The organism is Curtobacterium sp. MCPF17_001, assembly GCF_003234615.1.
In the GTDB taxonomy this organism is placed as follows: Bacteria; Actinomycetota; Actinomycetes; order Actinomycetales; family Microbacteriaceae; genus Curtobacterium.
The window spans coordinates 221356-332509 of the sequence record NZ_QKSL01000001.1; the positions used below are offsets into that span (position 1 = coordinate 221356).

117 protein-coding genes and 3 tRNA genes (2 of these 120 running past the window's edge) are annotated in these 111154 nt (G+C 70.1%); 57 read left to right on the forward strand and 63 right to left on the reverse strand.

Annotated features, from left to right (window positions below):
- Positions 1–376, forward strand: partial view of an alpha/beta hydrolase gene (locus DEJ24_RS01140; protein ID WP_111076922.1) — the 3' portion only. The gene continues 572 nt to the left of window position 1, outside the view; only the last 376 of its 948 coding nucleotides appear in the window; the start codon falls outside the window, past its left edge; it ends in the stop codon at positions 374–376.
- 64 nt (positions 377–440) lie between these two features.
- Here the strand turns inward: DEJ24_RS01140 and DEJ24_RS01145 are convergent, their stop codons facing one another.
- The 3 genes from DEJ24_RS01145 to DEJ24_RS01155 form a co-directional block, all read right to left on the reverse strand.
- Positions 441–1055 carry a lytic transglycosylase domain-containing protein gene (locus DEJ24_RS01145; RefSeq protein WP_258374608.1) on the reverse strand — a complete coding sequence of 205 codons (615 nt, stop codon included), beginning with the start codon at positions 1053–1055 and terminating at the stop codon, positions 441–443.
- 328 nt (positions 1056–1383) lie between these two features.
- Complete coding sequence (locus DEJ24_RS01150; RefSeq protein WP_111076923.1) at positions 1384–1866, reverse strand: hypothetical protein; 483 nt, start codon at positions 1864–1866, stop codon at positions 1384–1386.
- A gap of 367 nt (positions 1867–2233) precedes the next feature.
- Positions 2234–3172, reverse strand: coding sequence for an AraC family transcriptional regulator (locus DEJ24_RS01155; protein ID WP_181432758.1), 939 nt, complete (start codon positions 3170–3172; stop codon positions 2234–2236).
- A gap of 204 nt (positions 3173–3376) precedes the next feature.
- On the opposite strand from DEJ24_RS01155, the gene DEJ24_RS01160 reads away from it, so the two are divergent.
- The 7 genes from DEJ24_RS01160 to DEJ24_RS16710 all read left to right on the forward strand — a co-directional run bounded on the left by DEJ24_RS01160 (position 3377) and on the right by DEJ24_RS16710 (position 10883).
- A complete protein-coding gene (locus DEJ24_RS01160; RefSeq protein WP_146242485.1) occupies positions 3377–5251 on the forward strand; it encodes an adenylyl cyclase in 1875 nt (624 codons plus the stop codon).
- Between the two features lie 269 nt (positions 5252–5520).
- On the forward strand, positions 5521–6531 hold the full coding sequence (locus DEJ24_RS01165) for a 2-keto-3-deoxygluconate permease (protein ID WP_111076926.1): 1011 nt from the start codon (positions 5521–5523) through the stop codon (positions 6529–6531).
- Positions 6528–7712 carry a four-carbon acid sugar kinase family protein gene (locus DEJ24_RS01170; RefSeq protein ID WP_181432757.1) on the forward strand — a complete coding sequence of 395 codons (1185 nt, stop codon included), beginning with the start codon at positions 6528–6530 and terminating at the stop codon, positions 7710–7712. The genes DEJ24_RS01165 and DEJ24_RS01170 overlap by 4 nt, the downstream gene beginning before the upstream one ends.
- A 9-nt stretch (positions 7713–7721) precedes the next feature.
- Positions 7722–8717, forward strand: a complete 996-nt coding sequence (gene pdxA, locus DEJ24_RS01175; RefSeq protein WP_111076928.1) for a 4-hydroxythreonine-4-phosphate dehydrogenase PdxA — start codon at positions 7722–7724, stop codon at positions 8715–8717.
- Between the two features lies 1 nt (position 8718).
- Positions 8719–9507 carry a DeoR/GlpR family DNA-binding transcription regulator gene (locus tag DEJ24_RS01180; RefSeq protein ID WP_111076929.1) on the forward strand — a complete coding sequence of 263 codons (789 nt, stop codon included), beginning with the start codon at positions 8719–8721 and terminating at the stop codon, positions 9505–9507.
- A 47-nt stretch (positions 9508–9554) separates the two neighbouring features.
- Positions 9555–10559 carry a hypothetical protein gene (locus DEJ24_RS01185; protein ID WP_146242486.1) on the forward strand — a complete coding sequence of 335 codons (1005 nt, stop codon included), beginning with the start codon at positions 9555–9557 and terminating at the stop codon, positions 10557–10559.
- 177 nt (positions 10560–10736) lie between these two features.
- The gene (locus DEJ24_RS16710; RefSeq protein WP_181436490.1) at positions 10737–10883 is read left to right on the forward strand and encodes a hypothetical protein; all 147 of its coding nucleotides are present in this window, start codon (positions 10737–10739) and stop codon (positions 10881–10883) included.
- A 956-nt stretch (positions 10884–11839) separates the two neighbouring features.
- On the opposite strand, the gene DEJ24_RS01195 is transcribed toward DEJ24_RS16710, so the two are convergent.
- The 5 genes from DEJ24_RS01195 to DEJ24_RS01210 form a co-directional block, all read right to left on the reverse strand.
- Positions 11840–12115, reverse strand: a complete 276-nt coding sequence (locus DEJ24_RS01195; protein ID WP_146242487.1) for a hypothetical protein — start codon at positions 12113–12115, stop codon at positions 11840–11842.
- A gap of 173 nt (positions 12116–12288) precedes the next feature.
- Positions 12289–12651, reverse strand: coding sequence for a hypothetical protein (locus tag DEJ24_RS01200; RefSeq protein ID WP_111076933.1), 363 nt, complete (start codon positions 12649–12651; stop codon positions 12289–12291).
- Between the two features lie 160 nt (positions 12652–12811).
- Positions 12812–13216, reverse strand: coding sequence for a hypothetical protein (locus DEJ24_RS01205; RefSeq protein ID WP_111076934.1), 405 nt, complete (start codon positions 13214–13216; stop codon positions 12812–12814).
- A gap of 104 nt (positions 13217–13320) precedes the next feature.
- The gene (locus tag DEJ24_RS16500; protein WP_146242488.1) at positions 13321–13866 is read right to left on the reverse strand and encodes a hypothetical protein; all 546 of its coding nucleotides are present in this window, start codon (positions 13864–13866) and stop codon (positions 13321–13323) included.
- Positions 13859–14311 (reverse strand): hypothetical protein, encoded by a 453-nt coding sequence (locus tag DEJ24_RS01210; RefSeq protein WP_146242489.1) that lies wholly within the window; start codon positions 14309–14311, stop codon positions 13859–13861. Before DEJ24_RS01210 ends, DEJ24_RS16500 begins: the two co-directional genes overlap by 8 nt.
- A gap of 98 nt (positions 14312–14409) precedes the next feature.
- Between DEJ24_RS01210 and DEJ24_RS01215 the strand changes: the two genes are divergently transcribed.
- The 6 genes from DEJ24_RS01215 to DEJ24_RS01245 all read left to right on the forward strand — a co-directional run bounded on the left by DEJ24_RS01215 (position 14410) and on the right by DEJ24_RS01245 (position 18542).
- The gene (locus DEJ24_RS01215) at positions 14410–15051 is read left to right on the forward strand and encodes a hypothetical protein (RefSeq protein WP_111076936.1); all 642 of its coding nucleotides are present in this window, start codon (positions 14410–14412) and stop codon (positions 15049–15051) included.
- Positions 15052–15563: 512 nt separating this feature from the next.
- The gene (locus DEJ24_RS01220; RefSeq protein WP_111076937.1) at positions 15564–16007 is read left to right on the forward strand and encodes a hypothetical protein; all 444 of its coding nucleotides are present in this window, start codon (positions 15564–15566) and stop codon (positions 16005–16007) included.
- Positions 16008–16096: 89 nt separating this feature from the next.
- A complete protein-coding gene (locus DEJ24_RS01225) occupies positions 16097–16309 on the forward strand; it encodes a type II toxin-antitoxin system HicA family toxin (RefSeq protein ID WP_111076938.1) in 213 nt (70 codons plus the stop codon).
- A complete protein-coding gene (locus DEJ24_RS01235) occupies positions 16309–16947 on the forward strand; it encodes a DUF2188 domain-containing protein (RefSeq protein WP_220034423.1) in 639 nt (212 codons plus the stop codon). The genes DEJ24_RS01225 and DEJ24_RS01235 overlap by 1 nt, the downstream gene beginning before the upstream one ends.
- A 42-nt stretch (positions 16948–16989) precedes the next feature.
- Positions 16990–17352 carry a hypothetical protein gene (locus DEJ24_RS01240; protein WP_111076939.1) on the forward strand — a complete coding sequence of 121 codons (363 nt, stop codon included), beginning with the start codon at positions 16990–16992 and terminating at the stop codon, positions 17350–17352.
- Between the two features lie 494 nt (positions 17353–17846).
- Complete coding sequence (locus DEJ24_RS01245; RefSeq protein WP_111076940.1) at positions 17847–18542, forward strand: toll/interleukin-1 receptor domain-containing protein; 696 nt, start codon at positions 17847–17849, stop codon at positions 18540–18542.
- Here DEJ24_RS01245 and DEJ24_RS17350 read toward each other — a convergent pair.
- Together DEJ24_RS17350 and DEJ24_RS01255 are read right to left on the reverse strand one after the other, a co-directional pair.
- Positions 18460–19017: a GAF domain-containing protein gene (locus DEJ24_RS17350; protein ID WP_375334678.1), complete on the reverse strand. Its 558-nt coding sequence runs from the start codon at positions 19015–19017 to the stop codon at positions 18460–18462. The two genes, DEJ24_RS01245 and DEJ24_RS17350, sit on opposite strands and share 83 nt — an antisense overlap.
- Positions 19018–19120: 103 nt before the next feature.
- Positions 19121–19765: a PDDEXK nuclease domain-containing protein gene (locus DEJ24_RS01255; protein WP_258374616.1), complete on the reverse strand. Its 645-nt coding sequence runs from the start codon at positions 19763–19765 to the stop codon at positions 19121–19123.
- 345 nt (positions 19766–20110) lie between these two features.
- Here DEJ24_RS01255 and DEJ24_RS01260 point away from each other — a divergent pair, with 345 nt between their 5' ends.
- Positions 20111–20455: an Lsr2 family protein gene (locus tag DEJ24_RS01260; RefSeq protein ID WP_111076942.1), complete on the forward strand. Its 345-nt coding sequence runs from the start codon at positions 20111–20113 to the stop codon at positions 20453–20455.
- 106 nt (positions 20456–20561) lie between these two features.
- On the opposite strand, the gene DEJ24_RS01265 is transcribed toward DEJ24_RS01260, so the two are convergent.
- Positions 20562–23000: a hypothetical protein gene (locus DEJ24_RS01265; RefSeq protein WP_111076943.1), complete on the reverse strand. Its 2439-nt coding sequence runs from the start codon at positions 22998–23000 to the stop codon at positions 20562–20564.
- Between the two features lie 211 nt (positions 23001–23211).
- Here DEJ24_RS01265 and DEJ24_RS01270 point away from each other — a divergent pair, with 211 nt between their 5' ends.
- Complete coding sequence (locus DEJ24_RS01270; protein ID WP_220034424.1) at positions 23212–23835, forward strand: recombinase family protein; 624 nt, start codon at positions 23212–23214, stop codon at positions 23833–23835.
- A 145-nt stretch (positions 23836–23980) separates the two neighbouring features.
- Here the strand turns inward: DEJ24_RS01270 and DEJ24_RS01275 are convergent, their stop codons facing one another.
- Together DEJ24_RS01275 and DEJ24_RS01280 are read right to left on the reverse strand one after the other, a co-directional pair.
- Entirely contained in the window at positions 23981–24286 is a 306-nt protein-coding gene (locus tag DEJ24_RS01275) for a hypothetical protein (protein WP_146242490.1), read from the reverse strand.
- Between the two features lie 103 nt (positions 24287–24389).
- On the reverse strand, positions 24390–24605 hold the full coding sequence (locus tag DEJ24_RS01280) for a hypothetical protein (RefSeq protein ID WP_146242491.1): 216 nt from the start codon (positions 24603–24605) through the stop codon (positions 24390–24392).
- A 130-nt stretch (positions 24606–24735) separates the two neighbouring features.
- Between DEJ24_RS01280 and DEJ24_RS01285 the strand changes: the two genes are divergently transcribed.
- On the forward strand, positions 24736–25599 hold the full coding sequence (locus DEJ24_RS01285) for an NAD-dependent epimerase/dehydratase family protein (RefSeq protein WP_111076946.1): 864 nt from the start codon (positions 24736–24738) through the stop codon (positions 25597–25599).
- A 123-nt stretch (positions 25600–25722) separates the two neighbouring features.
- Here DEJ24_RS01285 and DEJ24_RS01290 read toward each other — a convergent pair whose 3' ends face one another.
- Positions 25723–26697, reverse strand: coding sequence for a DNA-3-methyladenine glycosylase (locus DEJ24_RS01290; RefSeq protein ID WP_258374618.1), 975 nt, complete (start codon positions 26695–26697; stop codon positions 25723–25725).
- Between the two features lie 72 nt (positions 26698–26769).
- On the opposite strand from DEJ24_RS01290, the gene DEJ24_RS01295 reads away from it, so the two are divergent.
- The 4 genes from DEJ24_RS01295 to DEJ24_RS01310 all read left to right on the forward strand — a co-directional run bounded on the left by DEJ24_RS01295 (position 26770) and on the right by DEJ24_RS01310 (position 30424).
- Positions 26770–27798: a 6-phosphofructokinase gene (locus DEJ24_RS01295; RefSeq protein ID WP_111043672.1), complete on the forward strand. Its 1029-nt coding sequence runs from the start codon at positions 26770–26772 to the stop codon at positions 27796–27798.
- A gap of 69 nt (positions 27799–27867) precedes the next feature.
- Positions 27868–28845, forward strand: coding sequence for an acryloyl-CoA reductase (locus tag DEJ24_RS01300; RefSeq protein ID WP_111076947.1), 978 nt, complete (start codon positions 27868–27870; stop codon positions 28843–28845).
- Positions 28846–28931: 86 nt separating this feature from the next.
- Positions 28932–29600 (forward strand): GntR family transcriptional regulator, encoded by a 669-nt coding sequence (locus DEJ24_RS16505; protein WP_111043670.1) that lies wholly within the window; start codon positions 28932–28934, stop codon positions 29598–29600.
- Between the two features lie 38 nt (positions 29601–29638).
- Positions 29639–30424 (forward strand): ABC transporter ATP-binding protein, encoded by a 786-nt coding sequence (locus DEJ24_RS01310; RefSeq protein ID WP_111076948.1) that lies wholly within the window; start codon positions 29639–29641, stop codon positions 30422–30424.
- 177 nt (positions 30425–30601) lie between these two features.
- Here DEJ24_RS01310 and hemL read toward each other — a convergent pair whose 3' ends face one another.
- The 11 genes from hemL to hemE form a co-directional block, all read right to left on the reverse strand.
- Complete coding sequence (gene hemL, locus DEJ24_RS01315) at positions 30602–31945, reverse strand: glutamate-1-semialdehyde 2,1-aminomutase (protein WP_111076949.1); 1344 nt, start codon at positions 31943–31945, stop codon at positions 30602–30604.
- On the reverse strand, positions 31942–32997 hold the full coding sequence (gene hemB, locus DEJ24_RS01320; RefSeq protein ID WP_111076950.1) for a porphobilinogen synthase: 1056 nt from the start codon (positions 32995–32997) through the stop codon (positions 31942–31944). The genes hemL and hemB overlap by 4 nt, the downstream gene beginning before the upstream one ends.
- Complete coding sequence (locus DEJ24_RS01325) at positions 32994–33773, reverse strand: uroporphyrinogen-III synthase (protein ID WP_111076951.1); 780 nt, start codon at positions 33771–33773, stop codon at positions 32994–32996. The genes hemB and DEJ24_RS01325 overlap by 4 nt, the downstream gene beginning before the upstream one ends.
- Positions 33774–33867: 94 nt before the next feature.
- On the reverse strand, positions 33868–34914 hold the full coding sequence (gene hemC / locus DEJ24_RS01330; RefSeq protein ID WP_111076952.1) for a hydroxymethylbilane synthase: 1047 nt from the start codon (positions 34912–34914) through the stop codon (positions 33868–33870).
- 29 nt (positions 34915–34943) lie between these two features.
- Entirely contained in the window at positions 34944–36179 is a 1236-nt protein-coding gene (locus tag DEJ24_RS01335) for a ferrochelatase (RefSeq protein ID WP_181432755.1), read from the reverse strand.
- Complete coding sequence (hemQ, locus tag DEJ24_RS01340; protein ID WP_111077093.1) at positions 36176–36913, reverse strand: hydrogen peroxide-dependent heme synthase; 738 nt, start codon at positions 36911–36913, stop codon at positions 36176–36178. Before hemQ ends, DEJ24_RS01335 begins: the two co-directional genes overlap by 4 nt.
- 141 nt (positions 36914–37054) lie before the next feature.
- Complete coding sequence (locus DEJ24_RS01345) at positions 37055–37294, reverse strand: DUF3618 domain-containing protein (RefSeq protein WP_258374620.1); 240 nt, start codon at positions 37292–37294, stop codon at positions 37055–37057.
- Positions 37295–37347: 53 nt separating this feature from the next.
- Positions 37348–37806, reverse strand: a complete 459-nt coding sequence (locus DEJ24_RS01350; RefSeq protein ID WP_111076953.1) for a phage holin family protein — start codon at positions 37804–37806, stop codon at positions 37348–37350.
- A complete protein-coding gene (locus DEJ24_RS01355; RefSeq protein WP_110902968.1) occupies positions 37803–38069 on the reverse strand; it encodes a hypothetical protein in 267 nt (88 codons plus the stop codon). The genes DEJ24_RS01350 and DEJ24_RS01355 overlap by 4 nt, the downstream gene beginning before the upstream one ends.
- A 134-nt stretch (positions 38070–38203) precedes the next feature.
- Positions 38204–39556, reverse strand: a complete 1353-nt coding sequence (locus tag DEJ24_RS01360) for an NAD(P)/FAD-dependent oxidoreductase (protein WP_111076954.1) — start codon at positions 39554–39556, stop codon at positions 38204–38206.
- Positions 39553–40683: a uroporphyrinogen decarboxylase gene (hemE, locus tag DEJ24_RS01365; RefSeq protein WP_111076955.1), complete on the reverse strand. Its 1131-nt coding sequence runs from the start codon at positions 40681–40683 to the stop codon at positions 39553–39555. The genes DEJ24_RS01360 and hemE overlap by 4 nt, the downstream gene beginning before the upstream one ends.
- A 74-nt stretch (positions 40684–40757) precedes the next feature.
- Between hemE and DEJ24_RS01370 the strand changes: the two genes are divergently transcribed.
- Together DEJ24_RS01370 and DEJ24_RS01380 are read left to right on the forward strand one after the other, a co-directional pair.
- The gene (locus DEJ24_RS01370; protein ID WP_111076956.1) at positions 40758–42053 is read left to right on the forward strand and encodes a glutamyl-tRNA reductase; all 1296 of its coding nucleotides are present in this window, start codon (positions 40758–40760) and stop codon (positions 42051–42053) included.
- 35 nt (positions 42054–42088) lie between these two features.
- Positions 42089–42496, forward strand: coding sequence for an NUDIX domain-containing protein (locus tag DEJ24_RS01380; RefSeq protein WP_258374625.1), 408 nt, complete (start codon positions 42089–42091; stop codon positions 42494–42496).
- Between the two features lie 19 nt (positions 42497–42515).
- On the opposite strand, the gene DEJ24_RS01385 is transcribed toward DEJ24_RS01380, so the two are convergent.
- Complete coding sequence (locus tag DEJ24_RS01385; RefSeq protein WP_146242492.1) at positions 42516–42791, reverse strand: hypothetical protein; 276 nt, start codon at positions 42789–42791, stop codon at positions 42516–42518.
- A 323-nt stretch (positions 42792–43114) separates the two neighbouring features.
- On the opposite strand from DEJ24_RS01385, the gene DEJ24_RS01390 reads away from it, so the two are divergent.
- Both DEJ24_RS01390 and DEJ24_RS01395 read left to right on the forward strand, forming a co-directional pair.
- Entirely contained in the window at positions 43115–43666 is a 552-nt protein-coding gene (locus DEJ24_RS01390) for a DUF4232 domain-containing protein (protein WP_111076959.1), read from the forward strand.
- A 27-nt stretch (positions 43667–43693) separates the two neighbouring features.
- Positions 43694–44197 carry a hypothetical protein gene (locus DEJ24_RS01395; RefSeq protein WP_111076960.1) on the forward strand — a complete coding sequence of 168 codons (504 nt, stop codon included), beginning with the start codon at positions 43694–43696 and terminating at the stop codon, positions 44195–44197.
- Positions 44198–44265: 68 nt separating this feature from the next.
- Here DEJ24_RS01395 and DEJ24_RS01400 read toward each other — a convergent pair whose 3' ends face one another.
- The 3 genes from DEJ24_RS01400 to DEJ24_RS01410 form a co-directional block, all read right to left on the reverse strand.
- Complete coding sequence (locus DEJ24_RS01400; protein ID WP_111076961.1) at positions 44266–45234, reverse strand: serine hydrolase; 969 nt, start codon at positions 45232–45234, stop codon at positions 44266–44268.
- Positions 45234–47198, reverse strand: coding sequence for a M13 family metallopeptidase (locus DEJ24_RS01405; protein WP_111076962.1), 1965 nt, complete (start codon positions 47196–47198; stop codon positions 45234–45236). The genes DEJ24_RS01400 and DEJ24_RS01405 overlap by 1 nt, the downstream gene beginning before the upstream one ends.
- A gap of 75 nt (positions 47199–47273) precedes the next feature.
- The gene (locus DEJ24_RS01410; protein WP_111076963.1) at positions 47274–48764 is read right to left on the reverse strand and encodes a hypothetical protein; all 1491 of its coding nucleotides are present in this window, start codon (positions 48762–48764) and stop codon (positions 47274–47276) included.
- A gap of 114 nt (positions 48765–48878) precedes the next feature.
- On the opposite strand from DEJ24_RS01410, the gene DEJ24_RS01415 reads away from it, so the two are divergent.
- A complete protein-coding gene (locus DEJ24_RS01415) occupies positions 48879–50231 on the forward strand; it encodes a uracil-xanthine permease family protein (protein WP_111076964.1) in 1353 nt (450 codons plus the stop codon).
- Between the two features lie 112 nt (positions 50232–50343).
- Here the strand turns inward: DEJ24_RS01415 and DEJ24_RS01420 are convergent, their stop codons facing one another.
- Complete coding sequence (locus DEJ24_RS01420) at positions 50344–51009, reverse strand: GAP family protein (RefSeq protein ID WP_181436491.1); 666 nt, start codon at positions 51007–51009, stop codon at positions 50344–50346.
- Between the two features lie 32 nt (positions 51010–51041).
- On the opposite strand from DEJ24_RS01420, the gene DEJ24_RS01425 reads away from it, so the two are divergent.
- Positions 51042–52376, forward strand: a complete 1335-nt coding sequence (locus tag DEJ24_RS01425) for an MATE family efflux transporter (RefSeq protein WP_375334679.1) — start codon at positions 51042–51044, stop codon at positions 52374–52376.
- A gap of 17 nt (positions 52377–52393) precedes the next feature.
- Here the strand turns inward: DEJ24_RS01425 and DEJ24_RS01430 are convergent, their stop codons facing one another.
- Positions 52394–53050: a hypothetical protein gene (locus DEJ24_RS01430; RefSeq protein ID WP_111076965.1), complete on the reverse strand. Its 657-nt coding sequence runs from the start codon at positions 53048–53050 to the stop codon at positions 52394–52396.
- Positions 53051–53306: 256 nt separating this feature from the next.
- A complete protein-coding gene (locus DEJ24_RS01435) occupies positions 53307–54482 on the reverse strand; it encodes a LacI family DNA-binding transcriptional regulator (RefSeq protein ID WP_111076966.1) in 1176 nt (391 codons plus the stop codon).
- A 54-nt stretch (positions 54483–54536) separates the two neighbouring features.
- On the opposite strand from DEJ24_RS01435, the gene DEJ24_RS01440 reads away from it, so the two are divergent.
- From DEJ24_RS01440 to DEJ24_RS01455, 4 genes are all read left to right on the forward strand, one after another.
- On the forward strand, positions 54537–55868 hold the full coding sequence (locus tag DEJ24_RS01440) for an MFS transporter (protein ID WP_111076967.1): 1332 nt from the start codon (positions 54537–54539) through the stop codon (positions 55866–55868).
- A 43-nt stretch (positions 55869–55911) separates the two neighbouring features.
- Entirely contained in the window at positions 55912–56607 is a 696-nt protein-coding gene (gene nucS, locus DEJ24_RS01445; RefSeq protein ID WP_111075370.1) for an endonuclease NucS, read from the forward strand.
- A 62-nt stretch (positions 56608–56669) separates the two neighbouring features.
- Positions 56670–57344: an HAD hydrolase-like protein gene (locus DEJ24_RS01450; protein ID WP_111076968.1), complete on the forward strand. Its 675-nt coding sequence runs from the start codon at positions 56670–56672 to the stop codon at positions 57342–57344.
- The gene (locus tag DEJ24_RS01455) at positions 57341–58639 is read left to right on the forward strand and encodes a CynX/NimT family MFS transporter (protein ID WP_111076969.1); all 1299 of its coding nucleotides are present in this window, start codon (positions 57341–57343) and stop codon (positions 58637–58639) included. Before DEJ24_RS01450 ends, DEJ24_RS01455 begins: the two co-directional genes overlap by 4 nt.
- A gap of 56 nt (positions 58640–58695) precedes the next feature.
- Here the strand turns inward: DEJ24_RS01455 and DEJ24_RS01460 are convergent, their stop codons facing one another.
- Together DEJ24_RS01460 and DEJ24_RS01465 are read right to left on the reverse strand one after the other, a co-directional pair.
- Complete coding sequence (locus DEJ24_RS01460) at positions 58696–59535, reverse strand: NmrA family NAD(P)-binding protein (RefSeq protein WP_111076970.1); 840 nt, start codon at positions 59533–59535, stop codon at positions 58696–58698.
- Positions 59536–59593: 58 nt separating this feature from the next.
- The gene (locus tag DEJ24_RS01465; protein WP_258374631.1) at positions 59594–60259 is read right to left on the reverse strand and encodes a nucleoside/nucleotide kinase family protein; all 666 of its coding nucleotides are present in this window, start codon (positions 60257–60259) and stop codon (positions 59594–59596) included.
- Between the two features lie 118 nt (positions 60260–60377).
- Here DEJ24_RS01465 and DEJ24_RS01475 point away from each other — a divergent pair, with 118 nt between their 5' ends.
- Complete coding sequence (locus DEJ24_RS01475) at positions 60378–61706, forward strand: PP2C family protein-serine/threonine phosphatase (protein WP_146242493.1); 1329 nt, start codon at positions 60378–60380, stop codon at positions 61704–61706.
- Here DEJ24_RS01475 and DEJ24_RS01480 read toward each other — a convergent pair.
- On the reverse strand, positions 61690–62103 hold the full coding sequence (locus tag DEJ24_RS01480; protein ID WP_110902948.1) for a MarR family winged helix-turn-helix transcriptional regulator: 414 nt from the start codon (positions 62101–62103) through the stop codon (positions 61690–61692). The two genes, DEJ24_RS01475 and DEJ24_RS01480, sit on opposite strands and share 17 nt — an antisense overlap.
- A 54-nt stretch (positions 62104–62157) precedes the next feature.
- Between DEJ24_RS01480 and DEJ24_RS01485 the strand changes: the two genes are divergently transcribed.
- Positions 62158–62949: an alpha/beta fold hydrolase gene (locus tag DEJ24_RS01485; protein ID WP_111076974.1), complete on the forward strand. Its 792-nt coding sequence runs from the start codon at positions 62158–62160 to the stop codon at positions 62947–62949.
- A gap of 22 nt (positions 62950–62971) precedes the next feature.
- Here the strand turns inward: DEJ24_RS01485 and DEJ24_RS01490 are convergent, their stop codons facing one another.
- On the reverse strand, positions 62972–63412 hold the full coding sequence (locus tag DEJ24_RS01490; protein ID WP_111076975.1) for an NUDIX hydrolase: 441 nt from the start codon (positions 63410–63412) through the stop codon (positions 62972–62974).
- A 278-nt stretch (positions 63413–63690) separates the two neighbouring features.
- On the opposite strand from DEJ24_RS01490, the gene DEJ24_RS01495 reads away from it, so the two are divergent.
- The 3 genes from DEJ24_RS01495 to DEJ24_RS01505 all read left to right on the forward strand — a co-directional run bounded on the left by DEJ24_RS01495 (position 63691) and on the right by DEJ24_RS01505 (position 67027).
- The gene (locus DEJ24_RS01495; RefSeq protein ID WP_111076976.1) at positions 63691–64461 is read left to right on the forward strand and encodes an ABC transporter ATP-binding protein; all 771 of its coding nucleotides are present in this window, start codon (positions 63691–63693) and stop codon (positions 64459–64461) included.
- Between the two features lie 3 nt (positions 64462–64464).
- Positions 64465–66075 carry an ABC transporter permease gene (locus DEJ24_RS01500; RefSeq protein WP_111076977.1) on the forward strand — a complete coding sequence of 537 codons (1611 nt, stop codon included), beginning with the start codon at positions 64465–64467 and terminating at the stop codon, positions 66073–66075.
- 109 nt (positions 66076–66184) lie between these two features.
- Entirely contained in the window at positions 66185–67027 is an 843-nt protein-coding gene (locus DEJ24_RS01505; RefSeq protein ID WP_111076978.1) for an SDR family NAD(P)-dependent oxidoreductase, read from the forward strand.
- Between the two features lie 10 nt (positions 67028–67037).
- Here DEJ24_RS01505 and DEJ24_RS01510 read toward each other — a convergent pair whose 3' ends face one another.
- The 5 genes from DEJ24_RS01510 to DEJ24_RS01530 form a co-directional block, all read right to left on the reverse strand.
- Positions 67038–67361, reverse strand: a complete 324-nt coding sequence (locus DEJ24_RS01510) for a hypothetical protein (protein WP_111076979.1) — start codon at positions 67359–67361, stop codon at positions 67038–67040.
- 216 nt (positions 67362–67577) lie between these two features.
- Entirely contained in the window at positions 67578–68414 is an 837-nt protein-coding gene (locus DEJ24_RS01515) for an alpha/beta fold hydrolase (protein WP_111076980.1), read from the reverse strand.
- Between the two features lie 145 nt (positions 68415–68559).
- On the reverse strand, positions 68560–68895 hold the full coding sequence (locus DEJ24_RS16715) for a cold shock domain-containing protein (protein WP_181436492.1): 336 nt from the start codon (positions 68893–68895) through the stop codon (positions 68560–68562).
- 54 nt (positions 68896–68949) lie between these two features.
- On the reverse strand, positions 68950–69537 hold the full coding sequence (locus tag DEJ24_RS01525; RefSeq protein WP_146242494.1) for a TetR/AcrR family transcriptional regulator: 588 nt from the start codon (positions 69535–69537) through the stop codon (positions 68950–68952).
- A 68-nt stretch (positions 69538–69605) separates the two neighbouring features.
- Complete coding sequence (locus tag DEJ24_RS01530) at positions 69606–70925, reverse strand: carboxylesterase family protein (protein ID WP_111076982.1); 1320 nt, start codon at positions 70923–70925, stop codon at positions 69606–69608.
- Between the two features lie 155 nt (positions 70926–71080).
- On the opposite strand from DEJ24_RS01530, the gene DEJ24_RS01535 reads away from it, so the two are divergent.
- The 5 genes from DEJ24_RS01535 (at position 71081) to DEJ24_RS01555 (ending at position 75495) form a co-directional block, all read left to right on the forward strand.
- On the forward strand, positions 71081–71881 hold the full coding sequence (locus DEJ24_RS01535) for a sugar phosphate isomerase/epimerase (RefSeq protein WP_181432751.1): 801 nt from the start codon (positions 71081–71083) through the stop codon (positions 71879–71881).
- The gene (locus DEJ24_RS01540; RefSeq protein ID WP_111076983.1) at positions 71878–72987 is read left to right on the forward strand and encodes a Gfo/Idh/MocA family protein; all 1110 of its coding nucleotides are present in this window, start codon (positions 71878–71880) and stop codon (positions 72985–72987) included. Before DEJ24_RS01535 ends, DEJ24_RS01540 begins: the two co-directional genes overlap by 4 nt.
- A gap of 84 nt (positions 72988–73071) precedes the next feature.
- Positions 73072–73761: a hypothetical protein gene (locus tag DEJ24_RS01545; RefSeq protein WP_111076984.1), complete on the forward strand. Its 690-nt coding sequence runs from the start codon at positions 73072–73074 to the stop codon at positions 73759–73761.
- A gap of 110 nt (positions 73762–73871) precedes the next feature.
- A complete protein-coding gene (locus DEJ24_RS01550) occupies positions 73872–74948 on the forward strand; it encodes a phosphotransferase (protein ID WP_111076985.1) in 1077 nt (358 codons plus the stop codon).
- On the forward strand, positions 74914–75495 hold the full coding sequence (locus tag DEJ24_RS01555; protein WP_111076986.1) for a GNAT family N-acetyltransferase: 582 nt from the start codon (positions 74914–74916) through the stop codon (positions 75493–75495). Before DEJ24_RS01550 ends, DEJ24_RS01555 begins: the two co-directional genes overlap by 35 nt.
- Before the next feature lie 73 nt (positions 75496–75568).
- Here the strand turns inward: DEJ24_RS01555 and DEJ24_RS01560 are convergent, their stop codons facing one another.
- On the reverse strand, positions 75569–76099 hold the full coding sequence (locus DEJ24_RS01560; RefSeq protein WP_181432750.1) for a MarR family winged helix-turn-helix transcriptional regulator: 531 nt from the start codon (positions 76097–76099) through the stop codon (positions 75569–75571).
- On the opposite strand from DEJ24_RS01560, the gene DEJ24_RS01565 reads away from it, so the two are divergent.
- The 4 genes from DEJ24_RS01565 to ctaD all read left to right on the forward strand — a co-directional run bounded on the left by DEJ24_RS01565 (position 76098) and on the right by ctaD (position 80785).
- On the forward strand, positions 76098–77000 hold the full coding sequence (locus DEJ24_RS01565) for an alpha/beta hydrolase (RefSeq protein WP_111076988.1): 903 nt from the start codon (positions 76098–76100) through the stop codon (positions 76998–77000). The two genes, DEJ24_RS01560 and DEJ24_RS01565, sit on opposite strands and share 2 nt — an antisense overlap.
- 181 nt (positions 77001–77181) lie before the next feature.
- Positions 77182–77658 (forward strand): hypothetical protein, encoded by a 477-nt coding sequence (locus DEJ24_RS01570; protein ID WP_146242495.1) that lies wholly within the window; start codon positions 77182–77184, stop codon positions 77656–77658.
- A 200-nt stretch (positions 77659–77858) separates the two neighbouring features.
- Positions 77859–79025, forward strand: a complete 1167-nt coding sequence (locus DEJ24_RS01575) for a glutamate--cysteine ligase (RefSeq protein ID WP_111076990.1) — start codon at positions 77859–77861, stop codon at positions 79023–79025.
- The gene (ctaD, locus tag DEJ24_RS01580) at positions 79022–80785 is read left to right on the forward strand and encodes a cytochrome c oxidase subunit I (RefSeq protein WP_110902931.1); all 1764 of its coding nucleotides are present in this window, start codon (positions 79022–79024) and stop codon (positions 80783–80785) included. The genes DEJ24_RS01575 and ctaD overlap by 4 nt, the downstream gene beginning before the upstream one ends.
- Before the next feature lie 13 nt (positions 80786–80798).
- Here ctaD and DEJ24_RS01585 read toward each other — a convergent pair whose 3' ends face one another.
- The 8 genes from DEJ24_RS01585 to DEJ24_RS01620 all read right to left on the reverse strand — a co-directional run bounded on the left by DEJ24_RS01585 (position 80799) and on the right by DEJ24_RS01620 (position 85934).
- Entirely contained in the window at positions 80799–80981 is a 183-nt protein-coding gene (locus DEJ24_RS01585) for a TetR family transcriptional regulator C-terminal domain-containing protein (RefSeq protein ID WP_258374487.1), read from the reverse strand.
- 40 nt (positions 80982–81021) lie between these two features.
- The gene (locus DEJ24_RS01590; RefSeq protein ID WP_146242496.1) at positions 81022–81606 is read right to left on the reverse strand and encodes a hypothetical protein; all 585 of its coding nucleotides are present in this window, start codon (positions 81604–81606) and stop codon (positions 81022–81024) included.
- Positions 81607–81647: 41 nt separating this feature from the next.
- Positions 81648–82301 (reverse strand): TetR/AcrR family transcriptional regulator, encoded by a 654-nt coding sequence (locus tag DEJ24_RS01595; protein WP_258374486.1) that lies wholly within the window; start codon positions 82299–82301, stop codon positions 81648–81650.
- Positions 82302–82392: 91 nt separating this feature from the next.
- Complete coding sequence (locus tag DEJ24_RS01600; RefSeq protein ID WP_111076992.1) at positions 82393–82959, reverse strand: MarR family winged helix-turn-helix transcriptional regulator; 567 nt, start codon at positions 82957–82959, stop codon at positions 82393–82395.
- Positions 82960–82962: 3 nt separating this feature from the next.
- Positions 82963–83145 carry a hypothetical protein gene (locus DEJ24_RS01605; protein ID WP_111075333.1) on the reverse strand — a complete coding sequence of 61 codons (183 nt, stop codon included), beginning with the start codon at positions 83143–83145 and terminating at the stop codon, positions 82963–82965.
- A gap of 186 nt (positions 83146–83331) precedes the next feature.
- A complete protein-coding gene (locus DEJ24_RS01610; protein WP_111076994.1) occupies positions 83332–84213 on the reverse strand; it encodes a manganese catalase family protein in 882 nt (293 codons plus the stop codon).
- Between the two features lie 37 nt (positions 84214–84250).
- The gene (locus tag DEJ24_RS01615) at positions 84251–85087 is read right to left on the reverse strand and encodes an SDR family oxidoreductase (protein ID WP_111043639.1); all 837 of its coding nucleotides are present in this window, start codon (positions 85085–85087) and stop codon (positions 84251–84253) included.
- 109 nt (positions 85088–85196) lie between these two features.
- Complete coding sequence (locus tag DEJ24_RS01620; protein WP_111076995.1) at positions 85197–85934, reverse strand: TetR/AcrR family transcriptional regulator; 738 nt, start codon at positions 85932–85934, stop codon at positions 85197–85199.
- A 99-nt stretch (positions 85935–86033) separates the two neighbouring features.
- Here DEJ24_RS01620 and DEJ24_RS01625 point away from each other — a divergent pair, with 99 nt between their 5' ends.
- The 3 genes from DEJ24_RS01625 (at position 86034) to DEJ24_RS01635 (ending at position 88521) form a co-directional block, all read left to right on the forward strand.
- Positions 86034–86891: an NmrA family NAD(P)-binding protein gene (locus DEJ24_RS01625; protein WP_111076996.1), complete on the forward strand. Its 858-nt coding sequence runs from the start codon at positions 86034–86036 to the stop codon at positions 86889–86891.
- Positions 86892–86994: 103 nt separating this feature from the next.
- The gene (locus DEJ24_RS01630; RefSeq protein ID WP_111076997.1) at positions 86995–87678 is read left to right on the forward strand and encodes an SDR family NAD(P)-dependent oxidoreductase; all 684 of its coding nucleotides are present in this window, start codon (positions 86995–86997) and stop codon (positions 87676–87678) included.
- A 51-nt stretch (positions 87679–87729) separates the two neighbouring features.
- Positions 87730–88521 (forward strand): alpha/beta fold hydrolase, encoded by a 792-nt coding sequence (locus tag DEJ24_RS01635; RefSeq protein ID WP_111076998.1) that lies wholly within the window; start codon positions 87730–87732, stop codon positions 88519–88521.
- Between the two features lie 121 nt (positions 88522–88642).
- On the opposite strand, the gene DEJ24_RS01640 is transcribed toward DEJ24_RS01635, so the two are convergent.
- A tRNA-Leu gene (locus tag DEJ24_RS01640) sits at positions 88643–88729 on the reverse strand.
- A gap of 85 nt (positions 88730–88814) precedes the next feature.
- Here DEJ24_RS01640 and DEJ24_RS01645 point away from each other — a divergent pair.
- The 7 genes from DEJ24_RS01645 to pknB all read left to right on the forward strand — a co-directional run bounded on the left by DEJ24_RS01645 (position 88815) and on the right by pknB (position 98032).
- Positions 88815–89495 (forward strand): DUF3662 and FHA domain-containing protein, encoded by a 681-nt coding sequence (locus DEJ24_RS01645; protein WP_110902921.1) that lies wholly within the window; start codon positions 88815–88817, stop codon positions 89493–89495.
- Positions 89492–90058, forward strand: coding sequence for an FHA domain-containing protein (locus tag DEJ24_RS01650; protein WP_111076999.1), 567 nt, complete (start codon positions 89492–89494; stop codon positions 90056–90058). Before DEJ24_RS01645 ends, DEJ24_RS01650 begins: the two co-directional genes overlap by 4 nt.
- Positions 90059–90065: 7 nt before the next feature.
- Positions 90066–91436 carry a Stp1/IreP family PP2C-type Ser/Thr phosphatase gene (locus DEJ24_RS01655; RefSeq protein WP_110902919.1) on the forward strand — a complete coding sequence of 457 codons (1371 nt, stop codon included), beginning with the start codon at positions 90066–90068 and terminating at the stop codon, positions 91434–91436.
- The gene (locus DEJ24_RS01660; RefSeq protein ID WP_111077000.1) at positions 91433–92872 is read left to right on the forward strand and encodes an FtsW/RodA/SpoVE family cell cycle protein; all 1440 of its coding nucleotides are present in this window, start codon (positions 91433–91435) and stop codon (positions 92870–92872) included. The genes DEJ24_RS01655 and DEJ24_RS01660 overlap by 4 nt, the downstream gene beginning before the upstream one ends.
- Entirely contained in the window at positions 92869–94323 is a 1455-nt protein-coding gene (locus DEJ24_RS01665; RefSeq protein WP_111077001.1) for a penicillin-binding protein 2, read from the forward strand. Before DEJ24_RS01660 ends, DEJ24_RS01665 begins: the two co-directional genes overlap by 4 nt.
- Positions 94320–96050: a protein kinase gene (locus tag DEJ24_RS01670; RefSeq protein WP_111077002.1), complete on the forward strand. Its 1731-nt coding sequence runs from the start codon at positions 94320–94322 to the stop codon at positions 96048–96050. The genes DEJ24_RS01665 and DEJ24_RS01670 overlap by 4 nt, the downstream gene beginning before the upstream one ends.
- 152 nt (positions 96051–96202) lie before the next feature.
- Positions 96203–98032 carry a Stk1 family PASTA domain-containing Ser/Thr kinase gene (gene pknB / locus DEJ24_RS01675; RefSeq protein ID WP_258374639.1) on the forward strand — a complete coding sequence of 610 codons (1830 nt, stop codon included), beginning with the start codon at positions 96203–96205 and terminating at the stop codon, positions 98030–98032.
- A gap of 74 nt (positions 98033–98106) precedes the next feature.
- On the opposite strand, the gene DEJ24_RS01680 is transcribed toward pknB, so the two are convergent.
- Positions 98107–98745, reverse strand: coding sequence for an aminodeoxychorismate/anthranilate synthase component II (locus DEJ24_RS01680; protein ID WP_111077004.1), 639 nt, complete (start codon positions 98743–98745; stop codon positions 98107–98109).
- 83 nt (positions 98746–98828) lie between these two features.
- Here DEJ24_RS01680 and DEJ24_RS01685 point away from each other — a divergent pair, with 83 nt between their 5' ends.
- The gene (locus DEJ24_RS01685) at positions 98829–99083 is read left to right on the forward strand and encodes a cell division protein CrgA (RefSeq protein ID WP_110902913.1); all 255 of its coding nucleotides are present in this window, start codon (positions 98829–98831) and stop codon (positions 99081–99083) included.
- Between the two features lie 383 nt (positions 99084–99466).
- On the opposite strand, the gene DEJ24_RS01690 is transcribed toward DEJ24_RS01685, so the two are convergent.
- Both DEJ24_RS01690 and DEJ24_RS01695 read right to left on the reverse strand, forming a co-directional pair.
- On the reverse strand, positions 99467–100318 hold the full coding sequence (locus DEJ24_RS01690; RefSeq protein WP_111077005.1) for a rhomboid family intramembrane serine protease: 852 nt from the start codon (positions 100316–100318) through the stop codon (positions 99467–99469).
- Between the two features lie 5 nt (positions 100319–100323).
- Positions 100324–100863, reverse strand: a complete 540-nt coding sequence (locus DEJ24_RS01695; RefSeq protein WP_111077006.1) for a peptidylprolyl isomerase — start codon at positions 100861–100863, stop codon at positions 100324–100326.
- Between the two features lie 114 nt (positions 100864–100977).
- Here DEJ24_RS01695 and DEJ24_RS01700 point away from each other — a divergent pair, with 114 nt between their 5' ends.
- A complete protein-coding gene (locus tag DEJ24_RS01700; RefSeq protein ID WP_110902910.1) occupies positions 100978–101538 on the forward strand; it encodes a hypothetical protein in 561 nt (186 codons plus the stop codon).
- Positions 101539–102073: 535 nt separating this feature from the next.
- Here the strand turns inward: DEJ24_RS01700 and DEJ24_RS01705 are convergent.
- The 9 genes from DEJ24_RS01705 to dnaN form a co-directional block, all read right to left on the reverse strand.
- Positions 102074–102146 (reverse strand) — tRNA-Ala (locus tag DEJ24_RS01705).
- Between the two features lie 53 nt (positions 102147–102199).
- A tRNA-Ile gene (locus DEJ24_RS01710) sits at positions 102200–102276 on the reverse strand.
- A gap of 72 nt (positions 102277–102348) precedes the next feature.
- The gene (locus DEJ24_RS01715; RefSeq protein WP_110902908.1) at positions 102349–102756 is read right to left on the reverse strand and encodes a DUF3566 domain-containing protein; all 408 of its coding nucleotides are present in this window, start codon (positions 102754–102756) and stop codon (positions 102349–102351) included.
- Entirely contained in the window at positions 102749–105433 is a 2685-nt protein-coding gene (gyrA, locus tag DEJ24_RS01720; protein ID WP_258374484.1) for a DNA gyrase subunit A, read from the reverse strand. Before gyrA ends, DEJ24_RS01715 begins: the two co-directional genes overlap by 8 nt.
- 112 nt (positions 105434–105545) lie before the next feature.
- Positions 105546–107567 carry a DNA topoisomerase (ATP-hydrolyzing) subunit B gene (gene gyrB, locus DEJ24_RS01725; RefSeq protein WP_111077007.1) on the reverse strand — a complete coding sequence of 674 codons (2022 nt, stop codon included), beginning with the start codon at positions 107565–107567 and terminating at the stop codon, positions 105546–105548.
- Between the two features lie 133 nt (positions 107568–107700).
- Complete coding sequence (locus DEJ24_RS01730) at positions 107701–108201, reverse strand: DUF721 domain-containing protein (RefSeq protein WP_111077008.1); 501 nt, start codon at positions 108199–108201, stop codon at positions 107701–107703.
- Positions 108201–109418 (reverse strand): DNA replication/repair protein RecF, encoded by a 1218-nt coding sequence (gene recF, locus DEJ24_RS01735; RefSeq protein ID WP_111077009.1) that lies wholly within the window; start codon positions 109416–109418, stop codon positions 108201–108203. Before recF ends, DEJ24_RS01730 begins: the two co-directional genes overlap by 1 nt.
- Before the next feature lie 37 nt (positions 109419–109455).
- Entirely contained in the window at positions 109456–110340 is an 885-nt protein-coding gene (gnd, locus tag DEJ24_RS01740) for a phosphogluconate dehydrogenase (NAD(+)-dependent, decarboxylating) (RefSeq protein WP_111077010.1), read from the reverse strand.
- A 70-nt stretch (positions 110341–110410) separates the two neighbouring features.
- Positions 110411–111154, reverse strand: the 3' portion of a protein-coding gene (gene dnaN / locus DEJ24_RS01745; protein WP_111077011.1) for a DNA polymerase III subunit beta. The gene runs 417 nt beyond the window's last position; 744 of the gene's 1161 nt are visible here — the last part of the coding sequence; its start codon lies beyond the right edge, outside the window — the gene reads right to left on this strand; its stop codon occupies positions 110411–110413.

The following is a 111154-nucleotide window of genomic DNA, read 5'->3' on the forward strand; positions in this document are numbered from 1 at the left end:
GGCGACCGACCTGACGATGGCGAGCCCGTCGATCGACGAGAACGCCACCGCCCCGATCCTGACCAAGGCCGACATGCTCGCGTTCCGCCGCCACTACCTCGGCGGCGCGGACCCGCGCGAGCCGTACGCGTCACCGCTGTTCGCGGAACTGGCCGGGCTGCCGCCCGCCCTGGTGCAGGTCGCCGAGCACGACCCGCTCCGGGACGACGGGCTCCGGTTCGCCGCATCCCTGCAGGACGCGGGGGTCGCCGTCCGGACCACGACGTACTTCGGCATGCCGCACGGCTTCATGGCCTTCCCGCGCATCAGTCGTGCTGTGCCGCAGGCGCTCGGCGAACTCTGCCAGGAGCTCCGCCGGGCACTCGCCGTGTCCTGATCCGAGACCGGCTGTCCATCCGGTGACGGGTGCACACCACGAGCGACCGGCAGGCACCGACGACTCAGTACGAGCCGACGGCCTCGCTGTGCGCCCACGCACCACACGGGGTGCCGTACCGACCGGCGATGTAGTCGAGCCCCCACGTGATCTGCGTCGCGGGGTTCGTCTGCCAGTCGGCTCCGGCTGACGCCATCTTCGACCCCGGGTACGCCTGCGGGATGCCGTACGCGCCGTTCGGGTTGGCGGCCGTGGTGCGCCAGCCGGACTCGCGGTCCCAGAGCGACACGAGACAGCCGAAGTCGTCGCTGCTCCAGCCGCGAGCCGCGACCATGTCGGCGGCGATCGCCTGGGCGCTACCGGGGGTCGGTGTCGGGACGACGCGGACGGGGGCCGGTGCGGCGGCGGGCTTCGGGGCGACCGCGCTGGCGGCCACGGACTGCACCGCCGGGGCAGTGGTCGGGGCAGCCGGAGTCTGCGGTTCCGGCTTCGGCTTCGGCTTCGGCGCCTGCACCGTGAAGCCGTCGCGGTCCACGGCGAGCTCGACCGCGCCCTGCGTGGAGAACGTCTGGGCGGCGGGGGCCGTCGCCGCTGCCGGGACGACCGCCGTCGCGGGGTCGGCGAAGGCCGGGAGGGTCAGCTGCGTCGCGAGGAGGGCGACAGGCGTCGCGAACGCCACGGCCGCGGCGACGCGACGGGCCGCCGAACGATGCGCGGCGGCGGGGTGGGCGGCGGGGCGACGGGGCGTGCCGTGATCCGGTGCTGCCGACGAGGGTGTCGATGACCGGGACGGCAGCGGTGGACGGGGCAACGGGCCGGGGCCTCGACGGGCGCGCGCGGTCGACACCGAGACCGACCGTGGTCCTGCGACCGGACGCTCGAGGGGCGCCGGCGCGGCCACGATCGCCGGCTCGGTCGATGGCACTGCGGCGTGTCGGCCCATGCCGGCGAGCGTAGCCCCTCGCCGTGTCGTCGTGGCAGCAGGGCGGTTCCGGCGCGGCGGTGTGTCAGTCCGCCTGGCCGCCGGACCCGCGGACGGTCAGCTGCCAGGCGCTGTCCGCCGTGCTGTCACCGCCACCGAACCCGACGCGGTCGACGTCGTGCCGCCACTTCGCCGGGACCCGGAGGCGCTGCGGCCGTCCGCCGCACTGCATCGGCTCCGCGCCGTACGTCACCGTGGAGCCGTGGGACTCGAGCTCGACCTCGGTTGACATCGTGCCGTCACCGAAGCACGAGAGCTCCAGCGCGTCGATCTCCACCGGCCCCGCGAACGTCGACGCGACGGAACCGTGCGCGTGCTCCTCGGTCTGCCCCGCGCTGATCTCGGCGCTGAGCACGACGAGCACGTCGTCGTCGCCCTGCACGGCAGCCTTGCTCGAGGCACTCCAGCGTCCGACCGCCGCGGGGTCGAACGGCTCCTGCGTGCAGCCGCCGAGCACCAGCACGGCGACGAGGGGTGCGATGGCGGCGATCGCGGTGGTCCAGCGCATGGTGCGTCCCCTCGTCTGCGGCGGCGGGAGACCCGTCCACGCCTGCGCGACGTCCCCCGTCGAGAACGGTAGCGGGCGGCACCGCGGCGCGGAAGTGGGGCGGGACGGGGTGACGGATCAGGAGCCACCCCGTCCCGCGGACGCCCGGCCAGGGACCGGGGCGTGACGCTGACGGTAGCACTCAGACGCCATCGGCACACTGCTCGGAATCAGTGTCGCCGCAGAACGAACGGCCTGCGTCGACGGCGTGCTCCTGGCACAATGGGGGTGCCCCGGGGCCGGATCAGGGTCCTGGGAAGAGAGGGCGGGGGCCTCACCAACCTCCGCCCTCTGCACCCTCCGGGCGGAGGCGGCGGTGGCAGCACGCTCAGCGCATCAGCGTCCGGCGCGGCGTCTCTCCGTAGGTCTGTCGGTAGAGCGCCGTGAACCGTCCGGCGTTGCTGAAACCCCAGTCGGCCGAGATGCTCGTGACGGTGTCGCCCCGCGTCGGGTCGCCGGCGATCAGGTCCGCCCGGGCACCGTCGACCCGCGCCAGCCGGACGTACTCCATCGGCGTCTGCCCGCGCTCCCGGCGGAAGGCCAGGGACAGCCCACGGGTCGACAGGCGCGCGGCAGCGGCGATGTCCTGCACCGTGATCGGCTCGCGGCGGTGTTCGTCGACCCAGGCGGTCGCACGGCGGACGGCGGCACTCTCCTCCGCACCGCCCCGGGGTTCGGTGACGAGTCCGAAGGCGGAGATGGCGCTCACGACCACGAACCGCGTCGCCTGCGCGCGCAGCAGCTCGTTGCCGTAGACCTCCGGGGTCTCGAGCACCTGCTGCCGGTACTCCTGCACGGTCCGCCGCCACAGCCAGTGCCGGGCAGCGTCGACCGGACGCACGGCACCTTCCGCCAGGCACACGTCCTCGTCGTCCCAGATCTCGCCGGCGACCCGGCGGAGCACCTGGGCGGAGAACGAGCAGGTCGATGCGTAGGCGTGGTCGATGACGAAATCGAGCTCCTGGTCCGGGGGCATCACGAACGCCTCCCCTTCGCCGATCACGTGCTCGGCTCCCCACGGGTTGAACGCGTAGGCACCGGAGTGCACCTGGACGAACATGACCTCGTCGGTGGAGTCGACGGCGACGCGCACCTCCGTGTCCCACTCGACGTCGGCGACGGTGACCGGGTCGCCGACGATCACGTGCTGCCGGTGCGACAGTGCCCGCGTGGTGGGCGCGATGCGGTACCCGAACCCCGTGCTGATCGCTGCGGTGAGTTCGTCGGCATTCGTCGTCTCCGCGTCGAGGAACGAAGGACTGCTCATGGGGAGGGGTCTACCACACGTCCCCGCCGGATGGCGGGCACGGATCATCCGCGCAACGAGTCCCGACGGATCCGTCCCCTGCGAACCGCCTGGCCGGCGCTACGCTGCCGCCACCCCAACCAGCGCGGCCGTCGTCGTCCGCCCGGTGACAGCGACGTCACCCGGCCCGACGCGGACCGCACGTCTGCAAGGAAGCAGGTCACGGTGATCCCCCTCTCCCCATCGCCCCTCGGACGGGCACGAACCCGCAGGCGCGTCATCGGCGCGACCGTCGCGGTGAGCGCGGCCGCACTCGGCGTCCTCGCCACGACCCAGACCGCGGTCGCGGCACCACCGGTCCCGCCCACGACCGACCTCGGCCAGAACGTGCTCGTCTTCTCTCCGGACATGCCGCAGGCCGACATCCAGGCGAAGGTCGACGCCGTCTACGAGCAGCAGGTCGACAACGAGATGGGCACGGCTCGGTACGCGCTGCTGTTCAAGCCGGGCACCTACGGTTCGGCGACGAACCCGCTCGACATCCGGGTCGGGTACTACACGGAGGTCGACGGCCTCGGCCAGGACCCGAGCGGCGTGACCATCAACGGCGGTGTCACGGCCACCGGACGCAACGGCAGCGGTTCCCTCGACACCTTCTGGCGGTCGGTGTCGAACCTGACGATCCACGTGGTCCCGACGGCCGACGCCTGCCACACCGGCAACGAGATGTGGGCCGTCTCGCAGGCTGCGCCGATGCGTCGTGTGGACGTGAAGGACTACACGTCCTTCATGCCGTACTGCGAGGACCCGAACTACGCCAGTGGCGGCTTCGTCGCCGACTCGAAGCTCGAGGGCGGCGCGCTGAACGGGTCGCAGCAGCAGTTCTACGTCCGCAACACCGACCTCGGTGCCGGATGGTCGAACGGCGTCTGGAACCAGGTGTTCTCCGGCGACCTGAACGCCCCGGCCCAGTCCTTCCCGGTGCCGCCGTACACGACGCTGACAGCGACGCCGGTCTCCCGCGAGAAGCCGTACCTCTACGTCGACGACCACGGGGCGTACCGCGTGTTCGTGCCGAGCGCCGCGACGAACTCCGTCGGACCGAGCTGGGCGGACGGGCACACGCCCGGCCGGTCGCTGCCCCTCAGTGACTTCTTCGTCGCGCACCCCACGGACTCGGTGACGACGATCAACGCCGCCCTCGCGAAGGGCAAGAACCTGCTCGTCACGCCGGGCGTCTACGACGTCGCGAAGAGCATCGCCGTGAAGCGCGCCGACATCGTCGTGCTGGGGCTCGGCCTGGCCACGCTCACCGCTCAGAACGGCGCCGTCCCGATGGTCGTCGGCGACGTGCCCGGTGTCGACATCGCCGGCCTGACCTTCGACGCCGGCACCGTCAACTCGCCGACGCTGCTGAAGATCGGCAGCGGCCACCACAAGGTCGACCGGAACCCGGCCACCGCCGGCAGCGCCGCCGATCCGACCGCCCTGCAGGACGTGTTCTTCCGCATCGGCGGTCCGCACGTCGGCAAGGCCACGACGAGCCTCGAGGTCAACAGCAGCCACACGATCCTCGACGACATCTGGGCCTGGCGCGCCGACCACGGCGTCGCCGGATCCGTCGGCTGGACCGTCAACACGGCCGACACCGGAGTCGTCGTGAACGGTGACGACGTCACCGCCACCGGCCTGTTCGTCGAGCACTACCAGAAGTACAACGTGATCTGGAACGGCGAGCGCGGGCGGACCGTGTTCTTCCAGAACGAGCTGCCCTACGACGCACCGGACCAGGCATCGTGGCGGCACCAAAAGGTCAACGGCTGGGCGGCGTACAAGGTCTCGGACAAGGTCAAGACGCACGAAGCCTGGGGTCTCGGCAGCTACATCTTCACCAACGTGAACCCGACGCTCCACGCGACGCAGTCGTTCGAGGTCCCGGACCGTCCGGGCGTGGTCATGCACGACATGACCACCGTCGCGCTCAACACGAATGCGGGGACCATCGACCACGTCGTCAACGGGCAGGGATCGGCGGCGACGGGCGCGGTGTCCGGGCAGCCGCAGACCGTGACGCGGTACTCGAACAAGGTGGTGCAGTAGCGGACGCGCGCTGACCCGACCGTGTGAGCCGAGCCTCCCGTCCGTCACGATGACGGGCGGGAGGCTCGGCTCGTCTCCGTCTCGCGGCAACCGCCCGTCCGGCCGTGCAGAACCCGGAGCCATCCCGCTGAGCAGGAGCTCGGCTGCGTCGCGCAGAACGAGCGACTCCGTCCTCGCTTTTTGCACACAATGCGCACGCATCTGCGCGTTGTGTGCAACTCTTGTCGTACCGGGCCGGAACGACCCGGAACGAAACGATGGAGTTGCGTATGTCCGTTCCGATCAAGGCCGCCATCGAGAAGGTCCCCGGCGGCATGATGCTCGTCCCGCTCCTCGTGGGTGCCGTCCTCGCGACGGTCGCCCCGGGAACCGCGGACTTCTTCGGCTCCTTCACGGGAGGCCTCCTCACCGGGAGCACGCCGATCCTGGCCGTCTTCTACGTCTGCATGGGCGCGAGCATCGACCTCCGCGCGACGCCCTACATCCTCAAGAAGGGCGGGGCGCTCTTCGGCTCGAAGGTGCTGCTCGCCGTCGTCATCGGCGTGGTCGCCGGGCAGTTCATGTCCGAGCTCCCCATCCAGGGCGGCTTCCTCGCCGGCCTGTCCGTCCTGGCCCTCGTCGCCGCGTTCAGCGACACGAACGGCGGCCTGTACATGGCGCTGATGGGCCAGTACGGCAAGCCCAAGGACGTCGCGGCGTACTCGATCATGACGATCGAGTCCGGCCCGTTCCTCACCATGCTCATCCTCGGCGTCGCCGGCCTCTCCGCGTTCCCGTGGCAGGCACTCGTCGGCGCGTTGATCCCCCTGGTGCTCGGCATGGTCCTCGGCTCGCTCGACCCGGCGATGCGCAAGTTCCTGTCGTCGGCGTCGCCGGTGCTCATCTTCTTCTTCGGCCTGGCGCTCGGCTTCGGCATCAGCCTGCAGACCGTCCTCAGCGCCGGCCTCGTCGGCGTCCTGCTCGGCCTGGTCGTGCTGTTCCTCAGCGGTGCTGTGCTGTTCCTCGCCGACCGCTTCACCGGCGGCACCGGCCTCGGCGGACTCGCCGCGTCGTCGACCGCCGGCAACGCGGCGGCGGTACCGATGCTCGTGGCCGCCGCGAACCCGGCGTACAAGGAGGCCGCGGGTCCCGCGACCGTCCTCGTCTCCGCCGCCATCGTGGTGACGTCGATCGGCACCCCGCTCATCGTCGCCTGGTACGCCCGTCGCCTCGCCGCGAAGAAGACCGGTGGGGACACGTCCGGCGTCGCGGCCGTCGCCGTCGATCGGGCCGCCTCGTGAGCGACGCCGCAGCCACCCTGACGATCGTCGCCGACGACCTGACCGGTGCCGCTGACGCCGCGGCCGGGTACGGCGCGATCCGCACCAGCGCGGTCGTCCTCGGCCCGGAGGTCCCCTGGCCTGCCGCTGACGTGCTCGCGGTCGACACCGAGAGCCGGTACCTGTCCGGCCAGGAGGCCGCCTCGCTCGTCGGCTCCGTCGTCCGCCGCTCGGTGGACCTCGGTCGGCCGGTCTTCAAGAAGATCGACTCCCTGCTCCGCGGCAACGTCGGCGCCGAGGTCGCGGCAGCACTCGATGCCGTCTCCGGACCGGAGCGCGCCCTGGCGGTCGTCGCACCGGCCTTCCCCGGCACCGGCCGCACCACCGTCGGAGGCGTCGTCCACGTCGGTGGCGCGCCCAACATCGACGGCGACCACGCCGGTGACGTGGCCGCATCGCTCACCGCAGCGGGCCTCCAGGCCGGGAGGCTCAGCCCCGCTCCGACGGACAGCCCTGCGGACATCGCGGCCCAGCTGGACCGCCTGCACGCCGACGGCGTCGACGCGGTCGTCCTCGACGCGGTCACCGACGCCGACCTCGAGACGATCGCCCGGGCCTCCCGGCTGGTCACCGGCCCCGTCCTCGTGACCGGCTCCGGCGGACTCGCCGCGCACATGCTGTCGCTCGCAGACAGTGGGGCGACACCGACGGCACCGCTGGCGCCGGTCGACCGCGTCCTCGTCGTCGTCGGGAGCTACTCCGGACCCGCTCGATCGCAGATCGACGAACTCGTCCGGCGCGGTGCCGAGCACGTCGAGTTGCGGCACCGCGACGACGGTGAGCAGGCGGCGACGGACCAGATCGCCCGTTCCGTCTCGGACGTCGTCCTCACCCCCGACCTGGGCGTGCCGGTCGACAAGGACAACGCCCTCGACGTCGCCGCGGCCCTCGCGGCGACCGTCACCCGGAGCGCCGACCGCTTCGGGGCCCTCGTCCTGACCGGCGGGGAGACCGCCCGAGCCGTCCTGGACGCGCTCGGCATCGACACCGTCCGCGTGCACGGCACCGTCGAACCCGGCGTCGTCCTCAGCAGCCACCCCGACCACCGGCCGGTCCTCGTGACGAAGGCGGGGGCGTTCGGCGACGCCGGCACCCTCGCCCGCACCGTCCGGGCCCTCCGACAGCAGAACACAGAGCAGTAAGGAAGAACAATGAAGCCGATCATCGCGATCACGATGGGTGACGCCGCCGGCGTCGGACCCGAGATCATCGCCAAGGCGATGGCTGACCAGGCGACCCGGTCGCTGGCGACGATGTTCGTCATCGGCGACCTGCGCCGCCTGCAGCTCGCCATGGACGTCGTCTCGAGCACGCTGACCCTCAACCGCATCAGCGACCCGTCCGAGGTGACCGAGGACCCGACCACCATCGACGTCCTCGACATCCCGTGCATCCCCGAGGACCTGGCCTGGGGTGAGCTCTCGGCCGAGGCCGGACACGGCGCCTTCCTGTTCATCGAGAAGGCCGTCGAGCTCGCCATGGCCGGCAAGATCGACGCCATCTGCACCGGTCCGCTCAACAAGGCGGCCCTGCACATGGGCGGGCACCAGTACCCCGGCCACACCGAGATGCTCGCCGAACTCGCGGGGATCGACGAGGTCTCGATGATGCTCACCGCGCCGAACATGCGCGTCATCCACGTCACCACGCACCTGGGCCTCGTCGACGCCGTCGCCGCGATCGACGGCGACCGGGTCTACCGGACCATCACGCGCGGCAACGACCTGCTCGTCCGCTCCGGCAACGAGCGTCCGCGCATCGCCGTCGCGGCCATCAACCCGCACGGTGGCGAGAACGGCCTGTTCGGCAACGACGAGGAGGCCCAGAAGATCCAGCCCGGTGTCGACCGCGCCCGCGCCGAGGGCCTCGACGTCATCGGTCCGCTGCCCGCCGACACCCTCTTCATGCTCGCCAGCCGTGGCGACTACGACCTGGTCGTCGCCCAGTACCATGACCAGGGCCACATCCCGGTGAAGGTGCTCGGGCTGAAGAACGGTGTGAACGTCACCGTCGGCCTGCCGTTCGTCCGGACCTCGGTCGACCACGGAACGGCGTTCGACATCGCCGGGAAGGACATCGTGGACCACGAACCGCTGCTCGAAGCGCTCCGTCAGGCCGCCGACCTCTCCCCGGAGCGCGAAGGCTGACGTGAACGCCCGCGACCGTCGGCGCGAGATCAGCCGCCTGCTGCAGGAGAAGCCCGTCACCGTCGACGAGCTCGCAGCGGTGTTCTCGGTCTCCGCGTCGACGATCCGGCGGGACCTCGACACGATGACGCGGGACGGCGCCATCGTCCGGACCTACGGCGGCGCCCAGACCATCGGCGGCCCGGAGCGGAGCCTGCGGGAGCGCGAGGCGATCGCGATCGAGCAGAAGGCCGCCATCGGACGGCTCGCGAGCACGTTCGTCCCAGCCGGAGCAGTCGCGGTGCTGGACGCCGGGACAACCGTCGGAGCCCTCGCGCGGAACCTCGTGTACCGCGAGGGCATCACCGTCGTGACCACCGGGCTGACGACCACCAACGCGCTCGAGCACAGCACGGGCGTCGAGCTCATCGTCGTCGGCGGACGGCTGCGGCACATCAGCTCGGGGTTCGTTGGCCCCTTCGCGGAGCGGATCATGGCGGACGTCTCCGCCGACGTGGCGTTCCTCAGTGCCGACGGAGTCTCCGCGGAGTTCGGGCTCTGCGAGGAGACGCCGGAGCAGGCATCACTCAAACGCGTGATGGTCGAGCGGGCGCGGGAGCTGTACGTGCTGGCGGACTCGACGAAGCTCGGTGTCGCGTCGTCCCACTGGTGGACGCGGATCGAACGGCCGTGGTCGCTCGTCACCGACGACGGGGCGACGGAGGAGCAGTTGGCACCGTTCCGGGCGTCGGAGTTCGTGACGGTGTGCGTTGCGGCAACCGAGACCCGGGCGCCGACGGGTACTTCCTGACGGAACTCGGGCAAGAAGGCCATCGGGAGAGGGGGACGATCGCCGACATGAGATCCATCGACTTCGCAGACCTGGAACCCCAGGACGCCGATGAGTGGCTGCGGTTCACGATCGCATCCCACGAGGCGCGGTTGACCGAGTTGGCCGATTGGATGAGCCAGGACTTCGGCCCCGTGGCGCGGGCAGACGCCAGTTGGTCGAGCCTGCAGACGGTCTGGAGCTGGGCTGTCGACTTCACCGAACGTCTTGGCTCCGCGCAGTACGACGATCAGATCCGGCCGCCGAGCCGCGCCACGGCATTCGGTCTTCCATTGCCCGCAAGACCGATCGCGGCCGTGGCCGAGGACCTCGTGCACTACGTCTTCGAGGTGCTCCGCCGCGAAGACGGCTCCACCCGCTGGGCCCTGTACCCATCCTCCCCAGGCGGCCGAGTCGTCGACGTTCACCACCAGGAAACCGGGATCCAGATCGGCGATCACTGGATCCCACTGGAAGGCAACCTCCCGGGCATGCTCCGGCAAGCGCTCGAGGGTCGAGCCACCGCATCCGCACCCACCGGCCTCCAGCATCTCCTGACGTCTCTACTCCCCGACCTGGCAACCCGACAGTGGTCCGCCGGCTCCGAGTCCGTCCTCCAGCCTCGTGTCGGCAGAACGCGCATCGAACCCGTCGTCCCGAACCTCGAGGACCGGGAAGCTCCGCGCCGACCAGAGCTCGAGCGAGACAACGACTTCACCCTCCTCGCCCCGGGCGCGAGTGACTTCGACCTGATGGCCGGCCCCGGCCTCCCGGCGCAGGACGTCCTGACGCTCCTCCAGCCCTACGGACTCGAGATCGGAATCGACCTCACGGAGATGGACGGCCACTTCCAGGGCGGCAGCCTCGGCTGGCTGTTCTCCCGCGGACTGGCACTCGAAGCCTGGGCACGGAACGGGCGCATCCACGCTCTCCGGAACCTGCCGCTGCAGGTCACAAGAGCCGAGATCCGCGAATACCGGCGTGCGGTCGACGCATTCGCGACCGTCCACGGAGGATCGACGATCGACGACTGACCGCGCGCCGACCGTGACGGCGTTGTCTGCGATCTCGTCGCAGGGCGGGCGGGTGACGCCGTCGTCGGTGATCTCCCATGAGAAGTTTGAGTAGCCCCGGGGCTTGCGGATCTGAGTGACCATCGGAGAGACACGAACCTCAAAGCTAGACGGCCGGTCGGTGCGATCGTGATGGGCGTGATATTCGTCCTGATCGGCGTCCTCGAAATGATTTCGATAGGCGATGATGCGAAGTTGTTCATCGCCGCGATGTTCATCATTCCCGGAGCGCTGTTCATCATCCAAGGAATCGCCACTCGAATGAGTGGCGACAAGGGCGCGTGAGGTCGGCGTGGACAAAGCCGCGTACCGGTCTGCGGCCTGCAACAATGGCGAAGCAGATCGACACGACACCCCGATAGGTACAACGGTCGGTCACCGCCGGGCGGCCGACCGCTGTCGTGTGATTGCTTCAGGCGCCATGCCGAGGATCGACCGCAACCGGCGAAAAGCGACCTCGATGCGGGGCGCGGGCCCTTGTGGCATCGAGGTAGCACCTCTAGGCCTGACATAAGGATGAGTATCGGCTCCAGACCCTGTCACCGTCGGTTACTGCGAAACGCGAGCGGGGGGAGGGGAGGCAGGGTTCCGATAGGGGATCGGCCAGTGAGGCACCGCTCAGCGGCGGCGACTCCTGATGATGGCGCTGACGACGATCACAGCAGCCAGTACGGCGACGATCGCCGTCGGGATTGGTTCAAATCCCACCCCAGTGAACGCAGCAACCACGGTGTCCTCTCGTCGAGCGCGTAAGTGAGCGCTCGGCTCGAGGGTACCGGAATGCCTTTGGCCCTTCTCGTTAGCCAATCGGTCACCGTACGCCTAGTGCGTCGCCTCCTTCGAGGCTGTGCGGATCGACGCCAAGAGAGCCCTCTCAAATTGAGACGGCACTGCGTCGGGAGCAGCGAGCCCTCCGCGCCGAGCGGCCAAAATCACAACCTCCGCCCGACCGTCTTCCGCGCGGCGAAACCCGAGGGTGATGACCTCGGCACGGGGGATCAGGACGCCCGAGCGTTGAGTGATGACCGCAGTGCTGCCATCAATGTCGGTAATCGAGGACCGTGGTATCCCTGCCACTGCGGACCGGATGAGGGCGGGCACGTGCTCCAGTGCCGCATCGACAAGCACAGTGCCACGAGGTTTATCTGCCACGTGCGCCAGCCAAGCACGGCGTCCCGGGAGCCGATCGGCTGTCGAGACAGCTCGGTGGCCCGGGCAGACGTGCAGTTCTAGCGAAGTCGTCATGCTTCGAGGCGAGCCAGGATCCTGCGTACTTCCCGGCCGACCGATTGCGTCACTCGCTTCGGGTCCCCGTAGCCGCCGTGGACCGAGAGGTCGAGCCGGTCCGACTGTGCCCTGACGTCATCCGTCACCGCACGGTCTGTTCGCGCCAAGAGCGGGATCAGAGTCTCGATCGTCGACAGCAGGTCTGCTGCGACCACCGGCGCGGTCTCTGCGCGGAGCGCCAGTGCCCAGAGGAAGGCGGCGCTGTCGAGCTCGAAGTGCTGAGTGGTCACAGCGAAGGATCGCAGGAACGAAGACACCGATACAACCGACCAAGTCGGTCAAGAGGACTGTTCCGACATCCTTGGCCTCAGCCAGGTTCTGCTGTCTCAATAGCCGATCGTCAAACGGGGCAACGCTGCGTCTCGGAACGAACGACGGCGGCTCGTGCCGGAGCTGCCAGCCATCAGACCCGCAGGAGCTCGAGGATGCCAAGTACGGCGAGAACGACGCCGGCGATGCACCCAACGAGCCCGACCAGCGTCACCGACTGCGCGTACGCGCGAAGGTTCCCCTCCGCGCCGAACCGGTCGATGGCTGATGCTGCTAGCAGTGTCGCTGCCAGCGCCACGGGGACCGTGGCGATCCACGTGAGGCCGAGACTCCATCCGGCTGCTGTGACGTCGGCGGGACGAGCGTGGAGGAGGCCCCGGCCACGCTCAGCGCTGACGTCGTACGCAGCATCAATCGGGGCGGTGTGGACGTAGACAAGGACGCACGCGAGCATCTGTGCGGCCAGGAGGACAAGCGCGAGGGTCGGCAGGACCACGCCAACGTCACGCCCTTGCGCAGGACCGGTGTCTCCGTTCGCTCCACGGGCAGAGCCTAGGCGCCGGGATGAGCGCAGTCGTCCGATCACCGATCGTCTACGGGACGCTGACTCCGGCTTAACTCTGACGCCTTGACGGAAAAGTAAGTATCAGGGGCCTCTATGGCGTGTAGCCGCCGTCATTGGGGGTGAGGAGGACCCCACCGTTGAACTGCAGTGCCAAAGCAAGGCCGATACCAGACGTGACGAGAACCGCAACGGCTGCAATTGCCCAGCTCGCGCCTCGCTCGTCTCGTTCGCGCGGCGCAATCGATCGCAGAATGACGAGTCCGAGCAGGTGTGCGAGCACAAGCGGTACTACGCCGAACGTCACGAAGAGACCGTCGGTCGAGGTGTCGCCCGGCGGCGCTTTGGCTGACTCCGTCACCTGCTCCGTTGAAGCCAGAGTGAGCCAGATCCAGGCCGCGCACATGATCGGCGCACCCAGCACAGTGAGCGGCCAGAACGCGACCACTCTGGCCTTGCGTTGCCGGCCGCTGAGCCGTGTCCCCACCGCGTCGTCCATCCCCTGATGCTAGGTCTCCGACCGGGTGTGGGTTCGGGCCAGGAGCGGTCAGACGGGAGCGGTGTGTCGTAAGCCGATCGGCTATCGGACGTGGAGCGAAGCCGTCAGAGTTGCCCATAAGCAGTCCAGACGTAGATGAGGATTCTGTCGTCTGCCGTTCCGGCGAAGAGGTTCGTTCCGTCGGACTCCAAGCCGGTGATACTGGTTGCTCCTTTTTCGCGGAGTGCTGCACGCGCCTTGTCATCGGGAGCTGCGGGCGTGGCGTTGTCGAGCGTGGGGACTCGGCTTCCTTGGGGGAGCCGAAGAACCGCGGAAACGCTTTGCACCCCGAAGCCGCCTTGACCTCCGGGGTCAGCGTCCGAACGGACTACATGCGTTCCCGCGGGGAACCGCACATCCGTGTACTGCTCGATCGTCGCAAGGGGTGAGACGTCGCAGGCGTCTTCGCTGACTCGGCAGATGCCGCGGTCCGGTGCAGCCGTCACCCAGGAGAGCACCGCGAACACGGATCCGACGATGAGCGCTGCCACAACGGCGAGCACGCCCGCGAGCTGCACCAACAGACGAATGCTTGTCGCGGCTGCTTGTTCTTCGCGCATCGTTTCAGGGCTGAATCTCGAAGCGAGCGGGAACCAATCGCCGTCAGTCATGGTAGTTGACGTAGACGAGTAGCATCCTTTGTCCGTCTCGGCGCCCGGTGAGCACGATCACGCCATCGCCGTTCGTATCGATACGGATGCGTGTGACGCCTGCAGCTCTGAGTTGCTGCTCGTACGGCGAGGCGTCGGCCTGCCCGTCCCAGTCCAAGCCGAGACCGTACCCGACCACCTGCACGGCGCCTTGCGGCGGGAGTTGCAGGACGGCGCTCACGAACGCCGGCCGGAAGCCGACGAAGCCCGGGATCCTCGCCATCGACTGCTCTGTCCGCGTCCCGGGTGGGAACTGCAGGCCGCTGTACCGCTCGATGGTGCTCATCGGCACGTTCCGGCACGTATCTGACAACACGAAACAGGTCCCAAGTTCCCCGCGCGGGTTGAGCACTCGATACCCGCCGAAGGCCACCGCAACCAGCAGCAGTGCCACGAGCGCGGCCACGACACCCCGCCGGAGGGGGGACCTCGGGAACGAAGCATCGCGCATGGTCCCACCATGCGCGATGCTCGCTTGTCTCCGCGTCCTACGGAAGTCGGAACATGTTCGGCTTCGGAAGGAACGCCCACCTGCGGAGGGTGACCAACCGCCGTACGCGGCGGCCGTCGTGGGGTGAGAAGCCGCAGACTGTCTTGACGCCGCGGTCGTACCGGCCCGTGTGGCAGGGTGACGGGAGCAGCAGGGAGGCGTACATGCGCAAGCGGATGTGGACGATCGGAGTCACGGCGCTTGCGACAACGATGGTGCTTCTCGGCTTCTACGGCGTGAAGCACGTCGTTGCACGGGAAACAATGTTCGGCATCTGCAACTCGGTCACCGACCAATGCCACGACGTACCAGTAGAGACGCTCGAGTTAGTTGCTGGGCTGCGGTGGGACGGCGCCTCAGCGAAAGTCCTGGAGTCCTCCGCATCTACGTCTCATGGGTTGCTGGGCAGCCCCGAGATCGTCAGCGGGGTTCTCGAACTGCACAACGTCGGCGACGGCGCCAGCCTCGGCAACGGGGCGTCTTACCCGGCACCCCAGCCCGGGCAGAAGCTCAGCACAGATGAGGGAGAACGCGTTCTCCGGCGTCTCGGCGCGACCGACGTGAAGACGCTGCGGCAACGGGACCAGCTAGTGGTGTTGCGTGGCGAGACGAAAACCACGTCTCTCGTCTACGTGTACAGCTTGCTCTCGCGGTAGCTCGTCGGAGCAAGAAACCTCACAAGCCTTCGTCGTGGAGCATGACGAACGCTGCCTGGGCTTCGAGGTTCGTCGGGGCTGAGGACGACCGGTAAGTACGCGGACCCGAGCCGCGGGTTGGGTGGATCACGCTGACCGAGAACGGCTGACCGACCTCGCGTGCGAGAACTTGTGGGATCGTTCATCCTCACGCTCATAGCCGTGCCGGACGTCTCCACGTACGGGGTCAAGGTAAGAGAGTGCAGAGCTCGCCTTCACGCAATCTGACATAACATACATTATCGGCTCATCCGCGCCAAGAGAGTAGTACGCGTCACGCGGCGTCGAGCCATGAGCCCCGATCCACTCAATCTTCATCCAAACGCCCACCGTGAGCTCTGGGATGTCCAGCCCTTCGCGTCGCTTGCGGCTCCGATCCAGGTGCCCATTCGACGTCTCGCATCGCCGCACTCAGGCCCGAGGTTGAGGGGCGGACCCCCGACCTCGCGGAGTAGGCCGAGCACCGCGGGCTCATGGAGACCGAGGCCGAGAGCGTCGCCTACGTCGTCGCCGACCTCGTTGGTTTCGACACCAGCGCGTACAGCGTCGGCGACGTCGCCGGCTGGGCCGAGGCCGACGTCGAGTTGATCCGCGGCACCGCCGCCCGAGTGCTCGCCACCGCCCACCAGATCGCCGCGGTACTCGACCCCGAGGACGACGACACTGTGGGCACCGACGAGGCGACGCCGCAGCGGCTGACGACTGTTAGTTGTGCACCGGCGCTGTTTCCGATGACGGGACGGCCGGTTCTGGTTGCGTTCGCAAACGCCATGCTTTGGTGCCAGAGCCGGTCCCTCAAAACCCTGCCAACAGGGGTGCCCTCGGCCAGGCCGGACGCTGACATGTCCACCTCCGCGCCGCGACCATCAGTCCCCCTCGGGCCATGTCGCAGCAAAGCGGAGGCGGCGCAGCCCTGAAGTCGAGTCCGCATATTCCCGGCTCGACTCGACGTCTAAAAAGGCAAGGGGGACTTGCCTTGCGGGGCAAGCGAGGCTAGACTAGGCTTATGAAGCCGCAGAAGTCACGGGACGTGATTAAGCACCTGGGGAGTATCGGGTGGGTGCTCCTATCCGACGCCCCAGGAAGCCATCAGATTTGGGGCACGCCCGACGAGTCGGTGAAGTTCTCGTTCCCGTTCGGTCACAAGGAAGTGTCCGCCGGTGTCCTTCAGAAGTTCAGCAAGAAGCCGGGCGCGAACGTCCCGAAGGGATGGAAGTGATGAGCAACAAGAACAAGAACGTAGTCCCCAACCCGAACGGCGGCTGGGACGTACGAGCCGGCGGAAGCCGGGTGGTGCACGTTGACACTCAGGCTGAGGCGATCGACCGAGCTCGGCGGGTCGTCCGCAACGCCGGTGGCGGTGGTGGTGGAGAGTTCGTTGTCAGTAAGAACGGCACGGGGCGATCCGTCGTCACTAAAAACGGCATCGGACAATCCCTTGTTAGCAAGAACGGTGGTGCACCGGCCGTCGAAAACAAGCGCACGTATGACGTCACTGTTGAGCGCGAGGGGCGCTGGTGGGTGTTCGAGATCCCAGAGCTCGACACTGCGGGCCAGGCCCGCAATCTCGCCGAGGTCTCTGACGAAGCGCGCGGCATCATCAGCGCCTGGGAGCACGTTGATATCGACTCCATAGATGTGTCCGTGACGGTCACGAGTGCCGAGGATGCCCAGGCGGAATGGCAGAAGGCAGAAGCCGAGCTGGCGGCTGCACAAGCCCGTGTGGGTGAGCGGAAGCGGTCCATCGTGGTCACGCTCCGCAGCAAGGGCCTTACCGCTGACGACACCGGCAGAGTGCTCGGAATCAGCAAGCAGCGCGTGTTTCAAATTGAGAAGGACAAGAGCGACGCGAGCTGATGAATCGCGCGCCGTGTCGGCGGTAGATGCGAAGATGCCCGTATGGCTTCCATCGAGTTGAACAAGTCCGTCGAGCAGCAGTTCCAGGACCTCCCGAGTCTGCGAGCTGGTCTCATCGAGGCGCAGAGCGTCGTGATCACCAACCAGCCTGAAATCCACCACACCGCTGCGATCACCAAGGGTGAGCGCACCGGCAAGGACGAGGAGGTTGGAAAGGCCTGGGACGCGCTGCACCAGGACCCCGAGAGCGGCCGCGTCTTTTCCTGGAAGGGCGGAGGGGGGTTCGAGGTATCCCTCGCGTTCGGGGAGGCGTTGAGAGTTGTCGGGCACGTGAAGGGTATCGACGAAAAGGTCGTGAACTTTGTGCACGATCGTGTGACTAAGGCACTTGCCAAGGCCGCATAGTTGGCGCGCAGTAACGGCGAAGAGTATCCCTGCCGAGGCGCGGTCTTTCAGCGGTATGGCTTGATGTAGACCCCAGCAAGGTCGAGGTCGAGGTGCCCGACGCGCGCGTCGGATGTTGGAGGACGGTGCGGCGGCGGAAGTTGAGGCTCGCGCGGCAGTATTGCGGAACCCGGCCGTCGGCGAACTCCGTGGGCAGGGCAACACCCTTGATGCTGCGGCTGTGGCGTTCGAAATTTTTGCAGCCGACGCAGCAATTGGCGAAGCAGTCGTAATCACTGTCTGTTTGAGCCGTATCGACAGTGTCTGTGCGGCGGGATTTGGTGGAGGGGTCTGTGGCTAGTTTGAGTGAGGTCAAGCGTCACCAGGACGAAATCAGTCGTCTTCGGAGTCTTGCGTCAAAGAAGTTGTCCGAGAGCAGCGCGGCGCGTACCAAGGCAGGCAAGGCGCGAGTAGCGGCTAGCAAATCCAAGAGCGCAGCAACGATCCGGACCAAGGTGGCCGAAGCCGACCGTGAGGACAAGAGGGCCACTGCAGCGGACGCCGGTAGGGCGGCGCTAGAGAAGAAGATCAGCGCGGCGGAGGCCAAGTTGTTCACCGCTCAGCGCAAGTACACTGCGGCGACGGAGCGTGAACAGACGCAGGCTCTTCGGGGTCTGACATCGATCGTCGACGAGCGCCAGGTGCAGTTTCAGGTTGTCCCGGCCGAGATAGCGGCTTCCGTCCCGAGAGGAAGCAGCGACATGGCCCGTGATGTGTTCATCTCTCATGCCTCCGAAGACAAGGAGGAGTTTGTTCGGCCCTTGCAGGCGCTTCTCACCGAGCGGGGGGTCACAACGTGGCTTGATGAACTCGACATCGGATGGGGTAGTTCTATCCGTCAGTCCATCGACGAGGGCATTGCCGGTGCCCGTTTCGGGCTCGTGGTCATCTCTCCATCGTTCATTAAGAAGGATTGGACCAAGGCAGAGCTTGACGCTCTTTTCAGCCGGCACCTTGGAACCGAGGGGGGCGGATTCATGCTTCCCGTCTGGCATAAGGTAACTAGGGACGAAGTGCAGAGGGCACTCCCCACGATCGCTGGGCTCAAAGCTCTCAGCACGGCCGTGTTCACGGTGCCAGATATCGCAGATGCCATCGCCAAGCTCGTCCTCGCCGGCGGCGAAGACTCCGATGAGAGCGACGGAGACTGAGCGTCCAGTCGTAGAAGTCGCCGCTGGCATCACTGAACGGGATCATTTCGGCGCGCAGGTCGTAGCCAGGGAGCTGAATCGGATCAGGAGTGAGGGCGCTGTCGTCGGTTTCCGAGACGGAGTCCCTGCGGTCGTCGGTGAGGATCCGGCCTGCCCATGTGGCGAGGTCTTGCAGCAGGATGACGTCGCTGTCCGCCAGGACCCGCGGGGCGGTGTCCATCCCGCAGACCGATCCAACTCGGATGCCTCGCACCTTGACGGGGGCACCAGCGTAGAAGCGAATCCCAAGCGTCCGCACCACCGGCAGTGCCGCAAACCCATCATCAGTGCGAGCGTCATGCACCAGAGTGGGCTCGTCGTGGAGCACAGTCTCGGCGCAGAAACTCTCGCTCGCGGGTACCTTCCGCCGACTGGTCGATGTCTGTGGAGTGAGGGTGTGAACGGTGTCGTCGTCGACAAGGTTCAAGAACGCCATCGGCGCATCGAAGACGTCCCGTGTCAGCCGAGCAACGCGGTCGAACCGTTCGGCTGGATCTCCCCGATGACGTCGAGCTCGTGCACAAGAGCTGCCCGAGCCGTCACACCATCCACAGCCGCCACTGTAAGCGCGTCATTGCGCACTTGAGTCCAGACCCTGCGCCGTGACCCCGCAAGCACACTGCTATCACGTTGCAAGCAAGAGCGTGCACCCTCGCGCGCCACTTGCCGACGGCGTGTGTTTGCCAGACGTGGAAGAAGAGCAGGTCGACGAAGAAGTCGTCTCCGTCGACGTCGAAGTGCACCTGCCGGCCCACGAACGCGAACCCCTCCGCCAGTTCGCGCAGCGTGTCGATGATCCGATCGACGAGGGCCTGCTCAAGCTGCCGTTCCTTCGCATCGCCCTCGAGCGTGAGGAAGTCCAGGACGTACGGATCCTTTGTGAGCTGCTGCGCCAGGTCCGACTCCCCCGCCGGCAACGTCGCAGCGAAGTTCGACGGTGCCGCCTCAAGCCGCGCATGTGCGTCAGTACGGATGTGGTACTCGAGGACGTTCCGAGACCACCCGTGATGCACGGCCTGCGCGGCGTACCACTCGCGTATCTCCTGGTCGTCGAGCCGGTCGAGGAGCACGGTGGTGTGCCCCCAGGGAAGTTGTCCAACAAGCTGTTGGACAACTTCCTCGTCCGGCCACGCTGCGGCGACACGACGCATGTAGACGAGGTTTGCCCGCGAGAAGCCCTTCATCTCCGGGAACTCCGAGCGGAGATCTTCAGCGAGCCGGCCGATGACGTTGGTGCCCCACCCCTCCTACTCCTGCCGCTGCAAGATGGTCGACCCGATCCCCCAGTACAGACGCACCAGTTCGGTGTTGACGCGTCGCTGCGCAGTGAAAACGCGCTTCCCTCACTTGCTGCTTGAGTTCAGCCGAAGCCACGGCGTAACCGGACGGCACTGGTGCTCTTTGAGTCATCGGTAGCCATTCTGCACCAGCACTTTGCGTCACCGACAATCGGCACGCATCGACCGGATCTGCTCTGGATATGTCACAGTACAGGTGTACCTCCCCCACTACGAAAGGCAGCAGTACCCATGGCGCAGAAAGTCACCACGCAACTCGTCGACGACCTGACCGGCGAAAACATCGAAGACGGCAAGGGTCGCACCGTGTCCTTCGGGTTCGACGGCGCCAACTACGAGATCGACCTCACCGACGACAACGCGGACCAGCTCCGCGAAGCGTTCTCCGACTACATTGCCGCCGCCCGCAAGACCAGCAACCGCTCCGGCCGTGCCTCCTCTGGCACCGCGCCGAAGCGCGGCAACTCTGAAGAGCTCGGCAAGATCCGTGAATGGGCCGCAGCGAACGGGCACGAGGTGTCCTCCCGCGGCCGGATCAGCCAGGCCATCCGCGACGCGTACGACGCCGCGCACTGACGCCACTCCCCCACACGCGGCAACGGCCGGCTACCCCAAGGGGTGGCCGGCCGTTGCTGATCGCGCCGATAGCGGTCTCTTATGTCAGCTTCCAGGCCGGACACTTCTACTCGGCGGTTCGGCCAGTCTGCATCCCGACATTTGTCACGTGCGGGCCGGACTCCTCACTGGGAGCACCCGCGACTGGGCCACTTTGGCGTCGGGCAGGATAGTCGGCCCACATCCTCGAAAACTCGCTCTCAAACCGCGGCGTGAAGCGGAGCACCTCATTCGGCTCTGCAAACACTGCTGCCCGGACGATGTACTGGGACGTCTGCAGATCGGGAAGGCCCATCCAGTCAAACTTCGATGGACGCGCGAACAAGTGTTCGACGCTGCGAGGGCCCGAGAAGCGATGCTTGCTTCGACCCCAAGCGTCCGACTCAAAACCTGCCGGGAAGCAGAGGAGGCGAGCCAGTCCAAGGTTCTCGAGTTCTTTCACCGCGTCGCGTATAGCATCCAGAGCACGCACCATACGCTCGATTTCTGGCGATGTGCGTCGGTAATGCGAGTAGTCATTACGCACCTGATGAACCTCCACCGGGTGCAGCAGCCCTGCCGAGATGCTCTTTAAACCCTTGACCAGCCGATCTTGCGCCGCTTCCGTCAGGTTGAGATAGGGGACGCAAGACTTGAAGACAAACTCCTTGATCGCCGTCTTTCCGTCGAAATCAGGAATATCGTTTGACGGTCGATTGAGGCTCGACTGCTGCGCCTTGACCGTGTCGAGTTTCTTGGCGAGCACCTCAAATCCACGGATGAGGGCATAGAGCTCCAGACGATCGGAGCCAAAGTCGAACTCTTCCGCAATATTACCCGACTCTTGATGAGCGGCTTGAAGCAGTCCGAGCGCAACTGCTCGATCATCAGCGTCGTTATAGCTGAACGGGAATCGTTGACTCGTGTGGTCTACGAGTAGCACCCACGTAGAGAATGCGAGGGCATCCGCCAAAAGGCCTTCCAGCTCGTTGAAAAATGCGCTTGCCACACCCCTAAACGTTTCAGACTCGCCAATCCCAGATATTCGACTCGCTTGCGTCAGTGCAGAGATGCGCTGATGAAGGTCCCAGAATCGTCCGTGAGAATCCTGCTCAATACGCACATCGAAGCCAAGTTTCCACAGCACAGTCTCGACGAGAAGCTCGTCCGATAGATGTGCTCCGTCTTCAATCCCGACATATTCACAAGCCGCTATCATGTTCGTTTTACGCGCGAGAATCATGCGCGTAAGAGCTGATCGCGGATCAGTCGAGCGGAAGAAGTTCTCCAATCGCTCGTCGAGATCCTCCGAATCGAAGCCCCGTAACTGCCAGTCCAGCTCCTCCGTGTCAGTCTCGTTGTCTCGTAGGTAGAGGCGGTCGAGCAGTTCGCGTTCGCGCAAAGAGGCAAAGCCGGGATCATCACTGACGAAGCGGACGCCAAGGTGCCCGAGTTCGGGCGTAAGTTGGAAGGCGCCCGAACGGTTTCGTATGTTCGTAACCGGCCGACGGACCTCTCCGCGCGGCACCTCGATGGTGCCCGCGTGCACAAGGCGGTCCAGACCCCTGGAGATCCACTCCTCGTTCGCCAGCAGCACGAGTTGCTGCATCTTGTCGCGACCGAGTCCCTCGACCATCTTCTCTGCCGGCCCGGTGAGGAGCAAATCTGCAACTGCAGCGCGGAATTCACCCTTTGTTCCGTCGAGTAAAAACATGAGCAGGTGACGCAGCTCGCCGTCGCTTACCGCGTCTCCCAGCAGTCCAACTAGCGTCGCCGCGTGATGGTCAGCATAAAAAGCGCCCGCAAAATTATCGACTTCAAGCGCTAGACCCCACCAGTCGGCCGCTTTGCCGATCGATTCATCAAGTATCCGCCGCAACTTCTTTCGTTCATCGTTGATCGGCGCGTCATACCCCGTTGAAAGGCGGACCTGATGCACAGATTTGCAGGTCGGTTGTGAACAATGGTACGCCGGCACGACTCTGCTAAATCGGACATGTCGTTCCGCTCGGCTCTGCAAGAGGCCATAAGGTCCGAGGACGTATTTCCCGTATTGATAAACGCCGTCAGGAACGGCCTCAATGAGCTGCAGGGTCTCATCCGTTGTTAGCACGTCCTTTTCATCTTCAAAAAGGCGCCCATAGGCGTCGTATAATTTACGCCCGTAACTGAAGGGGAACCTGATCCGGCGGCTCCGCAGCTGCCCCTCGATGAGATTCGACAGTTTGTCAAGGTCAGTCTCTTCGACATCCAGGAATAGTTCATCATGCCCGACAGTCAATGCACACATAAGGTGCGCCTCCTTGATCGGGACGTGCTCCTTGCGAATGAGCCGATCCTTCATGCGCGTTCCGGCCTCGGTGAGCACCAAGGCACTACTCATCCCGTCGGGTATGGAATAGTCGTTCGGGATGATGCAATCCGCTAGAATTTGCAATAGGTCCGTCAGATCAACGAATTTCCGGCGCCACGCAGGATCCCCATACTGTTCCGCAAGTTCCTTGGCCGTCGCCGCCATGCTGGTCATGCCCTACCGCTCATAGGGACAGATCACCGCCTTGTGGTCTTGATGTCAAGACCCAAAGGGAGCGTCGCTCTGCCAGACGAACCTCCATGCCGAGCGATCGCGCTGCGGTTCTGGGGTATACCCCACCGCTACAGCGCTGGCAGGTGCTGATTTGCGTGGTTCTAGGGTGCGGGTTTGCCCTTCTGCTACAGGTGTGTGCGAAGGTCTAGGAGTGGCGCAACATAAGACGCAGATCGTCGCGTACGTTCGGGTGAGCTCGATCGATCAGAACCTCGACCGGCAGCTCGAGGCCGTGGGCGAGGTCGATCGGGTGTTCAAGGAGAAGATCTCGGGTGGCGCTCGAACTGACCGGACCGCACTGGCCGACTGCATCGGCTACGTCCGTGACGGCGACACCGTTCGGGTCGCGTCGATGGACCGGCTTGCTCGCTCCCTCGGCGACCTTCGCGAGATCGTCGACGAGATCACTGCCAAGGGGGCATCGGTCGAGTTCGTCAAGGAGCAGCAGACGTACAGCCGCGACACCGACGACGCGATCGGTCGGTTCATGCTCAACCTCCTCGGCGCGTTCGCCGAGTTCGAACGCACCCTCATCCGCGAACGGCAACGCGAAGGCATCCGCATCGCTAAAGCCGCCGGTAAGTACAAAGGCCGCTCCCGGAAGCTCACCGACGATCAGATCACCGAAGCGCGCCGACTCATCAGTACTGGCGTCCCCAAGACCACGGTTGCCCGAGGACTTGGCATCGACCGAACCACCCTTTACCGGATGCTTGCCTCGTCCCTCTCCTCCAGACCCACCGACGCCTCGGGCCCGGCAGAAGCGGAGGCGTAGCGGGTCAACCGCACGACCAGACGAACGTCCTTCATGCACGAGCTGACGGCCAACGATCACGAGTCAACCGAACCCGCAGCAGTCCCATCGGATGATGGCAGACGCGCCAGGCAGCAGGGGAAATATGAGGCCTACCGTGGCCCCCTCACCGACCGGCACAGCGTCCGGTGCTCGAGCCGGTGCGCGTGTCCGCGAGCCGGCCGGTCTGCGGGGTGAACCCGCCACCGGGGTTGCTGGGGGTGAAGTAACCCTGCACGCTGACGACGAGATCGAGCGTCGCACCACCCTGGGTGTTGTCGATCGTGAGCTTGCCGTCCGAGCCGAGCGCGACCTGCGCCGACACCGACGTCTTCGACGCCTCCGGCGAGTACGACAACCGGCCGGAGCTCGGATCCCCCGACGACGGATACACACGGATCGCACCACTGTGGCCGCCCTGGCTGCGGATCACGACACCGGCCTGCGCTGCCGCAGGCGTCTGCGGGACACCGCCCTTGCCGGGTTCGTGACGGTGTGCGTGGCTGCGACCGGGCAGCCCGGGTCCGACCACTGACCTAGGAGCGGTCCGGTCCGATCGTCCACGCTGCCCACGCGTCGAGCTGCGCCTGCGCGTTGCCGAGCGAGTTGTGCGATCCGCGGATCGTGCCGTCGGTCGAGTGCAACTCGTACCCCTGGCCCTGGTCGATCGTGCCGACGACGATCCCGTCGCGGCGGGCGGTCCAGTGCGCCCCGGAGTCGTGTCGCCATGTGATGGCCTGCATACGGTTCACGAACGCCGACTTCCTGTGTTGCGCCGCTCACCGAGACCGACGACCGACCCCGACGGTAGGCCGCCGACATGTGTGCACCGACATGTGCTGCTCACCGGTCTTCCGCGACTCCTCGTGGGACGCTCGGGGGATGAGCACCTCCCAGACCGTCGTCATCGCCGGCTGCGGCGACCTCGGCACCGAAGCCGCCCTCCGCTTCGCCGACCTCGGGTACCGCGTCGTCGGACTCCGGCGTCGGGCCGAACTCCTGCCCGCACCGATCGAGGGTCGGAGCACGGACCTGCGGCAGGACGTCCCCGAGATCGACGCCGACACCGCGATCGTCGTCGTGGCCCTGGCTGCCGGCAGCCGTGACCCGGACCAGTACCGCGCGACCTACGTCGACGGCCTCCGGAACGTCTTGGACGGCATCGACCGGTCGGGAGCGAGGCCGCGGATCGTCGTCGTGTCCTCCACCGCGGTCTACGACGTGTCGGACGGGAGCGAGGTCACCGAGGAGACGCCGGCGACCGGCGGGACGCCCACGGCGGAGGTCCTCGTGGGGGCCGAAGCCCTCTTCCGTGAGCGAGCTCCGGGTGCGGTGCTCCTCCGGCTCTCCGGCATCTACGGGCCCGGGCGCGAGCGGTTGATCGAGCAGGTGCGGTCCGGCAGTGCCCGACTCGCTCCGACGGACTCGGCGTCGCCGCACACGAACCGCATCCATCGTGACGACGCCGCCGCCGCGATCGTGCACATCGCGACGCTGGAGGACCCGGCACCGACCTACCTGGGCACGGACAACGAGCCCGTCCGGCTCGACGACGTGCTGCGGTTCCTCGCCGTCGAACTGCGCGTGCCGGCACCGGAGTCCGGCCCTGCGTCGGACCGACAAGCGGGCGGCGACAAGCGGCTGTCGAACGCGCTCCTCCGGTCGACCGGCTTCGCGTTCCGCTACCCGACCTTCCGCGAGGGCTACCGCGCGGTGCTGGCCGGCGAGGGTGCACGGCACACCTGACAGAGCGAGAGCCGGGCAACAAGAGCAGTGCCCCGGCGACATGGTCGAAAACCAGCGGTCCACGCGGGGCTCACGTTGCCGACCGTAGTGCGGCCCTGAACGTGCCGCAACCGTGACCGGTGCTCAGTGCCCCCGGTGGTCCTGGATCGTCATCCGCGGCCCGAACGCCGGCTTCCGGAAGCCCGAGCCCGCGATCAACCGCACGACCCGCTCCCGGTGCCCCCGCCACGGTTCGAGCAACTCGAGCATCCCGTCGTCGTCGACCGGGCCGCCCGTGAGCGCCCACCCGACGAGTGCGGGCACGTGGTAGTCCCCGACGCTCGGGGAGTCCGGGTCGCCGTGGGCTCGCTGCGCCGTCTCGGCAGCGGTCCACGGTCCGACGCCAGGGATCGACTGCAGCCGACTCGCGACGAGCTCCCCACCGCGGCCGAGCGTCAGCGTCCGTTCGAGTGCGGGCGCGACCTTCACGACCCGCATCACCGTCGCCGAGCGCCCGGGTTCGATGCCGGCCTTGTGCCACTCCCAACTCGGGATCCGCGCCCAGGTGTCGGCATCCGGCGGGACGACCATGCCCTCGGGAGCCGGGCCGGGCGCGGGCGTGCCGAAGCGTCGGACGAGGTACCGCCACGCGCGCCAGGCCTGCCGGGAGGTCACCTTCTGCTCCATGATCGCGGGCACGAGCATCGCGACGACGGTGTTCGTCCGGAGCAGGCGTAACCCTGGCTGGCGGTGTCGTGCCTGCTCCAGGAAGGCATGCGCGGACACGTCGAGTTCCGACCAGTCGTCGCCACGGCCGACGAGGTCCGGTCCGTGCACGACGGCCCAGGCCGCACCGGCGCCCCACGCACTGATCGCGACGGTGTCGCCGACCGGACGGACCAGGACGGACGCCGGCCCCTCCGGGGTCCGGAGCGCGAGCCACACGTCCGAGCCGACCACGCGGTGCGCCGGGTCGCCGGAGCCGCGCGACAGGGGCCGCAGCGTCGCGACCACGTCCACCGGGCCTCCCGGCCGGTACACGGTGTCCACCCGGTCTGCTCCGTCGTCCGCACCGGGACGGGCCACCGGCGAGGCGGCGACGGGACGGACGGAGGGCATGCAGGGATGGTAAGCGGAACCGCCGTCAGACATGATGGGCACGTCCCCTCGGACCCGACTACGGGAGTCTCCATGCGCATCGGCATCCTCACCTCCGGCGGCGACTGCCCCGGTCTCAACGCGGTCATCCGCGCCATCGTGCTCAAGGGCATCGCGATCCACGGCCACGAGTTCGTCGGCTTCCGCGACGGCTGGCGGGGGGTGGTCGAGGGCGACATCGTGCCGCTCGGCCGCAAGGACATCCAGGGGATCGCGAAGCAGGGCGGGACGATCCTCGGCACGAGCCGCACGAACCCCTTCGAGGGTCCGAACGGCGGCGTCGAGAACATCACGAAGACCCTGGAGCGGCACGGCATCGACGCCATCGTCGCGATCGGCGGCGAGGGCACGCTGGCCGCCGCGAAGCGCCTGACCGACGCCGGTCTGCAGATCGTCGGCGTCCCGAAGACGGTCGACAACGACCTCGGTGCCACGGACTACACGTTCGGCTTCGACACCGCGGTGGCGATCGCGACCGAGGCGATGGACCGCCTGCGCACCACCGGTGAGTCCCACTCACGCTGCATGGTCGCCGAGGTCATGGGCCGGCACGTCGGTTGGATCGCCTTGCACTCGGGCATGGCAGCGGGCGCGCACGCGATCCTCATCCCCGAGCAGAAGACGTCCCTGGCGCAGATCGCGGAGTGGGTGCAGGCCGCCTACGACCGCGGACGCGCACCGCTCGTCGTGGTCGCCGAGGGCTTCGTCCCGGACCACGAGGACACCGCCCACACCGAGCGCGGCCTGGATGCCTTCGGCCGACCTCGCTTGGGCGGCATCGGCGAGCGCCTCGCCCCGCTCATCGAGGAGATGACGGGCATCGAGACGCGCGCCACGACCCTGGGCCACATCCAGCGCGGCGGTACGCCGACGGCGTACGACCGGGTGCTGTCGACGCGCCTCGGGCTGGCGGCGATCGACGCGGTGGTCGAGGAGCGCTGGGGTCGGATGGTCGCGCTGAAGGGCACCGACATCGTGCACGTCTCGTTCGCGGACGCGCTCGGCGAGCTGAAGACCGTGCCGCAGGACCGGTACGACGAGGCCGCCATCATGTTCGGCTGACGCCGTCCCACCCGAGGTCCGCCCGGTCCGCCCGGTTCCGGCCGGGAGGCCCGGGGTAGCGTCGCGCGCATGACCCGCGCCGTCCTCGCCTCACGTTCCGCAGCCCCCGCCGTCACCGACGTCGAGATCGGCGACCCGGGCCCCGGTGAGGCGCTCCTCGACGTCACCCTGTCCAGCGTCAACTACAAGGACGGCCTCGCGCTGGCCGGCAACCCCGGCGTCGCCCGGGTGGATCCGCTCGTGCCCGGGATCGACGCCATCGGCACGGTCGCAGCAGTGGGCGGCGGGGTGACCGACGTCGCTGTCGGGGACCGCGTGGTGCTCAACGGCGCCGGACTCGGTGAGACGCGACACGGCGGCTGGGCGGAGCGGGCGCTGGCCCCGGCCGGGTCCCTGGTGCGACTGGCGGACGACATGCCCGACGAGCGTGCCGCGGCGATCGGGACGGCGGGGTTCACGGCGATGCTCAGCGTGCTGGCCCTCGAGCACGTGGTCGTGCCGGAGGACGGGCCGATCCTGGTGACGGGTGCCTCCGGGGGCGTGGGCACGGTGGCGATCGCCCTCCTGGCAGCGCGCGGCTACACCGTGACGGCGTCGACCGGGCGACCGGAGAACGACGCCTCGCTGCGCGCGCTCGGCGCGACCGAGGTGATCGACCGGGCCGCCATCTCGGAACTCGGGAAGCCGATGCAGCGTGCGATCTGGGCCGGTGCGGTCGACAGCGTCGGCGGTGCGACCCTGGCGAACGTCCTGGCCTCGACGAAGTGGGGTGGCGCGGTGACCGCCTGCGGTCTCGCGCAGGACAGTGCCCTGCCGACCACGGTCCTCCCGTTCATCCTGCGCGGGGTGTCGTTGCTCGGGGTGAACTCGGTGGACGCACCGCTGCCGCTGCGGAAGCGGGCGTGGGACCGGCTCGTGTCGGACCTCGACGCGGCGCTGCTCGCCGGGGTCACGCGGACGGTGGACCTGGCGGCAGCTATGGAGGTCGGCGCCGAGGTGGTCGCGGGACGGGTGCACGGGCGGACGGTGGTCGACGTCCGGGCGTGAACCGCGGCCAGCGACATCTTGGCCAAGCGTTTGCACAATGTCACGTTAGGATTTGAGTTCCGAACACCTTCACTGAGGAGACCCGGATGCCGGTACCCAAGTCGACCGTTGAGAACTCGCCCCGGAAGCTCCTCCGGGACGTCGTCCTCGAGAAGATGCTCGCCGCCATCCAGGACGGCACGCTGCAGGCCGGCGAACGCCTGAACGACGACGAACTCGTCGCCTGGCTGGGTGTCAGTCGCACGCCGATCCGCGAGGCGATCGCCAAGCTCGTCGACTACGGCCTGGTCGAGATGGAGGCGAACCGGTACACCCGCGTCGCCTCACCGACCCGTGAGGCCTACGACGACGCGTTCCAGATGCTCTTCGGCTTCGGCGAACTCGCTGCCCGCTGGTCCTTCCCCCGCTTCGAGGACGCCGACGTGAAGGCGTTCGGCGCGATCCTCGACGACATGCGTGCCCACGCGAAGGCCGAGGACCGCGCGCTGAACGACGACATCGACCGGGCGATCGCGTTCATGGTGCAGAAGTCCGGCAACGAGCTGCTGATCAAGACGAGCGAATCGCTGCTGAACCGGGCGAAGTTCGTGCGGATCGGCGAGCCCGAGTTCGTCTTCTGGGACGTGGAACAGGCCCTCGACGGCTTCCGTGCCGCCGCGAAGGGCCGTGACGGTGAAGCCGGCGGAGCCCTCGTCCGCGGACTCGGACGTGCGATGGCCGAGCACCTGGCCACCGCCCGGGCCGCAGCGGCCTGACAGCGGCCGCGTCCGCCGAGGTGCGCGAGGATGGCGGGATGAACGACGTCCTCCTCCGCACCTCAGGACTCCGTGTCACCCGCAGCGGCCGGGACCTGCTGCACGACGTCGACCTGACCGTCCGCGCCGGCGAGCACTGGGCACTGCTCGGTCCGAACGGTGCGGGCAAGTCCACGCTGCTCGCCGTCCTCGGGGCGACCGGGCACCCCTCCGCGGGCACGGTCGAGCTGCTCGGGCACCGCCTGGGTCGTGTCGACGTCCGGGAGCTCCGCGAACACATCGGCCACGTCGACCCGCGGCACCGCATGCTCTCGCCGCTCACGGTCCTGGAGACCGTGCTCACCGGGCTCACCGGCACGACCGACCTCATGGTGCGGTGGGAGCCGACCGCTTCCGACATCGCGCGCGCCGAGCAGCACGTCGCCGACGTCGGGTTGGCCGCCCGTCGTGACGCCCGCTGGCCGGTGCTGTCCCAGGGCGAACGGGGACGAGCGCTGATCGCCCGGGCGCTGATGTCCGAGCCACGGCTGCTGCTGCTCGACGAACCCGCCACCGGGCTGGACGTCGCGGCCCGCGAACACCTGCTCGAGACCGTCGACGCGCTGCGTGTCCGGCAGCCGGAGCTCAGCAGCGTGATGGTCACCCACCACCTCGAGGACCTGCCGGCGTCGACCTCGCACGCGATGCTGCTGCGGGACGGGGCGGTCGTGGCCGTGGGGCACGCAGACGAGGTCATCACCTCGGCGCGGGTGGCGGCGGCGTTCGACTTCCCGCTGGCGGTCGAGCGCAGCGGTGGACGCTGGCACGCGCGCCGCGCCGACTAGACGAGCCGCGCCTCCCGGCCGGGCCGCGTCCCGCCGCCATGAGACGGGCCCGTCACCGCACGACGCCCCGGAAGCACCGAGACGCCCTGGAGTTCAGGGGCGTCTCGGGCATTTCGAGGCGTCTCGCGTACTCCGAGGCGTCTCGCGCGGGCGCACTCGTCTCGCGCAGGCGGCCCGTCAGGCCGTGGCGGCAGCCGCCGCCTTCGCCGCAGCGGGCAGGGCGTCGAGGATCTGCGAGACCGCACGCTCGTCGTGCGCCGCGGTGAGGAACCACGCCTCGAACACGCTCGGCGGCAGGGTGACGCCGGAGTCGAGCATGCTGTGGAAGAACGGCGCGTACCGGAAGACGTCCTGCGCGCGGACGTCGTCGTAGTTCCGCGGCGGGGTGTCCGTGAAGGCGAACGAGAACAGGTTGCCGGCGTGCTGCACGGTGTGCGCGACACCCTCGGCGGACAGGGCCTCGCTCGTCGCGCGGGAGACGACGTCGGCCGTGCGGTCGAGGTGCGCGTAGACGTCGGCCGTCGCGGCACGGAGCGTGGCGATGCCGGCGGCGACCGCCAGCGGGTTCCCGGAGAGCGTGCCAGCCTGGTACACCGGGCCGAGCGGCGCGAGGAAGTCCATCACCTCGCGTCGACCACCCAGCGCGGCGAGGGGCATGCCACCACCGATGACCTTGCCGTAGGTGACCAGGTCGGGCTTCCACCCGGCGCCGTCAGGGACGGTGTTCGACGCCTCGAGGCCCCACCAGCCGGCGGGTCCCACGCGGAAGCCGGTGAGGACCTCGTCGACGATGAGCAGCGCGCCGTGCGACCGGGTGATCTGCGCGAGCGCCCGGTTGAACCCGCGCTCGGGCGCCAGGACGCCCATGTTCGCGGCTGCGGCCTCGACGATCACGGCGGCGATGCGTTCGGAGTGCTCGTCGAAGGCGCGGCGGACGGCGTCCAGGTCGTTGTACGGCAGCACCAGGGTCTGCGCGGCGGTCTCGGCGGTGATGCCGGCGCTGCCCGGGAGGGCGAGCGTCGCGACGCCGGAGCCGGCCTCGGCCAGCAGCGAGTCGGAGTGACCGTGGTAGTGCCCGGCGAACTTCACCAGCAGGTCACGGCCGGTGTAGCCGCGCGCCAGACGGATCGCGGTCATCGTGGCCTCGGTGCCGGTCGACACCATGCGGATCTTCTCGATCGGACCGTCGCCGTCGACCTGCACCCGCTGCTTCACGAGTTCGGCCAGCTCGGTCTCGCCCGGGGTGGAGGCGCCGAACGACAGCCCGCGGGCCGCCGCCTGCTGGACGGCCTCGACCGTGCCGGGGTGGGCGTGCCCGAGGATCGCGGGACCCCAGGACGCCACGAGGTCCACGTACTCGCGACCCTCGGCGTCGGTGACGTACGCGCCCTTCGCGTTCACGAGGAACCGGGGTGTGCCGCCGACCGAGCCGTACGCACGGACCGGCGAGTTCACACCCCCGGGGATGCTGTTCTTCGCACGGCCGAACAGCTGGTCGTTCGTGGTCGTCGTCGAGGTCATTCGGGGGCCTTCCCGGTCGTGGCGATGCCGGCGACGTCCGCAGTGCTGCCCGAGGTGCGCAGGCCCGCTTCGTCGTTGAGCTTGCGGGCGATGTCGACCGCGAAGTACGTGAGGATCGCGTCGGCACCGGCGCGCTTGATGCCGATGAGCGCCTCCATGGCGGCGGCGTCACGGTCGATCCAGCCGTTCTGGGCGGCTGCGGTGATCATCGCGTACTCGCCCGAGATCTGGTACGCCCAGACCGGGACGGGCGAGGTGTCCGCGGTGCGGGCGAGGACGTCGAGGTAGCTCATGGCGGGCTTCACCATGACGATGTCGGCGCCCTCCTCGATGTCCTGCTCGACCTCGCGCAGCCCCTCGCGTCCGTTGCCGGAGTCGAGTTGGTACGTGCGCCGGTCGCCCTGCAGGGTGGAGGCGACGGCCTCCCGGAACGGGCCGTAGAACGCGGAGGCGTACTTCGCGGCGTAGGCGAGGAGCGCCGTGCCGGAGTGGCCGGAGACGTCGAGGGCGTCGCGGGCGGCGGCGATCTGGCCGTCCATCATCCCGCTCAGGCAGACCAGTTCGGCGCCGGCTTCGGCCTGCGCGACCGCCATGTCCCGGTACCGCAGGAGCGTGGCGTCGTTGTCGACCGAACCGTCGGTCGCGAGCACGCCGCAGTGGCCGTGGTCGGTGAACTCGTCGAGGCACAGGTCGGACTGCACGACGAGCGCGTCGCCGACCTCCTCCTTCGCCACCCGGATCGCGACGTTGAGGATGCCCTTCGGGTCCGTCGCGCCGGAGCCGACGGCGTCCTTGCGCTCGGGCACGCCGAACAGGTTCACGCCCCCGATGCCGACCGACGCGGCTTCGTTGAGCGCACGGCGGAACGAGTCGAGGGAGTGCTGCTGGACCCCGGGCATGCTCGTGATGTCGATGGCGTCGGTGGCGCCTTCGCGGATGAACATCGGCAGCACGAGCTCGGCGGGGTGGAGCCGGGTCTCGGCGACGAGTCGACGCATCGCGGGGGTGGCGCGGAGTCGTCGGGGGCGGACCTGGGGGAAGCGTCCAGTCACGAGTGACCTTCCTGTTCGGGGTGTGGGGCGAGGGACTCGACGACGGCGTCGAGGAGGGCTTCGGCGGACCGCTCGGCTGCGACGACGTGCACGGGCAGTCCGGCGTCACGGGTCTCGGCGGCGGTGCCCGGGCCGATGCAGGCGATCCGGGTGCGCGGGCTGAGGGGGGTGAGTCGGCGGACGACTTCGCGGGCGACGCTGCCGCTCGTCACGAGGACGACGTCCGGCGCCGGGTCCGTGGCGATGGGTTCGTCGCCGGTCCCCACGGTGCGGTACGCGACCACGTCGACGACGGCGATGCCGCGGGCGTGCAGGCCGTCGACCAGGGTCGGGGCGGCCAGGTCGGAGCGTGGGTGCACGACGAGACGGGCACCGTCGGGCAGGGCGGTCACGAGTCCGGCGGCCGAGGCGTCGTCCGGCAGCAGGTCGACGGGCCAGCCGACCGTGCGGGCGGCACGCGCGGTCGCGGTGCCGACGGCGGCGACGCGGACACCGGACGGGAGGCCCGCCATGCGTTCCGCGAGCACCCGCACGGTGGTCGCACTGGTCACCACGAGCCAGGGGGCAGCGGAACCGGGCGCTCCTGCTGCCGCTGCGAGCTGGACCAGGGCGGCTTCCAGCGGACCCGAGTCGGCGGGGGGCTGGTCGGCGATGAGCGGGACGACCACGGCGTCGAGCCCCCGCGATCGGGCGGCCTCGGCGACCCGGTCACCCCACGGACCCCCGCGCGGCACGAGCACGACCGGTCGGCGGGTCGACCGTCCGTCGCTCGGCACAGCGGTCGTCGTCGCCGCGGTCGTCGTCGCAGCGGTCGTCGTCGCCGTCGCAGCGGCGTCCGTGGAGCTCCGGGTGTCGTCCGTGGTGCCCGCCCTACTCGGCCGGGTTCGCCAGCCCGGGGCCGGCGGTGTGCCCGGTGTCCGGTTCGTCGGATCCGGGACCGGTCGTCGCGGGCAGGTCGGCGAGTTCGGCGGCGCCGTTCTCGAGGAGTTCGTCGGCGACTCGGCCGGCGACGGACAGTGCTTCGTCGAGGCGGTCCTGCGCGGAGCCGTCGAGCATCGCCGCGTGCGAGGCCGTCCGGTACTCGGACCCGTCCGGGCTGTACACCGTCGCGGACACCAGGAGCATCTCGGCGTCGACGACCGCCGTCGCACCGATCGGTGCGGAGCAGCCCGCCTCGAGCTTCGCCAGGACCTCACGTTCTGCGGTGACGGTGAGCCGGGTCGGGGCGTGCTCGATCTTCCGCAGGGCGGCGAGCAGGTTCCGGTCGTCCTCGTCCGCACGGATCTCGACGGCCAGCGCACCCTGGCCGGGAGCGCTCGGCCAGAATCCGAGGTCGAGCAGCTCGGTGGCCGCGTCGAGTCGACCGATGCGACCGAGTCCGGCGGCGGCGAGCACGACGGCGTCCAGGTCGTCCTCGACACGGGCGAGGCGGGTGTCGATGTTGCCGCGGATGTCGACGACGTCGAGGTCGGGTCGGTCGGCCTTGAGCTGCGCGGCACGGCGGGGTGATCCCGTCCCGACGGTCGCACCCTCGGGCAGCGTCTCCACCGTCGCGCCGTTGCGGGCGACCAGCACGTCGCGAGCGTCAGCGCGCTTCGGGACCGCGCCGATCGTCAGGCCCGGGTACGGCGCCGTCGGCAGGTCCTTGAGGGAGTGCACGAGGACGTCGACCTCGTGCGCCACCAGGGCCTCACGGAGCGCCGACGCGAACACGCCGGTGCCGCCGAGCGACGCCAGGGAGGCGCGGTTCGTGTCACCCTCGCTGGTCACGGTGACGAGTTCCACCGGCCGACCGGACACCTTGGCGAGCCGGTCCGCGATGTCCTGTGACTGGGCGACCGCGAGTCGGCTGGCGCGGGTCCCCAGCCGGATGGCGGGCTTGTCGCCCGACGACTTCGACGATGCGGGGTCCTGCACGGCAGGGTCCTTCGGTGTGGAGCCGTCGGTCACGGGGCGACGCCGGCGGCGGCGGGCTTGAACCCCGCTCGCACGTTCTCGCAGCACCCCGGACGGCACACGTCGTACCAGGGCCCGATGTCGGTCATGTGCGGTCGCTCGGCCTTCGGTGTCCCGTTGACCCGCTCGAGCACGAGGTCGACGAGACCCGACACGTAGGCGGGGTCGACGCCGGGGGTCTGCGTGCGGAGCGACCAGTAACCGAGTTCACCGGCGGTCTCGGTGGCTTCCTCGTCGAGGTCCCACATGACCTCCATGTGGTCGCTGACGAAGCCGAGCGGCACGATGAGCACGGCGCGGGTCGGGCCGCCCTTGAGCTCCTCGTTCATGTAGTCGTTGATGTCGGGCTCGAGCCACGGCTGCGTCGGGGGGCCCGAGCGGGACTGGTAGACGAGCTTCCAGGCGGGCTTCGACGTTCCCTGCAGGTGGGCGTGCTCGGGCTGCTCGAGCAGTTCCGCCCACGCCTGGTCGAGGACGACCTCGCCGACGGCCAGGTGCTGCGCCTCGTACGCCCCGTGCTCGTCGAAGCCGCGGTAGTCGGGACCGGACCGGGCGGCGTCGGTCGACGGGATCGAGTGCGTGGAGAACAGCACCTGCAGCTCGGTCGCGACGTCGAGCCCGTCGTTCTCGGCGATCGCGCGGGCCAGGCCGTCGCGGACACCGTCGATGAACGGGCGGACGAAGCCCGGGTGGTCGAAGAACTGGCGGACCTTGTCGATCTGGATGGTGTCGATCAGACCGGTCTCGTCGAGCACGCGGGCGTAGTCCTCGCGGTACTGGCGGCAGCTGGAGAACGACGAGTACGCGCTCGTGGCGATCGCGATGAGCTTGTTGTAGCCCTTGTCGGCGGCCTCGGTGAACGCGCCCTCGAGGTACGGCTCCCAGTTGCGGTTGCCCCAGAGCACGGGCATGTCGATGCCGCGCGATGCGAGCTCGGCCTCGAGCGCGGCCTTGAGCGCGCGGTTCTGGGCGTTGATCGGGCTGACTCCGCCGAAGTGACGGTAGTGGTGCGCGACCTCTTCGAGCCGCTCGTCCGGGATCCCGCGGCCACGGGTGACGTTGCGGAGGAACGGGATGACGTCGTCCTGGCCCTCCGGACCGCCGAAGCCGGCGAGCAGGATCGCGTCGTAGGCGGTCGGGACCTCGACGTGCTCCGGGCCGGACGCGGCCGCAGCGGTGGCGGCGAGGACGGGCTGTCCGTTCGTGATCATGCTGGTGTCGGTCATGACAGCACCTCCGGGAGTTCGGCGGTCGTCACGCGACGACCCGTGTAGAAGGGCACTTCTTCGCGGACGTGCATCCGGGCCTCGGTGTAGCGGAGGTCGCGCATCAGGTCGACGAGGTCGACCAGGTCGGGGCTCTCGAGCGGCAGGATCCACTCGTAGTCGCCCAGGGCGAAGGAGGCGATGGTGTTCGTGAGGACCCGGCGGTACTTGGCGCCAGCGATGCCGTGGTCACGGAGCATCCCCGAACGCTCGGCTTCCGGCAGCAGGTACCACTCGTAGGACCGGACGAACGGGTAGACCGTGATCCAAGCCTCGGGGTCCTTGCCGCGGAGGAAGGCCGGCGTGTGCCGCTTGTTGAACTCGGCTTCGCGGTGCATGGCCATCGCGTGCCAGACGGGCTCGGCATCGCGGAAGAGCGCCGTTCGACGCACGTCCCGGAGGACCGCCTGGATGGTCTGCGCGTCGTCGCCGTGCAGCCAGATCATGACGTCGGCGTCGGCACGGAAGCCGGAGACGTCGTAGAAGCCGCGGATGGTGACGCCTCGCTCGGCTCCGGCCGCGACGACGGCGTCGAGTTCGGCGACCGAATCGTCACCGCCACGGGCGACCGCACCGACCGGACGACGGAAGACCGCCCACAGGGCGTAGGCGGTGAGCAGGTTCGGGTCGATGCCGGACGCGGGATCGGTCTCGTGCGGTGCGTTCGGTGCTGGTGCGGGCACGTCAGTGCTCATGGATCGGTCGTCCTCCACGGTGGCCGCGAGCACGATCGCCAGCGGCACGGTTGCCAGGGGTGTGGGCTGCCCGTCCCCGTCGCCGAGCAGGCGTCCGGACCGACGTTCCACAGTGGCTCGCGGTGGCTCGCCGCCTGTGGATCACCGTCGTCGGAGCGCCGCTACGACGATACCCCCGACCACTGCCACTCCCGCTGCGAGACCGGCCAGGTAGGGCACGGGGTTCTCGTCGACGCCGCGCTTCACCTTCGACGCCGCGATGCCGATCTGCTTCGGCACGTTGAGCTTGTCCTCGATCGCGTCGAGGGTGTCGAACAGCTGGGCGCGGGTGGCGGCGACGCGGTCGGCGATGTCGCCGTGCTCGTCCTTCGGGTCGGTCACTGGTCCTCCGATGAGTTCGTGGGGATGACGGGGGTCAGCGGGAGGACGGCTGGTCAGAACCGGCCGTCGACGTCGGGCTTGCGGGCGCCGCGCTGCGTCTCCGGGGTCGGCTTCCAGCCGAGGCCCTTGACGGCGTTGACGTCGTTCTTGACGCTGGCGATCGTGCGCTTCGGCGTGATCGGCAGGCCCTTCTTGAGGCGCTTCCAGCCGACGAATCCGAGGATCCCGGCGACGATGAGCATCAGCACGGCGAGCAGCAGCGCCGCCAGCCACGCCGGCATCACGGTCGCGAGACCCATCACCGCTGCGGTGAGGAGCACGCCGATCGCGTACAGCACGATGACGAGCGCGGCGATCAGGATGCCCGCGGCGATGCCGAAGACCTTCGCCTTGCCGATCATCTCGGCCTTGAGGAGCGAGATCTCGCCCTTCACCAGGTCCTTGACGAGGTCCGGGAGCTCCTTGACGAGGCCGAACAGCGACCGCGACTTCCGGTCGCGTGTGTCGGTCATGAGATCTGCGAGCCCTTGTTGGACGACGCCTTGGAGCTCACCTTGCGGACGACCTTCTTGGTCTGCTCCCCGATGAAGTCGGCGACGTCCGGCGTGCGGTCCTGCACGAAGCCCTCGACGTCGTGGACGCTCTTCTGGACGCCGTTGCTGTTCCACACCTTGCCGCTGACGGTCTTGATCTGCTCGTAGCGAGCCCGTCCGGCTCGCGATCCCAGGACGTACCCGAGCGCTGCGCCGGCAATGAAAAGGAGCTTTCCTCGCATGAGCGATTCCTCCGTTGAGTCAGGGTGCTGTTGTGAGCACTGTGCTTGGTGATGCACCGTTCCGGGGTCATGCACCGATCGGCATGAGTCCGACGGTTGTCCCAACAGTAGCCCTCGGGGCATCAGCGGTCCGCTCAGGAATCCAGGATGCGCTCAGCCGCGGCCCGGGCCGCCGTCACGATGCCCGAGAGGCCCCGCCCCGACGACGCCTCACCGATGCCGACGACCCCCTCGGCCAGTCCGGCGGCCTCGGCGTCCGGCCCGTGCCACAGCACACGAGCGGCGCCGACGACGTGCTCCGGCCTGACCTCCAGGCCGAGCAGGGCGGACGCATCGGTGGTCGCGCGGGCGCTCACCGGTCCGGCCGGGTCGACCGGGAGGCTCGTGGCGACTTCGTCCGCGCCCGTCGCGGCGGCAGCGCCGGTCGCCTCGGCGGCACCTGCCGGGGGCAGGGCGTAGCTGAGACGCAGCACGTGCCTCCCGGCCGCCCGCTCCGCCAGCCACGGCCACTTCACAGTCGCGTGCGTCAGCGCCTTCGCGGCGACGCCGACCGCCGCCGGGTGCACGAGCATGCCGGTGCCGCGCGGGGCGGCGTCCAACTCGGGCCGGTCGACCACGAGTGTGACGAGCTCGATGCCGGACCGTCGCGGCGCGGCGACACGGGCAGGGTCGGCCACGGTGGCGAACACGTGGTCCGCGGCGAGTCGTTCGCTCCGGCCGTCGGCGGAGGTGGCCTCGACCGCGGCTCGCTCGACGCGCGTCACCCGGGTGTGCAGCCGGATGTCGACCCGGTAGGTGTCGAGGTCGGCGACGAGCTCGTCGACCAGTCGGGCGATGCCGCCGCGGAGGCCCTGCACCGCCGAGCCCGCGACGGCCCGCTTCCGGAGTGCGAGCACGGCTCGGGCGAGCGACCCCTCCCGCTGCAGTGCCGCGCGCAGTCCGGGCGCCACACGGTCGGGGTCCAGGTCGTCCGGGTGGGTGGAGTGCACGCCCGCGACGACCGGCACCACGAGGTCGTCGAGCACCTTCGCGCCCATCCGACGCCGGACCATCGCGCCGAGCGACGTCGCCCGCGCTCCGACGGGCGAGGGCAGCAGGGCGTCCATCTGCGCACGGAGGGCCCCGGCGCCGCCGACGACCGCGATGACGTCGGCGGCCATCGGGGTGCCCGGGATCCCGAGCAGCCCGGTCGAGGGGATGGGGGCGGTGCGGCCGTCGCGGGTCATCAGCCACGCACCCCGGGGGTCCGGCGAGACGATGTCGTTGCCGAGGCCCAGTTCGATCGCCAGCGAGGACACGGCGTCCGTCCGGGTGGCGAACGAGTCCGCCGCCATGTCGAGGTCGAGCCCGGCGACGGTGTGCCGACGGATCATGCCGCCGAGCGCGCCGGAGGCCTCGAGCAGCACCACGTGCGCGCCGCCCTTCGCTAGGTCGCGCGCCGCGACGAGGCCGGCGACCCCGCCGCCGACCACGACGACGTCGGTCATGCTCCGGCGCTCCCGGCCCCGTCGGTCCCGTCGGCCACGTCAGTCCCGTCGCCCAGCGAGTGCACGAGTTCGACGACGCGGGTGAGCACCGCCGGATCGGTCTCCGGCGGCACCCCGTGCCCGAGGTTCACGACGTGCGCCCGAGCGACCCCGCCGCTGCGGACGACCGCGCGGACGTGTGCTTCGAGGACCTCCCACGGCGCCGCGAGCATCGCCGGGTCGATGTTGCCCTGCACGGTGACGCCGGTGCCGACGCGCTGCACGGCCTCGTCGAGGGGCAGACGCCAGTCCACCCCGACCGCGTCGACGGCGTCCGCGTGGCCGCCGACCGTCGCCATGTCCGCCAGGACCTCGCCGCTGCCGACCCCGAAGTGGATGCGCGGGACGCCGAGGTCCGCGACGTGGGACAGCGCCGTCGCCGAGTGCGGTGCGACCCGCTCGACGTAGTCGGCCCGGGACAGCGAGCCGACCCACGAGTCGAACAGCTGCGCGGCCGAGGCGCCGGCGAGGACCTGGGCGCGGAGGAACGCCCCCGACACGTCGGCGGCCCAGTCGAGCAGCCGCGACCAGGTCTCCGGGTCGGCGTGCATCATCGTCCGGGCACGGATGTGGTCCTTCGACGGCCCACCCTCCACCAGGTAGGCGGCGAGGGTGAAGGGTGCGCCGGCGAACCCGATGAGCGGCGTGCTGCCCAGCTCGGCGACGGTGCGGGCGACGGCCTCGGAGATCGGTGCCAGGGCCTCCGGCTCGAGCCGACCCAGGGCATCGACGTCCGCCGAGGTCCGGACCGGGGAACCGAGGACGGGGCCGCGGCCCGGGACGATCTCGACGTCCACGCCCGCGAGCTTGATCGGCACGACGATGTCGCTGAAGAAGATGCCGGCGTCGACCCCGTGCCGACGAACCGGCTGCAGGGTGATCTCGGACGCCAGGGCCGGGTCCAGGCACGCGTCGAGCATCGCCGTCCCGACCCGGAGCTCCCGGTACTCGGGCAGCGACCGGCCCGCCTGGCGCATGAACCAGACCGGCAGCGTCTCCGGCCGATCGCCCCGGAGGGCCCGGACGAGCCGGGAGCCCGCGGTGCGGCCGTCGGCGAGCGGATGGGTGGCAGGGAGCGCGTCGGTCACCGGACGATTCTCGCACCGCGAACAGGGCCGTTCTCCGATCTGGCGCTCGGGACGGCGGGGTTACCATTGAACACGTGCTCATCTGTCTCACGGCGTCGCATCGCAACGCCAGCTTCGACCTCCTGGAGCGTCTGAGCATCGGAGCACCCGCGGCCGCCAGCCACCTCGTCACGGACTCGGACGTGCTCGACGGCGCCGTGGTCCTCGCCACGTGCAACCGGTTCGAGGCCTACCTCGACATCGCGGGCGACGACGACGCAGCGGTCCGCGCCACGGTCGAGGCCGTCTCGGCAGCGAGTGACCTGCAGGCGGACGAGGTCCTCGACTCCGTGCAGGTCCTCGGCGGCGGCGACGTCGTGCAGCACCTCTTCGCCGTGTCGAGCGGACTCGAGTCCGTCGTCGTCGGTGAGACCGAGATCTCCGGTCAGGTCCGACGGGCCCTCGAGGACGCCCGCCGGAACGGCACCACCACCTCGGAGCTCGAGCGCCTCTTCCAGGAGGCCGCCCACACCTCCCGCGGGGTCAAGACCCGCACCCGCATCGGCGCCGCCGGCCGGTCGCTCGTCCGACTCGGACTCGAGCTCGCCTCCTCGCGCCTCACCGACTGGGCCACCACGCGCGTGCTCCTCGTCGGCACCGGCAGCTACGCCGCGACCACCATCGCCGCCCTCCGCGACCGTGGTGCCCAGCAGATCCAGGTCTTCTCGCCGTCCGGCCGTGCCCCCTGGTTCGCCGCGAAGCACGACCTGGTCGCCGCCACCGACCTGCGCACCGCGATCGGCACGAGCGACGTCGTCATCACCTGCACGTCGAGCGAGGTCCCGGTCGTCGAGGCCTGCGACCTGGACGACGGCGCCCGACGGATCGTCATCGACCTCGGGCTCCCCCGCAACGTGCACCCGGACGCCGCCGACGTCGAGGGCGTCGAGCTGCTCGACCTCGAGACGATCAGCATCCACGCCCCCATCGCCGAACTCAACGCCGAGACCGAGGCGCGTGCGATCGTCGACGACGCGGTCTCGCGGTTCCGCGCCCAGGCGCTCGAGCAGTCGACCACCCCGGCACTCGTCGCGCTGCGCAAGCACGTGTTCGACATCCTGGACGACGAGATCGACCGCGTGAAGCGTCGGGGTGACACCACGCCCGAGTCCGCGGAACAGACCGAGCGGGCGCTCCGGCACCTGGTCGGTGTGCTGCTCCACCGCCCCTCCGTCCGGGCACGCGAACTCGGCCGTGCCGGTCGCGGCGACGACTTCACCGGGGCGCTCGACGCGCTCTTCGGGGTGCGCCCGGAACCCGTCGCGGACGTGCCGTCCCCGGTCGTGCCGCTGGCCGCGCGCGTGCGCGACGACGAGGCGGACGCGAGCTGACCGGCTCGGGCGGTGCGGGCCTCCCGGCCGTACCCGTGTTGGACGTCAGTGCGCTCCTGCTGGTCCGCGACCGACGGGTGCTCATGGTGCGCGCCCGCGGACGTGACGTCCTGTACCTGCCGGGCGGCAAGGTCGAGCCCGGCGAGACCGCCGTCGACGCCGCCGTGCGCGAGGCGTACGAGGAGACCGGCCTGCGCATCACCGCGGACGACGTCGACGAGTTCGCCGTCGTCACCGAACCGGCGCACGGGCAGGCACCCGGCACGATCGTCGCGATGACACTGTTCCTGGCACGGCCGGGAGGCCCGCTGGACTCCGCCACGCCCGTCGCCTCCGCAGAGGTCGACGAGGTGGAGTGGGTCACCTCCGACGACGCCGGACGCTGCCCGCCGGCCGGGGTCGAGACGCTCCGCCTGCTGACGCGGGCGGGACTGGTCGACTGACCGACCGGTCGGGTGACCGTTACTGGTCGCGGTCGGTGTAGTGCCCGGTCTCCTCGGGTCCGGCCGGCTGCGACTCACCGGGGATGTCCGACTCGACGTACTCGCCGGTCTCGTCGTCCGGTTGCGGGCGGGCCTCGCCGGGGATGTCACTCGACACGAACTCGCCGACCGGTTCGTCGTCGGTGACGCGGTGCTCCCCGGGGATGTCACTGTCCACGAACTCGCCGGCGCGTGCGTCCACGCCGTCCGCCCGGTCGTCGTCGCCGCGTGCTGCCTCGTGCTTGCCTGCTGCCATCGGTCTGTCCTTCCGTGTCCGCACGTCGTCGTCGACGTGCACGATGCCGATCCTGCCCGAAGACACTGGACGGCGGTGCGGATGTGGGAGGACGTGCGAGACAGTTCCACGGTGGAAGTGGTTGTGTGGCGGGCATGGGACGGAGCAGTCGAGGGTCCGGCGCGCAGGTGACGGCATGGCGGTCGCTGCGCGGAACGGTGGGGACGGTGGGCGTGCTCGGGGCGGTCGTCCTCGCGTTGACCGGGTGCACGGGTGGGTCGGACGGCGGTGGGGCGTCCTCGGCGCCGACGACGTCGCCCTCGTCATCGTCGTCCGTTGCACCGGTGTCCGCTGCGCCGACCACGTCGTCTGCGCCGTCGTCCACACCAGCGTCGAGTGCGTCGGGTGCCGCCGCCGCCGGTCCGGCGGACGGTGGCACGGCCTCCGGAGCGGGGACCTGCGCGGCGGCGTCGTTGACCGGGTCGATCGTCGACGGCGGTGGCGGCGGGGCTGGCAGCGTGTACCTGGACCTGGCGCTGCGGAACACCGGCAGCGCGTCGTGCACGCTGCAGGGCTGGCCGGGGCTGTCCTTCGTCGGTGACGGGAACGGCACGCAGGTCGGGGCATCGGCGACGCTCGACCGCAGTGATGCGCGTCCGACCGTCACCCTGGCCGCCGGGCAGACCGCGTACGCGCCGCTCCGGATCGTCCGCGCCGAGAACCTGCAGCCGGGTGACTGCACCGCCCGGCAGCCCGACGGGTTCCGCGTCTACCCGCCGGGTTCGAAGCAGTCGCTGTTCATCGCTTCCACCGCCTACACCGCGTGCCAGCAGCGGTCGGCGCAACTGCTGTCCGTGCGGGCGTTCGTGCCGGAGGGACAGCAGCAGCAGCAGTGAGGGGCCCTGTTCCGCGATGATGGGCGGGTGAGCAGCCACCGCATCGTCACCGGACCCGAGGACCTCGAGGGCGGGTGGTTCGTCATCGACGACGAGGTCGAGCACCTGGAGGACGTCCGGTGGCAGCCTCCGCGCCGCGGACAGCGGGCCGTCCCGGATGCCGAGCGCACGGTGATCCGCGCGGGAGCCCACACCTTCACCGTCGGGGACACGGTCGAGCTCGCCGAGGGTGCGGCCCTGGACACCGGGTTCCGCGACGCGGTCCGGCGGTACTGGCGCACCAGCATCATCGTCGTGGTCTCGCCGCTGACCTTCTGGGTCCTGCACCTCGTGCAACTCGGCTGGCTCGACGACGGTGGCGAGGTCCGTCGGCGCATCCTGCTCGCCGTCGCGACCGTCCCCGTCGTCCTGCTCGTCGTCGGGCTCTGGTCCGTGCTCACCCGCTCGCCCCACGGGACGGTCACCCGGGCGATGGCCGGGTGGCGGATGCGCGGCGACTACGACCGGCAGCGGCGGGACTCGGTGTCCTGAACGCCTCAGCGCTCGGCGCTCGGCGCGCAGTGCTCAGCGCTGGGCGCTCGGCGCTCGGTGCTCAGCGCTCAGCGCTCAGCCGGGGTGTGCACGACCTCGAGCACCTCGGTGCCCATCGTGCGGAGCGCCTCGACGACCGCGAGTCGCCGCTGCAGCGAGTCGTCCTCGAACCGGACCGTGACGGCGTAGCAGACCGACGACGCCGGCCCCCGGAGCACGCCCGCTTCGGCCCGGATGCCCGGCCCGGATCCCGTGACCGCGACGGACTGGAGGCCGTGGTCGAGCGCCCGGTGCGCCAGCGGATCAAGACCGAACGACCCGGCGACGAGCGACAGGTCCGCGGCCAGGGACAACCACCCGAGGACCCGGTTCGACACCGTCTGGTCCACGACCTCGCCGAGCGCCAGCCCGCGGAAGAGCCAGCTGAGCTCTCCCGACGCAGCGACCGAGACGTCCGGGGCGTCGTCCGGGCCCCGGCGGTCCCGCACCCGGTCGATCAGCGCAGACCGTTCGACCCCGAGGGACTCGGCACGGGCACGCACGGCGTCGATCCCGACCGTGGTGAGCAGGGCGTTCGTCGCCCAGGCGTCCGCGGTCGCGCCGACCAGGGTGGCGAGGTCGGACACCTGCATGGTCGGCTCCTGCAGGAACTGCCACAGCCCCGCACCCGTCGCGGTGTCCCGGGCCATGCGCTGGAGCCGGTCGCCGTGCAGCCGACCGTCCTCGAGCTGCGCCGCGACCTCGATGAGGAGCAGCACGCGCCCGAGGCCGGACACGGGTTGCACCAACCGGTCGTCGATCGCCAGCAGCGCACGACCGGTGGAGGTGTCGATGATGGAGGCGCTGACCCCAGCACCGTCCTGCGCGATGGTGCCCAGTGCCTGTGTCGTGGCCGTGAAGCGCTCGTCCGCCCCACCACGGTGCTTGCCGCGGCTCCGACCACCACCGCCGACGGGACCGTTCCCCGCTGAGCCGTCGTCAGCGGGGCGTCCGGGGCGGCGCCGGCGCGACGAGTGCGGCGCGTCCGGCTCCGTCATCACCAGATGGCGACGCGCTCGGCCGGAGCCAGGTACATCGCGTCACGGTCCGAGACGTCGAAGGTGTCGTAGTAGACGTCGATGTTGCGGACGATCTGGTTGCAGCGGAACTCGTTCGGCGAGTGCGGGTCGATGCTCAGCAGACGAGCGGCCTCTTCCGGGCGGATCGCCATCCGCCACGCCTGGGCCCAGCTGAGGAAGAAGCGCTCGGCACCGGTCAGGCCGTCGATCACCGGCGGCTCGGCACCGTCGAGGGAGATCAGGTAGGCCTTCCAGGCGATCGACAGGCCACCGAGGTCACCGATGTTCTCGCCGATGGTGAGGGCGCCGTTGACGTGGCCGTCCGGCACCTCGGTCGGCACCAGGGCGTCGTACTGGGCGATGAGGGCCTTCGTCCGCTCCTCGAACGCCTGCCGGTCGGCCTCGGTCCACCAGTTCTGCAGGCGACCGTCGCCGTCGTACTGCGAGCCCTGGTCGTCGAAGCCGTGCCCGATCTCGTGCCCGATGACGGCACCGATCGCACCGTAGTTGGCGGCGGCGTCACGGGTGGCCTCGAAGAACGGGAACTGCAGGATCGCGGCCGGGAAGACGATCTCGTTGAAGCCCGGGTTGTAGTACGCGTTGATCGTCTGCGGGGTCATGAACCACTCGTCGCGGTCGATCGGCTTGCCGATCTTGCCGAGCTCACGGTCGACCTGGAACGACGCGATCGCGCGGACGTTGCCGAGCAGGTCGTCGGCGGTGACCGGCAGGGCGCTGTAGTCGCGCCACTTCACCGGGTAGCCGATCTTCGGGGTGAACTTCTCGAGCTTGTCGAGCGCGCGGGCCCGGGTCTCGTCGGTCATCCACTCGAGCCCCGTGATGCTCTGGCGGTACGCCTCGACCAGGTTCGCGACGAGGTCGTCCATCGTCGCCTTCGAGGTCTCGTCGAAGTGCTCCTCGACGTAGATGCGTCCGACCGCCTCGCCCATCGCACCCTCGACCAGGGAGACCCCGCGCTTCCAGCGGTCGCGCTGCTTCGGCGCACCGGTCAGTGCGGTGCCGTAGAACGAGAAGCTGGTCGCCGAGAACGCGCTCGTCAGGTACGGGGCGGAGGCCCGGATCACCTGCCAGCAGAGCCAGTCCTTCCAGACGGGCAGCGGCTGCTCGCGGAACAGCTGGGCGAGGCCGGTCAGGAAGGACGGCTGGCGGACCACCACGGTGTCGAAGGCGCCGGCGGGAGCCGCGATGGCGTCCCACCAGAGGCGCAGGTCGACGCCCTCGGCGAGCGCCGAGACCTCGTCCCACGGCAGCTTGTTGTACGTCTTCTGGCTGTCACGGGTCGCGACGTTGTCCCAGTGCGCCGACGCGATCGCCGTCTCGAGCGCGATCACGTGCTCGGTCCGGTCGCCGCTCTCGTCGTACCCGGCGAGCGGGAACATCGAGCCCACGAACTCGCGGTACTTCTCGCGGATGTCAGCGAAGCGCTCTTCGCGGTAGTACGACTCGTCGGGCAGACCGAGACCGGACTGTTCGAGGAACACGATGTAGGAGTCCGGGTCGCCCGGGTCGTTGTCGACGAAGAGCTGGATGAAGCTCGGCAGTCCGAGTCGTTCGAAGCGACCGACCATGCGGAGGACGTCGTTCTTGTCCTCGATCGCGGCGATGTCGGCGAGGAGCGGTTCGATCGGGGCGGACCCGAGCGCTTCGAGCGCCGTCTCGTCGGTGAAGGACGTGAAGAGGTCGCCGACCTTGCGCTGCTCACTGCCCGGCGCGGCGGTCTGCGCGCGCTCGATGATCGTGCGCACGGCGGCTTCGGCTTCCTCGGCCAGGACGGTGAACGAGCCGTAGCGGGCCTTGTCGTCCGGGATCGGCGTCTGGTCGATCCACCTGCCGTTGACGTGCCGGTAGAGGTCGTCCTGCGGTCGCACCGACTCGTCGAGTTCGTCGGTACGGATTCCGGTGGTGCCTGCGACGTCGGTCATGGTCCCCACGATAGCCACCGGCCCCTCGTCCGCCACCCGGTACTCGTTCACTGACCTGACCTCACTCGGGGACGCTCATCGGCGGGAGCCTGCCCGGCGGCGCAGGAAGGCGGCGAGTGGCAGTCCGGCCGCACCGCTGAGGAGCAGTGCGACGGCTGCCGCGGTCGGCCGCCCGATGTCCGCACCGGTGTAGGCGAGCCGGCCGTCGGTACCGGGTCGAGCAGCATCGGACCGGACCCGCGCGGCCGCCGGGTGCCGGGTGTCCGTCCCCGTGACGATGCCACCGCCGGCCGACGCCCCCGTTCCGGTACCGCTGCCGTGGCCCGCTCCGGGCCGATCCGGCAGCCCGGGCAGCACCAGTCGGAGCGCGCCCTGCTCGACGTCCTGCACCCGCTGTCGGGCGATCACGGACCCGGCGGGCAGGTCGTGGCGGGGGACGACCAGTTCCCAGCTCCGGCCGATGCCGGTGCTGAGGGGCTTCCCGTCGGCAGCGCGGAGTTCTGCTCCCGACTCGTCCTCGAGCGTGACCGTGCCGCCGACTTCACCGGTCCCGCTCAGGCGGATCCGGCCGTCGTCCAGCTCCTCCACGCTGCCGGTGAGCGCGAGGGGGATCGTGACGTGCGCGTCCGTCCGCCCGAGTTCGTGCTCGCCGTCGTGCGCGATGACCGTCACGACGTCGAACCGGACGTCGTCCGGGACGGGGAGCGTGGCCTGCCACGAGGTGTCGTCCCCGACCCGGACCTCGACCGGCTGGCCGTCCGGGCCCGTGACCGGACCACGGGCGTCCTCGAACGTCAGGGTGCTGCCTGCCGGTGCGCGGCCTGCGAGTGTGATGCGCTCGGTCTGGCGTGACGCCTGTGCCCGCTCGACCGTCGGGGCGCCGGAGATCTCGTAGACGTCGTCGACACCGCCGTTCTGCGTGCCGTCGAAGTACTGCGAGACCTCGACGTGATGGCGGCCGAAGGCGAGGTCACGGAGCAGGACGTGCCACGTGCCGTCCTCGGCGACGTCGGTCTCGGCCCGGGTCGTCCCGTCGACCCGCACCACGAGGTGCGCCCCAGGGTGGCCGGAACCGGCGAGGTCGATCGTCCGGGCGATGCCGTCGACGGTCGCGAGCATCTCCGGTGGCAGCAGGATGAACAACTCGACGGGGATGTCGACCGCCTGGCCGGAGACCTGGGACGTCACGCGGATGACGTGCTGACCGGGTCGGACCCGGACCTGTGCCTCCCAGTGGCCCGCGGCGTCGCCCTCGGTCCAGACGGGCTCGACGACGTCACCGCTGACCTCGACGCTCGCGCCGGTGGGGACGGAGCCGGTCAAGGTCACGATGCCGGCACCGTGTGCGATCGACCGGACCCCGGCGGTGAAGTCGACGCCCGTGGTGGCGCGCGTCGCGTCCGACGGCGATCCCGGCGTGGGAGCACTGACCCGGGTCGTGTGGCGGTCGGTGGCCGCAGCGAGGGCGGGGTCCGTGGCGAGCACCGGGAGGCCGATGACGGCACCGATGGTGAGCGCGGCGACGACCGGAGGGACAAGGACGTGGTGGTGCAAGTGGTTCGACATGGGGCTCCTCGTGATGTTCCACACACCATATCCAGGTCGTGGGGCGGGGGCACGGTTCTCCACAGGGAGCCCATCCGTCGTCACATGGTCCCGCGTGCCCGCTACGGTCATCGCATGGGACTTCCGTGGAAGCTGCACGGGGACGGCCGCACCGTCTCCGCATCGACGATCGTGGCGCCGGACGAGCGCCTCACCTGGCCCCGCACGATCGGGCTCGGGGTGCAGCACGTCGTCGCGATGTTCGGCGCCACGTTCCTCGTGCCGCTGATCACCGGGTTCCCGCCGTCGACCACGCTGCTGTTCAGCGGCATCGGCACGATCCTGTTCCTGCTCGTCACCGGCAACCGCCTGCCGAGCTACCTCGGGTCGTCGTTCGCCTTCCTCGCGCCGATCGGGGCCGCGACGAAGATCGGCGGGATCCCGCTCGCACTGTCCGGCATCATCGTCGTCGGTGCGTTGCTCGCCGTCGTGGGCCTCGTCGTGCACCTGGCCGGCGCCGGGTGGATCGACCGGCTCATGCCACCGGTGGTCTCGGGTGCGATCGTCGCCCTGATCGGGTTCAACCTGGCTCCGGCCGCGCGCGACAACTTCACGAAGGCCCCGGTCGTGGCGGTCATCACCCTCGCCGCGATCGTCCTGTGCACCGTGCTCTTCAAGGGCCTGGTCGGGCGCCTGTCGATCGTCGTCGGGGTGGTCGTCGGCTACGTGGCCGCCCTCGTCGCCGGTCAGGTCGACCTCAGCGCGATCGAGAAGGCGGACTGGGTGGGGCTGCCGACCTTCACCGCGCCGGCCTTCGACCCCTCGCAGATGGCCGTCTACCTCGGGTTCCTGCCCGTGGTCCTGGCCCTCGTCGCCGAGAACGTCGGGCACGTCAAGGGCGTCGGGCAGCTCACCGGCCGGGACCTGACGCCACTGACCGGGCGTGCCCTCTTCGCGGACGGCATCTCGACCGTGCTGGCGGGGGTCGGCGGCGGTTCGGCGACCACCACGTACGGCGAGAACATCGGTGTGATGGCGGCGACCCGGGTGTTCTCGACGGCGGCGTACTGGGTCGCGGCGATCGTCGCGGTCCTGCTCGGGCTCTCGCCGAAGATCGGTGCGGTCATCTCGACCGTCCCCGCCGGCGTCCTCGGCGGTGCGACCACGGCGCTCTACGGTCTCATCGGCGTGATCGGCATCCGGATCTGGGTGGAGAACCGCGTCGACTTCGCCAAGCCGAAGAACCAGCTGACGGCGGGCGTCGCGCTCATCATGGGCATCGCGGACTTCACGTTCACGCTCGGTGGTGCCACGTTCGGCGGCATCATCATCGGCACCATCGCGGCGATCGTCGTCTACCACCTGATGGACCTGATCGGTCGGGCGCGCGGCACCGACCCGGCGACGCCCACGGCGACCGACGACGAGCGCGCGGCGACCGGCGGGGTCCCCGTCGAGCCGCGGGTCGGCGCGGCGGAACGCGACTGACCCGCGGCCCTCGACGACGACCCGGTCCGCGGAAGACGGACCAGAGCAGCAAGACGGACCAGAGCAGGACGACGGGCCAGAGCAGGACGACGGTTCAGAGCAGCGCGACGGTTCAGAGCAGCGCGACGACGCCCGTCACGAGCTGGACCAGTCCGAGCACCACGAGGACGACGACGAGGGCGACCGAGCCACGCTGTGCGATGAACCGCCTCGTCGCCGCGAGGATCGGCTCAGCTCGGCGCCCGAGTGCGGCCGTGACCGCGATCGGCAGCACGGCGGTGGACCCCGCGATCACCACGTATGCGGTGCCCGTTCCGACCATGGCCGCGACCGACGGATCCGAGTCGCCCACCACCAGACCGGCCGTCAGCGACAGCACCACCGCCTTCGGGTTCGTCACGAACCAGGCCACGCCGACGGCGATGGCGCGGGCGGGCCCGATCGCCGCCATCAGGTCCGACCAACCGGCGCTCCTCGGGCGACCGTCGGGCAGCCGTCGGACGGTCCACTGCCACACCGCGAGGCCGAGGAGCAGCACGCCGGCGACCACCTCGACCACCGCTCGGACGTCGGTCCCACCGTCCGAGGGAGCCGGCAGCCGCTCACCGAGCAGGACAGCCACGACGAGCGCCACCGCGACGCTGAGGACCCATCCGGTGGCACACGCCGCCGCGGAGGCGTACCCACCGCGATGGCCGAGCAGGAACACGACCGAGGCGATCACGAGCGGACTCAGTGCGATCCCCACCGCGGCGGGGACCAGTGCGACGATGTCCACCCCTCGACCGTAGCCATTGGCAGGATGTCCTGGTGCCCACCGTGTCCGAGACCGAGCCCCGTCGGCTCCGCCGTGCCGTCGACCGCGACATCGTCCGGCTCGCGCTGCCCGCACTCGGGGCGCTCGTCGTAGAGCCGCTCTTCCTGCTCACCGACACCGCCCTCGTCGGGCACCTCGGTGCGTCGTCACTCGCCGCAGTCGGTGTGGCGAGCGCGGTCCTGCAGACGGTCACGGGCCTCCTGGTCTTCCTGGCCTACGCCACCACCCCGGCCGTCGCCCGCGCCCTCGGTTCCGGGGACCGCCGCGGTGCGGTGCACGCTGGCATCGACGGGATGTGGCTCGCACTCGGCCTCGGTGTCGTCCTGGCACTGGTCGGCTGGCCGGTCGCCGGCCCGCTCATCGACGTGTTCGGCGCAGCCCCCGAGGTGTCGGACGCAGCGACCGCGTACCTGCTCGTCTCCCTGATCGGGCTGCCCGGCATCCTGGTCGTCACCGCCTCGACGGGCCTGCTCCGGGGGCTGCAGGACACCCGGACACCCCTCGTCGTCGCGACCGTCGGCTTCATCGCCAACGGGCTGCTCAACGCGCTGCTCATCTACGGCCTCGGCTGGGGGGTCGCGGGGTCGGCGGCCGGGACCGTCGTCGTGCAGTGGGCGATGGCAGCCGTGTACGTGGTCATCGCGGTCCGGGCAGCGCGGGCGTCCGGCGCTCCGTTGCGGCCGGGAGCGTCCGGCGTGGTCCGGGCACTGCGGTCCGGGGCGTGGCTGTTCCTGCGCACCGCGTCACTGCGCGTCGCGATGCTCGCGACGATCGCCGCCGCGACCGGGCTCGGCACCATCGGGTTGGCGACGACGCAGATCGGCCTGACGGTCTTCAGCACGCTCGCCTTCGCGCTCGACGCGCTGGCGATCGCCGGGCAGGCCCTCGTCGGCCACGCGCTCGGTGCACGGGACGCCGACCGGGTGCGCCTGGTGACCGGGAGGCTCGTGGTCCTCGGCATCGCCGGTGGCGTCCTGCTCGGTGCGCTGACACTGGCCGCGAGCGGCCTGCTCGGGCCGGTGTTCTCCGACTCGGACGAGGTTCGGTCCGCCTTGCCCCTGGTGCTGGTCCTCATCGCAGCGGGGCTGCCGATCGCCGGGTACGTGTTCGTCCTCGACGGGGTGCTCATCGGTGCCGGTGACGCCCGGTACCTGGCCCTGGTCGGTGTCGTGAACCTGGTCGTGTACCTGCCGCTGCTCTGGTGGCTCGGGGACGGACTCGCTGGGCTCTGGGCTGTCTTCTCGTTCGGCTACATCGGGGTGCGGGCGGTGACACTCGGGGTACGGGCGCACCGGCCGGGGTGGATCGCGGCGGCGCTCGCCCGCTGAGACCGACGTGCGGTCCGTCAGTTCTGGTCGATCGCGGCCGCCGAGCATTCCGGGGACGGCGGATCCGGCAACGACCGGAGCACCCGCTCTCGACGGCGCGACTCGACCGCGGTCATCGCGCCGATGAAGACCGCCACGACGAGCAGGAGCACCAGGAGGAGCACGTCGCCCGACGACAGCGCGATCGCCCAGGCGGATCCGAGCATGACGACCCCGAGTGCGATGAGACTCGGCACGGCTCCCCTCGAGGACCGCCGTTGCCAACCCAGGAAGGCGCGCACGAGCGGCACGGTGTCCGCCGTCGCCGACGTCCGACCGGTGATGCGACGCCAGAGCAGCCGTCGCTGCGTTCGATCGAGGACCGAGAACGGACGCTCCTCGGCCGCGATGCGGAACGGCTGCAGGGTGTGGCGTCGACGTCCGACGACCCAGGCGCGGATGGCGAGCACCATGCCGACCACCGTGACGACGACCGGACCGGACCCCCAGGGCTCGCCGAACACCAGGACGGGCACGACGACGGTCATGAACACGGAGATCACCGCCAGCGAGGCGGTCACCGACAGCCCGCGGACGGTCGGCCCGTGCTCCGCGAGCCGCTCGGCCCGGCGGGTGGCCTCGGCGAGGGCAGCGTCCGGTGTCGGCGCCGCACCGGGGGCCGGGATGGTGGTCACGACCCCAACCAACCACAGCCTCAGCGACACCGGAGCGGTGCCCGACCGGCCGCAGCCGGACCGGAGGCGCGTGGCCAGCCGGTGCCGCGCCTCCCGGCCGACGCTCCTGGACCGGACCGTGCCGTGCCGGTGGTTCGGACCGGACCCGCACGGCCCGATCCCGTCCGAACCACTGCTTCCCGTGGTTCGGACCGGCTTCCGTTGGGCGCAGCCGAACGGAACCCGCAGGCGCGGCGACGCAGCCGGCCGGCCGGCCCTACGCCCGCGGCACCGCCGTGGTGTCCCCGATCCGCAGCTCGGACCGGAACGAGGCCGGCTCCGGCGACTCCCCCTCGAGCATGGCGAGCGCTGCCCGTGCGGCGGCCTCGCCCTTGGGCACGAACGGCTGCACGAGCGTGGTCAACTGCCGGATCGGGGAGCGGTGCAGCAGGCTGTCGTCCACCTGGATGCCGTCGAACCCCACGACACTGACGTCCTCGGGCACGCGGAGTCCGGCCTCGAGCGCCGCCGAGATCACCCCGACGGCGAGCAGGTCGCTCTGCGCGACGACCGCTGTCGGTGCCTCGGCCCCCGTGGTGAAGAGCGCTGCGCCGGCGATCCGGCCCTCCTCGACCGAACTCCCGCCGGCCGCGATGGCCGGTGCCTCCGGGTAGACGTCGCGGACCCCGCGGAGTCGCTCCATGGTGGTGAAGGCCGAGGACGAGCGTTCGCGGGCCTCGTCGACCGGGCCGCGTTCGCGCGCGCTGTCGAGGGGCAGGGTGACGACGGTGACCGCGCGGTGGCCGAGTTCCCGGAGGTACTCGGCGGCACGGCGTGAGCCCTCGCGGTTGTCGAGGTGCACCGGGACGGCCCCCTCGATCGCGTCCGCCTCGATCGCGACGACGGGGATCGCCCGACGTCGGAGGACGGCGACGGCGGGGTCGATCCGCACGTTGCAGCCGATCAGGATGACCGCGTCCATCGGTGCGTCGACGAGCGGCGCCATCCCGCGTTCGTCGTCGAGCGGACTCCGCACGAGCAGCAGCGACACCCCGGCGGCACCGGCGACCTCGGCGATGCCGTCGAGGGTGAGGATGTTGGCCGGGTCACGGAAGGCGTCGCTCAGGCGGTCGTCGAGGACGACGCCGATGACGCCGGAACGCCCACGGCGCAGCGAGCGGGCTCGGGGGTCCGGACCGTCGTACCCGAGTTCGGCGGCGACGGCGAGGATCCGCTGACGGGTGTCCTCGGACACGGGTCCGCTGCCGCTGAACGCGAGGGACGCGGTCGACGGGGCGACACCGGCAGCGCGTGCGACGGCGGCGAGCGTCGGCCGGGAGGCACGCCCCGCGCGGGCAGCACCGGCCGCCGGTCCGGCCCCGCCCGGTCGGGACGCGCGGGACACCGGGGCGCGGTCGTCCGACTCGCCGGGTTCGCTTGCCGTGTCGTCCATCGCTGGTTAGCGTAACGGGAACACCAGCTCGAATCGATTCGATAGGACAGGACCATGACGACGGCCACCACCCGCAGCGCACCGACGACGCGTGCCTGGCGCAACGCGGTGTTCGTGGTGTTCACGCTCTCCGGGCTCGACATCGCCACCTGGCTCGGCCGTGTACCGAGCGTCCGGGACTCCGTCGACGCCTCCACCTTCACGATGGGCCTCCTGGTCCTCGGCATGTCCGTCGGCTCGATCGGTGGACTCACCTTCGCCGGCCACATCGTCGCCCGCCTGGGCGCCCGCCGCGGGGTGCTCGTCGCCTCGGCGTGCCTGGCGCTCGGCATGGTCGCCGCGGGCGTCGCCGTGACGCTCGGCTGGGGCTTCGCCGCGATCTGGGTCTGCCTCATCGCGTTCGGCTTCGGCAACGGGCTGTGCGACGTGTCGATGAACGTCGCCGGCGCGACGGCTGAGCGCCTGGGCGGCCGGACGATCATGCCGCTGTTCCACGCCGCGTTCAGCGTCGGCACGCTCGCCGGCGCGGGCATCGGCTCGCTCGCCGAACGGTTCGAGGTCCCCGTCGCGGTGCACTTCATCGTCGTCGGGATCCTCACGAGCCTGGCGATGATCGTCGCCATCCGCTGGTTCGGCGACGACCGCCACGTCGAGCCCGAGGCCACCGACACCAGTCCCGTCGCTCTGCCGGTCTCCCGCTGGGCCGTCTGGCGGCAGCCGTCGACCCTGCTCATCGGGGTCATCGTCCTCGGCATGGCCCTGGCCGAGGGTTCCGCGAACGACTGGCTGCCCCTCGCCATGATCGACGGGCACGGCCTGGCGAACGACGGCGGTTCCGCGGTCCTCGCGGTGTTCCTCGCCGCCATGACCGCCGGTCGGATCGCCGGCAGTCCGCTCATCGACCGGTTCGGCCGGGTGCCGGTGCTCCGAGCCAGCGCCGTCGTCGCCGTGGTCGGCCTCGGCATGCTCATCTTCGTACCGAGCGTCCCGATCGCGATCGTCGGCGTCGTGCTCTGGGGGCTCGGGGCGTCGCTCGGGTTCCCGATGGGCATGTCCGCCGCCGCCGACGATCCCCGCACCGCGGCCGCCAAGGTCAGCGCGGTCGCGACCATCGGGTACGTGGCGTTCCTCGCCGGGCCGCCGATCATCGGGTTCGCGGGCGAGCACGTGGGCCTCCTCAACGGGCTGCTCATCGTGTTCGTGTTCATCATCGCGGCCGGCCTCGCCTCCGGTGCAGCGCGTGAGCGGACCGGAGCCGGTGCCACGGCGACCACCCCGTCGGGTGACGCGCACAGGGGTGGCGAGCCGCGCCTCCAGTCCGGAGCGGACACGGAGAGCGACGCCACCGCCACCGCCGACGTCGACGTCGACGTCGACCGCAGCTGACCGCGACCCGCCGGGGGCACGCGATCCCGGTTAGGCTCTCCGGGTGCGTCTCGTCATCGCCCGCTGCTCCGTCGACTACGCCGGTCGCCTGTCGGCACACCTGCCCCTCGCGAACCGCCTGCTCATGCTGAAGGCCGACGGTTCGCTGCTCGTCCACTCCGACGGCGGCAGCTACAAGCCGCTCAACTGGATGAGCCCGCCGTGCTCGATCGCCATCGCGGAGCCCGACGAGGACCAGGCCGCCGCCGGCATCACCCAGGTGTGGACGGTGACGCAGAAGAAGACGCAGGACCGTCTGATCGTCAGCATCCACGAGGTGTTCGCCGACGAGTCCCACGACCTGGGGGTCGACCCCGGTCTGGTGAAGGACGGGGTCGAAGCACATCTGCAGCAGCTCCTCGCCGAGCAGATCGAGCTCCTCGGCGACGGCCACACGCTGGTCCGCCGCGAGTACATGACGGCCATCGGACCGGTCGACATCCTGGCGCGGGACGACGCCGGTGCGAGCGTCGCGGTCGAGATGAAGCGGAACGCCAACATCGACGCGGTCGAGCAGCTCACCCGTTACCTCGAGCTGATGAACCGCGACCCGCACCTGCGTCCGGTGCAGGGTGTGCTCGCAGCGCAGTCGTTCGCCCCGCAGGCCCGCACCCTGGCCGAGGACCGTGGGATCCGCTGCCTGGTCCTGGACTACGACGAGATGCGCGGCATCGAGGGCGGGCACGCCCGCCTGTTCTGACGGGAGGCCCGGACCACCGCCTCCTCGGTCGTCCCGTCCGGCGCGGCTAGGCTTGGCAGGTCATGACAAACAGCCCCGAGCGTCCGTTCACCGCCGTCCTGTTCGACCTCGACGGCACCATCAGCGACTCGGCACCGGGCATCCTCGAGAGCCTGACGTACACGTTCGAGCAGGTCGGCGTCCCGGTGCCCGACCGGGCGACGCTGATGTCGTTCGTCGGTCCCCCGATCCTCGACACGTTCCGCGACGCGATGGGCATGGACGAACCCCTGGTCGAACGGACCCTCGCCGTGTACCGCGAGCACTACTTCTCGCACGGGGCCCTCGACAGCCGGATGTACCCGGACATCGACGTCGTCCTGCACACCCTGCACGAGGCCGGCGTGCCGATCTCGACCGCGACGAGCAAGCCCGAGACCCCGGCGACGTACATCCTCGAGCACTACGGATTGACCGGGGACATCGACATCATCACCGGCGCGAGCGACGACGAGGTCCGCTCCGCCAAGGCCGACGTCGTCGAGGAAGCGCTGCGCCGCCTGCGTGCCCACGGCTTCGACGTGTCCCGCCCGGTGCTCGTCGGGGACCGCCTGCACGACGTCGAGGGCGCGGCGGCGCACGGCGTCCCGACCGTCTTCGCGGAGTGGGGCTACGGATCGCCCGCCGAGGCCGTGGGCACCATCGCGCAGGCGGCGACCCCGCTCGACCTGCTGCCGATCCTGCTGCCGAACGCATGACGTCCGGCACGGGGAAGTCCGGCACGGGGAGGTCCGGCACCGTGCAGACGGGCCTGCGCGGCGCCGCCTGGTTGCTGCCGGCCGCGATCGTCCTGGTCGCGCTGAACTTCCGCGGCCCGATCGTGGCACCCGCGCCGGTGATCGGGGACGTCCGCGCCGACCTCGGCATGACCGCGACGGTCGCCGGCCTGCTCACCACGATCCCGGTGCTCTGCTTCGCCCTCGCGACACCGTTCGCCAGCTGGGTGATCGCCCGCTTCACCGCCGAGCGCGCGGTGTCGCTGTCGCTGCTGATCGTGCTGGTCGGGACCGTCGTCCGGTCGGTCCCACACGAGGCCGCCCTGCTCATCGGCACCGCGGTGATCGGCATCGGCATCACGATCGGCAACGTGGTGATCCCGGTCGTGATCCGTCGCGACACCTCGCCGGAGCGGGTCGGTCTGGTCACCGGTGTCTACACGTCGGCGCTCAACATCGGGTCGATGATCACCTCGCTCGGTACCGCGCCCATCGCGGCCGCGTGGGGCTGGCCGGTCGCGATCGCGGTGTGGGGCGTCCTGGCGCTCGTCGCGGCGGCGGCGTGGACCTACACGGTCGGTGCCGGTGCTGCCTGGCGCGGGACCGACCACGACCCGGAGCCGCTGCCCGTCACCGGACCGATCGACCAGGTGCTCGACACCGGGTCGGTCCGGACCGTCGCCGAGCAACGCGCTCCCGTGATCGAGACCCTGCCGCACCCTGCCAAGCGCTGGGTGACGTGGGGGCTCATGCTCGCGTTCGGTGGCCAGGCGTTCTCGTACTACGCGCTGACGGCGTGGATCCCGACGCTGCTGCACGACGAGATCGGGTTCGACACGGCGTCCTCGGGCGCGAGCTCGTCGGTGTTCCAGATCCTGGCCGTCGTCGGTGCGCTCGGGGTCCCCGTGCTCGCCAGCCGGTTCCGGCCGCGGGTCATCATCGTCCTGGTCGCGTTCTTCTGGCTGGCGATGCCGCTCGGGCTCCTCGTCGCCCCGCAGCTCTGGCTGCTCTGGTCCGTGCTGGGCGGTGCAGCCCAGGGTGGCGGCATCACGATCATCTTCATCGTCATCGTCCGGCTGGTGTCGAACGACGACGACGCCCGCCGGATGTCCGCGTTCGTGCAGGGCGGCGGGTACCTGCTCGGTTCCGCCGGTCCCCTCGTCGCGGGTGCGTTGCACGGGGCGACCGGTGGCTGGACGGCTCCGCTGCTGACCGTCCTGGTCGCCGTGCTGATGCTCGGCGTGGTCGGGTCGGTGTCGGCGCGGAAGGTGCGCTGAACCGAGCCGGTCAGCGCCCGCAGCCGGCCCGCCGCAGCACCAACGAGCGGCCCGCCTCAGGCGCCCCGGGCCTCCAGGACCTGGCGGAGCGTCATCGGCGGACGGCCGGTGACGCGCTCGACGTCACCCGACACCTTCGCGAGCGACCCGTCCGCGATGGCCGTGTACGTGCTCACCCAGGCGTCCGCCTGCCACGGCTCGGGCTGCCAGCGCTGGCGGGAGGCGTAGGCCTCCTCCAGGGACTCCCGGTGGTACGACACCGGACGGCCACGCACGTCGCTGACGACCGCGGCCGCCTGTCCGAGCGTGATCGCCACCGGACCCGTCAGGTCGTAGGTGCGGTCGAGGTGGCGCGCCGGCTCGCGGAGGACGGCCGTCGCCACCCGCGCCACGTCGGCCCGGGCGACCGCGGCCATCGCGCCGTCGTCCGCCGGACCGCGGATCACGCCGTCCTCGCCGACCAGGTCCTCGACGAAGTCCAGGTAGAACGAGTCACGCAGGAACGTGTGCGCCATCGAGGTGTCGCGGATCGCCTGCTCGGTCCAGAAGTGGTCACGCCCGAGGGTGAACGTCGCGTCGGCGGCCGCACCCTGGAAGGACGTGTAGACGACGTGCCGGACCCCGGCGTCGGCCGCGGCACGGATCACGGTGCGGTGCTGGTCGAGCCGGTCACGGGCCTCCGCGCCGGACACCAGGAACAGGACCTCGACGCCGGCGAAGGCGGCTCGCGCGGCATCGGCGTCGGCGTAGGTGGCGACCGCGACGTCGGCACCGGTCAACTCCGGGGCGCGGGAGGCGTCACGGACGACCATGCGGAACGGCGTACCGTCCGCGGCGAGCGCGCGGGCGACGGACCCGCCGATGTTGCCGGTGGCCCCGGTGATGGCGATGGTCACGTCGTGCTCCTGTCGGTCGGTGGTCCAGGGGTGGCGCGGTGGTGGGCGTGGTCTGACGCTACGTCCGGACCAGGACGGCGGCCCGGTGCAGGTCCGCTGCGACCCGTGCGGCGTTGACGCCGTCCACCTCCACAGCCCAGGCCCGGGCGGACCCGTGGTCTCGGCCGTGGCGCATGTGTCGACCGACGAGGCGGTCGACGCGGACGTCGTCGTCGGCCACGCAGGCCCAGGTCTCGGTGAAGAGCCCCGGCAGCTCGCACCAGGGCGTGCTCTGGTCGAGCAGGTAGTTGCCCTCGGAGACGACGAGCGCGGTCTCCGGTGGGACGGCGATGCTGCCGGCGACGGGCTCGTCGACACGGCGGTCGAAGTCCGGGGCCCAGATCGTGTCGGTGCGGTCGGTGCTGTCGGTGCCCGTGCCCCCGGTCAGCCGTCGGACCAGCGCGACGTACCCGGCCGCGTCGAAGGTGTCGATCGCGCCCTTGCGGTCGTGTCGGCCGAGGGCGTCGAGTGCGGCGTTCGCCAGGTGGAAGCCGTCCATCGGGACCTGCACGGCGACGCCCGCACCCAGCTGCTCGGTGACCGCGGTGACCACGCGTCGGGCGAGCGTCGACTTGCCCGCACCGGGGGCGCCCGCGATGCCGAGCACGCTCCGGCCACCGGCTGCGGCGAGCGCCACCGCGCGTGCGACGGCCTGGTCGGCGGACAGGGTCTCCGGCGTGCTCACGCCCCCATCCTCCTGCATCGTCCTCCGGCCGGCCGCACGTGGCAGCCGAGCCGGCCGCCTCTGACCCACGAACGGGCGCGTTCCCCCGCGCCCCTGCTGCCGGTAGCGTCAGGTCCTGATGACGAAGACGCCTTCCGGTCGGACCGTCGTCCCGGGCACCGCGACCGACCGAGCGGGCTCCGCCCCCGGGCGGACCGGGGCGAGGACGACCCCGGTGACCAACCAGGCGGTGATCGTCGTGGTGTCGCTCCTCGCCGCGGTGTGCAGCGTGTTGCTGCCCTGGCTGACGGTCACGAACGCGACGAGCATGTGGACGGGGACGGCACTGGCGGTCCTCGGCCTGGCGTTCACCGGACTGCTCGTGGCCCGACCGTCGCTGATGCGGTTCGAGCTCCTGGTGCCGGCGCTCGACTTCGTCGCCATCGGCCTGCTGCGCTTCGGCACGGGTGACTCGCGGTCCCCGTTCCTCGCAGCGGTCCTGCTGCCGGTGATCTGGATCGCCGCGCGGCCGGGCCGGCAGAACGTGCTCTACCCCCTGGTCGGGACGGTTGCGACCTTCCTGGTGCCGATGCTCCTCGGGCACGCCGACCTGGTCGCGAGCGAGGCCGTCCGGCTCGTCGTCGTGCTGGTCGTCTTCACCGCCGTCGCGGGCGTCACCAACGAGCTCGCCCGCCAGGGTGCGGTCCGTCTGCACACCGTCCAGGAGCTGCGGCGACAGGCCGAGGCCGAGATCTCCCAGGCGGCCCTCGTCCAGCGTTCCCTGCTGCCCGTCTCGACGGCGGACCTCCCGACGGCCTTCACGGTCCGGGCCGTGTGCCTGCCGACCCGCTCGGTGGGTGGTGACTTCTACGACTGGTTCCCCACCGCCGGCGGCGCTGCCTTCACCCTCGGGGACGTGATGGGCAAGGGCGTCGGCGCGGGCATGATCGCCGCGGTGGTGCGGTCGGTCCTCCGGTCGTCGGTGCGGGTGGGTGCACCGGACGAAGCGGTGAGCCGGACCGCGACCGGCCTGGACGTGGGGCTGGACGCGCCGGCGACCGAGCAGTTCACCACGTGCTTCCACATGCACCTGGACGTCGACGGGGTCGCCCGGTGGGTCGACGCCGGGCACGGACTGGCCCTGGTGCTCCGCGCCGAGGGTGGCCACGAGTGGCTGCGGAGCACGGACACCCCGATCGGGGTCGGGACGAGCTGGACGACGCAGGAGACGCTGCTCGGCCGTGGGGACGTGGTCCTCGTCGTCAGCGACGGCGTCCTGGACCTGTTCGGCGACGGACTGGACGCACTCGACCGCTTCGAGGCGTTCGCCGTGACCGAGCCGGACCCGGAACGCCTGGTCTCCCGTCTGGAGGAGCTCGGCCGCGCCGGGCACCACGCGGACGACGTCACGGTGCTGGCGGTCCGCTACGACCCGGAGCCGGGAGCGGCGGTCACTCCCCCTCGGTGAGGGTGGTCAGGGCGGCCATCAGCGCCGCACGACCCGGTTCGTCGAGCGGAGCGAACAGCTCGTCGAGCACCCGGGCGGCCACACGGTGCCCGTCGTCGAGTGCCTCGCGACCGGTGTCGGTGAGGGTGTGCACGAGCCGACGCCCCCGACCGGCCGACCGTTCGATGAGTCCGCGCTCCACCAGTCGCGCCGCGAGGGTGCCGAACGCCTGGTCGCTCTGGAACGTGGCGACGGCCAGGTCGTGGCCGGACGCACCCGGCATCCGGTCGACGGCGCGCAGGGCGTCCCACTGCACCAGGGTCACCCCGACGTCGTGGAGGGCGAGGTCCATCGTGCGGTGGTTCCGGTACTGCGCCCGCTTGATGGCCTGCCCGAGCCGTTCGAGGTCCGTCGTCATGGTGCTACGGTATCAACACGTTTAGATCAACATGTTGATTCAGGAGCCACGACCATGCCGAACACCCTCCCCGACGACCTGCCCGTCCTCCGCGCGGGCGACCCCACCGCACCGACCGCCCTCGTGCTGCACGGTGGTGGTGGACCCCGGACAGTCGCCCCGATCGTCGGACACCTCGCTGCCTCCCGGTCCGTCCACGCCCCGACCCACCCGGGCTGGGACGGCACCGACCGACCGGAGTCGATCGCGACGATCGCCGACCTGGCCTCGGCGTACCTGACCCGGCTCCGTGACCACGGTGAGCGCGACGTGCTCGTCGTCGGGTCGTCGATCGGCGGGTGGATCGCCCTCGAGATGGCCGTGCAGGCCGCGGCGGACGAGCGCTCCGCCGGTGTGCTCGGCAGTGTGGTCGTCATCGACACCGTCGGGGTCGTCGTCGAGGGCGAACCGATCGCGGACTTCTTCGCGCTCGACGCCCGCGGACTCGCCGAGGTCGCCTGGCACGACCCCGAGCGCGGGTACCAGGATCCGGCCCTCGCGACCGAGGAGCAGCGCGCCGTCCTGCGGTCGAACGGGCAGACCATGGCGGTCCTCGCCGGTCGGGGGATGAGCGACCCGACCCTGCTGGAGCGCCTGGCGTCCGTGGAGGCGCCGACCCTCGTCGTCTCGGGCGCGAGCGACCGCGTCGTCACCGTCGGCCACGGACGCGCGGTCGCAGCAGCCGTCCCCGGTGCCGCGTTCGCCGAGGTCCCCGCAGCCGGACACCTGCCGCACCTCGAGGCGCCCGAAGCCACCTGGGCCGTGCTCGACCCGTTCGTCGCGCAGCACCGACCGGGTCAGCACTGACGAGGCGGCCGGGAGGCGCGGCTCACCCCGCCGTGACGCCCGCCCACCGCAGTGCCTGCGCCACGAGCAGCCCGTGGCGGTGCGACCCGAGTCCGGCGATCGGCACCCATGCCGCCAGGTCCGTCGTCCCCTCGGCCTCGTGGCGCAGCGCTCCCCCGACGACCCGGGCTCGGTGCACCACCTGCACGGCCTTCATCGGTCGGCCGTTCCGGGTCTTGCGACGCTCGGGCGGGACGACGTGGGAGCGCACCCCGAGCAGCTCCTCGACGACCACGTCGTACCCGGTCTCCTCGAGCACCTCGCGGACCGCACCCTCCTCGACGGTCTCGTCGAGCTCCACCCCGCCGCCCGGCAACGTCCAGAGCCCGGCGTCCGGCCAGCTCAACCGGGCGAGCAGCACCCGGTCCCCGTCGGTGATGACGGCGTAGGACGCCAGCCGGGTGTCGTAGTCGGTGTACTCCATGTGCCGACCATCCCAGGGACCGGGCCGATGCCGGAACGCCGCGCCGTGCCTCCCGTCCGGCCGGTCTGCCGACCCGACGGGTCTGCCGGGTCTGCCGGGTCTGCCGGGTCTGCCGGGTCTGCCGGGTCTGCCGGGTCTGCCGGCCTGCATCCGGCGCGGCCTGCATCGAAGGACGCAACTCCGACGGTCCCACCGTTCGGCCCTGGGGCGGGCGGGCCCGGATTCCTAGCGTTGACGGTGTCGTGCGAACCCGCGCACCGCACATCGAGGAGTCCCCCGTGTCCACAGCCCTCCACCCCGAGCCCGGAACCGCCGCCCGCCCGAGCGGCACCGCCGTGCACCTCGACCACGTCACCAAGACGTACCCCAACGGCCCGTCGACGGTCCACGCGCTCGACGGCGTGAGCCTCGACGTCGCCGCCGGCAGCTTCACCGCCGTGATGGGAGCGTCGGGCTCCGGCAAGTCGACCTTCCTCAACTGCGCCGCCGGACTCGACACCCCCACCAGCGGCCGGGTCGTCATCGGCGGCGTCGACCTCGGCACGCTCTCCCCGGACGCGGTGACCCGGTTCCGCCGCGACCACGTCGGCTTCGTCTTCCAGGGCTACAACCTGGTGCCGCACCTGACCGTCGGCGAGAACGTCCGGCTGCCCCTGACCCTGGCCGGGGTCCGCGAGGACGACCACCGCGTGGCCGGACTGCTGCACGCCGTGGGGCTCGAGGGCATGGCCGACCGGCTGCCGGGCGAGCTCTCCGGCGGCCAGGCGCAGCGGGTCGCGATCGCCCGCGCGCTCGTCGCCGGGCCGGACGTGGTGTTCGCCGACGAGCCCACAGGGGCACTGGACACCGCGACCGCGGACCGGATCCTGCAGCTGCTGCAGCACGCGGTGCGGTCCCTCGGGCAGACCCTGGTGCTCGTCACCCACGACCCCCGCGCGGCCACCTACGCCGACCGGGTCGTGTTCCTGGCGGACGGCCGGGTGCGCGACGAGCTGGTCGCCCCGACGCTCGAGTCCGTCACCGCCCGCGTCCTCGGTCTGGGGCGCTGAGCCGTGCGCGTCGCTCTGCGCTCCCTGCTCGTCGTCAACCGCGCCGCGGTGCTCGGTGCCGGGATCGTCGTGGCCCTGGCAGCCGTGCTCCTCGGCATCACCACCGCCTGGCTCGAGGCCGGGGTCCGCCACCCCGAACTGCCGTTCCTGTCCAGCGTCGCCGGCTCGTTCGCGGGCACGCTGCTCCTCATCACCGTGTTCATGGTGGCCAACGTCTTCGCCGGGGTCCTCCGCGAGCGCCGCCGCGAGTTCGCGCTGCTCCGCGCGGTCGGCGCCACCGCCGCGCAGATCCGCGGAACGGTCCGGACCGAGGTGCTGCTGTTGCTCGCACTCGTCGCGCCGCTCGGCGCGGTGGTCGGCACGTTCGCTGCCGCCTCGGTCACACCGCTGCTGCGGGCGAGCGACATCGTCCCGGCGGGCTTCACCCTGACGGCGAGCGTCGTGCCGCTGCTCGGCACGCTGGTCGTCCTCGTCCCGACGGGGCTCCTCGCAGCGGCGATGGCCGCCCGGGCGACCCGTCCGAGTCCGACGGACGCCGTCCGCGCCAGCACGACCGACGTCCCGACGCTGTCCACCGGTCGCCGGATCGCCGCCGGGGTGACCGCCCTCGCCGGACTCGGCATCGCCGCCACCCCCTTCTTCACCCCGGGCCTCGTCGGCAGCGCCGCCGGTGCCACCTCGGCGATCGTGCTCGTCGTCGCCGCGGCCCTCGCCGGACCGCTCCTGGTGCAGTGGGCGGCCCGTCGCGGGCTCGCCGTCCCGGGAGTCCGTGCGACCACGACGATGCGCGACCGTGCCGGATCCGTGCAGGTCGAGGAGCCCGACGAGGACCTCGGCGGCCTCGGCGGCCTGGAGTGGGAACCGACCGTCGTCCGCGGCCTGTCCGCGGACACCCGCTCGGTCGACCCCGACGTCCGGTCCGGGTCCCTCGCCGCGCTCGACGCCCCCGGCACCGTCGCGGTGAGCAGCGACCTGGTCGCGCTGACGCCCACCGGCCTCGGCGACACGATCCAGCTGCGGTCCGGGAACGGCCCGGCCACCTCTGCACGCGTCGTCGCGGTCCACGACCGGGGGCTGGCGTTCGGGGACGTGCTGGTCCGCGACCGGTCGGCCGGACCCGTCGACACGCTGCTGGTCGGCGCTCGTCCGGGTGACCGTGCGGCCGTCCGGGAGGCCCTCATCGCCCTGGACCTGCGCGTCACCACCGCCGACGGGTACGCCGCGAGCGTGCTGCGGTCCGGAGACGGCGACCGGCGGCTGTCCCTGGTGCTCGTCATCGCGTTGCTCGCCTTCGTGGCGGCCGCGGCGGGGAACACCCTGCTCACCGCGATGCGGGGGCGTCGCGGCGAGTTCGGACTGCTGCAGCGGACCGGCGCGACGCGCTCGCAACTGCTGCGGATGGCGGGGGTCGAGACGGCGTTCACGGCGGTCGCAGCCGTGGTGATCGGCACGGTCGCGGTGGTTCCGGCGCTGGTCGGGGTCGGACAGGGACTCGCCGGGGCGCCGTCCTCGGGGTTCGACGTCGGGGCGTGGGCCGGCTTCTCAGCCGCTGCCGTCATCGTCGCGGTGCTCGGGGTCCTGCCGGGTGTGGCGCGGCTCGTGCGCGGACGGTGACGACGGGCCGCACAGGGGGCTGGCCGCACAGGGTGGGCGCTGCGGGGTGGAGCCCGCCCCACCCCGGTGCTAGGTTGACGACACGTCGTGTCATCAACCGGAGGTCGTCATGGAAACACAGCGCATGGAGGGCAAGACCGTCCTCGTCTCGGGCGGCTCGTCCGGTGTGGGGCTCGCCGTCGCGAAGGGGCTCGCCCGCCTGGGTGCCCGCACCGTGCTGCTCTCGCGAGACGGCGACCGCGGACGCAACGCGGTGCGGGCCGTGCAGCAGGCAGCGCCGGGCGCCGACGTCGACTCGCGCGTCGTCGACCTCACGTCCCCCGCCTCGGTGGCTCGCCTGGTGGACGACCTCCGTGACACTGCCGGCACGCTCGACGTGCTCGTGAACGCCACGGGAGCAGTCGGTGAGCGCGGTGACCTGCGGCCCGGGATCCCCCGGAGCTTCGCGACCAACTACCTGACCCACCACCTCCTGACGCGGGCCGCGTTGCCACTGCTCCGCGGCGCTCCGGCCGCACGCGTCCTCACGGTCGGTGTGGCGCCGGCACTCGTCCGGCGTCTCGAGGAGTTCGCGGTGGACGGCGTGGACGCGAACGCCTCCGGGGTACGGGTCCTGACGCAGGCGGTCGCGTGGAAGCTGCTCCTGTCACGGCACCTCGCGGAGACCGAGACCGGCATCAGCGCCGCGGTCTTCCACCCCGGTCTGATCAAGTCCGACCTGCTCGGTCGACAGGCGCTGCCGTTGCGGCTCGTCGGCAGCGTCGCGAACCGGTTCGCCGGCTCCACCTGCCCGGTCGCGGACCACCTCGCGTCACGGACCGCAGACCTCGGGCCGGCCGGAGGGATGGTCGACGACCGCGGACGGACGGTCGCCCTGCCGCCGACGATCAGCACCGCGAACGCCGAGCGTTCGTGGGCAGCGAGCGAGGCCCTGGTCGATCAGCTGGTCTGACCCGGACCGTTCAGAGGATGAACAGGGCGGTGACCAGCGACAGCAGGAGCAGGCACGACGTCAGGACGGTCGCGACGATGGTCGTCACGCGTGACCGGTCCGGCCCACGGGTCCGGTGCCACGCGACGACCGTGCACACCACGGCGATCACTGCCAACGGGATGACGACGAAGACGTCGCCGATCCGGGTGATCTCCCGGAACAGTCTCCCGTGTCCTGCCTCACCCTGACTCGCGGCGTAGACGAGCCCGCTGCCCAACAGCGCGGCCACCCCCAGCACGGCACCGATCAGCGCTGCCGCGAACCCGGTCGCTCCGACGACGAGGCCGGCCACCGCCCAGGCTGACCCGCGACGGCGCATCGGTCCTGTCGGCGGTCGACCCCACACCGGTACCGGACTCCCGCTCCCCCACTCCTGCATGACGCAACCCTGCCACGCTCCGGGCAGCACGCCGAGGGGCGACGGACGGGAGGCGCGTCACCGGTGAGCTCGTCGGCCCACCGGCACCGCGCCTCCCGTCCGTCGGCTGCGGACGCAGCGTCCGCAGCGTCAGCTCCGGATGAACGCGAGGATGTCGGGGTTGATGACGTCCGCGTGCGTGGTCAGCATGCCGTGCGGGTACCCCTCGTAGATCTTCAGCGTCGCGTCGCTGAGGAGCTCGGCCTGCTTCAGGGCCGCGTCCTCGTACGGGACGACCTGGTCGTCGTCGCCCTGCAGGACCAGGACCGGCACGGTGATCGCCCGCAGGTCCTCGGTCTGGTCGGTCTCCGAGAACGCCTTGATGCCCTCGAGGTGGGCGAGCGCGCTGCCCGTCATGCCCTGGCGCCACCAGTTGGCGATGACGGGCTCAGACGGCGTCACGCCGTCACGGTTGAAGCCGTAGAACGGGCCGGAGGCCACCGCCTGGAAGAACTCGGCACGGTTCGCGGCGAGCGCCGCACGGAACCCGTCGAACACCGAGATGTCGGTGCCCTCCGGATTCGACTCCGTCTTGAGCATCAGCGGCGGCACGGCGGAGACGAGGACCGCCTTCGCGACCCGCCCCTGCGGCTGGCCGTACCGGGCGACGTACCGAGCGACCTGGCCGCCACCGGTGGAGTGGCCGATGTGGATCGCGTCGTGCAGGTCGAGGTGCTCGACGACGGCGGACACGTCGCTGGCGTAGTGGTCCATGTCGTGGCCGGTGCCGATCTGCGACGAGCGGCCGTGACCCCGCCGGTCGCTCGCGACCACGCGGTACCCCTCGGCCAGGAAGTAGAGCATCTGCGCGTCCCAGTCGTCCGAGGACAGCGGCCAGCCGTGGTGGAACACGATCGGCTGCGCGCCGGGGTCCCCCCAGTCCTTGAAGGAGATCTCTGCTCCGTCGTCGGTGGTGATGTACCCCATGTGCGTTGCCCTCCTGTGGTCGTTCGTCGGATACTCGCAGATCGACGGCCTCCCGGACAGGAGTTCACACACTCGTCACCAGCACGGAACCAGGACGACGCGTGCGACGACCGACCCGGTGTCCGTCCGCGGTGGTGACGCCACGTCAGCTCCTGGAGCCGTCGTCCCACTCGATCGTCAGGGAACTGCCGGACACACCCGGAGGGGGCGTGCCCGATCCCGTCGCCGCACCGTCCGCCACGGTGACCGCGCTCGCCTGCCCGCCGTACGGAGGATGCGGGACGTCCTCCCAGTCCACGGTCACCCGCTCGCCCGGAACGAGGGAGGCGAAGTCACGCCCCACGACCGCGCTGAAGTGCGCCCAGACGTCGCGCACGGCCGGGAGGCCCGGACCACCTCCGACGACCGGGTCCAGGTCGACGACTCCCCACCCCTCGTCGGCACTCCAGCTGCGCACCGTCCCGGCGGTCGTCGTGGTCATCGGGCCATCATGCGCGCCGCAGACGGCGGGGTCCAGGAGGCCTCCGCCGGTCGTTCAGACGAGCGCGACCGCACCCCACCCGGCGCGCATCCGGGCGACGGCCCGGTCCCATCCGGAGAGCAGGTCGTTGTCGTCCCGCATCAGCGACTGCACCTGCAACCCCTCGTAGAGCGCGACCAGCTGCTCCGCCGCGTGCCGGGGCGACGTCCCGTGCGGCTCGCGACCGGCGACGACGTCCCGCACGAGGGCGAGGGTGATGTCCTCGAACTCGTGGACGTACTGGTTGCGGAACCACCCGGCGGCGGGGTGTGTCGGCGCCGAGGCTGCGCTGAGCGTGGCGATCCGGATGCGCACGAGCCCGGGATCGGCCAGGCCGGACTCCAGGCGGGCGCGGAGGTACGCGGCAGCGCCGTGCTGCTCGGCGATTGGCCACAGGGCCGCCCGGTCGCCGTTGTTCCAGCGGTTCATCACGGCGACGACGAGCAGCTCCCACACCGGGTAGGCAGCCGTGACGTCATCGGCGGTGAGGTCGGCGAGCGCGGCGACCTCGGCGGGCCCGACGGCGTGGAAGTCCGAGCGCCGGAAGGCCTCGATCGCGGCCTGGACGATGCGGGGACGGAGATCGGCATCGGGCGCGGGCATGAGGACGATCATCCGGTCCGGACGGCGGTCGCGCGACCGCCAGTTCGAGGGGCGCGGACGGATCGCGCTCAGCCGCGGTCGAACGTCAGCGTCTCGTCGTCGGCTGCGGTGACCCTGCCGGAGCGCGCGAACTCCGCCCAGATCGCGCGGTGCCCCGGCCCGCGGCGCTCGACGGCCGCCCAGTCCTGTTCCGGAACGAACCGGCTGCCGGCCCATGCCGCCCGGTCGCCGAGCAGCAGTGGCACGTCGCTCATGTGCACTGCCCCGGTCGGCCGGACGGTCACCCCGCGGTGCAGCCGGTAGACCACGGCCCGACCGCCCGCGGCGCGGTGTCGGGCAGCGAAGGCCCGGGCGTCCCGGCCGTAGATGACCTCGCTGAGCGGGCGGACGAGCCACCAGCGGAGCAGGGCTCGTCCGACCCGGGTGCGGGCGATGGCCGGCAGCCCGGGGATCATCGGGACGTAGAGAGCGGCCTCGTCGGTCGCGGACCCGATGAGCACCTCGACGTGCGGGGCCGCCCGACGCCAGGCGTCCGGCAGATCGCGTTCGGCGGGCAGCGGCGCGTGCCCGTACTGCGTGCCGAACGGCATCCCGCCGCGCAGCCCGTACGGCAGCGCCACCCTCTCGGCCGCCGCCTGCAGCGTGAGCACGTCCGGCAACGCGGTGTCCGGTGCGACGGTGCCGACCGCGCGGAGCATGGCCCGGTTCATCCGGGCCCGACGGCGCGAGAGCCCGAGCGGTGCGCTCTGCACGATGGCCCGCTGGAACAGCCCGGTCGTGCCCTCGGCCACCATGAGGTGTGCGATCGCGTCACCGCCGGCCGACTGCCCGAACAGGGTGATGCGGTCCGGGTCCCCGCCGAACCCCGCGATGTTCGCGTGCACCCACCGCAGCGCCTCGACCAGGTCGAGCAGTCCGAGGTTCGCCGGGACACGTACCCCGTCGCCGAGGAACCCGAGCACGCCGAGCCGGTAGGTGACGGCCACGACGACGACCCGCTGCTCCTCGGCGAGCGCCCGGGGGTCGTGGATCGGGATGTCCCCGCCGCCGACGACGTACGACCCGCCGTGGATCCACACCATCACGGGCAGCTGTTCGTCCTCGCCGAGGTCCGCGGGCACGGTCACCGAGAGGGCCTGGCAGTCCTCGGAGACCTCGGCCTCGATCGGGTGGATGAGCTCCTCGAGGACGGGCGTCGCTGGCTGCGGCGGCACCGGCGCGGGGGTGTCGGCGACGAAGTCCGACGTGAACGGCGGGACCGGCTGCGGTCGCCCGAACCGCTCGGCGCGGGCGTAGGGGATGCCGAGCGCGCGGACCACCCCGCCGTCGCGGTGGCCGACGATCCGGCCGACGGGGGTGGTGAAGGTGCGGGTCGGCGCGGCGGTCATCAGGCAACCGTACGACGGTCCGCCCGACGCGGATCACGTCATCGGGAAACGAAAACCACACAGCGGGTGGTTTCTGCGGTAGCGTCGGATCGTCTCGCCGTGGAGCAGTGTCTCCGTCGGCCGCACACCACGTCAGGATCGAAGGAGCCTCTGCAATGCCCACCACCTCTGTGCAGCTGTACTCACTGCGCGACGCGATCGCCGAAGACCTCGACCAGGCCATCGCCCGGGTCCGGGAGATCGGCTACGAGAACGTCGAGCCCTACGCGTTCGTCGAACGTGCCGCCGACCTCGAGCGCGCCTTCGCCGCCACCGGCCTGAAAGCCCCGTCCGGCCACGTCGCCGTGATCGACGCCGACGACACCGCCCCGATCTGGGACGCGGCGGAGCGCCTCGGCATCCACACCGTCATCGACCCGTTCATCCCGACCGACCGCTGGCAGACCGCCGACGACGTGAAGAAGATCGCCGAGCGCGTCAACGTGCTCACCGCCGAGGCCACCGCCCGCGGCCTGGCGTTCGGCTACCACAACCACCAGTGGGAGTTCACGAACAAGGTCGGCGGCCGCACCGTCTACGACCTGTTCGTCGAGCAGCTCGCGCCGGAGACCGTCCTCGAGGTCGACACCTTCTGGGCGACCGTCGGTGGCGCCGACGCCGCCGCCGTGCTCCGCGGCCTCGGCGAGCGCGTCGTCGCGATCCACGTCAAGGACGGCAAGGTCGACGGCGACATCCGCACCGCGCTGCCCTCGTCCGAGAGCGCGCTCATCGTGCCGGAGGCGCTCCAGCGCGCGTTCGAGAACCAGACCCCGGCCGGCCAGGGCGACGTCGACGTCGCGGGCATCCTCGCCGCAGCGCCGCAGGCCATCCGCGTCGTCGAGTTCGACGCGTACAAGGGCGACGTCTTCGAGGGCATCACCGAGTCCCTCACCTGGCTCCAGGACAACGACAAGTGAGCCGCTTCGGCATCGGCATCATCGGCGCGGGGAACATCTCGACGCAGTACCTCGAGAACCTGACGCAGTTCGCCGACGTCGAGGTCCGCTTCGTCGCCGACGTGCTGCTCGACCGGGCCGCCGCGCAGGCGGAACGGTACGGCGTCGCCGGTTCCGGCAGCGTCGACGAGCTGCTGGCTCGTGACGACGTCCAGATCGTGATCAACCTGACGATCCCGGCCGTGCACGCCGAGGTCGACCAGCAGATCATCGACGCCGGCAAGCACGTGTGGAGCGAGAAGCCGATCGCCACCGACCACGACTCGGCCGCGGCCGTGCTCGCGTCGGCGCAGGCGAAGGGCCTCCGGGTCGCGACCGCTCCGGACACCGTGCTCGGCGCGGGCATCCAGACGGCGCTGCGGGCAATCGCCCGCGGGGACATCGGCGAGCCGCTGACCGCGACAACCCTGTTCCACGTGCCCGGACCCGAGGCGTGGCACCCGAACCCGGACTTCCTGTTCGCCACCGGTGCCGGTCCCCTGTTCGACATGGGCCCGTACTACGTCACCACGCTCGTGCACGCCTTCGGAACCGCCAGCCGTGTGCAGGCCGTCTCGTCGAAGTCGCTCGACCGTCGCACCATCGCGTCAGGTGACCGTGCCGGGGAGACCTTCCCGGTCGAGGTCCCGACGCACCACGCCGCGCTCATCGAGTTCGCCGGCGGGCAGTCCGCCCAGTCGACGTTCTCGTTCCAGCACGCGCTGCCACGCCAGGGCTTCGTGGAGATCAACGGCACGCTCGGCACGATCTCGCTGCCGGACCCGAACACGTTCGAGGGTGAGTCGACCCTCTGGCGCTTCGGCCAGGACGAGGCCGAGACCCTGCCCGCCGTCGGCTCCACCTGGGGCCGTGGTACCGGGGTCGTGGAGCTCGCGCGAGCCATCGCCGAGGACCGACCGGAGCGCGCCTCCGGTGCCCTGGCCCTGCACGTCCTGGACGTGCTGCTCGGCATCCGCGACGCGGCCGAATCGGGTTCCGCCGTCGAGATCGCGTCGTCCGTCGACGCGGTCCCGCCGCTCCCGGAGGACTTCGACCCGGCCGCCGCCGTCCTGACTGCCGGCGAGTAGCCCGACAGCTCCACCACCGGAACGGCCGGCCCTCGGCGAGGGCCGGCCGTTCCGTGTTCCCCGGCGAGGGAGCAGGATGACGGCATGGGCAACGCGTTCTCAACTGGTTGGCGCATCGCCCGTTCGCGCCGGTCGGAGTTCCTCGACCTGGCGCGCCTCCGACGCCGGACCGTCGTGACCGGCACGGTAGCCGTCGTCTCGGGCACGGTCATGGTCATCGCCGACCTGCTCTGGGGCACCCTCGACGGGGCGTGGCCCCTGCGCCTCCTGGCCATCGTCTGTTTCGCGGCCGCACTCGGCTGCTTCGTCGGGGTGTTCCTCCGGGTCCACCGTCGGGATCTCGACCTCCGGGGCACCGGCACCGGAGCGGGCGACTGGCGCCGCGGCGAGCGCATCGACCGGCAGTTCGCCGCGCGTCCCCCGGCGATGCTCCCGGAGGACCGCGACGAGGTCCTCGCTCGGGCCGAGCGCTCCCTCGGACCCTCCGTAGCCCTCGCGGCGCGGTTCGTCCTGCTGCCGATCACCTGGGCACTCGTCTGGGCGGGAGCGCTGCTCTCCGGCCTCGGCACGCTCGACTCCCCGCTCGTGTTGTTCTGGCCGCCGATGCTCATGCTGCTGCAGTCGGCCACCTTCATCGCGGCGGTGACGGGCATCGGGCGGTCCGACGCCGCACGCCGCCGCGCCCTCGCGCTCGAGCCGGCCCCGGTCGTCGCGGCACCGCCGCGTCGGAACGTCGACCCACGCGGTTCGAAGGTCGGTCTCCCCGGTGACTGACCCCGCGCTCCACGGACCTCTGTGTGGAGCCTGTCGACAGGGCCTGTGAGGCGGGGCAAGATCGGGCGGGGTGTCGGGCTCGGCGCTCGTCTCGTGATGCAGGGGGATCGATGACGATCGAGATGTTGTGGGAGCAGGACGATCCGACCGACGTGCTCCGGAACCGTTTCGGCTTCGCGGACGCCGAGGCGGTGGGCGATTGGGTCAGGTCGACGGTCGAGCATCACTGGGGTGTTCGTGTCGGGCCACCGGAGCGGATGGTGATGAGCGACAGCAACGCCCTCGCATGGGTTCGTGGAGGGGACGAACGCCTCCTGGTGAAGTGGTCGGTCGCTCCCGACCGGTTCGAGCGACTCGCGTTCGCCGCCGACCTCACTGCTTGGCTCGGAGCACAGGGACTGCCCGTGTCGACGCCGGTACCGACCCTCGCGGGTGAGGTTCAGGTGACGGACGACGGCATCTCGCTGGGTCTACAACGCGTCATCGACGGAGCACACCTCGATGTCGAGGACGCCGATCAGGTCCGTGCAGCGGGGGCGACGCTCGCTCGACTACACGACGCGCTGCGCTCGTGTCCCTTGCACGACGCGCGCCCCGGGGTGCTGTCCGCGCCGGCACCGCTCACAGAGCAGATCGCGGGCTGGGTCGCTACCGAGCCGTCAGCGCTGTCTCCGAAGGCCCGCGACGTACTCTGGCGGGTGCTCGAACGAGCGCCTGCGGATCTCCCGCCTCTCCAGATCGTGCACGGCGACTACCGCGCCGCCAACATCTTGTGCGTCGGCACCGCGGTCGTCGGCGTCCTCGATTTCGAGGAGCTCCGACTCGACCATCGAATCGTCGAGCTCGCTCGCTCCGCGGTCATGCTCGGCACGCTCTTCCGGGACTGGGGACCTGTTCCCGTGTCCGTTCGGCAGCAGTTCCTGGACGGCTACCAGACGGTCCGAGCCCTCACGGACGAGGAACTGCACTGGTGGCCGGTACTCGTGCTCTGGTATTCGCTGGCACTCGTGCCTCCCGGCGACGACCCCACGGGGTGGGGTCGAGCGGCAGTCGAGCAATTCGAGACCGCCGACGGCTCGTCGGCCGGCAGTTACCGATCAACGGTGCCGGTGGTCTTCCCGCCTCGCCACCAGCGAAAATGCGACCACGAAGATGACACTCGAGATCCGCGCCGCGGCTCCTGCTGATGCTCTACAGATCGCGCGGGTGCACAAACGATCACGCGAGGCCTACTACGGGGATGCCCTCGACCCGGTCGATGCGGCTCGTGATCGGTACCCGATGTGGCTCGACACGTTGACCAGGGCTGACACCTGGTGCGCCGTCGCGGTGCTGCATGAGGACCTCGTGGGTTTCATCGCGGGCCACCTCCCGGAGCGGGACGATCTGCCTGCCGAACTGTCAAGTCTCTACGTCGACCCTGATCGGTTCGGTTCAGGGGTCGGTAGTGCGCTGTACCAGCGCTTCGTCGACGTCGTTTCATCGGGTACCGCTGAACTCGAGGTCTGGGACGGGAACGACCGGGCAAAGCGCTTCTACGAGCACCGAGGCTGGCAACCGACCGAACAGATCAGAGCAGGCGTCACCGGGAAGCCATTCGTCACCTGGACGCTCGACCTTCGCCCCTGCGAGCCAGACGTCCGTAGCCGATCGTCTACAGGATGTCGTCAGCGGGCGTACCGCAAAAAGCTCCACGAGAGGCGAGGAGCGTCCTCACCTCCTGCGAAGAACTAGTCACCACGTGGCGGGTAGCACTCCGCTGTCGGACCCGACCCGGGACTCGCTGCACTGCGCTGCGTGGCTTGCATCATCCGACGGGCATGCCGAGCCGGTCGTTCCCCAACCTGGCTCGGAGCGTGTTGAGCAGAGCACCGACGATCTTCACTTGGTCGTCGTCGAGAGACGGGGCGACGAGTTCGGCGAGCCGGCGACGGAACGTCACCTCTGCCGCAGCGACGATTGCGGCACCTGTGTCAGTCAAGGAGACGAGCACCGATCGCCCATCTGTGGGATTCGGTCGGCGATCGACCCAGCCGCGCGCGGCGAGTCGATCCACCCCCTTGCTGATCGCCCCGACTCCGGCAGCGAAGTTCGTGGCGACGTCTGCGATCCGCGACGCAGGGTGGTCCCGGAAGTAGCAGAGGAACTCGTACTGCGTAGCCACGATGCCGTGCTCGCGACGCAGGGTGTCACTCACTGCGTTGTAGAGACGCGTCTCGGCTCGAACCAGGTCGTCGAAGAGCTGCACGAGATCATCGCTTGCCGTTCCGGTTGCCACGGCATACAGTCTACCGTTGCATGCCGCGGCAACCAAATCGCCCGGCGGGAGGAGCACCATGAGCCGAGAACAACGACAGGCACTCAACGACATGCTTCGGGCAGCGCCGCAGGCCAGCGGGCCGGTGCCAGTCGAGCAGATGCGACAGGGGTTCGCGCGCTTCATGAGCCAGTTCCCCGTCCCCGAGGGCGTCACGCGAACGCCGATCGAACTCGGCGGTCGAGGCGCTGTCCGCGTCGAACCGAGCGCTGACGCGCGTCCCGGCATCATCTTGTACTTGCACGGTGGATCGTTCTCGCTTGGTTCCCCCGAGACCGCGATGGCGTTGACCGCGCACCTCGTGGAACGCACAGGCGTGCCAGCGGTCTCGGTCGACTACCGGCTCGCTCCGGAGCACCCGTTCCCGGCAGCCATCAACGACTGCCTTTCCGCCTACCGCGACCTGCTCGATCACGACGTCGACCCAGCGAGCATCGTGTTCGCGGGCGATTCCGCAGGAGGGGGCCTCGCGGTGACGACGACCCTCGCCGCCCGGGATGCCGGGCTCCCCGTCCCTGCAGGGATCGTCGCGTTCTCGCCCGGGCTGGACCACACGCGTACCGGTGCGTCGATGACGTCGAAGGAGGGCATCGACCCGCTCTTCACCCGCGCCGGGATGGAGCACACGGGCACCCTCTACCTCGACGGTCAAGACCCGGAGCAGCCGCTGCTCGCTCCAGCGGTGCACGCCGACCTCAGGGGGTTCCCGCCGATGCTGCTGCAAGTCGGGACCAACGAGCTCCTCCTCGACGACGCCGTCCGACTCGCCGACCTGGCACGCGCCGCCGAGACGGACGTCATCCTCGACGTCGTTGCCGGCGTGCCCCACGTGTTCCCCGCGTTCGTCGGGCTGATCGACGAAGCCGACGAAGCAATAGCCCGGGCAGCCCTGTTCATCGGACAGCGCCTTCGGATCAGTTGACGAGGCCACGTCCGGGGACCGACGGGCCGACGAGACTGCTCCAGCGCCCGAACCGACGAGGACCAACCACACTGGTCACGTGCGTTTCGACACCGTCCTGACCCAGGCTGACGTCCCGACGCTCCGTACCGAGGTTGCTGCGCTCCGGCTCCCAGGGCGTCGACTGGCGCGAGGCGTGAGCATGCAACGCGACGGGCGCGAACGCCCGTGGCAGTTCCAAGCGGTCGTTGACGAGCGTGATGAGAGTTGGACGTTCGACCGGGAGGGGCACACCCACCGCGACCGCTACGAGGAGGGCGTCCTCCAGACCGTTGACGGGCCGTCGGAAGTCAGCTTCGCTCGCAGCGGCACGGTTGCCTCTCCCGTTCGCCTGCTCACTCCTGAGCTGCTCCTCCTCTGGGGATCACCTGCGAGCTACTCACCGATGCTCGTCCAGCGGATCAACGAGCACTGGCTGCTGTTCACGTTCGAGCACGAGCTCGACCCCGCGCAACGCACGACGCTGGTCATCGACGAGCGCGACGGAGTCGCACACCGCTCGTACGGAGTGGATCAGATCACGGTGATCACCGAGCTCCGCTTCATGGAAGACGACGAGCCGATGCCTCCACGTCCGCGCTTCCCTCGACTGCAGGAGTGGCCCCGGCTCGAGTACTGAACCCACGCGCGAAGCTGCGCCCGGATGTGGACCGCCATCAGCGCACGATCTTGCGCTGCACGCTCCTCGGCAGACGAATCAGCAACCGACCCCCCCCCACCACCCTCCCCCGCGACCGAACCCGCGCTCCACGGATCGTCCTGCCGCGTGCTCCGGCCACCCGGTGCCCATGCGCAGCCGCCCGAGGATTCACTCAGTGCATGCGCACCATGGGAGTCGAAGAAGAGCTGTTGCTCATCGACCGGACGACGGGTCACCCCGTCCCGGTCGCGGAACAGGTGCTCGCCCGTGCCGTCGCTGCCGGTGGCCCCGGCGACGGTGGCGAAGTCGTCGGCGAGATGCACCGGGAGGCCATCGAGGTCTTCACCCGCCCGCACTCGTCGCTCGCAGCGCTCGGTGGCCAGGTCCTCGCCAACCGTGAGTTCACCGAGATGCTCGCGTCCGAGGCCGGAGCACATGCCGCCCCCCTCGCGACCTCGCCCTCCCCGGTCGAGCCACACCCGACGGAGTCGCAGCGGTACACGACGATCATGCAGCGGTACGGCTCGCTGCCCCGGCGGGTGCTCACGTCCGGGCTGCACGTGCACGTCTCGGTGGACTCCCCGGAGGAGGGTGTCGCCGTCCTCGACCAGATCCGCACGTGGACGCCGATCCTCATCGCCCTGACCGCGAACTCCCCGTTCCACGACGGTGTCGACACGGGGCATGCCAGTTGGCGGTCGATGCTCTGGAACCAGTGGCCGTCGTCGGGTCCGCAGGAGCGCTTCGGTTCGCTGGCGCGCTACCGGGCGGTGACGGACGCGATGCTTAGCACCGGTGCGCTCCTCGACTCAGGCATGCTCTACCTCGATGCCCGGCTGTCGCAGAACCACCCGACGGTCGAGGTCCGGGTCGCCGACGTGCCGCTCGACCCCGGCACGACCGTCACGGTCGCCGGACTGGTCCGCGCCCTGGTGGACACGGCGGCGAAGGACGCCGCGGTCGGCCGGGAGGCTCCCAACACCCCCGCCTGTGCGGTCCGGCTGGCGAACTGGCGAGCGGCGCTCGAGGGGCTCGACGGGTGCCTCGTCGATCCGACGACCGAGCGTCCGGCCCCCGCCCGGGACGTCGTGATGCTGCTCCTGGCGCATGTCCTGCCGGCCCTGACGGCGAACGGCGACGACCAGCTGGTCGAACGGGGCATCGCCGACCTCTTCGCCCGCGGCACCGGTGCCGCCCGCCAGCGCGCAGCCCGTCTGCCGATGACGGAACCGGGGTCGGACGACCTCGGGCACATCGCCCTCGCCGCGGCCCGGGTCGTCCCGGTCGCGAGCACCCACCTCGATGCAGCACGACCGCGGACCGTGATCGGACGGAGTACCCCATGACCCAGACGACGACGCCCCCAGCCCTCGGGGAAGAGCCCGGTGAACTCCTCGGACGACGGCCGCTCCGGTCCGGTGTCCGTGCGGTGCACTGGCACACCTCCACGGACCACAAGACGATCGGCAACCTCTACCTGGTGACCTCGTTCGGCTACTTCTGCCTCGCCGGACTGATGGCCGTCGTCATGCGGACCGAGCTCTTCACCCCCGGACTCGACGTCCTGGACACCCGCGAGCAGTACAACCAGCTCATGACGATGCACGGCACCGTGATGCTGCTGCTCTTCGCCACCCCGCTGTTCGCCGGGTTCGCGAACGCGATCATGCCCCTGCAGATCGGCGCCCCGGACGTCGCCTTCCCGCGACTGAACGCCCTGTCCTACTGGCTGTACGTCTTCGGCAGCGTCATCGCGATGGGTGGCTTCCTCACGCCGGCCGGGTCGGCGTCGTTCGGCTGGACCGCCTACGCGCCACTGTCGGACACGACGTTCCAGCCCGGCCTCGGTGGGACCCTGTGGGTCGCGGGCCTGAGCATCACCGGGTTCAGCACGATCCTCGGGTCGGTGAACTTCATCACGACGATCGTGACGATGCGGGCGCCCGGGATGACCATGTTCCGGATGCCGATCTTCACCTGGAACGTGCTGATCACCTCGATCCTCGTGCTCATGGCGTTCCCGGTGCTCGCGGCGGCCTTGTTCGGGCTGCTGCTGGACCGGGCGTTCGACGCGCAGGTCTACAACCCCGCCAACGGCGGTGCTCTGCTCTGGCAGCACCTGTTCTGGTTCTTCGGTCACCCCGAGGTCTACGTGATCGCGCTGCCCTTCTTCGGGATCGTCTCCGAGGTGTTCCCCGTCTTCAGCCGCAAGCCGATCTTCGGCTACAAGACGTTGGTGTACGCGACCATCTCGATCGCGGCCCTGTCGATCTCGGTCTGGGCGCACCACATGTTCGCCACCGGCGGGGTCCTGCTCCCCTGGTTCTCCCTGATGACGATGCTCATCGCGGTGCCGACCGGCGTGAAGATCTTCAACTGGGTCGGCACGATGTGGCAGGGTTCGGTGACGTTCGAGACGCCGATCCTCTGGGCGATCGGATTCCTCGTGACGTTCACGTTCGGCGGCCTGACCGGGGTGATCCTGGCGTCCCCGCCGCTGGACTTCCACGTGCACGACACCTACTTCGTCGTCGCGCACTTCCACTACGTCGTGTTCGGCACCGTCGTGTTCGCGATGTTCTCCGGCTTCTACTTCTGGTGGCCGAAGTTCACGGGGAAGATGCTCGGCGAACGCCTGGGCAAGGTCCACTTCTGGATGCTCTTCATCGGGTTCCACACGACCTTCCTCATCCAGCACTGGCTCGGCGTGGTCGGCATGCCCCGCCGCTACGCGAGCTACCTGCCGGAGGACGGGTTCACCTGGATGCACCAGGTGTCGACCGTCGGGGCGATGGTGACCGCCGCGTCGATGCTCCCCTTCTTCCTGAACATCGTGCAGACGATGCGGCACGGTCAGCGGGTGCGTGTGAACGACCCGTGGGGCTACGGCCGATCGCTGGAGTGGGCGACGAGCTGCCCGCCGCCGCGCCACAACTTCACCGCGATCCCGCGGATCCGGTCCGAGTCGCCGGCGTTCGACCTGAACCACCCGGAGGCCGGCGTGCCGGTCGGCGTGGGTCGGGCGATGGACGCCCCTGACGCGCCGACGCACGACCAGGCGAGCGGCAAGACCCGGAAGCCGGAGGGCCCCGGGCAACAGGCGTGACCCCTCGCACCGCTCAGTGCGGTCCGTGCCCCTCGGTGCCGCCGGGGGGCACGATCCGTTCCAGCAGTCGCAGCACCCGCTCCCCGTCGACCGCGTCCGGGTCGAGCAGCCACTGCACCTGCATCCCGTCGGACACCGCGATGCTCAGGCTCGCCAGGTCCTCCGGGTCCAGGTCGTCACGGATCCGCCCTGCCAACTGGTCCCGTTGCTGGACGGCACGGTCTACGGGTCGACGGTCATCCGGGCAACCGCGCTTCGAGCGGCTGGTCACCGCCGTGGTCCACCAGCACCCGGCTCCCGTCGACGTGGAGGCGGAAGACGTCCTCATCGGTCGATGAGGGTCCCGTCTCGACCTGGTTGCTGTTCGCCCACGCCCGCGCGCCGGCGGCGGGTCGGAAGGACCATCCGTCGCGGAAGCCGAGTTGGAGCTGGCGTCCGCCCAGCGAGCGGTACTCGGCGACGGTCACCGTGTGACCGGAGGCCGAACCGACGTCGACGTACCGGACCGACCCGCCGAGGGACGAGAGCACGACGGAACCGAGTGCGCACCCCAGGAGCCCCACCGACAGGAGCGCCGCGGCAGCGCGAGCGACCGTCCGGCCGGCGGAGCGCCCGGACCGGGTCAAGTGCCACGCCCACGTGACGGCGGCGTACGCGGCAGCGAGCGCACCGACCAGCCAGCAGGCCTGCGTGATCGTGCCGGGCCCGCGTCCGGCGACGACGAGCTGCGCGCCGTCACCTCCGGCGTGCACGAGGACGACGCCGACGACGAGCGCGACGGCGGCGACCACGACAGCAGTCCACCGGCTCGCGGTGGACACAGCGCGACCGGTTCTCGCTCGCGGTGCCTGCTCGGCGAGCATCAGTCGGCCGGGAGCACGGCCTCGGGGCCGGATGCCCTCGGTTCGCCCGGGGGCACGATCCGTTCCAGCAGTCGCAGCACCCGCTCCCCGTCGACCGCGTCCGGGTCGAGCAGCCACTGCACCTGCATACCGTCGGACACCGCGATGCTCAGGCTCGCCAGGTCCTCCGGGTCCAGGTCGTCACGGATCCGTCCTGCCGACTGGTCCCGCCGGATCAGGTCGGCCAGGTCGGCGCGCAGCCGGGTGAACCGGTCGCGCATGAACTCGCGGGTGGCCGGGTGACCCTCCTGCACGGCGTCGGCGGAGAGGGTCGTGTAGAGCTGCACGAGCCCCGGTACGGCCCGGTTGCGCGCGGCGCTCTCACGCATGTCGCCGATGGCGGACTTCATCCGCTCGGGTGCACCCTGCTCGCGCACCTCGTGCTCGCGGTAGACGGCGAGCAGCAGCTCGTCGCGGCTCGGGAAGTAGTGCCGGAGCGCCGCGTGCGTGATGCCGAGGGCGTCCGCGACGGACCGCAACGAGGACGCGTCGACGCCCTGCTCGGCGACCATCCGGATCATCTCGTCGAGGATCTGGGCCCGTCGCTCCGTGCCCTTGCGGTAGCCGCCGCGGCGCGACGAGATCGCTGCGTCGTCATCGGCGGGGTCGGTCACCGTGCCAACTTACCGCTGGAAGGTTTTCGCGGCCAGTGGCGGACGGGAGGCCCCGATCACCAGCGGTGACGTGCCTCCCGTCCGGTGGGTGTCAGGAACCGGCAGCCGACCCGTCGGCGTCAGCGCCCGCCTGCGGGACGGTGTACTCGTCCACCGGTGTGGGCAGGCCGGCGTCGAGTGCGGCCGTGATCTGCCCCAGGCAGCGTGCCAGGACCTCGTTGTCCTCGGCCGAGAGGTGGTCGATGACCTCGACCACGGCCTCGTGGAAGATCTCGTACGACTTGTCGATCTTGCGGGCGGCCTGCACGGTCGGCTCGAGCACCTGCGCCCGACGGTCGGTGGGGTGCGGGACCCGGAGCAGGTCGCCCTTCTCGACCAGGCCGTCGACGATCTTGGTGACCGAGGCGTTCGAGACCGACAGCATGACGGCCAGGTCCTTCGGGCCCATGCTCCGGCCGTCGCGGTGCGCCTGCAGCATGTAGCGGACGGTGAGGAACTCGTTCTTCGTCAGACCGCTCTCGCCGCGGGCACGTTCGAGCTGGTCCTCTTCGGCGTGCTGCAGCCGCAGCAGGGCGTCGACCGCGGTCTTGGCGGACCGGGTGCGCGGCTCGCGGGCGTAGAGGTGGACGTGCTCGCGGCGGACGACGGTCAGCGGCATGCGTCAGGCGGCCGGGGCGACGAAGAAGTCGGCGTAGGACAGTTCGGTGCGGCGGGACAGCAGCGACGGGTCCTCGATCCGCTGGGCGACCCAGGCTTCGATGACGGCCGGGTCGGTGAGTCCCACTCGCGGGTGGGAGCCGCCGAACCGGGTGTCGTGCGACGTGCCGTGGTACGTGCTCTGCATGGGTGCGCCTTCCTCGTCGAGGGTCTGCTGTCCGTGCGGACGTGGCAACTCTTTCACATCGTGAACTATGAGGGCAACAAACAGTTTTGCCACTTGTACAGTTCGCGCACCGAACGACCGCGGTCCCCGAACGCACACGAGCCCCTCCTCCGACGGAGGAAGGGCTCGTGCGTGGAGCGGGAGGGACTACTCCTTGTTGAGCTTGTCCTGCACCGTGCCGGCGATCTTCTCGACCGTGTTCGGCAGCTCGGTCGTGCCGTACAGGCGCGAGTCCGGGTGCGTGGGCGGGGGCATCGGCACCGAGGTCGTGGGGCCGTCGTGGTACGAGTACTCGCCCTTGCCGTCGAACGACGGGCCGCTCGCCCACGAGCCTTCCTTGGCCTGCGCACCGTCGGAGAAGTTGAGGTACTGGTAGTGGACCTCCTGGTTCTCCTTGTGCTGCGGGAAGTTGCTCGGGACCGGCATGGTCTCGAGGCCCTGCTCGCGGAGCTCGGCAGCGGCGGTCGCCCACATGTTCTGGTGCATGGTGTCGCGGGCGATGAGGAAGCTCAGCAGGTCCCGGACGCCGTGGTCGTCGGTCATGTGGTAGAGCCGGGCGGCCTGGACGCGGCCCTGCATCTCGGCGTTCTCGTTCGCCGTGAAGTCGGCGAGCAGGTTGCCGCTGGCCGTGATGTAGGAGCCCTGCCACGGGTTGCCCATGCTGTCGACCGGACGCGCACCGGCGCCGGCGACGATGGCGTGCTGGACGTCCGTGCCACCGACGATCGCGGCGACCGTCGGGTCGTCCTGCAGTGCGTCCTCGGTGATGCCGAGGGGGGACTTCTCGAGCAGCTGGGCGATCATCGTCGCGAGCATCTCGACGTGGCCCATCTCCTCGGCGCCGATGCCGAACACCATGTCGCGGTACTTGCCCGGGATGTGCATGTTCCACGCCTGGAACTGGTACTGCAGCGCGACGGAGATCTCGCCGTACTGACCACCGAGCACCTCCTGGAGCTTCCGCGCGTAGATCGCGTCGGGCTTGTCGGGGGTCGCCTTGAACTGGAGCTCTTGCTTGTGGAAGTACAAATCGTTCTCCTGTTTCTGTTCGGTTCGGGTGGACGGGTCAGAGGATCGGCGTGCCGCCGGTGACCGCGATGCGCGCACCGGAGACGTAGCTGCCGTCGTCGCTCGCGAGCAGGACGTACACCGGGGCCAGCTCTGCCGGCTGTCCGGCGCGACCGAGGGGTGTCTGGGTGCCGAACTGTTCGACCTGCTCGGCGGGCATCGTCGAGGGGATCAGCGGCGTCCAGATGGGGCCGGGCGCGACGCTGTTCACGCGGATGCCGCGCTCCCCGACGAGCTGCGCGAGCGCGGCCGAGAAGTTGGCGATGCCGGCCTTGGTCACGTCGTACGGCAGCAGGGTCGGCACCGGGTTGTCGGAGTTCACCGAGCTCGTGCCGATGATCGAGGCGCCCGACTGCAGGTGCGGCAGTGCTGCCTTGACGAGGTGGAAGTAGGCGCTGAGGTTCGTCGCGAGGGTGTGGTCCCACTCCTCGTCGGTGATCTCCTCGAGCGTCTCGTGGGTCATCTGGTACGCGGCGTTGTTCACCAGCACGTCGATGCCGCCGAGCTCGGACACCGCGGTGTCGATGATGCTGCGGCAGTAGGCCGGGTCACTGACGTCACCGGGGAAGAGCACGGCCTTGCGACCGGCGTCCTCGATCCAGTGCTTGGTCTCCTGCGCGTCCTCTTCCTCTTCGGGCAGGTAGGAGATCAGGACGTCGGCACCCTCGCGGGCGAAGGCGATCGCGACCGCCTTGCCGATACCGCTGTCACCGCCGGTGATCACGGCCTTCTTGCCGGCAAGCTTGCCGGATCCCTTGTAGCTGGTCTCGCCGTGGTCCGGCTTCGGTCCCATCGCCTGCTCGGAACCGGGGGGTTGCTGCTGTTGATCGCTCATGTCACTCCCTGGACGAAGGTCGTCGTGCAGGGGGTCATGGTCGGCGGGCGTCGCTGGACGGCCGTCCGGAGTGTTCAGATCACGCGGACGGGCGCGGCGTGCCCGCCGGTCAGGAGGCGGTGGTCGCCCGTCCGAGCCACTCCTGCAGCAACGCCCGCTCGGGGGCGGTCAGGCCGGGGAGCGCGGGGGCGGCGGCACGCACGGCCTGCAGCGCGCCGAGGGGCACCGATCCCCCGTCGGCATCCTCGCCGTCCGCCCAGGTCGGCGGGTCGGTGACGATCGCTGCCAGGACCGTGTCGAGCATCAGCTCGGGCAGCGACCCGTCGCCGGGCGAGCCGCCCTCCGGTGCGCCGCCGGCGAGCATCGTCAGCATCGACCCGGCGCCGGCTGCGCGGATCATCGAGACCGCCTGCTCCTCGGGCACGCGGAGGCGTCCGGCGGCGGCGACCCGGTGCACCCGCGCGCGGAGCACGTCCAGTCCGGCAGCGACCGCCGGGGAGTCGTCGTCGCGGTCCGAGGCGTAGAGCAGACGGAACAGCGCGGGGTTGGCGAGCCCGAAGGCCACCTGCACCCGCCACGAGTCGCGGAGGTCCGCGACGGGGTCCCCGCCACCGTCGGCCTCGGCGGCCGCGTGCTCGGTCTTCGCGGCGACGAAGTCCGCCAGGACGTGCTCGGCGACCGCGTCGAGCAGGCCGTCCTTGTCACCGAAGAGCCGGTAGATCGCCGGCGCCTGGACACCGGCGGCGAGCGCGACGCTCCGGGTGGTGACCGCGGCGGCACCGTCCTCGGCGAGCAGGCGTGCGGCCGCGGTGACGATGCGGGTGCGCGGGTCCGGTGCGGGGCTCATGGTTCCGATGCTACCGAGGCGGTGGTATCGCCGCTTCCGTCATGGCGTTTCCAATGATACTTTCCTCGTGTTACCACTGGAAACACGATCGGAGCAGCCATGATCATCGTCACCGGAGCCACCGGACAGCTCGGCGGGGCAGTCGTCGCCCACCTCCTCGGACACGTCCCCGCCCAGGAGGTCGCCGTCAGCGTCCGCGACCCGCGGTCGGACGCCGCACGTCGGCTCGCCGACCAGGGCGTGCAGGTCCGACGGGGTGACTTCACCGAGCCCGCCACGCTCCCCACGGCGTTCGCGGACGCCAGCCGGGTGCTCATCGTCTCCGGGCCGGCCGACCCCGAGCCGCACCGCGCCGCCGTCGAGGCAGCGGTCACCGCCGGTGCGGAGCACATCGTCTACACGGCACACATGGCGACCTCGCCGGACTCCCACTTCGGTCCGGCCCGGCAGCACGCCGCCACCGAGCAGGACCTGGCGGCCACCGGCATCACCACCACGTCCCTCCGCAACGGCTTCCACGCCTCCAGCGCACCCTTCATGCTCGGCGCCGGCCTCCGGACCGGCGAGCTCCGCCTGCCCGCCGACGGCCCGGTCGCCTGGACCGCGCAGGCGGACCTGGCCGTCGCCGCCGCGATCGCCCTGACCGACCCCGACCGCCTGCACGGCACCACCCCGCCGCTCACCGCGTCCCGGGCGCTCGACATGGACGAGCTCGCCGAGATCGTCTCGCAGGTCACGGGTCGCAACGTCACCCGGACCGTGGTCGACGAGGACGAGTACCGCGCAGCACTCGTCGCCGGCGGGCTCCCCGAGGCGTTCACCCCGATGATGACCGGGTTCTTCGCCGCCGCGCGTGACGGCGAGTTCGCCACGGTCGACCCGACGCTCGCCGACCTCCTCGGCCGCGAGCCGCGGAGCATCCAGGACGTCCTCGCCGACGCACTGCGGGCGCACTGACCGCGCACGTGGGCGCACACGGCGCCGGACGGGAGGCGCGGGGCGGGCCCGCCACGGGCCTCCCGTCCGGCACCTGAACGGGCACCGGCGTACCGTCCACGACGTGGATCTCCAGCTGCAGGACCGTGTCGCACTCGTCGTCGGCGGGAAGGGGTACATCGGCACGGCCGTCGTCGACCGCCTCCGCCAGGAGGGTGCCACCGTCGTCGTCGCCTCCCGCACCGCCGACGCCCCGGGAAGCGTCGCGATGGACACCGCCGACCAGGCATCGGTCGACAGCGCCGTCGCCCGCGTGCTCGAGGACCACGCGCGCATCGACGTCCTCGTGGTCACCGCGGCCCCGGCGGCGAACACCCTCGACCCCGAGCGCCGCTCCGACCCGGACCAGGTCACCGCGGCCGTCGACGGCAAGGCCCTCGGGTTCCTCCGCGTGGCGAACGCCGTCCTGCCCGCGCAGCGCCAGGCCGGTTTCGGCCGCGTCGTCGTCGTCAGCGGACAGAACGCCTACCTCTCGGGGAACATCACGACCTCACTGCGCAACGCGGCGACGAACGTGATCGCGAAGAACCTGGCCGACGAGACCGCGGGCACCGGCGTGACCGTCAACGTCGTCAACCCGGGCACCGTGACCGACCAGCCCGACGCCGAGGTCCGACCGGGTGCCGGCGGGCAGTCCAGCCCGCAGCAGATCGCCGACCTGGTCGCGTTCCTGTCCTCCCCGCTGTCGGTCGTGTCCGGCGAGTCGATCTCGATCGCCCATCGTGTCCTCGGGAGCGTCACCGTCTGACCGGCGGGCACGCCTCTTCCGCCGGGCGACGGGCGGGTGTTGACTGCCGCCATGCAGCAGGTCCACTCCGCCGACGGCACCTCCATCGCATGGGAGGCCGTCGGCCCGTCCGACGCCCCCGGAGTCGTCGTGGTCGGCGGGGCGTTCAGCACCGCCGACGCCGCCCGACCGCTCGCGCACGCCCTCGCCGAGGCGGGCCTCCGGGGTGTGGTCCTGGACCGCCGTGCCCGCGGCGGATCCGGGGACACCCGGCCGTACGCGCCCGCACATGAGGTCGAGGACCTCATCGCCGTCACCGCGGCCGCCGGCGGCGTCCGTGCCGTGCTCGGGCACTCCTCGGGCGCCGTCCTGGCCCTCCGTGCGGCGGCCGGTGGACTCGAGGTCGACCACCTCTTCCTCTCCGAGCCGCCCTTCGCGTTCGACGACTCCCGCCCACCGCAGGCCCCGGACCTGGTGGACCGATTGCAGGCGCACGTCGACGCCGGGCGACCCGAGGACACTGTCGTCCTCTTCCAGCGCGAGGCAGTGGGCCTGCCCGACGAGGTCATCGAACAGATCCGGCATGCACCGATGTGGCCTGCCCTCGTCGCCGTCGCGCAGTCGACCGTGTACGACGCGACGATCACCGCCGAGACGCCGGTGCCCTCCCCCGCGATGGCGGCCGTGTCGATGCCGGTGACCGTCCTGCGGGGTGGGCGGACCTGGCCGTTCCTGGTGACCGCGACCGACCGGCTCGCGGAACTCCTGCCGACCGGGAGGCTCGTGGTCGTCCCCGAGTCGCAGGACCACGCACTCCACCCGGCGGGTACGGCGCGGGAGGTCGCGGCCGCGCTCGGCGCGTGACGGCAGCGCCCACGGCGCGCGACGACCAGCCGCCGCGAACGACCGACCCGCCGCCGCGAACGACGAAGGCCCCGATCTCTCGATCGGGGCCTTCGTCGTGCTGCTCTCCATCGGAGAGCCCTGGTGCGCGAGGGGGGACTTGAACCCCCACGCCGTTTCCAGCACACGGACCTGAACCGTGCGCGTCTACCAATTCCGCCACTCGCGCCAGCGACGAGAACACTACCATGCACAGACGGTGCCCGGAGCCAACCACTACCATGCAGAGGTCAGCGACCGAGAACGTGGGGACCATGGGCTTACTGGACAACTTCGAGCGAGGGTTGGAGCGCGCCGTCAACGGCGCGTTCGCGAAGACCTTCCGCTCCGGTGTGCAGCCGGTCGAGATCACCGCGGCACTGCGGCGTGAACTCGACACCAAGGCTGCCGTGGTCTCCCGCGAGCGCATCCTCGTACCGAACGAGTTCACGGTGCGGCTCGCTCCGCCGGACCACACCCGGATGAACGACGTCGGGCGGCCGCTCATCGACGAGCTCACGCAGCGGGTGCAGCAGCACGCGGTTGCGCAGAACTACTCGTTCTCCGGCCCCGTCACCATCCGCCTGCAGCAGGACGGCACCCTCTCCACCGGCATCCTCGAGATCGACTCGACGACGGTGCAGCGTGACGTCGCCTGGGTCGCGGTCCTCGACATCGGCTCGCAGCGCCACCGTCTCCAGCGCGGCCGCACCGTCATCGGCCGCGGCACGGACGCCGACATCACGGTCGCCGACACCGGCACGAGCCGCAAGCACGTCGAGGTCCTGTGGGACGGCAAGCACGCCCAGGTGAACGACCTCGGGTCCACGAACGGGTCGAAACTCAACGGTGAGCGCTTCAGTCAGGCGATCCTCGAGCCGGATTCGACCATCGAGATCGGTCGGACCCGTATGGTGTTCCGGGTGATCCCGGAGAACGACGGAGGTGCGCGATGACCACGGGCCTGACCCTGCTCGTCCTGCGCTTCGCGTTCCTCGCGGTGCTGTGGCTGTTCGTCTTCGTGATCGTCTTCGCGCTGCGCAGCGACCTCTTCGGTCAACGCGTCCGTGCGATCCCGACCGATCCCAAGGCCGGCCCGTCGACACCGACCACCCCGCCGATGCCGGCCGGTGCCGGGACCGCAGCCGCAGCCTCCGGGGCGTCACCCAGCGCCTTCACGGAGCTGATCGGCCAGGCCAGTGCCCCGACGGCCTCCCCCGCGGGAGCGGTCGCCACCCGTCTCGTCATCACCGAAGGTGCTCGTGAGGGCATGGAGATGCCCCTCGGCGGCGGCCCCATCACGATCGGACGCTCCAGCGAGAGCAACGTCGTGATCCGCGACGACTACACCTCCACGAACCACGCCCGGCTCGACCTGCAGGGCGGCGCCTGGGTGCTGACCGACCTCGGATCGACCAACGGCACCTTCGTGGGCGGCCAGAAGGTCACCGTCCCCACCACCGTGGCGGAACGCACCCCGATCACCATCGGGACGACGACGTTCGAGCTGCGGCGGTAGTCCCGGGATGACGGCTCGCACGCTGAGCGCCGCTGTGTCCCACGTGGGACGCATCCGCGCGAACAACCAGGACTCCGGCTACGCCGGGCAGCACCTGTTCGCGGTGGCCGACGGCATGGGCGGGCACGCCGGCGGCGACGTCGCCTCCGCCATCGCGATCCGGCGGATCCGCGAGGTCGACCGCGAGTTCCCGTCCGCGCACGACGCCGAGTTCGCGCTGCAGTCGGCACTGATCGCCGCGAACCAGCTCATCACCGAGACGGTGTTCGAACACCAGGAACTGACCGGCATGGGCACCACGGTGAGCGCCATGATCCGGGTCGGCGACCAGCTGGCGATCGCCCACATCGGCGACTCGCGCATCTACCGCTGGCGTGACGGCGAGCTGCAGCAGATCACCGCCGACCACACGTTCGTGCAGCGGCTCGTCGACAGCGGCCGCATCACGCCCGAAGAGGCCGCCGTGCACCCCCGCCGCTCGGTCCTGATGCGCGTGCTCGGGGACGTCGACGCCGCACCGGAAGTCGACACCGCGATCATGGACATCCGCCCGGGCGACCGGTGGCTGCTGTGCTCCGACGGGCTGTCGTCGTACCTGGCGGAAGAGCGCATCCGGCACGCGCTCGCGTCGACCATGGACGCCAACCAGGTGACGCAGCGCCTGGTCAAGGAGACGCTCGACCACGGTGCGCCCGACAACGTCACGGTCGTCGTGCTCGACGTCACCGACTCCGAGCCGGGCGACGACGACGACGCGGCCACGACGGTCGGTTCGGCCGCAGCCCCCCTCACCTTCGAGGCGTCGACCGGCCGCAAGCCGATCCGGCTCCCCACCATCCTGCTCCACCCGCTCAAGGTCTCGAGTGCTCCGGAGGACTCGCACTTCGAGCCCGAGTCGGACCAGTACTTCGCCGAACTCATCGCCGAGGACCGCCGCCGACGGGTCCGACGCCGCGTCTCGTGGTCGATCGCGCTCGTCGTCGCGATCCTGGCCCTCGTCGGCGCACTCTTCCTCGGCTACCGCATCGTGCAGGACCACTACTACGTGGGTACGGACCGCGGTTCGGTCGCGATCTACAAGGGCGTCCAGCAGTCGATCGGTCCGATCGCGCTGTCCGATGTCTACGAGGACACCGACATCGCGCTGACCGAACTGCCCGACTACACGCGTGAGAACGTCCGGTCGACGATCAACGCGACCTCGCTGCAGGACGCGCGGGCGATCGTCGAGCGCCTGCGCACCGCCGCCGCCACCGGCCAGGACCAGAGCGGGACGGGAGGCTCGGCCGACTCCCCGACGTCGTCACCGTCCGCCTCCCCCTCCGGGTCCGCGACGCCCCGCACCCCGTCACCCTCTCCGTCGAGGAGCGCACGATGAGCGCCACGACCGCACCCTCGTTGACCCAGGCGATCACGATCAAGCTCCGGGAGCCGGCCCGCGCGCGGAACCTCGAGCTCGTGCTGCTCGTCATCGCGTGCGGCATCTGCGCGGGGGCCATGGTGCTCGTGCAGCTCGGGACCAAGGGCCGGGTCTTCGACACCTCGGTGCTCTGGACCGCGGCCTCGATCCTCGGCCTCGCGCTGGTGATGCACGTCATCCTGCGGATCGTCGCGAAGAACGCCGACCCGTTCATCCTCCCGGTCGCGCTCGTGCTGAACGGCATCGGCATCGCCGAGATCTACCGGATCGACATCCACAACGGCGTCGAGGGCTGGGCGGCGATCGGCGTGAAGCAGATCGCCTGGACGCTGCTCGCGATGGTGTTCGCGATCGCGACGATCCTGCTCGTGCGCAACCACCGGTTCCTGCAGCGCTACCGGTACATCTTCATGCTGCTCACGATCGTGCTGCTCCTGCTGCCGATGCTGCCCGGCATCGGCACGAACATCGGCGGCGCTCGGGTCTGGATCCGGATCGGACCGTTCTCGTTCCAGCCGGGCGAGCTCGCGAAGATCACGATGGCGCTGTTCTTCGCCGGCTACCTGGTCACCGCGCGGGACAGCCTGTCGATCGTCGGCCGGAAGTTCCTCGGCATGACGTTCCCGCGCGCCCGAGACCTGGGCCCGATCCTCATCATCTGGGGTGTGGCGATGAGCGTGCTGGTGTTCCAGCGCGACCTCGGCACGGCGCTGCTGTACTTCGGCCTGTTCCTCGTGATGATCTACGTCGCGACCGCCCGGCTCAGCTGGGTCGTGATCGGCCTCGTCCTCTTCGTCGGCGGCGCCCTCGTCGCGGCGAGCGTCCTGGTCTACGTCCAGGGCCGGTTCGAGCAGTGGCTCGACCCGTTCGACCAGCAGATATTCCTGCGGCAGACGCAGGGCAGCTACCAGCTCGTGCAGGGCCTGTTCGGCTTCGCCAACGGCGGCATCACGGGCACCGGCCTGGGGCAGGGCCGTCCGTACATCACGCCGGTCGCCAACGCCGACTACATCATCGCCTCGATCGGTGAAGAGCTCGGTCTGATCGGCGTCTTCGCGGTCCTCGGTCTGTTCGTCGTCCTGGTCTCCCGGGGCATCCGGGTCGGGTTCATGGCGCAGGACGACTTCGGCAAGCTGCTCGGCATCGGGTTCGGCTTCACGATCGCCCTGCAGGTCTTCGTCGTCGTCGGCGGCATCACCCGGATCATCCCGGTCACCGGACTCACCACGCCGTTCATGGCGGCGGGTGGTTCGTCCCTCGTGGCGAACTGGATCATCGCGGCGATGCTGCTGCGCCTGACCGACTCGATCCCCGCCGAACAGCGCATCCAACAGGGTGCGTTCTCGGAGCGGGGCAACACCGGCCGTGGCCGGTCCAGGAAGGAGCGCCGGTGAACCGCCAACTCCGCGGCGTCTCGACCGTCGTCGTGCTCATGTTCGTCGCACTCTTCGTGTCGACGACGTCCATCCAGTTCTTCGCGGCGGACTCGCTCCGCGCCGACAGCCGGAACTCCCGAACCATCCTGGACAGTTACTCGACCAAGCGCGGTGCGATCCTCGTCGACGGGAAGCCGATCGCCGAGTCCACCGCGGTCGACGACCAGTACCAGTACCAGCGCAAGTACAACAACGGCGAGCTCTACTCGGCCGTCACCGGCCACTTCACGATCGGCCAGGGCAACTCCGGCATCGAGAGCGCAGAGAACGCCGTGCTGTCCGGCAACAGCGACGACTCGTTCTTCCAGAACCTCAACGCGATCCTCACCGGCCAGGACGTCCAGGGCGACAACGTCAACCTGACGATCGACCCCGACGTGCAGCAGGCCGCGTACGACGCCCTCGGTGCGAACACGGGTGCGGTCGTCGCGATCCAGCCGAAGACCGGCAAGATCCTGGCGATGGTGTCGAAGCCGGGCTACGACCCGAACACGCTCACGTCGCACGACACCAAGGACGTCATCGCGCGCTACCAGGCGCTCGAGTCCGACGCGTCGAAGCCGCTGGCGAACCGTGCCATCGCGGGCGACCTGTACACACCCGGATCGGTGTTCAAGCTCGTGGTCGCCTCCGCGGCACTGGCGAGCGGGGACTACACGCTCGACTCGACGCTCCCGAACCCGTCGACCCTGACCCTGCCGGGCAGCAGCTCACGGATCAACAACGCCGAGGGCGGCAGCTGCGGTGGTGGCGACGAGGTGAAGCTCCGCGTCGCGATCCAGTACTCGTGCAACATCCCCTTCGCCGAACTCGGTCGGAAGCTCGGGTACCAGGCCATCAAGAAGACCGCGGACGAGTACGGCTTCGGCAGCGTCATCGACGTCCCGACCTCGGCGACCCCGAGCCAGTACCCGGAGCCCGAGTCGACGGCCGAGCTCATGCTCAGCTCGTTCGGTCAGGCCAGCGACCGCGTCACCCCGCTGCAGATGGCGATGGTGTCCGCCGGCATCGCGAACGGCGGCCGCGTCATGCAGCCGTCGCTCGTGGAGTCGATCGAGACGAGCGACCTCAAGACCGTCGACTCGTTCTCGCCGAAGCAGTTCAGCGCCCCGCTGTCGTCCGACGCGGCTTCCGACCTGACCGAGGCGATGCAGAGCGTCGTCAACGCGGGGACCGGAACGAATGCGAAGATCGACGGTGTCGACGTCGCCGGCAAGACCGGGACGGCCGAGGGCGGCACGGGCGATCCCTACACACTCTGGTTCACGGGCTTCGCCCCGGCCAAGGACCCCGAGGTCGCGGTCGCCGTGGTCGTCGGGAACGGCGGCGGGCTCGGGCAGTCCGGAGTCGGCAACACGGTCGCGGCTCCCGTCGCGAAGAAGGTCATGGAGGCGGTGCTGAACAAATGAGACCCACCAGCGGACTCACCTTCGGTGGGCGGTACCAGCTCTCCTCCCGAGTCGCCATCGGCGGCATGGGAGAGGTGTGGCAGGCGACTGACCTCGTCATCGGGCGCACCGTCGCCCTGAAGATCCTCAAGGACGAGTACCTCGGCGACCCCGGGTTCCTGGAGCGCTTCCGCGCCGAGGCCCGGCACGCCGCACTCGTCAACCACGAGGGCATCGCCAACGTGTTCGACTACGGCGAGGAAGACGGCAGCGCCTACCTCGTGATGGAGCTCGTCCCCGGCGAAGCACTGTCGACGATGATCGAGCGCGAGCACACCCTGCCCGTCGACAAGGTCCTCGACATCGTCGCCCAGACCGCGAACGCCCTGCAGGCAGCGCACGCGGTCGGCCTGGTGCACCGTGACATCAAGCCGGGCAACCTGCTCATCACCCCGGACGGCCGCGTCAAGATCACCGACTTCGGGATCGCACGCATCGCCGACCAGGTGCCGCTCACCGCGACGGGCCAGGTCATGGGCACCGTCCAGTACCTCTCGCCCGAACAGGCGAGCGGCCACCCGGCGTCCCCGTCCACGGACGTCTACTCGCTCGGCATCGTCGCGTACGAGTGCCTGGCAGGTCGGCGACCCTTCACGGGTGAATCGCAGGTCGCCATCGCGATGGCGCACATCAACGACCAGCCGCCGGCGCTCCCGGGGACCGTCCCGGAGCCGGTGGCGGCCCTCGTGATGTCCTGCATCGCGAAGAAGCCCGTTGACCGGCCGGCGACCGCGGCCAACCTCGCCCGCGCTGCCCAGGCCCTCCGTCGCGGAGACGTCGCCGCGGCGACCGTGGCGGTACCGGCGATCGGCGGTGCCGGGACGGTGGCGTTCAACCCGCCCCCCGGCAACGACGCAGCCACTGCCCTCATCGGCACCCAGGCCAACGCACCGATCGTCGGTGGCGGTGCGCCGCGCAGCCCCGCCGGCCCCGAGGACGACACCGAAGAGAAGAAGAGCCGCGCCTGGATCTGGTGGCTCGTCGGCGCGGTCGTGCTCATCGCGGCGATCGTGATCGGTGTGCTCGTCTTCGCGAACGGCGACCCGGACCCGAAGCCGTCACAGACCCAGAGCAGCGCTCCGCGGCCGACGAGGTCGCAGACGCCGAGCCAGGAACCGTCGGCCACCCCGTCCGACACCCGCACGACGATCAACCCGGCCGACTACGTCGGGCGGGCGACGGACCAGGTCCAGACCGAACTGCAGAGCATGGGCTTCGCGGTCCAGGTGCAGGACGGCGACCCGGCCGAGAACGCCGAGCAGGCGAACACCGTGCAGTCGATCAGCCCCACCGGCAGCCTGTCGGACGGCGCGCTCATCACCCTGCGCGAGTTCACCGCGCCGCCGTCGGTGAACAAGCCGAACACTCCGAGCGCCGGCGCGGTCTCCGCCACCGGAGCGGTGCGGTTCAGCTGGTCGACCGCCACCTGCCCGACCGGGTACACCGTCTCGAAGTACTCGTGGACGGTCTCCGGCGGCAAGGACTCCAGCGGCGCGACGAGCGGCGACACCTCGGAGACCTCGGTCGACATCCAGGCGGACCAGGCCGGCGACGACGTCACCCTGTCGTACACCGTCACGTGCGGGAACCTCGCCGCGTCGAGCAGCTCCGACCCGGCCACGGCCACATGGGTCGCACCGGTGGAGCCCACGGACGCACCGTCCTCGACGGCGACGCCGCAGGACTGACGCGCCACACGCACCACCGCCCGGGGCCCCGACACGGAACGTGTCGGGGCCCCGCCACGTTCCGGTAACGGTTGCCCGCGGAGCGCGGTCAGCCAGCCTCCCCCCAGAGACCCCTGCCGTACACTTGCCCGGACGGACATTCGGAGGAGTACGTGCCTGAAGGTGTGACCGCGGGGATCACGCTCCTCGCCAACCGGTACGAGATCGGTGACGTCATCGGACGCGGCGGCATGGCCACCGTGCACGTCGGCACCGACACGCGACTGGGCCGGCGAGTGGCCGTGAAGCTGCTCAAGCCGAGCCTCGCCAACGACCCGGCGTTCCGCACGCGCTTCCGGCAGGAGGCCCAGGCCGCAGCCCGTATGGCGCACCCGACGATCGTCCGGGTCTACGACGCCGGTGAAGAGACCGTGCGCGAGAACTCCGGCGCCGAGGTGCAGGTCCCCTTCATCGTCATGGAGTACGTCGAAGGTCGCCCGCTGAGCGAGATCGTCGCCGAGGGCCCGGTCGTGCAGGAAGAGGCCGCGCGCATCGTCGAGGGCATCCTCACCGCGCTCGAGTTCTCCCACCGCGCCGGCGTCGTGCACCGCGACATCAAGCCCGCCAACGTCATGATCACCCACTCGGGCCAGGTCAAGGTGATGGACTTCGGCATCGCGCGCGCCATCACCGACACCTCGGCCACGGTGGCGCAGACCACGTCGATCCTCGGCACCGCGTCGTACTTCTCGCCGGAGCAGGCCCGCGGCGAGGTCGTCGACGCCCGCACCGACCTGTACTCGACCGGCATCGTGCTGTTCGAGCTCCTCACCGGGCACCCGCCCTTCCGGGGCGCATCGCCCGTGGCCGTTGCCTACCAGCACGTCAGCGAGCAGCCCGTCGCACCGTCGACCCTCACGTCGACGGTGTCACCGGCCCTCGACGCCGTCACGCTGCACGCCCTCGTGAAGGACCGCACCCGCCGGTTCCAGAACGCCGCCGAGTTCCGCCGGGACCTGCAGCAGGCGGCCGCCGGCCACGTCCCGATCTCGAAGAAGAAGCTCGCGGCCGCCGCCGCGGACGACGCCGCACTGCTGTTCGGGGTCAACCCCCGCGCCGCCGCCACTGCCGACGTCACGTTCCGCGAGCTCGACGACACGCAGGAGCGCCGTCCCCAGCGGACCCAGAACCGTCCACCGGTCGCCTGGATCTGGCTCGGCATCGTCCTGACCATCGCCGTCATCGCCGGGGTGGCCTACTTCGTCGCGAACCTCGAGCCGGGCAAGCCTCCGGTGAGCTCCTCGATCAAGGTCCCGAGCGTCTCCGGCCATACCTTCGACGAGGCCCAGGCGACACTCGAACGACGGGGTCTCAAGGCAGTCCGCGACGACGAACCGTCCGACGACGTGGACGAGGACGACGTCATCCGGACGGTCCCGGGTTCCGGTACCTCGGTGGCGCGGGACCAGGACATCCGCATCGTCGTCTCGACGGGGCCGGAGCAGATCGCGGTCCCCGACGTCCAGTCGCAGACGCAGGACGCTGCGACGAAGGCCCTCGAGTCCGCCGGCTTCTCGGTCGGAGCGGTCAGCTCGGACTACTCGCCGACGGTTCCCGAGGGCACGGTCCTGAGCAGTGACCCGGCGTCGGGCGGCACCCAGGCGAAGGGCTCGGTCGTGAACCTCGTCGTGTCCAACGGCAAGGTCCAGCTGCCGGACGTCACGCAGCAGCCGTTCGACACGGCCCGTTCGACCCTCGCCGGCCTCGGGCTCACCGTGCAGCCGGCGCCGACGTACGCCTGCACGGGCACCACGGTGACCCAGCAGAGCGTCCCCGCGAGCGACGTCGCCCAGGGCAGCAGCGTCACGCTGACCTACTGCGCCGGCACCGCCCAGCCGCAGCGGCAGCCGTCGCGACAGCCGGCGGCCCCCTCCGACCCTGGAGCGGACAACGGCGGTACGACCGGCGGCGGCGCGACCCTGAACCAGGGCGACGACGGCTGACGGCTGGGAGCGTCCTCTGCGCCTGCGCCTGCGTCAGGTCAATCCGGGGATCCGGGGATCCGGGGATCCGGAGATCAGCGTCCGGAGATGAGCGGGCCGAGACCGACTGCGCGCTCGGCTGCGCCGCTGAGCCCGGCCGTCTCGAGCCAGTTGCCCACCATCCGGTACCCGCCCTCGGTCAGGACGGACTCCGGGTGGAACTGCACGCCGTAGACCGGTGCGCCGCGGTGCTGGACGCCCATGATGACGCCGCCCGCGGTCCGGGCCGTGATCGTCAGTTCGTCGGGCACCGTGCCGTCGACGATCGCCAGCGAGTGGTACCGCGTGGCCGTGAAGGGGTGCGGGACGCCGGCGAAGAGCACGCTGTCGTCGTGGTCGACCTGTGACGTCTTGCCGTGCATGAGTTCGTCGGCGTGGGTGACCGTGGCTCCGAGAGCCTCCGCGATCGCCTGGTGTCCGAGGCAGACGCCCAGCAGGGGCTTGTCAGCGGCGATGGCCGCCCGCACGGTCGGGATCGAGACGCCGGCGTCGGCCGGGGTGCCGGGGCCGGGAGACAGCAGCACACCGTCGTACTCGGCGATGCGGTCGGCGATCTCCTCCACCGGGAACGCGTCGTTGCGGACGACGTCGGTGTCCGCCCCGAGCTGCTGCACGTAGCCGTTCAGGGTGTACACGAAGCTGTCGTAGTTGTCGACGACGAGGATCTTGGTCATGGGCCGTCCACCGTACTCGTGTGTGATGTGAGTCCCGTCCGACGGGGCGGGAACGCACGCATGGTGACGGTAGGATACCGGCCATGGCCATGGACAAGGACCGCACCAAGCCCGCCCGGACGACCCGAGCCGACTCGGTCGACACCGCGGGGGACCAGCCGAACCCCGTCTGGTTCAAGCCCGTGATGTTCGGCTTCATGCTGATCGGACTCGCGTGGGTCATCGTCTTCTACGTCTCCGGCGGCACGCTGCCGGTCCCGTCGCTGAACTCGTGGAACATCCTGATCGGCTTCGGCATCATGTTCGTTGGCTTCCTGATGACGACGCGGTGGCGCTGACCGCCTGCTCCCCACTTCCTCGACGCCCGTCGCACCGCTCCTGGTGCGACGGGCGTCGTCGTCTTTCCACAACCTGCGGGCGCCCCGCAACGCCGGCCAGGAGGCCCAGGGCGCGTTGTCCACAGATCGTGCGGTTCTCCACACAACTGTCCCCACCCCTGATGCCTGGTTTTCCACAGGCTCCTCCACAGTGGGGATAATCACACCGGTGTAACTCACGATGTTGTCCCCAGGTGTGGAGAACTCGGGCGGCAGGTGTGGAGAACTGACGCGCGCTTCCCTCCACCGTCCGACCGATGGGTCGGTCGCCAATGCAGAACGCCCCACCGAAAGCGATCGGTGGGGCGTTCTATGAAGCCGTCAGGCTGGCGTGCGCTGAGGCGTCAGCCGGTGGTGACCGCGTACCCGACGAAGCAGAGCGCGATGGCGACCACGGCCTCCAGTCCGAGCAGCGTCACCTGCAGGCCCCGCTGCCGGACGTTGCGCGTCCGGGCGAACACGAACCCGGTGACGAAGCCGGCGATGATGCCACCGACGTGCGCCTGCCACGAGATGTTCGTGCCGGGCAGGAAACCGATCACCAGGTTCAGGCCGATCACGACCAGGAGCGACACGGCGTTGTTGCCGAGGCTGCGCTGCAGGACGAAGAACGCCGCGAACAACCCGAAGATCGCGCCGGACGCCCCGACGACCCAGGTACCGGGTGCCAGGAAGGTGACGAGCACCGAGCCGCCGACCCCGGCGATGCAGAACAGCGCCAGGAACCGCCACGTCCCGAGCAAGTTCTCGAGCATCCGACCGAAGATGAACAGCGCCCACATGTTGAAGGCGAGGTGCAGGAACGTCGAGTGCACGAAGAGCACGGTCACGATGCGCCACGGCTGCGTCGGGAGCAGCGCCGAGTTGTACGCCAGCCACTGGCTCAGGAACCCGCCGGTCACCTGGTCGAGCAGCCACACGGCCACCGACACGGCGACCAGGACGACCGTCGCCTTCTGGTCGAGCATCGCGAACCGGCGCCGAGCGACCGTCAGGCTGCTCGGACCGGACGCGCGACGGTTCTCGGTGAACTTCGCCCGCTGCTCACGCACGCACTCGGGGCAGTGCACCCCGACCGCTGCCGGCGTCTGGCACTCCGGGCAGATGGTCCGCCCGCAGCGTTGGCAGAGCACGAAGCTCGGCCGGTCCGGGTGCCGGTAACAGGTGTTGGACGAAGCCGAGGTGGAGTCGGTCACTCGGTTCAGACGTCCTCGACGTCGATGCTCTGGATGACGACGTCCTCGACGGGCTTGTCACGACCGTCGGTCGGGACGCCCTCGATCGCGTCGACGACGGCACGGGACTCGTTGTCGGCGACCTCACCGAAGATGGTGTGCTTGCCCTGCAGCCAGGGGGTCGCCACCGTGGTGATGAAGAACTGCGAGCCGTTGGTGCCACGGCCACCCTGGAGGCCGGCGTTCGCCATGGCGAAGATGTAGGGGTTCTGGAAGGTGAGCTCCGGGGAGATCTCGTCGTCGAAGCGGTAGCCCGGGCCGCCGATGCCCTGGCCGAGCGGGTCGCCGCCCTGGATCATGAAGTCCTTGATGATGCGGTGGAAGACGACACCGTCGTAGAGCTTGTCGGTCGACACCTTGCCGGTGCCGGGGTGCGTCCACTCCTGGGTGCCGGTCGCGAGACCGACGAAGTTCTGGACGGTCTTCGGTGCGTGGTTGCCGAACAGGTTGACGCGGATGTCGCCCTTGTTGGTGTGGATCGTTGCGACAGCGGTGTGCAGAGACATGACCCGATTCTCGCATGTGCCGCTGGATGTGCACGGGACGCACAGCCGGGGTTCCGTGACCTGTCAGGCGCTCGGGTGGCAGTATGGGGTCACGTCGACCCATGGAGGTACCGAATGTCGATCGACATCCCGCGTAAGCGCCGGAAGCAGATCAAGAAGCTCAAGGGCAAGACCGCGACGCTCCTCGGTGAGCAGCGCAAGGTCCTGGAGCACGCGAACGCCATCCTGGCCGAGGCTCGGGGGCACGCAGCCGATGCCGCTCGGAAGGACCTCGCCCCTCGCGTGCAGAACGCGATCGACAACGGGCTCCGTCCCGCGGTCGCAACGGGCGTGCACGCCGCGACCTCTGCCGCGCAGAGCGCCTCGCACCGTTTCCAGTCCGAGGTGGTGCCCGGCCTGATCTCCACCGCCGGCTCCGTGCTCAGCGTCGGAGACCTGGCGAAGGACCCGCGCGTGCAGAAGATCGTGAAGGAAGCACAGAAGCGCGGCGGGAAGTTCCTCAAGCAGGCTCCCGTCCCGCAGAAGAAGGGCATTGGGTTCGGTGGGGTCGCCCTCATCGTCGTCGGTGTCGTGGCGGTCGCGGGTGCTGCGTACGCGGCGTACCAGACGCTCCGCGCTGACGACGACCTCTGGGTCGCCGACGACGCGGACAACGCGGGCAAGCCCGCCGCCTGACCTCCTGGTTCGCTCGAAGGGCCCCGGCACTGCGCCGGGGCCCTTCGTCGTTCCCGGGGCCCGGGGCCCTTCGTCGTTCCCGGGGCCCGGGCGCCGGCCCCGACCCGAGCCGCCCGAGGTCGCACGACTCGCCGCCACCCCGACGCCGAGGTCCCACAATCCGCGCAGCTCGAGCGCCGAGAGCAGCACATTCGGGGACCTCGACGGACAGCGCGCGGCACGTCGCGCGACCACGGCGCGGCCAGGGCGCGACCGACGAGGGTGACACCACGTGGGGACCGACGCCCCAGCGAGCACGGCGCCCCAGCAGAGCCCCCGGACGTGCGTCGTGTCGGAGCTCGAGGTCGCACAACACGCCGTGACCCAGTCGCTGAGGTTCCACAATCCGCGCACCTCGACCGCCGAGAGCTCCACATTCCGGAACCTCGACGGACAGCGCACGACGCACGCGCCGCAGGGGCCGCGGCTCGGAGGAGCACGACGACCGCAACTGGCGGAGCGAGGAACGAGCGGAGCAGAGCTCACGCCGAGGGAGTGGAGCCTAGGAGATTCGAACTCCTGACATCTGCCTTGCAAAGGCAGCGCTCTACCAACTGAGCTAAGGCCCCGGAGCGACCGGACCGGACGCAACGTCGAGAGTTCCGACGCGGGAGTTGAGTTGTGGTGGGGCTACAAGGACTTGAACCTTGGACCTCTTCGTTATCAGCGAAGCGCTCTAACCGCCTGAGCTATAGCCCCTCAGACCGGATGAAAGCCTACCCCACGATCGCGCCTGAGCGAAATCGAGCGGGTCGGCCCACCCGGACCGGGTCAGTTGTTGGTGAAGCCCACGAGCACGCCGCCCGTGATCCGCACGCTGAGGTTGTACAGGACGCTGACGATCGCGCCGAGCACGGTCCCCACGACGACGTTCAGGATGCCGACGACGATCGAGAACCCGAGGACCTGGCCCAGCGAGAACTGGTCCATGATCGAGTAACTGTTCTGCCCGGTGACGTCCTTCAACAGGCTGTCGATCTGGTCGAAGACGCCGGTCTGGTTGAGGATGACCCACACCAGCGCCGTGGCCACGACGATCACGATCGAGCCGGCCAGGGCGATGAGGAAGGACAGCTTCACCATCGACCAGAAGTCGACGTAGACCAGGCGGAGTCGGACCTGACGAGTCCCGACGGGCCGCTTCGCTTTCCGCTGGAGCTTCTCGGCGACACTACTCATTGCTTGACTCGTCCTCTCCGGCCTCGACAGGCGCGGCGTCGGTGGGCAGTGCGTCGGTGGAGACTTCCTCCACGAGCTCTGCGTCGGCGGCGTCGGCGACCGCTTCGTCCGGGCTGACGGTCTCGACCGGGCCCGCGGGCTCGATCTCGGCGTCCTCCTGGTCGTCCAGGTTCCGCTCACTGTTGCGGGCCACAGCGATGATCCGGTCGTTCTCCGCGAACCTCGCGAAGACGACCCCCATCGTGTCCCGGCCCTTGGCTGGGACCTCGGCCACGGCAGACCTTACCACCTTGCCCGATTGCAGCACGACGAGCACTTCGTCGTCCTCGCCGACGATCAGGGCACCGACCAGGTCACCGCGATCGGCGGCCAGACGCGCCACCTTGATGCCGAGACCACCACGGCCCTGGATCCGGTACTGGTCGACCGAGGTGCGCTTGGCGTAGCCACCCTCCGTCATGACCCAGACGAACCCGTCGTCCGAGACGACCGAGGCCGACAGCAGCGAGTCATCCCCGCGGAAGGACATGCCCTTCACGCCTGAGGTGGAGCGCCCCATCGGACGCAGGGTGTCGTTCGTGGCGGTGAAGCGCAGCGACATCCCGTGGCGGGACACGAGCAGCAGGTCGTCGTGCTCGTCGACGAGCAGCGCAGAGCGGAGCTTGTCGCCCTCGCGCAGGTTGATGGCGATGATGCCACCGGTGCGGTTCGTGTCGTAGTCGGTGAGCGCCGTCTTCTTCACGAGGCCCTGCTCGGTGGCGAGCACGAGGTACTGAGCCGCCTCGTAGTCGCGGATGTCGAGGACCTGCTGGATCTTCTCGTCCGGCTGCAGGGCCAGGAGGTTCGCCGAGTGCTGGCCCTTCGCGTCGCGCCCGGCTTCCTGCAGCTCGTACGCCTTCGCCCGGTAGACGCGTCCCTGGTCGGTGAGGAACAGCAACCAGTGGTGCGTCGTGGTGACGAAGAAGTGCTCGACGACGTCGTCCGCGCGGAGCTGAGCGCCGCGGACACCACGGCCGCCGCGGTGCTGCGAGCGGTACTGGTCGCTGCGGGTGCGCTTCACGTACCCACCGCGGGTGATGGTGACGACGACCTCTTCCTCGGGGATGAGGTCTTCCATGCTCATGTCGCCGTCGAAACCGAGCATGATCTCGGTGCGACGGTCGTCCCCGAAGCGGTCGACGATCTCGGTCAGCTCGTCGATGATGATCGAGCGCTGACGCTCCGGCCGGGCGAGGATGTCCTCGAAGTCGGCGATCTTCAGCTCGAGGGCCTCGGCCTCCTCGTGGATCTTCTGGCGCTCGAGGGCGGCCAGGCGACGCAGCTGGAGTTCGAGGATGGCGCGGGCCTGGATCTCGTCGACGGAGAGCAGCTCCATCAGGCCGTTGCGGGCCTCCTCCACGTCGGGCGAGCGACGGATGAGGGCGATGACCTCGTCCAGTGCGTCGAGCGCCGCCAGGTAACCGCGCAGGATGTGCGCACGCTTCTCGGCCTCACGCAGACGGAACTGGGTGCGGCGGACGATGACCTCGACCTGGTGGTCGACCCACGCGCTGATGAACCCGTCGAGCGCCAGGGTGCGCGGGACACCGTCGACGATCGCGAGCATGTTGGCGCCGAAGTTCTCCTGCAACTGCGTGTGCTTGTACAGGTTGTTGAGCACGACCTTCGCGACCGCGTCGCGCTTCAGCACGATGACCAGTCGCTGACCGGTGCGCCCGGAAGTCTCGTCGCGGATGTCGGCGACGCCGGCGAGACGACCGTCCTTCACGAGCTCGGCGATCTTGATCGCCAGGTTGTCCGGGTTGACCTGGTACGGCAGCTCGGTGACGACCAGGCAGGTGCGGCCCTGGATCTCCTCGACGCTGACGACGGCACGCATCGTGATCGATCCGCGGCCCGTCCGGTAGGCGTCGACGATCCCCCGGGTACCGAGGATCTGCGCCCCGGTGGGGAAGTCCGGGCCCTTGATCCGCTGCATCAGGGCCTCGAGGAGCTCTTCACGCGTCGCGTCGGGGTGTTCGAGCGCCCAGACGGCACCGGCAGCGACCTCGCGCAGGTTGTGCGGCGGGATGTTCGTCGCCATGCCGACCGCGATGCCGACGGAGCCGTTGACGAGCAGGTTCGGGAACCGGGCCGGCAGGATCGCCGGCTCCTGGGTCCGACCGTCGTAGTTGTCCTGGAAGTCGACGGTCTCTTCCTCGATGTCCCGCACCATCTCGAGAGCGAGCGGGGCCATCTTGGTCTCGGTGTACCGCGGCGCCGCGGCGCCGTCGTTGCCGGGAGATCCGAAGTTGCCCTGCCCGAGCGCGAGCGGGTAGCGCAGCGACCACGGCTGCACGAGACGGACCAGTGCGTCGTAGATCGCGCTGTCACCGTGCGGGTGGAACTGTCCCATCACGTCGCCGACCACGCGCGAGCACTTCGAGAATGCCCGGTCCGGACGGTAGCCACCGTCGTACATCGCGTAGATCACGCGGCGGTGCACCGGCTTGAGACCGTCGCGGACCTCCGGCAGCGCGCGCCCGACGATGACGGACATCGCGTAGTCGAGGTAGGAGCGCTGCATCTCGAGCTGCAGGTCGACCTGCGAGATGCGGTCACCGGAGACGACGATGTCCCCGCTGTCGCCGTGCACGATCTCGGGCTCGTCGGCGCCGTTCTCGTTGTCGTCAGCCATGTGCTTGCGTTGCCTTCCTTGACAGCCTGGAGGCTCGTCGTCCGTCGGTCGCGCCGGGCGCGACCACGTGGGGTCGGGTCGGGTCGACGCGGCTCACGCCGCGCCTCCCGGCCTAGATGTCCAAGAAGCGGACGTCCTTCGCGTTCTGCTGGATGAACTGGCGACGGGCGTCGACGTCCTCACCCATGAGCGTCGCGAAGACGCTGTCCACCGCGGCCGCGTCTTCGAGCGTGACCTGCAGGAGCGTCCGGGTGTCCGGGTTCATCGTGGTGTCCCACAGCTCCTTGTAGTCCATCTCGCCGAGGCCCTTGTAGCGCTGGATCCCGTTGTCCTTCGGGATGCGCTTGCCGGCGGCGATGCCGGTCTGCAGCATCGCGTCGCGCTCCCGGTCGCTGAACACGTACTCGTGTGCCGAGTTCGACCACTTCAGGCGGTACAGCGGCGGCTGCGCCAGGTACACGTAGCCGCGCTCGATGAGCGGCCGCATGTAGCGGAACAGCAGCGTGAGCAGCAGCGTCGTGATGTGCTGGCCGTCGACGTCAGCATCGGCCATCAGCACGATCTTGTGGTACCGGGCCTTGTCCGGGTCGAAGTCCTCACCGATGCCGGCGCCGAACGCCGTGATCATCGACTGGATCTCCTGGTTGGCCAGGGCGCGGTCGAGCCGGGCCTTCTCGACGTTGAGGATCTTGCCGCGCAGCGGCAGGATCGCCTGCGTCATCGGGTTGCGGCCCTGGACGGCGGAGCCACCGGCGGAGTCACCCTCGACCATGAAGATCTCCGACAGGGTCGGGTCCTTCGACTGGCAGTCCTTGAGCTTGCCGGGCATGCCGCCCGACTCGAGGAGTCCCTTGCGCCGGGTGGTCTCGCGGGCCTTGCGGGCGGCGAGCCGGGCCTGCGACGCCTGGATCGCCTTGCGGACGACGTCGCGCGCCTGCGTCGGGTTGCTCTCGAACCAGTGGGTGAGCTCCGTGCCGACCACACGCTGTACGAACGACTTGGCCTCGGTGTTGCCGAGCTTGGTCTTGGTCTGGCCCTCGAACTGCGGTTCGCCGAGCTTGATCGAGATGACGGCGGTGAGCCCTTCACGGATGTCGTCACCCGTGAGGTTGTCGTCCTTCTCCTTGATGATCTTCGCTTCGCGCGCGTAGCGGTTCACCAGCGTGGTGAGTGCAGCGCGGAAGCCCTCTTCGTGGGTGCCACCCTCGTGCGTGTTGATCGTGTTCGCGAAGGTGTGGACGCTCTCCTGGTAGGAGGTGTTCCACTGCATCGCGACCTCGAGCGCGATCTTGCGCTCCGGGTCCTCGGACTCGAAGCCGATGACGTCCGGGTGGACCAGGTCGGCCTTCTTCTGCGCGTTGAGGTACTCGACGTAGTCGGCGAGCCCGCGCTCGTAGCGGAAGGAGTCGTTGCGGGCCTCTTCGCCCTCGGCCGGGGTCCGCTCGTCGACGAGCGTGAGACGCAGGCCCTTGTTGAGGAACGCCATCTGCTGGAACCGGCCACGCAGCGTCTCGTAGTCGAACTCGACCGACTCGAAGATCTCGGCGTTCGGCCAGAAGGTGATCGTGGTGCCGGTCTCGTCGGAGGCTTCGTCCTGGGACAGCGGCGCCACGGGGACGCCGTCGGTGTAGCTCTGCCGCCAGACGTGTCCCTGTCGACGGACTTCGACGTCGAGCTCGCTCGAGAGCGCGTTCACGACGGAGGAGCCGACACCGTGCAGACCACCGGACACCGCGTAGCCACCGCCGCCGAACTTGCCGCCGGCGTGCAGGACGGTCAGGACGAGCTCGACCGTCGAGATGCCTTCGTTCGGGTGGATGTCCACGGGGATGCCACGGCCGTTGTCGACCACGCGGACGCCGCCGTCTTCGCGGATCGTGACGTTGATCGTGTCGCAGTACCCGGCCAGCGCTTCGTCGACGGAGTTGTCGACGATCTCCTGCACCAGGTGGTGGAGACCACGGGGGCCGGTCGATCCGATGTACATGCCCGGGCGCTTGCGGACGGCTTCGAGCCCTTCGAGCACCTGGATCTGGTCTGCGCCGTACGATGGTTCGCTCTGCGGGGCCAGCTCCTGCGGCTGGACCTCGTCACTCTGCGGGTCTCGCTGGTCGTCGTCAGATTCAGATGTCATGTCGGGGGTGCTCCTGCCTGCGCGCGGAACGCCCGCGCACTGCACTCCCCAGTCTACTGCAGCAGGGCCCGAGTCCGGGGGCCGTACGCCTCACAGAGCGACGAATCTCAGACGGATGGATGATTTCGTCTGGTCAACCGTAGGTATCGCGAGGGCCGCGCCCCTGGACCGACCTGAGGCCGCGTTTCCATGTGGGGGCGTCCGGGCCGGAAACCCGGATGGACTCGACCCCCGCTGCCGGGTACCGCTGGGCGATGGTCGTCGTGACCGTCCCGCGCATCAGTCGGAGCTGCGTCGCCCAGGCCGTCGAGTCGCACCGGATGACCAGCGCGCCGTCCTCGATCGTCACCGGTGTGGAGTGCTTCGCGAGTTCGTCACCGACCACGCTGGGCCAGTCCACGAACAGTTCGGAACGTGCCAGCGGTTCGGTCCAGCCGAGTTCAGCGGTGAGGGCACCCATCACGTCGCCGAGGCCCGCGGGCTCTCTTCCCTTGCCGTACGGCACGGAGTCCGGGTCCTGTCCGGCGGCTCGGCGGCGTCGGGCATCGAGGCCGCGCTTCGACGGGTCGCCGAAGACGGCCTTGAAGTGCTGGTAGACGCGGGAGGGTTCCGCGGGCTTCCGGGGGGCGGGCATCAGGACGCCGCCGGGGTGGGATCCGGACGGGAGGCACGGTCCACGTCCGCCTCGTCGGTCACGATGGCGCCCGCCTCGATCCGCACGGTGTGCGCGGTGAGCTGGCCGGGGACGTCGCCGTGCACGGCCGCGGTGATGAGCACCTGCTCGTAGTCGGCGACCGCTCCGGCCAACCGCTCACGCCGCGATTCGTCGAGTTCCGCGAACACGTCGTCGAGGATGATGATCGGGTCCCCGAGCGAGGACTCGGCGCGGAGGATGGTCGCCGACGCGAGCTGCACGGCGAGTGCGAACGACCAGGACTCCCCGTGACTGGCGTATCCACGGGCCGGTAACCCGTTCAGCTCGAAGAGCACGTCGTCCCGGTGCGGGCCGGTGAGGGTCAACCCGCGGTCCAGCTCGTCCCGCCGCCGCCGCTCGAGCGCCGCTCGGAAGGCCTCGGCAGCGGAGGCGATGGTGACCGGCTCCTCCGGGGTCCCGAGCACCGGGTCCGTCGCGGCCGCGTCCTCCGGGTCGGCACCGCGGACACTGAGCACACCGGCGATCGACGCCTGGTGTCGCTCGCCGGCGACCGTCGCGTACGACTCCGTCACGAACGGGGCCAGCCGCCGCGTGAGGTGGTCGCGCGCCGCGATGATCTCGGCGCCGAACTCGACGAGTCGGTCGTCCCAGACGTCGAGCGTCGAGAGTGCCCCCGCCTTCGCCCCGGTCGCGCGCGCGGACTTGAGCAGCGTGTTCCGCTGCCGGAGCGTCCGGTCGTAGTCGGCCAGGACGCCCTGCATCCGCGGCGCGATCTGGACGAGGAGCTCGTCGATCATCCGACGGCGCCCGGACGGTTCGCCGCGGACGAGCGCCAGGTCCTCCGGCGCGAAGAGCACGCTCGTGCAGTACCGCGGCAGTTCACGTGGCTTGATCGCCGACCGGTTCACCTGCGCCCGGTTCGATCCGGTGCGGTTGATCTGCACCTCGGCGAGGATGCTCCGGTCCTCGTGCGCGAGCCGCGCCCGCACGATCGCGGAGTCACAGCCCTGCCGGACGAGCGCGGCGTCGGTGGGGACCCGGTGCGAGCCGAGGGTCGAGAGGTACCCGATCGACTCGACGAGGTTGGTCTTGCCCTGACCGTTGCGGCCGACGAACAGGTTCGGCCCGCGTGCGAAGTCGACGTCCGCCTCCCGGTAGTTCCGGAAGTCGGAGAGCTGGAGATGGTCGACGTGCACGCGGGCCGAGACGGGTCGAGGGGGTTACCCCGACCGACTACGCCTTCTTGACGGCGTGGCCGCCGAACTGGTTGCGCAGGGCCGCGACGGCCTTCATCGTCGGGGACGCACTGCCCTGACGCGAGACGAAGCGGGCGAACATGGCCGCGGAGAGCGCCGGCATCGGCACCGCGAGCTCGATGCCCTCTTCGAGGGTCCACCGACCCTCGCCGGAGTCGTCGACGTAGCCCTCGATGGCGTCGAGCTTCGGGTCCTCGTTGATCGCGAGGACCATGAGGTCGAGCAGCCAGGAGCGAACGACGGTGCCGCGCTGCCAACCGGCGAAGACGGCGGGGACGTCGGTGATGATGTCCTTCGCCTCGAGGAGCTCGTAGCCCTCGCCGTACGCCTGCATGATCGCGTACTCGATGCCGTTGTGGACCATCTTCGCGTAGTGCCCCGCGCCGATGCCGCCGGCGTGCGAGAAGCCCTCTTCGCGCGGGCCCTCGGGACGCAGCGCGTCGAAGACGGGCATCGCACGCTCGACATCCGCGACGTCACCGCCGGCCATCATGCCGTACCCGTTGTCCTTGCCCCAGACGCCGCCCGAGACGCCGACGTCCATGTAGCGGATGCCCTTGGCGTCGAGCTGCTTCGCGTGCACCTCGTCGTCGAGCCACTTCGAGTTGCCGCCGTCGATGACCAGGTCGCCCGGCTCGAGGACCTCGGCGAGGTCGGTGATGACGTCGTCGGTGATCTTCCCGTGCGGGACCATCACCCAGACCAGGCGCGGCCCGGTGAGTGCCGCTGCCAGTGCGCCGAGGTCGGCGACGTCCGACACGGCGGGGTTCGCGTCGTACCCGACGACGTCGATCCCTGCGTTGCGCAGACGCGCACGCATGTTGTTGCCCATCTTCCCGAGGCCGACAAGACCGATCTGCATGATTTCCTCTTCTTCGTCGATGTCGCGCTGATGCAGGTGGTGGCGCGTCAGCGCAGGATCCCCGTTGCGACTAGCGCAGCAGGAGGTTGGGCTGGAGCAGGTACCGGTATCCGTCCGTGGCCGGTTCCTCTCGCGAGGACTGACCGGTGATCAACACCGGTCCCGGCTTGTTCGGGTTCTCCGTCTTGGTGAAGGAGATCCGGACGAATTCGGAGTGCACTGCATTCAACCCGTCGAGGAGGAAGGCCGGTTTCAGGGAGACAACCGTTTCCTCACCGGTCAGCAACGCATCGATCGACTCTGACGCCTGCGCTTGTTCGGAACCGATCGCCTCGAGCGTGAGCCCGTCGACCGTGAAGGAGAACCGGAGCGCGGCTTCGCGCTCCAGGACGAGGGAGACCCGTCGGACGGCTTCGACCAGTTCCGCGGTGTTGATCACCGCGTGGTCCTGGACCGTCTCGGGGAACAGCCGGCGGACCGGCGGGTAGTTGCCCTTGATGAGCAGGGAGGTCACGGTCTTGTCGTCGGCGTGGAACGCGATGAGTTCGCGGTCGGAGCCACCGCTGATCGAGACCGACACCGTCGTGGCCGAACCGAAGGTGCGACCGACCTCCTGCAGGGTCCGGGCCGGGACGAGGGCGTGGAGGGTCGTGGCTGCGTCGCCGTCGTTGCCGGCGCGGCCCGAGTCCCACTGGATGGTGCGGACCGCGACGCGGTAGCGGTCGGTCGCGATGAGCGAGACGTCGTGCTCGCCGACCTCGAGCTGGACACCGGTGATGACCGGGGTGACGTCGTCACGGCTGGCGGCGACCGC

Excerpts from the sequence above, each read along its gene's own strand:
- DEJ24_RS01150 (WP_111076923.1), bottom strand. The coding sequence starts at position 1,866 with ATGCGCTGGACCACCGCGATCGCCGCCATCGCACCCCTCGTCGCCGTG.
- DEJ24_RS01155 (WP_181432758.1), bottom strand. The coding sequence starts at position 3,172 with ATGAGCAGTCCTTCGTTCCTCGACGCGGAGACGACGAATGCCGACGAA.
- DEJ24_RS01165 (WP_111076926.1), top strand. The coding sequence starts at position 5,521 with ATGTCCGTTCCGATCAAGGCCGCCATCGAGAAGGTCCCCGGCGGCATG.
- pdxA (WP_111076928.1), top strand. The coding sequence starts at position 7,722 with ATGAAGCCGATCATCGCGATCACGATGGGTGACGCCGCCGGCGTCGGA.
- DEJ24_RS01185 (WP_146242486.1), top strand. The coding sequence starts at position 9,555 with ATGAGATCCATCGACTTCGCAGACCTGGAACCCCAGGACGCCGATGAG.
- DEJ24_RS01205 (WP_111076934.1), bottom strand. The coding sequence starts at position 13,216 with ATGGACGACGCGGTGGGGACACGGCTCAGCGGCCGGCAACGCAAGGCC.
- DEJ24_RS16500 (WP_146242488.1), bottom strand. The coding sequence starts at position 13,866 with ATGACTGACGGCGATTGGTTCCCGCTCGCTTCGAGATTCAGCCCTGAA.
- DEJ24_RS01215 (WP_111076936.1), top strand. The coding sequence starts at position 14,410 with ATGTTCGGCTTCGGAAGGAACGCCCACCTGCGGAGGGTGACCAACCGC.
- DEJ24_RS01220 (WP_111076937.1), top strand. The coding sequence starts at position 15,564 with ATGGAGACCGAGGCCGAGAGCGTCGCCTACGTCGTCGCCGACCTCGTT.
- DEJ24_RS01225 (WP_111076938.1), top strand. The coding sequence starts at position 16,097 with ATGAAGCCGCAGAAGTCACGGGACGTGATTAAGCACCTGGGGAGTATC.
- DEJ24_RS01235 (WP_220034423.1), top strand. The coding sequence starts at position 16,309 with ATGAGCAACAAGAACAAGAACGTAGTCCCCAACCCGAACGGCGGCTGG.
- DEJ24_RS01240 (WP_111076939.1), top strand. The coding sequence starts at position 16,990 with ATGGCTTCCATCGAGTTGAACAAGTCCGTCGAGCAGCAGTTCCAGGAC.
- DEJ24_RS17350 (WP_375334678.1), bottom strand. The coding sequence starts at position 19,017 with ATGGCGTTCTTGAACCTTGTCGACGACGACACCGTTCACACCCTCACT.
- DEJ24_RS01255 (WP_258374616.1), bottom strand. The coding sequence starts at position 19,765 with ATGAAGGGCTTCTCGCGGGCAAACCTCGTCTACATGCGTCGTGTCGCC.
- DEJ24_RS01260 (WP_111076942.1), top strand. The coding sequence starts at position 20,111 with ATGGCGCAGAAAGTCACCACGCAACTCGTCGACGACCTGACCGGCGAA.
- DEJ24_RS01265 (WP_111076943.1), bottom strand. The coding sequence starts at position 23,000 with ATGACCAGCATGGCGGCGACGGCCAAGGAACTTGCGGAACAGTATGGG.
- DEJ24_RS01285 (WP_111076946.1), top strand. The coding sequence starts at position 24,736 with ATGAGCACCTCCCAGACCGTCGTCATCGCCGGCTGCGGCGACCTCGGC.
- DEJ24_RS01290 (WP_258374618.1), bottom strand. The coding sequence starts at position 26,697 with ATGCCCTCCGTCCGTCCCGTCGCCGCCTCGCCGGTGGCCCGTCCCGGT.
- DEJ24_RS01295 (WP_111043672.1), top strand. The coding sequence starts at position 26,770 with ATGCGCATCGGCATCCTCACCTCCGGCGGCGACTGCCCCGGTCTCAAC.
- DEJ24_RS01300 (WP_111076947.1), top strand. The coding sequence starts at position 27,868 with ATGACCCGCGCCGTCCTCGCCTCACGTTCCGCAGCCCCCGCCGTCACC.
- DEJ24_RS16505 (WP_111043670.1), top strand. The coding sequence starts at position 28,932 with ATGCCGGTACCCAAGTCGACCGTTGAGAACTCGCCCCGGAAGCTCCTC.
- DEJ24_RS01310 (WP_111076948.1), top strand. The coding sequence starts at position 29,639 with ATGAACGACGTCCTCCTCCGCACCTCAGGACTCCGTGTCACCCGCAGC.
- hemL (WP_111076949.1), bottom strand. The coding sequence starts at position 31,945 with ATGACCTCGACGACGACCACGAACGACCAGCTGTTCGGCCGTGCGAAG.
- DEJ24_RS01335 (WP_181432755.1), bottom strand. The coding sequence starts at position 36,179 with ATGACCGACACCAGCATGATCACGAACGGACAGCCCGTCCTCGCCGCC.
- hemQ (WP_111077093.1), bottom strand. The coding sequence starts at position 36,913 with ATGAGCACTGACGTGCCCGCACCAGCACCGAACGCACCGCACGAGACC.
- DEJ24_RS01350 (WP_111076953.1), bottom strand. The coding sequence starts at position 37,806 with ATGACCGACACACGCGACCGGAAGTCGCGGTCGCTGTTCGGCCTCGTC.
- DEJ24_RS01355 (WP_110902968.1), bottom strand. The coding sequence starts at position 38,069 with ATGCGAGGAAAGCTCCTTTTCATTGCCGGCGCAGCGCTCGGGTACGTC.
- DEJ24_RS01360 (WP_111076954.1), bottom strand. The coding sequence starts at position 39,556 with ATGACCGACGTCGTCGTGGTCGGCGGCGGGGTCGCCGGCCTCGTCGCG.
- DEJ24_RS01385 (WP_146242492.1), bottom strand. The coding sequence starts at position 42,791 with ATGGCAGCAGGCAAGCACGAGGCAGCACGCGGCGACGACGACCGGGCG.
- DEJ24_RS01400 (WP_111076961.1), bottom strand. The coding sequence starts at position 45,234 with ATGACGGAGCCGGACGCGCCGCACTCGTCGCGCCGGCGCCGCCCCGGA.
- DEJ24_RS01405 (WP_111076962.1), bottom strand. The coding sequence starts at position 47,198 with ATGACCGACGTCGCAGGCACCACCGGAATCCGTACCGACGAACTCGAC.
- DEJ24_RS01410 (WP_111076963.1), bottom strand. The coding sequence starts at position 48,764 with ATGTCGAACCACTTGCACCACCACGTCCTTGTCCCTCCGGTCGTCGCC.
- DEJ24_RS01415 (WP_111076964.1), top strand. The coding sequence starts at position 48,879 with ATGGGACTTCCGTGGAAGCTGCACGGGGACGGCCGCACCGTCTCCGCA.
- DEJ24_RS01435 (WP_111076966.1), bottom strand. The coding sequence starts at position 54,482 with ATGGACGACACGGCAAGCGAACCCGGCGAGTCGGACGACCGCGCCCCG.
- DEJ24_RS01440 (WP_111076967.1), top strand. The coding sequence starts at position 54,537 with ATGACGACGGCCACCACCCGCAGCGCACCGACGACGCGTGCCTGGCGC.
- DEJ24_RS01450 (WP_111076968.1), top strand. The coding sequence starts at position 56,670 with ATGACAAACAGCCCCGAGCGTCCGTTCACCGCCGTCCTGTTCGACCTC.
- DEJ24_RS01455 (WP_111076969.1), top strand. The coding sequence starts at position 57,341 with ATGACGTCCGGCACGGGGAAGTCCGGCACGGGGAGGTCCGGCACCGTG.
- DEJ24_RS01475 (WP_146242493.1), top strand. The coding sequence starts at position 60,378 with ATGACGAAGACGCCTTCCGGTCGGACCGTCGTCCCGGGCACCGCGACC.
- DEJ24_RS01480 (WP_110902948.1), bottom strand. The coding sequence starts at position 62,103 with ATGACGACGGACCTCGAACGGCTCGGGCAGGCCATCAAGCGGGCGCAG.
- DEJ24_RS01485 (WP_111076974.1), top strand. The coding sequence starts at position 62,158 with ATGCCGAACACCCTCCCCGACGACCTGCCCGTCCTCCGCGCGGGCGAC.
- DEJ24_RS01490 (WP_111076975.1), bottom strand. The coding sequence starts at position 63,412 with ATGGAGTACACCGACTACGACACCCGGCTGGCGTCCTACGCCGTCATC.
- DEJ24_RS01505 (WP_111076978.1), top strand. The coding sequence starts at position 66,185 with ATGGAAACACAGCGCATGGAGGGCAAGACCGTCCTCGTCTCGGGCGGC.
- DEJ24_RS01515 (WP_111076980.1), bottom strand. The coding sequence starts at position 68,414 with ATGGGGTACATCACCACCGACGACGGAGCAGAGATCTCCTTCAAGGAC.
- DEJ24_RS16715 (WP_181436492.1), bottom strand. The coding sequence starts at position 68,895 with ATGACCACGACGACCGCCGGGACGGTGCGCAGCTGGAGTGCCGACGAG.
- DEJ24_RS01525 (WP_146242494.1), bottom strand. The coding sequence starts at position 69,537 with ATGCCCGCGCCCGATGCCGATCTCCGTCCCCGCATCGTCCAGGCCGCG.
- DEJ24_RS01530 (WP_111076982.1), bottom strand. The coding sequence starts at position 70,925 with ATGACCGCCGCGCCGACCCGCACCTTCACCACCCCCGTCGGCCGGATC.
- DEJ24_RS01535 (WP_181432751.1), top strand. The coding sequence starts at position 71,081 with ATGCCCACCACCTCTGTGCAGCTGTACTCACTGCGCGACGCGATCGCC.
- DEJ24_RS01545 (WP_111076984.1), top strand. The coding sequence starts at position 73,072 with ATGGGCAACGCGTTCTCAACTGGTTGGCGCATCGCCCGTTCGCGCCGG.
- DEJ24_RS01550 (WP_111076985.1), top strand. The coding sequence starts at position 73,872 with ATGACGATCGAGATGTTGTGGGAGCAGGACGATCCGACCGACGTGCTC.
- DEJ24_RS01555 (WP_111076986.1), top strand. The coding sequence starts at position 74,914 with ATGACACTCGAGATCCGCGCCGCGGCTCCTGCTGATGCTCTACAGATC.
- DEJ24_RS01565 (WP_111076988.1), top strand. The coding sequence starts at position 76,098 with ATGAGCCGAGAACAACGACAGGCACTCAACGACATGCTTCGGGCAGCG.
- DEJ24_RS01560 (WP_181432750.1), bottom strand. The coding sequence starts at position 76,099 with ATGGTGCTCCTCCCGCCGGGCGATTTGGTTGCCGCGGCATGCAACGGT.
- DEJ24_RS01570 (WP_146242495.1), top strand. The coding sequence starts at position 77,182 with ATGCAACGCGACGGGCGCGAACGCCCGTGGCAGTTCCAAGCGGTCGTT.
- DEJ24_RS01575 (WP_111076990.1), top strand. The coding sequence starts at position 77,859 with ATGCGCACCATGGGAGTCGAAGAAGAGCTGTTGCTCATCGACCGGACG.
- ctaD (WP_110902931.1), top strand. The coding sequence starts at position 79,022 with ATGACCCAGACGACGACGCCCCCAGCCCTCGGGGAAGAGCCCGGTGAA.
- DEJ24_RS01600 (WP_111076992.1), bottom strand. The coding sequence starts at position 82,959 with ATGCCGCTGACCGTCGTCCGCCGCGAGCACGTCCACCTCTACGCCCGC.
- DEJ24_RS01605 (WP_111075333.1), bottom strand. The coding sequence starts at position 83,145 with ATGCAGAGCACGTACCACGGCACGTCGCACGACACCCGGTTCGGCGGC.
- DEJ24_RS01615 (WP_111043639.1), bottom strand. The coding sequence starts at position 85,087 with ATGAGCGATCAACAGCAGCAACCCCCCGGTTCCGAGCAGGCGATGGGA.
- DEJ24_RS01620 (WP_111076995.1), bottom strand. The coding sequence starts at position 85,934 with ATGAGCCCCGCACCGGACCCGCGCACCCGCATCGTCACCGCGGCCGCA.
- DEJ24_RS01625 (WP_111076996.1), top strand. The coding sequence starts at position 86,034 with ATGATCATCGTCACCGGAGCCACCGGACAGCTCGGCGGGGCAGTCGTC.
- DEJ24_RS01635 (WP_111076998.1), top strand. The coding sequence starts at position 87,730 with ATGCAGCAGGTCCACTCCGCCGACGGCACCTCCATCGCATGGGAGGCC.
- DEJ24_RS01645 (WP_110902921.1), top strand. The coding sequence starts at position 88,815 with ATGGGCTTACTGGACAACTTCGAGCGAGGGTTGGAGCGCGCCGTCAAC.
- DEJ24_RS01650 (WP_111076999.1), top strand. The coding sequence starts at position 89,492 with ATGACCACGGGCCTGACCCTGCTCGTCCTGCGCTTCGCGTTCCTCGCG.
- DEJ24_RS01655 (WP_110902919.1), top strand. The coding sequence starts at position 90,066 with ATGACGGCTCGCACGCTGAGCGCCGCTGTGTCCCACGTGGGACGCATC.
- DEJ24_RS01660 (WP_111077000.1), top strand. The coding sequence starts at position 91,433 with ATGAGCGCCACGACCGCACCCTCGTTGACCCAGGCGATCACGATCAAG.
- DEJ24_RS01670 (WP_111077002.1), top strand. The coding sequence starts at position 94,320 with ATGAGACCCACCAGCGGACTCACCTTCGGTGGGCGGTACCAGCTCTCC.
- DEJ24_RS01680 (WP_111077004.1), bottom strand. The coding sequence starts at position 98,745 with ATGACCAAGATCCTCGTCGTCGACAACTACGACAGCTTCGTGTACACC.
- DEJ24_RS01685 (WP_110902913.1), top strand. The coding sequence starts at position 98,829 with ATGGCCATGGACAAGGACCGCACCAAGCCCGCCCGGACGACCCGAGCC.
- DEJ24_RS01695 (WP_111077006.1), bottom strand. The coding sequence starts at position 100,863 with ATGTCTCTGCACACCGCTGTCGCAACGATCCACACCAACAAGGGCGAC.
- DEJ24_RS01700 (WP_110902910.1), top strand. The coding sequence starts at position 100,978 with ATGTCGATCGACATCCCGCGTAAGCGCCGGAAGCAGATCAAGAAGCTC.
- DEJ24_RS01715 (WP_110902908.1), bottom strand. The coding sequence starts at position 102,756 with ATGAGTAGTGTCGCCGAGAAGCTCCAGCGGAAAGCGAAGCGGCCCGTC.
- gyrA (WP_258374484.1), bottom strand. The coding sequence starts at position 105,433 with ATGGCTGACGACAACGAGAACGGCGCCGACGAGCCCGAGATCGTGCAC.
- gyrB (WP_111077007.1), bottom strand. The coding sequence starts at position 107,567 with ATGACATCTGAATCTGACGACGACCAGCGAGACCCGCAGAGTGACGAG.
- DEJ24_RS01730 (WP_111077008.1), bottom strand. The coding sequence starts at position 108,201 with ATGCCCGCCCCCCGGAAGCCCGCGGAACCCTCCCGCGTCTACCAGCAC.
- gnd (WP_111077010.1), bottom strand. The coding sequence starts at position 110,340 with ATGCAGATCGGTCTTGTCGGCCTCGGGAAGATGGGCAACAACATGCGT.